This is a genomic window from Pedobacter sp. (genome assembly GCF_039594775.1).
GTDB lineage: Bacteria > Bacteroidota > Bacteroidia > Sphingobacteriales > Sphingobacteriaceae > Pedobacter.
Window position 1 is genome coordinate 57,672 of sequence record NZ_JBCNMT010000004.1, and the last position, 115,343, is coordinate 173,014.

General features: G+C 40.3%; 70 protein-coding genes and 1 tRNA gene (2 of these 71 cut by a window edge). 58 read left to right on the forward strand and 13 right to left on the reverse strand.

Features of this window, described 5'->3' with window-relative positions; genetic code table 11:
- The 5 genes from ABDV71_RS11810 to ABDV71_RS11830 form a co-directional block, all read left to right on the forward strand.
- Window positions 1-167 carry the final stretch of a hypothetical protein gene (locus tag ABDV71_RS11810; RefSeq protein ID WP_343532776.1) on the forward strand. It extends 1,615 nt beyond the left edge of the window, so 167 of the gene's 1,782 nt are visible here — the last part of the coding sequence; the start codon falls outside the window, past its left edge; it ends in the stop codon at window positions 165-167.
- On the forward strand, window positions 160-2,589 hold the full coding sequence (locus ABDV71_RS11815; protein ID WP_343532778.1) for an alpha-L-rhamnosidase C-terminal domain-containing protein: 2,430 nt from the start codon (window positions 160-162) through the stop codon (window positions 2,587-2,589). The genes ABDV71_RS11810 and ABDV71_RS11815 overlap by 8 nt, the downstream gene beginning before the upstream one ends.
- Before the next feature lie 9 nt (window positions 2,590-2,598).
- A complete protein-coding gene (locus tag ABDV71_RS11820) occupies window positions 2,599-3,477 on the forward strand; it encodes an alpha/beta hydrolase (RefSeq protein WP_343532780.1) in 879 nt (292 codons plus the stop codon).
- Window positions 3,474-5,735: a family 78 glycoside hydrolase catalytic domain gene (locus ABDV71_RS11825; protein WP_343532782.1), complete on the forward strand. Its 2,262-nt coding sequence runs from the start codon at window positions 3,474-3,476 to the stop codon at window positions 5,733-5,735. Before ABDV71_RS11820 ends, ABDV71_RS11825 begins: the two co-directional genes overlap by 4 nt.
- A 91-nt stretch (window positions 5,736-5,826) precedes the next feature.
- The gene (locus tag ABDV71_RS11830) at window positions 5,827-9,042 is read left to right on the forward strand and encodes a glycosyl hydrolase (protein ID WP_343532784.1); all 3,216 of its coding nucleotides are present in this window, start codon (window positions 5,827-5,829) and stop codon (window positions 9,040-9,042) included.
- A gap of 416 nt (window positions 9,043-9,458) precedes the next feature.
- On the opposite strand, the gene ABDV71_RS11835 is transcribed toward ABDV71_RS11830, so the two are convergent.
- Together ABDV71_RS11835 and ABDV71_RS11840 are read right to left on the reverse strand one after the other, a co-directional pair.
- Complete coding sequence (locus ABDV71_RS11835; protein WP_343532786.1) at window positions 9,459-10,616, reverse strand: MFS transporter; 1,158 nt, start codon at window positions 10,614-10,616, stop codon at window positions 9,459-9,461.
- An 18-nt stretch (window positions 10,617-10,634) separates the two neighbouring features.
- Window positions 10,635-11,639: an alpha/beta hydrolase gene (locus tag ABDV71_RS11840; RefSeq protein ID WP_343532788.1), complete on the reverse strand. Its 1,005-nt coding sequence runs from the start codon at window positions 11,637-11,639 to the stop codon at window positions 10,635-10,637.
- Window positions 11,640-11,722: 83 nt separating this feature from the next.
- Between ABDV71_RS11840 and ABDV71_RS11845 the strand changes: the two genes are divergently transcribed.
- The 10 genes from ABDV71_RS11845 (at window position 11,723) to ABDV71_RS11890 (ending at window position 29,141) form a co-directional block, all read left to right on the forward strand.
- On the forward strand, window positions 11,723-12,103 hold the full coding sequence (locus ABDV71_RS11845; RefSeq protein WP_343532790.1) for a helix-turn-helix domain-containing protein: 381 nt from the start codon (window positions 11,723-11,725) through the stop codon (window positions 12,101-12,103).
- A 745-nt stretch (window positions 12,104-12,848) separates the two neighbouring features.
- Entirely contained in the window at window positions 12,849-13,430 is a 582-nt protein-coding gene (locus tag ABDV71_RS11850) for an RNA polymerase sigma-70 factor (RefSeq protein WP_343532792.1), read from the forward strand.
- Window positions 13,431-13,496: 66 nt separating this feature from the next.
- Window positions 13,497-14,663: a FecR domain-containing protein gene (locus ABDV71_RS11855; RefSeq protein WP_343532794.1), complete on the forward strand. Its 1,167-nt coding sequence runs from the start codon at window positions 13,497-13,499 to the stop codon at window positions 14,661-14,663.
- A gap of 162 nt (window positions 14,664-14,825) precedes the next feature.
- The gene (locus ABDV71_RS11860) at window positions 14,826-18,422 is read left to right on the forward strand and encodes a SusC/RagA family TonB-linked outer membrane protein (protein ID WP_343532795.1); all 3,597 of its coding nucleotides are present in this window, start codon (window positions 14,826-14,828) and stop codon (window positions 18,420-18,422) included.
- A gap of 4 nt (window positions 18,423-18,426) precedes the next feature.
- Entirely contained in the window at window positions 18,427-19,935 is a 1,509-nt protein-coding gene (locus ABDV71_RS11865) for a RagB/SusD family nutrient uptake outer membrane protein (RefSeq protein WP_343532797.1), read from the forward strand.
- 25 nt (window positions 19,936-19,960) lie between these two features.
- Window positions 19,961-20,905 (forward strand): putative zinc-binding metallopeptidase, encoded by a 945-nt coding sequence (locus ABDV71_RS11870; RefSeq protein ID WP_343532799.1) that lies wholly within the window; start codon window positions 19,961-19,963, stop codon window positions 20,903-20,905.
- Window positions 20,906-20,973: 68 nt separating this feature from the next.
- Window positions 20,974-23,424, forward strand: coding sequence for a zinc-dependent metalloprotease (locus ABDV71_RS11875; RefSeq protein WP_343532801.1), 2,451 nt, complete (start codon window positions 20,974-20,976; stop codon window positions 23,422-23,424).
- A gap of 27 nt (window positions 23,425-23,451) precedes the next feature.
- The gene (locus ABDV71_RS11880) at window positions 23,452-25,788 is read left to right on the forward strand and encodes a zinc-dependent metalloprotease (protein WP_343532803.1); all 2,337 of its coding nucleotides are present in this window, start codon (window positions 23,452-23,454) and stop codon (window positions 25,786-25,788) included.
- A gap of 1 nt (window position 25,789) precedes the next feature.
- Window positions 25,790-26,902: a thioredoxin family protein gene (locus tag ABDV71_RS11885; protein ID WP_343532805.1), complete on the forward strand. Its 1,113-nt coding sequence runs from the start codon at window positions 25,790-25,792 to the stop codon at window positions 26,900-26,902.
- Window positions 26,883-29,141 (forward strand): prolyl oligopeptidase family serine peptidase, encoded by a 2,259-nt coding sequence (locus tag ABDV71_RS11890; protein WP_343532807.1) that lies wholly within the window; start codon window positions 26,883-26,885, stop codon window positions 29,139-29,141. The genes ABDV71_RS11885 and ABDV71_RS11890 overlap by 20 nt, the downstream gene beginning before the upstream one ends.
- Before the next feature lie 371 nt (window positions 29,142-29,512).
- Here the strand turns inward: ABDV71_RS11890 and ABDV71_RS11895 are convergent, their stop codons facing one another.
- The gene (locus ABDV71_RS11895) at window positions 29,513-30,286 is read right to left on the reverse strand and encodes an HAD-IIA family hydrolase (protein WP_343532809.1); all 774 of its coding nucleotides are present in this window, start codon (window positions 30,284-30,286) and stop codon (window positions 29,513-29,515) included.
- A 409-nt stretch (window positions 30,287-30,695) separates the two neighbouring features.
- Here ABDV71_RS11895 and ABDV71_RS11900 point away from each other — a divergent pair, with 409 nt between their 5' ends.
- From ABDV71_RS11900 to ABDV71_RS11925, 6 genes are all read left to right on the forward strand, one after another.
- On the forward strand, window positions 30,696-32,081 hold the full coding sequence (locus ABDV71_RS11900; protein WP_343532811.1) for a glycoside hydrolase family 43 protein: 1,386 nt from the start codon (window positions 30,696-30,698) through the stop codon (window positions 32,079-32,081).
- A 53-nt stretch (window positions 32,082-32,134) separates the two neighbouring features.
- Window positions 32,135-34,162 (forward strand): NPCBM/NEW2 domain-containing protein, encoded by a 2,028-nt coding sequence (locus tag ABDV71_RS11905; RefSeq protein WP_343532813.1) that lies wholly within the window; start codon window positions 32,135-32,137, stop codon window positions 34,160-34,162.
- Window positions 34,163-34,179: 17 nt separating this feature from the next.
- Complete coding sequence (locus ABDV71_RS11910; protein ID WP_343532815.1) at window positions 34,180-35,556, forward strand: glycoside hydrolase family 43 protein; 1,377 nt, start codon at window positions 34,180-34,182, stop codon at window positions 35,554-35,556.
- Between the two features lie 41 nt (window positions 35,557-35,597).
- Window positions 35,598-37,385: an NPCBM/NEW2 domain-containing protein gene (locus ABDV71_RS11915; RefSeq protein ID WP_343532817.1), complete on the forward strand. Its 1,788-nt coding sequence runs from the start codon at window positions 35,598-35,600 to the stop codon at window positions 37,383-37,385.
- A 243-nt stretch (window positions 37,386-37,628) separates the two neighbouring features.
- The gene (locus tag ABDV71_RS11920) at window positions 37,629-38,375 is read left to right on the forward strand and encodes an SDR family oxidoreductase (RefSeq protein WP_343532818.1); all 747 of its coding nucleotides are present in this window, start codon (window positions 37,629-37,631) and stop codon (window positions 38,373-38,375) included.
- Between the two features lie 85 nt (window positions 38,376-38,460).
- Window positions 38,461-39,564, forward strand: coding sequence for a glycoside hydrolase family 43 protein (locus tag ABDV71_RS11925; RefSeq protein ID WP_343532820.1), 1,104 nt, complete (start codon window positions 38,461-38,463; stop codon window positions 39,562-39,564).
- A 168-nt stretch (window positions 39,565-39,732) separates the two neighbouring features.
- On the opposite strand, the gene xylA is transcribed toward ABDV71_RS11925, so the two are convergent.
- From xylA to ABDV71_RS11945, 4 genes are all read right to left on the reverse strand, one after another.
- Entirely contained in the window at window positions 39,733-41,064 is a 1,332-nt protein-coding gene (gene xylA / locus ABDV71_RS11930; protein WP_343532822.1) for a xylose isomerase, read from the reverse strand.
- A 15-nt stretch (window positions 41,065-41,079) separates the two neighbouring features.
- Window positions 41,080-42,558, reverse strand: a complete 1,479-nt coding sequence (locus ABDV71_RS11935) for an FGGY family carbohydrate kinase (protein ID WP_343532824.1) — start codon at window positions 42,556-42,558, stop codon at window positions 41,080-41,082.
- A gap of 279 nt (window positions 42,559-42,837) precedes the next feature.
- Entirely contained in the window at window positions 42,838-43,797 is a 960-nt protein-coding gene (locus tag ABDV71_RS11940) for a transketolase family protein (RefSeq protein ID WP_343532826.1), read from the reverse strand.
- A 119-nt stretch (window positions 43,798-43,916) separates the two neighbouring features.
- On the reverse strand, window positions 43,917-44,762 hold the full coding sequence (locus tag ABDV71_RS11945) for a transketolase (protein ID WP_343532828.1): 846 nt from the start codon (window positions 44,760-44,762) through the stop codon (window positions 43,917-43,919).
- A gap of 332 nt (window positions 44,763-45,094) precedes the next feature.
- Between ABDV71_RS11945 and ABDV71_RS11950 the strand changes: the two genes are divergently transcribed.
- Together ABDV71_RS11950 and ABDV71_RS11955 are read left to right on the forward strand one after the other, a co-directional pair.
- Window positions 45,095-47,560: a glycoside hydrolase family 95 protein gene (locus ABDV71_RS11950; protein WP_343532830.1), complete on the forward strand. Its 2,466-nt coding sequence runs from the start codon at window positions 45,095-45,097 to the stop codon at window positions 47,558-47,560.
- A gap of 10 nt (window positions 47,561-47,570) precedes the next feature.
- The gene (locus tag ABDV71_RS11955; protein ID WP_343532832.1) at window positions 47,571-49,982 is read left to right on the forward strand and encodes a beta-L-arabinofuranosidase domain-containing protein; all 2,412 of its coding nucleotides are present in this window, start codon (window positions 47,571-47,573) and stop codon (window positions 49,980-49,982) included.
- 80 nt (window positions 49,983-50,062) lie between these two features.
- On the opposite strand, the gene ABDV71_RS11960 is transcribed toward ABDV71_RS11955, so the two are convergent.
- From ABDV71_RS11960 to ABDV71_RS11970, 3 genes are all read right to left on the reverse strand, one after another.
- On the reverse strand, window positions 50,063-52,102 hold the full coding sequence (locus ABDV71_RS11960; RefSeq protein ID WP_343532834.1) for an alpha-glucuronidase: 2,040 nt from the start codon (window positions 52,100-52,102) through the stop codon (window positions 50,063-50,065).
- Between the two features lie 11 nt (window positions 52,103-52,113).
- A complete protein-coding gene (locus ABDV71_RS11965; protein WP_343532836.1) occupies window positions 52,114-54,732 on the reverse strand; it encodes a glycoside hydrolase family 3 C-terminal domain-containing protein in 2,619 nt (872 codons plus the stop codon).
- Between the two features lie 131 nt (window positions 54,733-54,863).
- Window positions 54,864-55,949, reverse strand: a complete 1,086-nt coding sequence (locus ABDV71_RS11970) for an endo-1,4-beta-xylanase (RefSeq protein ID WP_343532837.1) — start codon at window positions 55,947-55,949, stop codon at window positions 54,864-54,866.
- A gap of 481 nt (window positions 55,950-56,430) precedes the next feature.
- On the opposite strand from ABDV71_RS11970, the gene ABDV71_RS11975 reads away from it, so the two are divergent.
- From ABDV71_RS11975 to ABDV71_RS12030, 12 genes are all read left to right on the forward strand, one after another.
- The gene (locus ABDV71_RS11975) at window positions 56,431-60,507 is read left to right on the forward strand and encodes a two-component regulator propeller domain-containing protein (RefSeq protein ID WP_343532839.1); all 4,077 of its coding nucleotides are present in this window, start codon (window positions 56,431-56,433) and stop codon (window positions 60,505-60,507) included.
- Between the two features lie 55 nt (window positions 60,508-60,562).
- Window positions 60,563-62,494: a sialate O-acetylesterase gene (locus tag ABDV71_RS11980; protein WP_343532840.1), complete on the forward strand. Its 1,932-nt coding sequence runs from the start codon at window positions 60,563-60,565 to the stop codon at window positions 62,492-62,494.
- A gap of 282 nt (window positions 62,495-62,776) precedes the next feature.
- Window positions 62,777-63,673, forward strand: coding sequence for a sialate O-acetylesterase (locus ABDV71_RS11985; protein WP_343532841.1), 897 nt, complete (start codon window positions 62,777-62,779; stop codon window positions 63,671-63,673).
- 148 nt (window positions 63,674-63,821) lie between these two features.
- Window positions 63,822-64,697: an alpha/beta hydrolase-fold protein gene (locus tag ABDV71_RS11990; RefSeq protein ID WP_343532843.1), complete on the forward strand. Its 876-nt coding sequence runs from the start codon at window positions 63,822-63,824 to the stop codon at window positions 64,695-64,697.
- Window positions 64,698-64,719: 22 nt separating this feature from the next.
- Complete coding sequence (locus tag ABDV71_RS11995; RefSeq protein ID WP_343532845.1) at window positions 64,720-66,285, forward strand: glycoside hydrolase 43 family protein; 1,566 nt, start codon at window positions 64,720-64,722, stop codon at window positions 66,283-66,285.
- A 193-nt stretch (window positions 66,286-66,478) separates the two neighbouring features.
- A complete protein-coding gene (locus ABDV71_RS12000) occupies window positions 66,479-68,266 on the forward strand; it encodes a glycoside hydrolase family 43 protein (protein ID WP_343532846.1) in 1,788 nt (595 codons plus the stop codon).
- Window positions 68,267-68,796: 530 nt separating this feature from the next.
- Window positions 68,797-71,982, forward strand: coding sequence for a SusC/RagA family TonB-linked outer membrane protein (locus ABDV71_RS12005; RefSeq protein ID WP_343532848.1), 3,186 nt, complete (start codon window positions 68,797-68,799; stop codon window positions 71,980-71,982).
- A gap of 11 nt (window positions 71,983-71,993) precedes the next feature.
- Window positions 71,994-73,886, forward strand: a complete 1,893-nt coding sequence (locus ABDV71_RS12010; protein ID WP_343532850.1) for a RagB/SusD family nutrient uptake outer membrane protein — start codon at window positions 71,994-71,996, stop codon at window positions 73,884-73,886.
- 15 nt (window positions 73,887-73,901) lie between these two features.
- Entirely contained in the window at window positions 73,902-76,784 is a 2,883-nt protein-coding gene (locus ABDV71_RS12015; RefSeq protein WP_343532852.1) for a SusC/RagA family TonB-linked outer membrane protein, read from the forward strand.
- 21 nt (window positions 76,785-76,805) lie between these two features.
- A complete protein-coding gene (locus ABDV71_RS12020) occupies window positions 76,806-78,578 on the forward strand; it encodes a RagB/SusD family nutrient uptake outer membrane protein (protein WP_343532855.1) in 1,773 nt (590 codons plus the stop codon).
- A gap of 30 nt (window positions 78,579-78,608) precedes the next feature.
- Window positions 78,609-79,637, forward strand: a complete 1,029-nt coding sequence (locus ABDV71_RS12025; protein WP_343532857.1) for a DUF5627 domain-containing protein — start codon at window positions 78,609-78,611, stop codon at window positions 79,635-79,637.
- A gap of 115 nt (window positions 79,638-79,752) precedes the next feature.
- A complete protein-coding gene (locus tag ABDV71_RS12030) occupies window positions 79,753-82,653 on the forward strand; it encodes a glycosyl hydrolase 115 family protein (RefSeq protein ID WP_343532859.1) in 2,901 nt (966 codons plus the stop codon).
- A 215-nt stretch (window positions 82,654-82,868) separates the two neighbouring features.
- Here ABDV71_RS12030 and ABDV71_RS12035 read toward each other — a convergent pair whose 3' ends face one another.
- On the reverse strand, window positions 82,869-84,035 hold the full coding sequence (locus ABDV71_RS12035) for an aldose epimerase family protein (protein ID WP_343532861.1): 1,167 nt from the start codon (window positions 84,033-84,035) through the stop codon (window positions 82,869-82,871).
- 140 nt (window positions 84,036-84,175) lie between these two features.
- Here ABDV71_RS12035 and ABDV71_RS12040 point away from each other — a divergent pair, with 140 nt between their 5' ends.
- The 14 genes from ABDV71_RS12040 to ABDV71_RS12105 all read left to right on the forward strand — a co-directional run bounded on the left by ABDV71_RS12040 (window position 84,176) and on the right by ABDV71_RS12105 (window position 105,330).
- The gene (locus ABDV71_RS12040) at window positions 84,176-84,892 is read left to right on the forward strand and encodes an NUDIX domain-containing protein (protein ID WP_343532863.1); all 717 of its coding nucleotides are present in this window, start codon (window positions 84,176-84,178) and stop codon (window positions 84,890-84,892) included.
- A gap of 241 nt (window positions 84,893-85,133) precedes the next feature.
- Window positions 85,134-86,807 (forward strand): ribulokinase, encoded by a 1,674-nt coding sequence (locus tag ABDV71_RS12045; RefSeq protein WP_343532865.1) that lies wholly within the window; start codon window positions 85,134-85,136, stop codon window positions 86,805-86,807.
- Window positions 86,807-87,505: an L-ribulose-5-phosphate 4-epimerase gene (locus tag ABDV71_RS12050; RefSeq protein WP_343532867.1), complete on the forward strand. Its 699-nt coding sequence runs from the start codon at window positions 86,807-86,809 to the stop codon at window positions 87,503-87,505. The genes ABDV71_RS12045 and ABDV71_RS12050 overlap by 1 nt, the downstream gene beginning before the upstream one ends.
- Before the next feature lie 39 nt (window positions 87,506-87,544).
- Entirely contained in the window at window positions 87,545-89,047 is a 1,503-nt protein-coding gene (araA, locus tag ABDV71_RS12055; protein ID WP_343532869.1) for an L-arabinose isomerase, read from the forward strand.
- Window positions 89,048-89,058: 11 nt separating this feature from the next.
- Window positions 89,059-90,759, forward strand: a complete 1,701-nt coding sequence (locus ABDV71_RS12060) for a sodium/solute symporter (RefSeq protein WP_343532871.1) — start codon at window positions 89,059-89,061, stop codon at window positions 90,757-90,759.
- Window positions 90,760-91,087: 328 nt separating this feature from the next.
- Window positions 91,088-97,216 carry a glycoside hydrolase family 98 domain-containing protein gene (locus tag ABDV71_RS12065; RefSeq protein WP_343532873.1) on the forward strand — a complete coding sequence of 2,043 codons (6,129 nt, stop codon included), beginning with the start codon at window positions 91,088-91,090 and terminating at the stop codon, window positions 97,214-97,216.
- 153 nt (window positions 97,217-97,369) lie between these two features.
- Window positions 97,370-97,442: transfer RNA gene (locus ABDV71_RS12070), tRNA-Phe, on the forward strand.
- 237 nt (window positions 97,443-97,679) lie between these two features.
- Window positions 97,680-99,521 (forward strand): 7TM diverse intracellular signaling domain-containing protein, encoded by a 1,842-nt coding sequence (locus ABDV71_RS12075; protein ID WP_343532875.1) that lies wholly within the window; start codon window positions 97,680-97,682, stop codon window positions 99,519-99,521.
- Entirely contained in the window at window positions 99,511-100,158 is a 648-nt protein-coding gene (locus ABDV71_RS12080; RefSeq protein WP_343532877.1) for a response regulator transcription factor, read from the forward strand. The genes ABDV71_RS12075 and ABDV71_RS12080 overlap by 11 nt, the downstream gene beginning before the upstream one ends.
- A gap of 91 nt (window positions 100,159-100,249) precedes the next feature.
- Window positions 100,250-100,474, forward strand: coding sequence for a hypothetical protein (locus ABDV71_RS12085; protein ID WP_343532879.1), 225 nt, complete (start codon window positions 100,250-100,252; stop codon window positions 100,472-100,474).
- Window positions 100,475-100,497: 23 nt separating this feature from the next.
- Complete coding sequence (locus ABDV71_RS12090; RefSeq protein ID WP_343532881.1) at window positions 100,498-101,514, forward strand: S41 family peptidase; 1,017 nt, start codon at window positions 100,498-100,500, stop codon at window positions 101,512-101,514.
- Window positions 101,515-101,545: 31 nt separating this feature from the next.
- Window positions 101,546-102,379 (forward strand): carboxypeptidase-like regulatory domain-containing protein, encoded by an 834-nt coding sequence (locus ABDV71_RS12095; RefSeq protein ID WP_343532883.1) that lies wholly within the window; start codon window positions 101,546-101,548, stop codon window positions 102,377-102,379.
- Window positions 102,380-102,899: 520 nt separating this feature from the next.
- Complete coding sequence (locus ABDV71_RS12100) at window positions 102,900-103,763, forward strand: DUF5694 domain-containing protein (RefSeq protein ID WP_343532885.1); 864 nt, start codon at window positions 102,900-102,902, stop codon at window positions 103,761-103,763.
- Between the two features lie 226 nt (window positions 103,764-103,989).
- Window positions 103,990-105,330: an OmpA family protein gene (locus tag ABDV71_RS12105; RefSeq protein ID WP_343532887.1), complete on the forward strand. Its 1,341-nt coding sequence runs from the start codon at window positions 103,990-103,992 to the stop codon at window positions 105,328-105,330.
- 187 nt (window positions 105,331-105,517) lie between these two features.
- On the opposite strand, the gene hepB is transcribed toward ABDV71_RS12105, so the two are convergent.
- Window positions 105,518-107,824 carry a heparin/heparin-sulfate lyase HepB gene (gene hepB, locus ABDV71_RS12110; RefSeq protein WP_343532889.1) on the reverse strand — a complete coding sequence of 769 codons (2,307 nt, stop codon included), beginning with the start codon at window positions 107,822-107,824 and terminating at the stop codon, window positions 105,518-105,520.
- A 224-nt stretch (window positions 107,825-108,048) separates the two neighbouring features.
- Between hepB and ABDV71_RS12115 the strand changes: the two genes are divergently transcribed.
- The 5 genes from ABDV71_RS12115 (at window position 108,049) to ABDV71_RS12135 (ending at window position 110,882) form a co-directional block, all read left to right on the forward strand.
- Window positions 108,049-108,390, forward strand: a complete 342-nt coding sequence (locus tag ABDV71_RS12115; protein WP_343532891.1) for a hypothetical protein — start codon at window positions 108,049-108,051, stop codon at window positions 108,388-108,390.
- 66 nt (window positions 108,391-108,456) lie between these two features.
- A complete protein-coding gene (locus ABDV71_RS12120; protein WP_343532893.1) occupies window positions 108,457-108,651 on the forward strand; it encodes a hypothetical protein in 195 nt (64 codons plus the stop codon).
- 169 nt (window positions 108,652-108,820) lie between these two features.
- Entirely contained in the window at window positions 108,821-109,627 is an 807-nt protein-coding gene (locus ABDV71_RS12125; protein ID WP_343532895.1) for an alpha/beta hydrolase family protein, read from the forward strand.
- A gap of 288 nt (window positions 109,628-109,915) precedes the next feature.
- A complete protein-coding gene (locus ABDV71_RS12130; RefSeq protein WP_343532896.1) occupies window positions 109,916-110,419 on the forward strand; it encodes a DinB family protein in 504 nt (167 codons plus the stop codon).
- A 226-nt stretch (window positions 110,420-110,645) separates the two neighbouring features.
- Window positions 110,646-110,882, forward strand: a complete 237-nt coding sequence (locus ABDV71_RS12135; protein ID WP_343532897.1) for a hypothetical protein — start codon at window positions 110,646-110,648, stop codon at window positions 110,880-110,882.
- A 5-nt stretch (window positions 110,883-110,887) separates the two neighbouring features.
- Here the strand turns inward: ABDV71_RS12135 and ABDV71_RS12140 are convergent, their stop codons facing one another.
- Entirely contained in the window at window positions 110,888-111,472 is a 585-nt protein-coding gene (locus tag ABDV71_RS12140; protein WP_343532898.1) for a helix-turn-helix domain-containing protein, read from the reverse strand.
- A gap of 353 nt (window positions 111,473-111,825) precedes the next feature.
- Here ABDV71_RS12140 and ABDV71_RS12145 point away from each other — a divergent pair, with 353 nt between their 5' ends.
- The 4 genes in view from ABDV71_RS12145 to phnA are tightly spaced (at most 29 nt apart) and all read left to right on the forward strand, a layout consistent with a single transcriptional unit that may run on beyond the window.
- Window positions 111,826-112,902 carry an alkaline phosphatase family protein gene (locus ABDV71_RS12145; RefSeq protein ID WP_343532899.1) on the forward strand — a complete coding sequence of 359 codons (1,077 nt, stop codon included), beginning with the start codon at window positions 111,826-111,828 and terminating at the stop codon, window positions 112,900-112,902.
- Window positions 112,903-112,929: 27 nt separating this feature from the next.
- Window positions 112,930-114,018, forward strand: a complete 1,089-nt coding sequence (locus ABDV71_RS12150) for a zinc-binding dehydrogenase (protein WP_343532901.1) — start codon at window positions 112,930-112,932, stop codon at window positions 114,016-114,018.
- Between the two features lie 2 nt (window positions 114,019-114,020).
- Window positions 114,021-115,292 (forward strand): MFS transporter, encoded by a 1,272-nt coding sequence (locus ABDV71_RS12155; protein ID WP_343532903.1) that lies wholly within the window; start codon window positions 114,021-114,023, stop codon window positions 115,290-115,292.
- 29 nt (window positions 115,293-115,321) lie between these two features.
- Window positions 115,322-115,343 carry the 5' end (the start) of a phosphonoacetate hydrolase gene (gene phnA, locus ABDV71_RS12160; RefSeq protein WP_343532905.1) on the forward strand. Its footprint extends 1,220 nt past the window's final position, so the window shows 22 of its 1,242 coding nt (coding positions 1-22); its start codon is at window positions 115,322-115,324; the stop codon falls past the right edge of the window.

Consider the following 115,343-nt stretch of genomic DNA (forward strand, 5'->3'; position numbering starts at 1 on the left):
AATACTTTGATGATACCCTTGCGCAATGGCAAAAATTTGTAACCGATAACCCTGAAAGTGCTTCGGTTTACCTTACTACCTATTATGAGGATGAACAGGAAGTCGGTATAGCAACTACGCTGGCTCATTATAGAAAACTATTAAATAAAAACGGTGGTAATGATTAGATCAGATTTCAGTTTTAAAGAATTTATGCAGGCAATATTCTACTCAACTATTTTTTATAAGCCTAAGAAACTGCTGCCAATAGTTTTTCTAGCACTCTTTACTGTTTTTTCAAAGGCCCAGGTCACATCGCCATCCATTGTATATCCTACGGTATCCTTAAATGCCGAGTGGATTGCCTGTCCTGGGGTCGGTCTCAAAGATTATGGCGTGTACCACTTAAGGAAGACGTTTGAGCTGGACGCCAAGCCCGAAAGTTTTGTGGTGCATCTTACCGGCGACCAACGCTACAGGTTGTATGTGAATGGTGTGCCTGTCGTTTTTGGTTCGGCACGGGGAGATTTAAGAAATTGGTATTATGAGACTATCGACATTGCACCGAACTTAAAAGCGGGTAAGAATGTGCTGGCCGTGTTGTTGTGGAACATGGGCAGCGGAGCGCCCGCTGCGCAGGTATCTTTCCAAACAGGATTTATTCTGCAAGGTAACAGTGATAAGGAAAAACTCGTAAATACCGATAAAAGTTGGAAGGTGATAAAAAATGAAGCCTATTTTCCCGAGCCATTTCCGGCATCGAGGCTGGCCTCTTATATTGTTGGAAGTTGCGATAGCGTTGTCTTTAAAAAGTACCCGTTTGGATGGGAGCAGCCTGCCTATAATGATGGTAATTGGTCGATTCCGTTGTTGGAGCCCAAACCTAGGTATTTTAATGTAAAACGTAATCTTATTCCTAGAAGTATCCCAATGATGGAGGAAAAACTGGAACCCATACATGGTATAGTACGTCTGCTGAATTTGGATGCTCAGAAAATCACAAAGACTTTTGAAAAAAACGGATCAATTACCATTCCGGCCAATACCAAAGCCACCATTTTGTTCGATATCAAAAACTTAACCACAGCGTATCCCGAAATCACTTTTAGCCGTGGCGAAAATGCGAAAGTTCAAATTACTTATGCCGAATCACTATTTGATCAAAATAACCTCAAAGGAAACCGTAATCAAGTGGATGGAAAACACATTAAAGGTTATTATGATGTGTTTCTAGCCGATGGAGGTATAAATCGCTTGTTCAGGCCGTTATGGATGCGCACTTTTCGCTATATACAATTTGATATTGAAACCAAAGGTGAACCATTGACCTTGGATAAGCTCCAGTCGACGTTCACCGCTTATCCATTAAAAGAAAATGGCCGTTTCAAATCTAATGATGCCAGTTTGGAGGAGATTTGGAATGTGGGATGGCGTACTGCCCGATTATGCGCCAACGAAACCTATATGGACTGCCCCTATTACGAACAATTGCAATACGTTGGAGATACCAGAATACAGGCTTTAATTTCCTTGTACGTTTCGGGCGACGACAGGCTCGTACGAAATGCCATCGAACAGTTTCATCAATCCAGGGTACCAGATGGATTAACCCGAGATGCCTATCCCGCTGGAGGAGGCAAGTTTATTCCGCCATTTTCGCTTTTCTGGATTTCAATGGTCTACGATTATGCCTGGTATCGTGATGATAAAGCTTTTGTCGATCGATATTTGATTCCCATGGAATCTATACTGAAATGGTTCGAATATCGTTTGGACCCAAAAACGGGATTATTGGGTAAAACCGATTATTGGAACTTCGTGGATTGGACTTTTTCACCAAGTGGTATTCCCCCGGGCGGTATAGATGGGAACTCTTCCATTCTTTCGCTGCATTATGCCTACACCTTGGATCAAGCGGCAACGCTGTTCAATTATTTGGGACAAACACAAAAGGCGGATTACTATGCGGCCCTTTCCAAAAAAATAGAAGAAGCCGTTTTTAAAAGTTGTTATGACGCTGGAAAAGGGCTTTTGGCAGATTCGCCAGATAAAACCGCCTTCAGTCAGCATGCTAACATTTGGGGGATCTTGAGCGATTGCATTCCGCCCGAGCAGCAAAAGCAAGTAATGGAAAAGGTGATGAACGATACCACCCTTACCTCAAGCACCCTTTATTTTAGATTCTATTATACGGCTGCTTTAAAAAAGGCAGGGATGGGCAATCAGTACCTTTCAACCTTAGGCCCTTGGAAAGAAATGTTATCCTTGGGATTAAGTACCTTTCCTGAAACATTGTCACCAACGGTACGTTCAGACTGCCATGCTTGGAGCGCTAGTCCATGTTATGATTTTTTGGCCACCGTATGTGGGATAGCACCCGGGGAAATGGGGTTCAAAACAGTTACTATACAGCCAAATTTGGGTGATTTAAGGGATGCCTCTGGTGAAATGCCACATCCATTGGGACCAATTAAGGTGAGCTATATAAAATTGAAGGATGGTTCGTATACGGCAAACGTCGACTTGCCTACTGGTATGAAAGGTGAGTTTATCGCCGGCGAGAAAAAGGTTTTGTTAACAGGGGGCAAACAACAAATTTCTTTTAAATAACGATTAACGATGAAAAACCAGATAAAAAGGCTACTCTATTTAATCACCTCCCTTCTGTTTGCTACGTTTAGCTTATTTGGACAGGAAGTGATAGCGCTTTATCCAGAAGGGCAAGTTCCTTTTGCTAAAAATAATGCAGAGCCGCCCAAGTTGACGGTGTTTAAACCGGAGAAGAATCTGGCAAGGGGCACGGCAGTGATTGTGTGCTCTGGTGGTTCTTATGGAGGCCGTGCCAACCGTGTAGAGGGCATTCCTGCCTGTAAAAAATTGATGGAAGCTGGTATTACCGCCTTTCTTTTAGATTATCGGCTCCCAAAAGTAGAAGCGATGGATCACAAGGAAATTGTTCCTTTGACTGATGCCCAGCGGGCAATTCAATATGTAAGGGAAAATGCAAAAAAATATAAGATAGATCCTTCCCGGTTGGGCATGATGGGCTTTTCGGCGGGAGGGCATCTAGTGTCTACGGTAGGCACACACTTTGAGAAATCCGAACTGTATAATCCCAAAGGGACTTCGCTACGTACGGATTTCATGGTACTGGTCTATCCGGTAATCAGCTTTGCAGATTCGCTGACCCATAAAATTTCCAGAATGAACTTAATTGGTCCCGAACTGACAAACGACAATATCTTGAAGTATTCCAACGAGTTACAGGTAACCGAGCAGACTCCACCTACCTATCTCACCTCTGGAATGGACGATAAAACAGTAGACGTGAAGAACAGTCTTTATTTTGCCGCGGCATTAAGACAGAAATATGTTCCGGTTGAACTGTTTCTTTACGAGAAAGGCCGCCACGGCTATGGAGTAAACAATAATCAAGCTAAAGTGCAATGGATAGACGATTGCATTGAATGGATCAAGAAAGAGCGCTATAAAAAATGAAGAGCAGATCACTATCGATTTTAATATTAGCTGTTTTAACTTCATTCAAAGGCTGGTCGCAAAGAGATACAGTGGCTCCGATGCAATCACCTACCGAATTGATGTGCGATTTGGTTGCTGCCGATCGTTTTTATTCGGCAAATGGATATTTTACTAATGTTCCACCAATCAATACATCCAATAAAAATATCCAATCTGTATTGATTTATAATAACCAGCCAGCATTTAGCTGGGAACTTAAGGCAGCGACTAAGGCTCAAAAGCAAACTGCCTATCAATTGCTGATATCCGATAATATCAAACAGCTGGATCAAGACACTGGTAATGTTTGGAACTCGGGGAAGGTAGCCGCCGAGAAATCTACAGGTATCTTGTTTAGAGGGATAGCACTTAAACCAAATACGGTATATTATTGGAAAGTGAAGGTTTGGAACAATCGGAATGAGGTTAGCCCTTTCTCTTCAACGGCCTCCTTTGTCACAGCGGATGAGCTGGTTGATTACAAAAACCCATCTTATCCACTTCAAATTACAGAGCAACGCCCTGTATCAATTAAGGAAAACAAAGGTCTCTATCAGATCGATTTTGGCAAGGATGCCTTCTCTCAGCTTAAACTGCAACTTTATTCGAAAATAGGAGGCGACACCGTCATAGTTCGCTTGGGCGAAATGTTGGATGGCAATGGAAATATCAACCGCAGACCTCCCGGCAAGGTACGTTATGCAAAATATGCCCTGATATTGGAGAAAGGAAAGCATACCTATCAGCTCAATATCCATAAGGATGCGTATAACACCAGGCCAGTGGCCATAAAAATGCCCGATTATATAGGAGAAGTGTTGCCTTTCCGGTACCTGGAAGTGGAGAACTATAAGTATCCGCTAGCTAGTGAGGCGGTAACACGTTTATTTGTCCATTATAAGTTTGACGATGAGGGTTCTTTTTTTCATAGTTCAGACAGTACTTTGAATACCATATGGGATCTGTGCAAATATTCCATAAAGGCAACTTCATTCCTAGGCATCTATGTGGATGGCGATCGCGAACGCATTCCCTACGAGGCCGATGCCTATATCAATCAGCTGAGCCATTATGCGGTAGATAAGGAGTTCAGCATGGCTCGAAACTCCCACGAATATCTGATCACCAATCCGACCTGGCCCACCGAATGGCACCTTCAGTCGGTGCTGATGGCATGGAATGATTACCTGTACACGGGTGACAGCCGTTCCATAGCGCATTACTACAAAGATTTGCAGGCAAAAACATTAGTAGGATTAACCGACTCTACGGGTTTGATCAGTACCTTGACGGGAAAGGTCACCGCGGACTTTAAAAAGGCAATCCATCTCAACAATGACAACCTAAAGGATATTGTAGATTGGCCACGGAATACGGAAACAGACGGTTTTGTGTTCACCAAATACAATTCGGTGGTCAATGCTTTCCACTATAGGGCGCTTGTTGTCATGCAACAGATTGCAACCGCCTTGGGTAAAACTGCCGATGCGCAGATATATCAAAAAGCAGCAGAAAGAACAAAAAAAGCTTTCTATAAGATGTTTTTTGATAATAAAAGACAAATATTCGTAGACGGCATCGGTACGGATCATGCTTCCTTGCACGCCAACGCCTTTGCATTGGCGCTGGGCATTGTAGATAACAAGGATCAGTCGACGGTGATGGCTCATATCAGGTCGAGGGGTATGGCCTGTAGTGTTTATGGCAGCCAATTTCTATTGGATGGAATCTATAATGCGGGAGATGGGGCGTATGGTCTTTCTTTGCTTACTTCCCAAACCGATAGGAGTTGGTTCAATATGATAAGAGCGGGCAGTACCATTACCATGGAGGCTTGGGACAACAAGTTCAAACCTAATCAGGATTGGAACCATGCCTGGGGAGCAGCGCCGGCAAATATTATTTCACGCAAGCTGATGGGCATAGAGCCTATCAGTCCAGGCTGGGAGAATTTTGTAGTCAAGCCACAGATTGCTGGGCTGGCACACGCTTCCATTACCGTGCCTACGATAAAGGGTGCGATCAAAGCCTCTTACAGCCAGTCCGAAAATGATTTTGAAGTCAGTGTCTCTATACCGGGCAATACTACGGCGGAAGTTTATCTTCCTTTAAAGCGTGGAAAAAAGAATAAAGTGCTGTTGAACGGTTATCCGGTCAAAATCAAAAAGATTAACAATTTGGTAGTTGTCAAGGGGCTACAAGCGGGAAATCACCAACTGAAAATCAAATATCAATAGTCGTTCTCAATAGAAAGGAAATCGTATGGAAATTACCACGAAGCTATCTTTGCGCAGTGCTTTTGTTTGCCTCGCCATGCTAACAGCATGTATGGTAAAGAGAAATGCGCCCTCAATAAATGTAGCTTCCGATAAAGGCTTGCCCGATATCGAAACAGGTTTCAAATCGCCGCCTGATAGTATTCAAACCAGTACGTACTGGTACTGGATGTCGGATAATATTTCAAAAGAGGGGGTGGTCAAAGACCTTGAGGCAATGAAGCGGGTGGGGATCAACAGAGCATTTATCGGAAATATAGGTTACGGTTCTACTGCTTACGGAAAAGTAAAATTGTTTTCCGAAGAATGGTGGGAAATTCTTCATACTGCTCTTAAAACGGCTAGTGAGTTGAATATCGAGATCGGTATTTTTAATAGTCCGGGTTGGAGCCAATCTGGCGGACCTTGGATCAGGCCAGATCAGTCCATGAGATACCTGACCTCTTCGGAAACATTGGTAAAGGGCGGAAATGAAGTGGAAATTTCATTGCCCAAACCACATCCACAATTTCAGGACGTTCGTGTGGTAGCATTTAGAGCACCCAATGAATATAGAAAGACGTTGGGCGATTTAAAACCGATAGTAACATCAACAGCCAAAATTGCCAACTTACAGGATCTTATAGATCAAGATACCTCGACGGGCATTACCATTACCGATACAAGTAAAATAGCGATAGATTTCGTTACGGAAAAAGAGTTTACCGCTCGGAGCCTTAGTATTTATCCCGCTAAATATCAGATGACTGCATCTGCCGAACTGCAGGTGAAAAAAACAGATGGTTATCATACCATAAACACTTTTGAAATTGATAGAAGAAGAAGTGCATTGAATGTAGGGTTTGACCCTTATGCACCTGTTGTGATTTCTATCCCGGCCACTACTTCGAAGCATTTTCGTCTCGTCTTGCAAAAAAGTATACTTGACAAACAGTCTTTCCCTAAATATGGAATTAGAGAATTTGTACTTTCTCCTATGCCCAAAGTAGAGCGGTATCCGGAAAAGACATTGGCTAAGATGTACCAGACACCCCTGCCATATTGGAATGAATACCAGTGGCCACAACAGCCCTTAGTTGGGGATAGAAATTTGCTTGTTAATCCTAAAGAAGTGCTGGATTTGTCTGTTTACATGGGGGCTGAAGGAAAATTGAAGTGGCATGCTCCTGCAGGTGATTGGGTAATTATGAGAATGGGCATGGCGCCCACTGGAGTGAACAACAGTCCGGCATCTAAAGAAGGTACGGGATTGGAAGTAGATAAGATGAGCAAGGAACATGTGAAATCACATTTCGATGCTTTCCTTGGTGAAATTTTGAGACGTATACCGGCGGCAGATAGAAGGACTTGGAAAGTGGCAGTGCAGGACAGTTACGAAACAGGAGGACAGAACTGGACAGACGGGTTGATAGAGAAATTCAAGTTGCGGTATGGTTATGATGCTTTGCCTTATTTGCCTGCATTGCATGGTAAAGTGGTTGGTTCGCCAGAAATTTCAGATCGCTTTTTATGGGATCTAAGGCGTTTCATTGCAGATAGGATTGCCTACGATTATGTGGGCGGACTGAGGGAAATTAGCAATCAGCATGGTCTTAAGACATGGCTGGAGAACTATGGGCATTGGGGTTTTCCGGGTGAGTTTTTACAGTATGGCGGACAGTCAGACGAAGTGGCGGGGGAGTTTTGGGCAAAGGGCGCCTTGGGAGATATTGAGAATAGGGCGGCCTCTTCGGCAGCACATATCTACGGGAAGAACAGGGTTTCAGCAGAGTCGTTCACCTCGGGGGGCAAAGCGTTCATGAAGTATCCGGCGGATATTAAGCAAAGGGGCGACCGGTTCTTTACTGAAGGCATCAATAATTCGCTATTGCATGTTTACATCCACCAGCCGGATGAAAGGTTACCTGGGGTGAATGCGACCTTTGGTACGGAGTTTAATCGGCATAATACATGGTTCGATTATCTGGATCTTTTTACAGCCTATTTGAAACGTTGCAATTTCATGCTCCAACAAGGGAAGTATGTAGCCGATGTAGCCTATTTTATTGGCGAAGACGCACCTAAAATGACAGGCATTACCGATCCACCGATTCCAAAAGGCTACTCCTTCGATTATATCAACGGCGAAGTGATTAGAGATAGGCTGACAGTCAAAGATGGGCGTCTATTTCTACCAGATGGTATGAACTATGGTTTGTTGGTGTTGCCGAAACTGGAAACAATGAGGCCGGAACTATTGGAAAAAATAAAAGACTTGGTTAAGGACGGGGCAACCATCTTGGGTCCACCGCCTAGTAGATCACCGAGCTTGGAAAATTACCCTGTTGCCGATCAGAAGGTACAGCAGATGGCCAGGGAGCTTTGGGGCGATATCAATGGTACAACTATTAAATCCCATAATTTTGGAAAAGGACTGGTCTGGCAAGGCGTAGATCTTTCCACAGCACTAGATAATTTAAAAATCGCACCAGACTTTAGTTCGGACAAAGGTGATTCGACACTTTTCATCCATAGGTACGTACGTGGGGCAGATATTTATTTCGTAAGCAATCAGCGGAATAAACAGGTAGATCTTGTCGCTGAATTTAGAATTAGTGGGATGCAGCCCGAAATTTGGGATCCAGTCGATGGTTCAACTAGGGCTTTACCACAGTTTAACCAAACGAATGGAATGACTTCAATTCCCTTGAGACTGGACAAATTTCAGAGCACCTTCATCGTTTTTAGAAAACCAGCGGTGGGAAATGGAAATAATCAATCACTGAATAATCCGAGCGAATTAACGCTAGCCCCAATTGAAAAATCTTGGAAAGTAACTTTTGATCCAGCAATGCGTGGTCCAGCGCAGCCGATAATGTTTGACCGACTCATAGATTGGACGCTTCATCCAAATGAGAAAATCAAATATTACTCTGGAACCGCCGTTTATATCAATTCGGTTAGTATCAATAAACCAGTTAAGGGGCAACGAATTTATCTGGATTTAGGTGAGGTAAACGTGATTGCCAAAGTAAAAGTAAATGGTGTTAATGTTGGAGGGGTTTGGACGGCTCCCTGGCGAACGGAAATTACCCATGCGTTGAAGCCAGGAAATAATATGATTGAAATCAGCGTAGCTAATACTTGGGTAAACCGTTTGATAGGAGATAGCATGTTACCGCCAGCGCAGAGGGGGACTTGGACAAACGATAATCCATATCAACCCAAAAGCCCTTTAGAACCTTCGGGATTGAAAGGCCCAGTTAAAATTACGGCGGTACAATATTAGGATATTTGTTGCTAATTTTCTTCCGGCATGTATAATTCCGAAGGTTCAAACTTTACCCAGTATCGTTACTCTGTTTCTTTCTTAAATTAATCAAAAGCATTAGATCATCCATAAGACGGTTCAAGTTTTCCCTTGTACCGCCCACCAGAGCGGACAAAGCTGATAAATCAGTTTTAGTCCGCTTTTTTTTGTTCCTTAAAATGCTGTTTATCAGGGAGACGAACAATATTGGTTAAGGGTTATGCACTCACAAATTATTTGATAGTCAAGAATCCGGAGATGACAGGTTTGGCACCGCTCCATATCGAAAAATCTTTTCATGCCTATGGAGCAGAGTATCCGAGATTAGTCGAAAAGTTCAAATCTGTCCAAAGTTATCGTTCTGGCCAGGAGGATAACTTTGGACAGCCATCTTACTAAACGGCCTTGTTAGTCACGTTCGTTTCATAAAAGTTCCTTAAAATCATCATGAGAAAGGCCAGCGAACCAAACACAAATCCAATCCAGGGATTGTATGCTACGCCTTTGCTTACAATCATCCAGCCACCTAGGGTAGTTCCTAATGTTACTCCCAGATTTCCAAATGAGGTTGCCAGACTGTTTGCAAATTCCAGAGAATCGGGGACCGATGAGATCATATAGGTAGATGCATTCAGGAAACTTGGTGAGTACATAAAGCCCCATATTGCGATTACAGTGATAGTTAGTAACAAATTGCCGTTCGAAAAGTATAAAAAGACGGGAATTATTAAAGTTCCAGAAAGGAAAAAAGCCGTTGTTTTGATCACATTCCTGTTAAGCATTTTTCCTGCAAGCCAGGTTGAAAAAACGCCAACAATTCCAAATACAAACAGCATATAACTTATCATAGTTTCGTTCATCCCTTTTGCTTTATTCAAATAATCTGCAAAATAGCTATAGGTGGAAAACCATGCAGTAATCATGAAGAAGTTGGCCGCAGTGCTTAAGATAAATGTAGGCTTGGTCAGGATTTTCAATTGTGTTCCATAGGCTTTTTTCTTTCTGACAGGCATTGAAGGAAGTATAAAATAAATAGCGGCCAAGGCAATAAAGCTTACAACTGTTTGGATTATAAATGAATATTCCCAGGACCACAGGCTAGAAATCCATGTGGCAAAAGGGACCGTAGTCACCATTGCCAGGGTTATTCCACTGAAAACAATACTCATCAATTCGTTTTTCTTATGATCATCGGCATTGGAAACAGCAACAGATAGAGCGGTGGCAATATAAACGGGTTGTAAAAATGCGGGAAGAATCCTCACCAACATTAAAATCCAAAATGGAGGCGAAAATGAGGAGACAAAACCTGTGATAAGGAATATGGCAATGGAGGTGAGCATAATCTTTTTACGATCAAAACCCGAAGCCAGTAAGGTCATAAAGGGGCCCGTAAGGGCAATGACCAGGGCAAAGGCACTTAAGAGGTAACCGGCCTTATCAATACTTATTTTATAGTGTTGAGCAATTTGTGGTAAAATTCCAATGACCCCGAATTCGGTAGTGATAACAGCAATAAAGCCCAAACAACCAATATACGCATACTTTTTCATATAAGATTCTCCGGGAGATTAGTTTGAATTTTCTTTCGTAAATGCTGCGATTTGATGAACTGCTTCTCCGGTTTCTTTTAAAACAGCTCCCATGTGCATAAAACCGTGAACCATCTCTTTGTAATCTAAAACCTTAACCCGAACTCCGGATGCTTTCATGTTCTCAGCCAGTTGTTGCCCTTCATCCCGTAAGGGATCGTGTTCAGCTAATAAAATGAAAGTTGGTGGTGTATTTTTAAAATCTTTGATCAATGAAGGAATTGCCAGTTGGTTTTGTAGGTCTTTGGGACTGGACAAATACCATTTCCAGGCCCTTATTCCTTCTTCTTTATTAATTATTGGGCCATTTTCGTAGTCTTCCCATGATTCTGTGTTTAAATTATTATCTGTCGCTGGATAAATCAGTACCTGAAACTTCAATCGGTGGCCAAGTTGTGTTGAAATACCTATACTCAATGCTCCTCCCGCGCTGTCGCCGATAATTCCGATTTTATTTTTATCGAGGTCTAAATAATCTGCGTTATCAATAATCCATTCAGTAGCTGATCGGGCATCATCCAAACCCGCGGGAAATGGATTCTCGGGAGCCAAACGATAATCAACAAAGACAACGGCGGCTCCTGTAGCATTGGCCAATTGGCGAACTATAATGTCATGGGTTTCAAAGCTTCCCGAAACAAACCAACCGCCATGAAGATAAATGATGGCAGACGATTTTTTACTTTCATTTCCGTTGGGTCTGTAGATTCTCACCGGAATTTTGTGGTTCTTTTGAGGAATCTCAAATTCTTCGATTGTCCTAACCATTTCTTTTTTGCCACCAAGCTGAACGGCCATCGTTTCATATCCTTTTCGGCCAATATCTAAAGCGTTTTTGCCGTCAAATACATGGAGTTTTTGGAGATTGTCCACTACTTTGGTTATCTCTGGGGTCAATTCAATTTTATTCATTTTGTTATTACTGTTAATTGTTCTACAGGAAATCAGTCCCGCTGTCATAAGTACTCCGATAAGCTTTTTCATATTGTATTTAGGCAAAACTAAATAGAAGCCATAAATTTGCATTGTACACAATTAATTGTATGGTACTAACAAATTTGTAAGTAATGGGAAAAAGGAAGGAAAATTCAACAAATAGCATTAATGAGCAATACATTATTGCTGAATGTGATCTAACATATGCCATCTGTAAAATCGGTGGAAGATGGAAATTGCTCATTCTGTGTAAACTTGAACATGGGAAACTCCGTTTTAGCGAAATCAGAAATCGAATTAAGGGAATTACGGAAAGAATGCTGACACTGCAGCTCCGCGAATTGGAAAAAGCGGGTTTGGTAAAAAGAACCGTACATGCAGAAATCCCTCCAAGGGTAGATTATGAACTAACAGCGATTGCAAGTGAACTGGTGCCTATTTGGAAGCAATTAAGTGCTTGGGGCAATAAGCATAAGAATTTAATTCAGGAAGAAATTCTCACAGGAATATAGGATTGACCTTTTATGGTCAAAAGTAATGCAACAACAGATCAATGTCTTTTCGAATTGCTTGTAAAGAACAAGGGCTATTTTGGTATGTATAAAGATGTAAATAACATATTTTGTTTTTTATATGATTGAAAATCAATCTTGTAAAGATTTTGCGTTGCGCTTTAGAGGTCGAATCTTAATGAAGTAGAGATTTGACTATTTGGGGCAGCCTCATTTCCTTTAGCACATCTTTTATCGCTATCCATTTTAGAGCTTTAAAATCTGAGGCACCAAAGGCTCTGTGACAGTCAGTTCACGGGCATGGAAAATCTGTGCATTCTTGGGGCACATTATCGGTGCCTTTACGAGGCTTATTTCTGAGTACTTCGATATCGAGCGGTTGCTCGATCGTGGGATTCAACTCCAAGGCGTTTAGGTAGTCCAATCATATGATAGAATCCCCCGGAATCCTTGTTGAAACGGCCCCATTTGGTAAATAAGACATATTCCAAAATCCAAATTATAAATATCGTATTATGTTTGGGATGGGGTTGCAAAAGCTGAACAATGGGTCGGGTGAATAGTTTGGAACGAAAGATGATGGTCCCTGTTGAGAAAATCTACAATCCTGGGCAAAATAGTAGGAAAACTTTGTGAAGCAAAAATGAATGTATGTAACTAAAAGCATTGCTTAGCAAAGTATTTGATTGGCTTTTAATTCGTTAATATTTTTTAATATTGCGTTTGCAAATAATAACTTTAAGACATGTCCTCCCTTGAAGCTTGTACCGATGAAGAACTGATTACTCGTCTTAGGGGTGAAGATCAGACTGCGTTTACTGAGATATACCGGAGATTTTGGGACAAAGTATTTACCGTGGCATTTCATCGTTTGCAAAACCAAGCTGAAGCCGAAGAAGTAGTGCAGGATGTTTTTTTTAGTTTATGGAAACGGCGCAGCAGCTTAGAAATACAATATAGTTTAAATACCTACCTCAGCACTGCAGCAAAATACCAGATCATTACTAGGCAGCGCAAGCTTTATTTAAAGGAAAAAGTGGTAAACGTTACAGATCTATCTAACGAAGCTGGAGTAGATAGTACGCAGCTATGGTTTTCTGAACGTGAACTTCGGCAGCAATTAGATCATCACATTGAACAGCTTCCCGAAAAATGCAGGTTGGTTTTTAAAATGAGCAGGGAACAATATAAATCTTATGCACAAATAGCCGAAGAACTAGGCGTGTCGGAAAAGACGGTCGAAGCCCATATCACTAGAGCATTAAAAGTTTTAAGGGGAAAGCTACAAGTTGGCCTACCCTTTATCCTTTATCTTCTGTCCAAATAATTTTTTTTCTTTTTTGATGTAGGGTGCTGTAGTCGTTGTGCGACTATAGGTTAAACGCATCACAAATTGGAATCGAAAAACGAACATAACTATATACAAGAAATTGCCAACAAAAGGCTTAATGGAACGGCCACACCCGAAGAAATTGATTTTTACGAACGGTGGTACGCATCATTCGACGACGGAGAATTGGAATTAAATGTGGCAAACAAGCTGGATTCGGAACAGTTGGGTGCCGAGCTGTATGCAAAGCTGATGGTAAAAATTGAAAAGCAGGAGCGCAAACCATTGCGAATAAAATCTTACTTTAAATGGGCTGGCGCAGCGGCTGCAGTGTTGGTATTGGCCGTAGGATATTTGGTCTATCAAAAGGGTGGGCTGGAAAAATTTACAGATGGCCTTTTTGTCAGTTACCAGCCAATAGAGCCAGGCAGGCGCACGGCAACGTTGAAACTTGGCAATGGACAGGTAGTAGAACTTAAAGAGAATAAAGAAGGACTTGTGATTGCTGCTGCGGATTTATTATATACAGACGGCACCAGTTTAGCTTACGATAAAGAGGCTATAGGTGATGCCAAAGAGATGGTACTGAGTACGCCGAAAGGAGGCACTTATCAGGTAACCTTGCCGGATGGTTCAAAAGTGTGGCTAAATGCGCTTAGTAGTATTGTATTGCCATCTAATTTTGCAGGTGCTTTAGAAAGACAGGTGCAATTAAGTGGAGAAGCTTATTTTGAAATTGCAAAAGCCGAGATGGAAGTAGGTGGAGTAAGCAAGCGTAGACCATTTATTGTTGCCATTGGCAATAAAAAAGTGGAGGTATTGGGAACCCATTTCAATGTGAGGAGTTACCAAGGCGAACCTAGTGTTAAAACTACGCTAATTGAAGGTAGCGTAAGGGTACTTGCCGGAAAACAACAAAAAACCATTACGCCAGGGCAACAAGCGGTAGCTACTGCTAACGAAATAACTGCGGCTACCGTAGATGTAGAAGAAACTATTGCTTGGAAAAACGGCAATTTCCAATTTGCAAACGAGAAGATAACACAAGTTATGGAGGAAATTGGACGCTGGTACAATGTCGAAATTGTGTATCAAGGTACTGTTACCGCAGAAGGTTTTGGCGGTACCATTTCCCGAAGTAAACCAATTACAGAAGTATTGGCATCTTTAGAAGAAACCGGAGCTGTACATTTTAAAATTGAAGGAAGGAGGGTGGTCGTTATGCCGTAGTGTAATAAGCACCGTTAGATCAATAAACCGGAAGTGGTTCGAAGCACTCCCGGCTAAAAGTTCGAGCGGTTAGGATAGAAAATTGCGTTAATCAACTAAACCTTATAACCAACAAACTAGGATACCAATATGCTGCTTAGCAGCGGGTATTCAATCAAAGATATGAAAAAATCCATTTTATTGGAGGGTAGGCTACAAGCTTGTTCTTCCAGTCGAATTATGGGGCGAATATTAAGACTTGTTACCGTCTTTCTTGCAGTTTTCGCCTTTCAAGTTAGGGCCAGCTACGCCCAAGTTGTCACCATTTCAAAAACAAATGCAAAAATAGTAGACATCTTTAAAGAGATCAGAAAGCAAACAGGTTTTGATTTTGTGTACACCTCATCACAAATTAATGATGCCAAGCCAGTAACCATCAATGTACAACAGGTTTCATTAAACGAAGCATTGGCGGCCTGTTTCAAAAATCAACCTTTAGGCTATACCATCAAAAATAAAACCATTATTGTAAAGGAGAAAACGGCTGAAGTTAAAACGGCAAATACGCAAGTAAGATATCGTTCGGTTACCGGTAGGGTAATTGATGTAGGTAAGCGTCCGCTACCGGGAGTAACGGTATTGTCTAAAGAACTGAATGTGCGTACCGTAACCAATAAAGACGGAGAATATAAGATAGATGTGGTGGAAGAAGGACAGGCGACTTTGATTTTTTCCTTTATCGGGATGCAGACCAAAGAGGTTACGGTTGGATTAAGAACTACCTTAGATGTGACCTTATTTGACGCCGTAAACGAAATGGAAACAATGGTGGTAACAGGTTACCAAACGTTGAAAAGAGCCGATGTAGTAGGTTCTGTAGCTACCATCCAAGCAAAAGAACTTAATTTTAACGGTATCAATACACTAGAGCAAGCGTTACAAGGTAAACTCGCTGGTTTGGTAGTAACCAATCCTAGCGGGATGATAGGCACCAAGCAGAACGTTAGGGTAAGGGGAACCTCTACTTTGGTAGGAACACAAGAACCAATCTGGGTAGTGGATGGAGTTATCCAAGAAGACCCTCTTCCGTTTAAGGCCCAGGAATTGAATACTGCTGGTGGTGTTACCACAGATAATTTCGATTACCTTCGAAATTTCGTTGGAAATTCTATCCGTTGGCTAAATCCCAATGACATTCAAGACATCACTATCCTCAAAGACGCTTCGGCAACGGCCATTTATGGTGTGCGTGCGGCTAATGGTGTCATTGTCATTACTACCAAAAAAGGGCAGGTAGGGCCACCGGCAATCAATTATTCTACCAATCTAAGTGTAACCGAAAAGGTAAATTATGACAGGCTTAATTTAATGAACTCGAAGGAACGTGTAGCCGTTTCTAGGGAGATTTTTGAACGTGGTCTAACTTCTCCAGTAGTGAACAATAACATTGGCTATGCCGGTGCACTGAACGAGTATCTTTATCTGAAGACCATCAACGAAGCAGAATTTAACGCGAGAGTGGCCGCCTTGGAAACTGTAAATACCGATTGGTTCGACATTCTATTCAGAAAGCCATTCAGTATGTCGCATAACTTGGGTATTTCTGGCGGGAGTACTTCAACCAGATATTTTACTTCATTTGGTTACAATACCAGCAACGGTACAGCAATCGGTAACGATAGCCGTAGCCTTAGTGGCAATTTGTCTATCGTATCTGACTTGCGGAAAAACCTTACGCTAAGTCTACGTTTATCTGCATCGAAAGCCACCACCAATGGATTTTATCAGGTAAGTCCTTACGATTATGCTAGCAAGATGAACAGGGCGATTGCTGCCTATCAGGACAATGGCGAACTTAGCTTTTATAGAAACAGATCTGGATACTTCTTTAATTTTATCAATGAGCGAAATCAAACTGGTAACACCAATACCGTGCTAGCCACCAATGCGGTGATGGATGTCAATTACCAGGTGTTGAAAAATTTACGTTTACAGACGTTGTTTAGTTATAATGGCTCGGCAACCAACGGCTCAACCTACGCTACGGAAAAAACTGAATATGTATCTAGGGCCTTGAGGTTTGCAGAATATGGTATCAAGCCCTCTGATCCAGCATATATCAATTCTAGGTTGCCCGTAGGCGGAGAATACAATCAGGTGATGAATACGGGCCGGACTTGGAACTGGCGCAATAATCTTTCTTTTAGCCAAACATTTGGCCAAAAACATACTGTGGCAGCAATGTTGGGATGGGAGGCCAATAGTACATCTTATGAAGGCTTCCAGTCTACAGATTACGGTTATCTCCATGACAGGGGAAAGTCTTTCGCCACACTTCCATTAACCTATACTACAGCTAAAACAGTGAACCCGTTATTGGTCTCTATTCCAACCATCATTGACAGAAGGGTGAACACCATGGGACTTTACATCACCTCAAGTTATTCTTATGATAGTAGGTATGTGGTCAACTTCAGTGTTAGAAATGATAGGTCTAACCGTTTCGGGCAATTTACCAATGAAAAGTTCAATCCTGTATGGGCGGGTGGTTTCCGTTGGAACATTGCAAATGAGAAATGGTTTGTGGCCAATAACTGGTTAAGTGGGCTAAGTTTGCGAAGTTCATTTGGTTATCAGCGCAACATCGCCGCTAACGTAAGCCCTGACCTGATTATCAAAATACCTACTGGTGCCACTGTCAACAGTACCGACGTTTTTACTGGTGAGACTTTGTTAACCGTACGCAGTCTTCCTTACGGTGATTTGCGTTGGGAGCAGACCATGAGCCTAAACTTAGGCTTGGACTGGAGTCTCTTCAACAACAAGATAGGTGGTTCTTTCGAGTATTATACCAAGCGTGGAAGGGAACTGATCACGAGTTTGGATGTGCCGGCCGAATATGGTGTGAATTCGATGTTGATCAATGGAGGTTCAATGAACAACACGGGTTACGAACTAACGGCTAATTTTGTACCTGTGAGAACCAGGAATTTTACTTGGTCGGTAAATTTAAATACTTCGAAGAATATCAATAAGATTACCAAAACTGGCCCTCAGGTGGTCAGCTGGCAAACAGCGGCAATGGGGCAGATGAATGCTGTTGGAATGCCGGTCTCTGCTTTCTACGCGTTTAAATACACAGGAATCGATCCTGCAAATGGAGAACCAACATTCGATCTATCGGTAGCTCCAGGGGCCAATCCCAATGATCCTACATCTTTCATGAAATACGTAGGAAAGCTAGATCCAGATTTTACTTCTGGTCTGGGTATGAACTTTAGGTACAAGATGTTGACTTTCAGCAGCTCTTTTTACCTACAGGTAGGTGGAAGCCGCTTTTTGCCTCCTTTGTATAATTATGCGGCTACAAACAGTGGTCTGCCTACAGAATATGAGAACCTTTCACGTCAGATCTTAGATCGATGGACACCTGATAATCCGAATGCTACTGTACCGGCACTCCCTAACGGCACGCTCCCGGTAGTGGAGCTTCCAAACAAGGACCAACGTCCGGACAGGAATGTATATAACTTCTATAATTTCAGTACAGATAGGGTGGTTAGTGCGACCAGTCTGCGCTGCAACGATATCAGGGTTACTTATTCACTTCCCGAAGATGTTGTTAAAAAATTAAAATGTAAAAGCGTAGCGATAACAGGCGGCGTGACCAACCCGTTTTCGATCAACAGTCGTGATTTTAAGGGAATAGACCCTGAAGTGGCCTTAGGAGGTCAACCAAGGACTAGAAATTATACCATCAACCTGAACCTAAGTTTGTAAAAAGATGAAAAAAATATTTTTATATAACCTCATTTTCTTGGCCATGACCTTTTGCTCATGTAAGAAATTTTTAGAGGAGTATAGCCAGGACGAAATGCGTCCAGGATCAACGGACGATTTAACGGCATTGATGTACAGTGAGGCATATCCTTATGTCGCTAAAATGGAGACATTTGATGCACTCACCGACGATATACAGAACAACGCCCTGGTGAATGTGAACGGGGTGCCCATTCCAGCTTACTTGACCACATTACAGGCAGCTAGCCAAATGTTCACTTTTAATCCTACCATGTTCGACGCTATTAATTCAAATAGTGATCCTGGCAATCTTTATGGAACCGTTTACCTTAAAATTAAGGGCTGTAATGTGATAATCGATCACTTAGACAGGGTTTCTGGTACCGCGGTGGAAAAGAACGCTATTTTGGGGCAATGCTTGTTCCTAAGGGGATTTTATTATCTCAAATTAGTCACGACTTATGCGAAAATGTACAATGCACCTGGTATAGATCCTGCCACGGCTTTGGGCGTGCCTTTGGTATTGAGCAGCCAAGTAAAAGATGGTGGTTTAACTAGAAACTCATTAAAAGAAGTGTATGATCAGATTGAAAAGGACTTAACTACGGCAGAAGAACTTTTAAGAAATAATTATAACCCCACCAATGCCTTTAGGATAGGTAGTGACCTTGCAAATGGGATGCTTTCACGTTTTTATCTTTATAGGGGGATGGCGGGTGATTATGATAAAGCAATCCAAGCCGCTACAAGGGCCTTGCAGAATAGAGCTACATTGACGGTTTTAGCTAGTCAAGTGGCTGCTAATGGAAGTATCGCCGCCAACGGAATCTACAATGCTGCTAGTCCAGAGGTGCTTTGGGTTTATGGAGGAGTTCATCCAGATTTGCTTACCGTAAATATTGACAGTCGATCATTGCCTCCGTTTTCAGTATCTGCGGATTTAATTGCCCAGTACGATAAAGGTACAGGTACTTCGAATTACGGGGATCTCCGTTACCAATACTACTTCCAATTTTTTACGGTGAGTGGCAATAGGTTTCCCTATCGTACAGCTAAAAATACACTAAATGCGCAGTATGGATCTAGAGGTTTTAGAGTAGCAGAACTTTATCTCAATCGTGCCGAAGCCTATGCCCAGAAATATTTAGCAAGTGGTGATGCGGCAGATAGAACAGCTGCACTAGCCGACCTGAACACCTTGCGCAGAAGCCGTTACGATACAAGGAATACGGCCTACACGCCGATAAATATCACTGATGCACAAGAATTGTATAAATTTTGCCAAGAAGAGCGTAGAAGAGAACTGGCACTAGAAGATGGACATCGTTTCATTGATTTGAAGCGGTGGAGAATGGACGTAACCCACGTGTTTACCGGAACCGATAATGTAACCAGTACCTACACATTGCCAGCCAACAGTCCGCTATTTGCCTTGCCAATCCCGTTCAATATTATGGTGGCAAATCCTAGCCTAATTCAGAATCCAAGATAAATTCATCATCACAAAATTTGATCTCATGAAAATTTATTTGAACATATTACATGTACTCCTGATCCTTGTTGGCATGAGTTCATGTAAAAAAGAAAAAGAAGCTTTAGCGCCTTCTGATATTGATATAACCTATCACGTGCCACAAGGAAACAATCCCTTTGACCAAACTATAGTGAATTATTATGAAAATTATGGCAGCTATCTGCTATATAAGTTTAACGAACGCGATGCCTATTGGACGCCAACTGGATGGAGAAAGCCGGTGGTGGGTTCTGCCGGTAGTTGGAGTGTTGGTGCGGAAGTGATAGCGGCTGAACAAAGTGCTATACCAGCACAACTTGATTTGCTAGATAAAAGCTTCTTCAGTCTTTATCCCCAGAGTTTCCTTAAGCAGTTTTTGCCGGTTAAGATTTTGCTATGTAGTAAAGTGGATTCGATCTACACAGCGTATATTTTTAATCCAACCTACACGGCAACTAAAGGTATTAAAAAAGTGCCGGCCTATTATAGCTATGATAATATTGCGGTAAACTATGGCGATGCTACGATAAATCAGATGAGTAATGCCGAAAAGTTGGCTTTCCTCGCCAGGGTAAATCAGGTATTTTTCCAAAGTATCAATGAGCGTGCGCTAATTAAGCCTAGCACAGAGTTTATCAACAGCGCAGATTATAGCACTAGCAATGCAAGTCAGGCAGTAGCCTATGGCAAGGGAATTATTCCAAGCTATACTTCGTCCATCACTCCGGTAAGTGATTGGAATGCCTATGTAATGGCCATGGTTACTTTATCTGAAGCTGACCTGAATCGTTCTGTAGCCAATACGAACACGAGTGCGGTAGGCATTTTAAACCCCACAAAGGATACCAACGGATTAATCAAAAAGCGCTACAACATGGTGAGAAACTACTTCATCAACACTTATCAGGTAGATCTCCAAGCCATAGGCAACAAATCTAGAGGATTGTAAAGGTTTTTATCAATACACACAAATGTATCGTCACGGGGATCCGTGGCGGTACTTTTTAACACACATCAATGAAACTACTTAAAAAGTTGTTGCTGATAGGGCAGCTGTGCCTATGTACCACGCTAATGGCGCAAACAATACCAGCGCTTCCGGCGGTGCAAACATTCGTTAAGCCAAATGCAACAAAATATAGGGGACTCTTTAACATATACCAGCAAGAAGACAAATATTATCTGGAAATTCCGGATACCTTGTTGAACAGGGACATACTAGCTATGGTTGTCATCAACAAAGGTTCTGCTCAAGTGTCTAGGGATACGAGAAGGCGTTTTGGCTTTGCTGGAGACGTGGTGCACGAGTCTACCTTTAAATTTAATAAAAGTAAAAAAGGGGTGATAAATATGGAACAGTCACAGTTCTATATGTCTCCTAATGATAAAAGTACATATGAAGCAACACTTAAAAACAAATTAACACCTATTGTGGCTTCTTTTGTGCCGGTGGCAAAAAACGAGGGATCTACATTGATAGACATTACCGCTTCGTTAAATAGCGATATGCACTATCTGTCACTTAGTGGGGCAAAAGAAGAATTGGGGCTTGGTCCGTATCAGGCTAATCTGTCGCGTCCTATCGGTATTGCTGCCTATAAGAACAACATTGTATTCCGTTCGGTAAGGGCTTATGGCGCTGGTAGTGCAACCCCAAAACCGCAGAGTATTACACCTACGGAGCCCCAACAGCCTGCACAACAAGACAAGCAGATGAATGGCCCAACCATGTGGGAAATTGGTGCAAGCTGGTATCTATTGCCCGCCCAACCCATGCGCCAAAGACTTGCAGATAAACGTGTAGGTTATTTTACCAGGGTGATTAAAGACTACGGACAAGATTTAAATAAAGCAGAAGATAGGCTTTTAGCTGCCAGATGGAAAATTGAACCAAAGTCACAAGATATAGAAAAATATAAACGCGGAGAATTGGTAGAGCCAGCAGAGCCTATCGTGTTTTACGTAGATAAAAATACTCCTGAATATTTGCGCCCATATTTTATTGCCGGTGTTAATGCTTGGCAGGGTGCTTTTGAAAAAATTGGGTTCAAGAACGCAATAATGGCAAAAATGGAACCTACACCAGAAGAAAACCCTGATTTTTCTATAGACAATGCAAGTTATTCAGTAATTTCTTATAAACCATCTACCACGGCTAATGCTTATGGGCCGATGGTGGTCGATCCACGTTCTGGACAGATCATCAGTTCGCACGTAGCAGTTTTTCACAACATCACAGATTTGCTGCAACGTTGGTATTTCATCATGTGTGCGGCCAATGATCCTGAAGCTAGGAAGCTGCCTTTATCACAAGATATTATGGGCAGATTGATGAAGATGGTAATTACACACGAAGTAGGCCATACGCTTGGGCTTAGACATGATTTTGCGGGCAGCCACAGTTACGATGTAGATAGTGTACGTAAGAGATCTTTTGTGGCCAAGCACGGTTTTGGAGCTTCAATTATGGATTATTTGAGGTTCAACTATGTAGCGCAGCCAGAAGACGGGTTTACTGCCGAAGAGCTTTTACCTAAAATTGGTATTTATGATGAATATGCGATCGAATGGGGATATAAATATTTTTCTCAGTATAAAACCGTAGAACAGGAAGCTGAGGCACTGAAGAATTGGGTAAGCCAAAAGAGAAAAGATCCCAAATATTTTTATTTCCCAGAGGGAGATTTTTTCGATCCAAGGGTACAGTCTGAAGATATGGGCAGCAACGCCATGAAGGCAGGTACGCTCGGTATCAAAAATTTAAAACTGATCATGCAAAATTTGGAAGCTTGGCTTGAAAATGACGATGACGAAAATTATACCATGATGAAAAGAATGCATAGTGCCGTTGCCAGCAGGTATAATGAATATTTAGCCCACGTACTAAAAAATATTGGTGGTAGATACGCCGACCAAGCTTTAATGATCGAAGAGAAAACAAACTATCAACCAGTTGGCAGAGCAACGCAAAAGGAAGCGATGACCTTCATCAACGATTATTATTTCCAAGAGCCTACATGGCTTTTCCCAGAAAATGTTGTAGACAAAACGAGGTTCGCTTTTAGTGGTCCAGTAGCTGCAGATTATGAGACATTTCTGGGTAAGGTCTTCTTTAAATTTTCTGCCATTTCTAGGAACGAGCGTATAGTAGGTCAGGAAACTTATGCGGTGAGCGAATTTTTTGATGATATCTATAAAGGCATTTTTATGGATTTGGATAATAGCGCACCAATTTCCGATTATAAGAAAATGCTGCAGCGAGGTTACGTGAACAAATTATTAAGTTCCGTATTTAATCCGGCAAGCTATGATAACGATGTGGCTATTATTTTAAAGCAGCAGATAGAAAAAATAAAGGATAATTGCGATATGGCCTTGCAGAAGAAAACAGATACATCGTCTAAAGCACATTTAAGTGCTATAACAGCCATGATTGAGCAGTGGAAAGGCAAAAAGCCAACGAGTTAATGAATGCTGAAAACAAAAAATAAGTAAATGAAAAAAATATTCTCCATAGCAATACTGTTCTTGGCATGTGCTTTTCAAGGCATTGCACAGCAAGGCAAACCCAACACCCCCTTAGCTTTTGATAAATTTTTCAAAGAAAAAATGCAAGTGGTTACGGGGCATTTTCCTATCTACCAGTTAGATGATAAGTATTTTCTTCAAATTGGCGCACAGCAATTAGATCGAGATATTCTTGTAGTAGGCGATATCCGTTATGGGGCTGCTATGATCTCTAAATCATCTGGTGTGCTAAAGTTCACCAAAGGTCCGGGCGAAAGTTTGTATGTAACTAGAAGCAATTACAGTGAGCAAGCTGTAGACAATGTACCTATGGCCAATTTGTTAAGCGGATCGACCCTAGAGCCCATTAGCTTTACTTTTAAAATTGAGGCTTTTGGAAAAGATACGGGTAGTTACATTATCGATATCACCAAACAATTGATAGACGGCGGCGAGCTTTTCTCATTCAAAAATTATAACCTTATTGCTAATCCAGATGCCACTAGGTCTGGGGTAGAAAGTGTAAGTGCAATTAACAATGGTGTAGCTTTCAATGTATACAGATCGCAGAATAACAGCGGGAGAGACTATAACGGAAAGCAGTTCGACCAAGCGTCAACTTTCCAAATCGGTTTGGTATTGCAACAACTATCAACCACACCAATGCCAATAAAACTAAGCGATAGAAGAATTGGTTTCGATACACGTTCCTTTACAGATTTTGGTGTAACAGGCTACGCTGCTAAAAAAGTCAATGTCATTAAAAAATGGAATGTACTAGTTAAGCCCGAAGATGTAGCTAAATATAAAGCTGGTCACTTGGTAGAGCCACAACGTACAATAGTGGCATATCTTCATCCATCTATCCCCAAATACTTAATGGATGCAGTGAAAGAGGGAATACTAGAATGGAATAAATGTTTCGAAACTGCCGGATTTAAGAACACTATTAAGGTTGTTTTGCCAGATAACGCCAAACAACAACTGATGGAAGAAGGGAGTATACTGGTAGCTTGGGGCGGGGTGTCAAACAAGGCAGCCGTTGAAACAGTTGAAGACCCTCGTACCGGAGAAATCAAAACCGCAAAAATTACCTTTTCAGATAATGTGATAGATGATTTGCTGCAGAAATATTTTGTGCAGTGTGGCAGTTTAGATCCTCGTATTCAAAAAGATGCATCTTCGCCATCAGTGCGATATGATATCCTAAAATTTAAGGTAACTCAGGCTATGGCACAAGTGCTGGGAATGTTGCCAAATTACGCAGGTAGTGCGGCTTATACAGTGCAACAAGTTAGCAATCCGCAATGGGTAATGCAGCACGGCTTTTCTGCTTCCATTACCGACGATTTGGAATTCAATTATCTGATGATGCCGGTAAAGAATTTTAAAAGCAAGTTAGTTGTACCTAGTATTGGCGCCTATGATCATTTTGCAATTAATTGGGCTTACCGCCAGTTCCAGGATACGAAGACAAAACCTGATTTTTTGAAAGAGGGTAAAATCAATCCTGTTTATTATTACGCGGCAGAAGATAAAAGCAACCCCTTGGCGCAAGCTAAAGATTTATCATCAAATAATATAGAAGCAGCTCAGTTAGGTATCGAAAGACTTAGCGCCTTTTATCCACAATTAGATGGAATTGCTACTAAAATGAAAGACGATACTTGGGATACTTACATGTTATTGGCTGCAAATTTCATCATGACTTATGATCAATATGTAAGTAGTGTACTTCCAAATATTGGCGGCAAACAACGCTTTACAGTAATGAAGGGCTATAATCATGTTCCTTTGGTTTATATCTCTAAAGCTCGTCAGCAAGCAACCTTCGATTTTCTCTATAAAAATGTTCTAAAAGCTGTGCCAGCGTGGACAAAAAATGATAGGGCACAACTTACCGACGGATCGAACACAGAAACCTTAGTGACCAAAACCGCTGTTAAGGTGGTAAACGCATTGGTAAATACCGATTTGCTTATAAATCTCTTAGAGTCTGAAAGTTCTGGTCAGCAAGACGTTTTTGGTACGAAGGACTTATTCCAAAACATTGATCGTTATATTTTCCACAACTTTGATTCAAAAATAGGCCTAACCAGCTACCAGCGTAATGTGCAGGCTACATTCATTAGAAGCTTACAGGCATTGGCATCAAAAAACAAAGTAGCTGCCGGATTGACCGAAATAAGTGTAATACTTAATGCTTACACCAATTCTCTATCCATCCGTATAGATCAAATGGCTAAATCACATACTGATTTATTAACCAGAGAACATTTTCAATTAATGAAGATGTTGGTAGATAGTGAACAAAATGCAAAATAGAATGAAAAACTTAAGCATAATGGCGCTGATACTTTTAATAGGTATCGCCGTAAAAGCGCAAACTAAGACCATCAATTTTGAAAAATTGACTTTTCAAGAAGCTTTAGCAAAGGCGAAAAAAGAGAATAAACCAGTTTTTGTAGATTGCTATACCACCTGGTGCATTCCCTGCAAGCAAATGGAGATGAATGTTTTTACCCAAGACAGCGTAGCTGATTTCTACAATAAGAATTTCATCAATATTAAAATAGATATGGAAAAAGGTGAAGGACCTTCTTTACGTAAAACTTATACGGTAGAGGCCTATCCTTCTTACTTAATCGTAGAAGCCGACGGAAAAATTAAACACAAATATGTAGGAGGGATGTCGGCTAAGGAATTTCTGGCCAATGCAGCAAAAGGTGTAACGGTTAGTGATGTGGCTAAACTGAACGCACAATATGAGAGTGGCGATCGGTCGCCAGAATTTATGCGAGCTTATATCAAGCAAAAAATCAAGGTAATGGAAATTTCAAAAGCAAAGCAGCTTAATGCCGAGTTAATGGATATTCTTACTCCGCAAGAAAAAGCAAGTCCAGAAAACTGGTTCCTGTTTGGGCAAAATAGGTACACCATGTATCTTTCAGATTTGTTTAGCCCGAATTTTAAATATTTAACAGATCATTGGAGAGATTTTGCTGCAAAAAACACCAAAGATACGGTAGATAAAAAACTATCTTCTGTTTACAGACAGATCGCCTCTTGGACACTTAATGGCTTTTATGTAAAGGTTAAGCCTTTTGATAAGAGTAACTATGAACTGTATAAAGCGCAAATCAGAAATACTGAAATGCCAGATAAAGCGCAGCTATTGGTAATGATGGATATTGCCATAGCTGCGGGCGAAAAAGATATAGCTACGGTAACGGCGCTGCTTTTAAAACATTTAGGTTCTTTTTCTGAAGATAACCGCCGCATCCTTTTTGATTATACTACGTTCGGCAGATCAATTAAAGGTTACGATTTTCCACAAATTGCTGCCCTTTCAGACGAAATTTCTAGGACTTCGAGCAACCCCTTCCTGATCAATTTATTCAAGAGTATGAAAGAAAGATATGTGCAAAAAGCAAATTAGTATAGCGCTGTTGATTTGGTGCTGCGCTGTTTCTGTTTTTGCACAGCACGCCAATTTCGGAGCGGCAAAGAAATACGATGCCAACAATTTGGCAATTCGGATAGGCACGCTTAAGATTGTCCCTTTTTTTTTAAAGAAAACGCCTAGTTTCTGGTTTGTAACCGACGAGCCAAACGCCCAAATGGTAGCTTTGCCAGAACCAACCGATAGTTCGGCAATGCCGAAGAAAAATACGATATATTACATTGTTAATATGAAGACCGGTAAAAGGCAGGAGCTTTTTGATAAAGCTGCAATTGCTAAACAGTTACAAAGTTTTATAGGCGGTAAATTTGATCAAAAGCAGGTGTCTTATTTACCAAGTTTTTCTGACGACGAAACCACGGTGCAAGTAAAGTATGGAACTCAGCTTTACCACTATAATTACACCAGCAAGCAGCTTAAGCAGGGCACTAATAATGGTACGAAGAAGCTGTATCCAAAATTTGGCACTTCTGCAGATGGGAAATGGGAATTGTACGTACGAGCTCATAACTTATACATGGCAGATACTGCAAATAAAAAGAATGAGGTACAATTAAGTGCTGATGCAGAGCCTTATTATTCTTTCTGTGTAGATGAAAAAGGTATTTACGCCGTAGACAAAACTTATCCATCGATAGCTAAATGGATTAATGATAGGTATTTTTATGCGATCAGGGTAGATAAACGAAAGGTACAAACCATGTCTGTTGTAAATTCAGCAACTTTGCCCAGACCCAGGGTGTCCACCTACAAATATGAACTGCCAGGGGATAAGGACGTTGCACAGTTTGAGCTTTTTATTGGAGATGCACAGCACAGGTCGATGAAAAAAATTGACCTTCAGCGATGGCCAGACCAGCAATTGGAGGTGGTGGCTTCGCCCGGTAACACAGCAGAACTTTTTGTATTGCGGCGTAAACGTACCCGAGATGAAATGGAGCTTTGTGCAGTAAATTTAGCCAATGGCAAGGTTCGTACCATTATCCATGAAGTAAGTAAGCCCTTTATCAACGAAGATCTTTTTAACGTTTCCATCATAAAATCGGGGACCGAGATTATTTGGTGGAGCGATCGGAGTGGTTGGGGACAATATTATAGATACGATGCGAATGGTAAACTGCTTAACCATATTACCAAAGGCAATTTTACAGCCGGGAAAATTACGGCCATCGATACCGCAAAAGGTTTTGCCTATCTGTATACATATGGCAAGCAGGCTAGTGTAAATCCGTATTATGCATTTTTTCATAAGGTTAGCCTTGATGGTAAAACCGAAAAATTACTGACGCCTGAAAATGCCACGCATCAAGTTTCCATGTCGCCAGATCAAAAATATTTGGTAGATACCTATTCTAGGATTGATGCACCGCCAATAACAGTGCTGCGCAAAACAGATGGTACTTTGATGTGCGAAATATTCAAAACCGATGCAAGTAAGCTGTATGCCTATGGTTGGAAACATCCTGAGCCATTTGTAGTAAAGGCTAAAGATAGTGTGACTAATTTATACGGATTGATGTGGAAACCTTTTGATTTCGATCCTAATAAAAAATATCCGGTCATTTCGCAAGTTTATCCTGGGCCACAAACTGAAACTGTTTGGTCTGATTTTACCGTGTTAGACAGGTACAACAATACGGCTTTGGCACAACTGGGTTTTATTGTAGTGGTAGTTGGTCATCGTGGCGGTTCGCCTATCCGCAATGCCGCCTACTACAAATATGGGTATGGCAATCTTCGTGATAACGCTATTGACGACGATAAACATGCGTTAGAGCAATTGGCAAACAGATATAACTATTTTGATTTAAAGAGGCTGGGTATCTTCGGTCACTCTGGCGGCGGTATGATGACCGTGGCGGCCATGTGCAAATACCCTAATTTTTATAAGGTGGGAGTAGCTTCATCAGGTAATCACGACAATAGAATCTACAATCGCACTTGGGGCGAGACTTATCAGGGCGCTGAAAATAAAATGTCAATTAACCAAGATATAGTCAAAAATTTAAAAGGGCATTTACTGCTGGTTACCGGAGAAGTAGATGAAAATGTGAACCCGGCAAATACTTATAGGATGGCGGATGCACTAATCAAAGCTGATAAGGATTTTGACCTGATGGTGCTGCCGGGGCAAAGCCACAGCTACGAAGGTGCAGCCAAGTCCTATTTCCAAAAGCGGCTTAGAACCTATTTTGCTAAGTATTTAATAGAGTAAGAATAAGTACTTACGCTTAAAAAATGATGAATAGAAATTAATATTTAGTAGTTAATAAGTAAACGGAGTTTGGCCGGATGGCCACTCCGTTTTTCACAATAGGGAAGATTCTATTAGCATTGATAGCTGGTAATCTATTTACTTTGTATAAACATACCTATGGTTTTTACAAACTAAAATTGATGTCGTAACCAAATATGCTGAGTAATGGAAAAGAATACATCCGATGCTAGGTTAGTGAATGTAGTTCAAATAGCTAGGGATTATATCTTAAGCCTCCTAAAGGATAAGTTTTTATATCATTGTTTTAAAAAAAAATCTGCTGCTTTACATACATAATCTATAAATGGACCCAAGTCATAGATTTATTTTTACCACCATAAGAGCGGAAATTTTATTTCATCTACAGAGCTGGTCACTAGGTCTGGCTTAAATGCATATTTTCCCAGTGTTTCTTTTTTGGTTATTCCCGAGAGAACTAAGATGGTCTTATAGCCCATCTGCACACCCCCTTGTATGTCGGTTTCCATCGTATCACCGATAACCGTAGTTTCACTGGTTTCCAGTCCCAAAAATTTACGGGCAGATCTCATCATTACCGGGCTGGGTTTTCCAGTTACAAACGCTTTTACTCCGGTAGCTTCTTCTATCATCGCCGTGGTAGCTGCAATGCCCAAATTGTTCCAGCCGGGTTTTTTTGGAGAGGGATCCCGGTTGGTGGTAATGAACTTCGCTCCAGCTAAGATCATATCAACGGCTCTTTGTACCATTTCTAGTGTGAAATTTCTACCTTCACCCAATACTACATATTCGGGATCTGTGTTTACCAAGGTTATGCCATATTCATGCAAACTGCTTAACAGTCCCCCTTCACCAAGTACATAGGCAGTTCCATTTGGGCTTTGATCTGAAAGAAATTTTGCGGTAGCCATGGCACTAGTGTATACATGCCCTTTATCTACCTTAATGCCTAAACCCTTCAATTTTCTCACTACCTCCAAGCTGGTACGTTGGCTGTTGTTGGTCATGAATGCAAATGGAATTTGTTGTTCTATAAGTTTTTTTATGAACTTGTCGGCCCCCAAGATAAGTTCCTCGCCGCTATAAATCACACCGTCCATATCAATTAGTAATCCTTGTTTCATACGCTTCTTTTTTTTATAAAGATATGGGTTAAAAAGGGAACCTTTTGATAAAAAATTAGCATTAATGAATAATTACCCTGAGGGCGTAGGTTTAAAAGTTGAGCTTAAGTTGGCTAATTATTTTCTTAATGGATATTAGAAAGAAAACTTCAAAGGTAACCGCACCATACATTTATCAGTGGCTTGTTCATTTATTGTTGGATTCGCTTTTTTGATACGCTCGAATAGGAGGCAGTGTAGTTATATAGCGCTTGCAATCTTAAAAAAGGAGCACAATTTAACATAAGTGACAGTTAACAGTACAAAAGTATCATGCTTGTTGGGCATAGTCGCATAAATTTGTCGATAATCATTTCCATTGCATGTTATAAGCTTCGGATTTTGCCAAACCAAATATTTTTAAACACTGATGAACAAATTTTTATTAGAGATTTTAGTACCTATCGTTATGGTTTCTCTCTCGGTCTGGCCAGCAAAGGCACAGCGGCCTATTATCCAAACTAAATTCACTGCCGATCCCGCGCCGATCGTGATAAATGATACCGTTTTTTTATATACTAGTCATGATGAGGATGATGCATTTGGTTTTAAAATGCAGAACTGGCTTTTGTACACCTCTACTGATATGGTAAATTGGAGAGATCATGGAGTGGTAGCTTCTTTAAAAGATTTCAAGTGGGTGAATACTGATAATGGAGCATGGGCGCCGCAAGTGGCCCAGAGGAATAACAAATATTATATGTATGTGCCTATGCCGGGTTTTGGTATCGGCGTTTTAGTTGCCGATAACCCATACGGGCCATTCAAGGATGTTTTGGGTAAGCCCCTTATCAAAAATAGTAGCGATGATATAGACCCAACTGTGTTTATTGATGACGATGGACAAGCGTATCTGTATTGGGGAAATCCGAACTTGTATTACGTAAAACTGAACAACGATATGGTTTCTTACTCGGGGGCCATAATTAAAGATCCACAACTTGCAAAAGTTAAGGGACAGCCAGATCCGTATCATTATCAAGAAGGTCCCTGGGTTTGGAAACGAAATGGACGCTATTATTTATCTTATGCTTCCACTTGCTGTCCAGAGGGTATTGGTTATGCCATGAGCAGTTCTCCTACAGGACCTTGGGAATATAAAGGAATGATCATGGATGGGGATAAGCGTTCAAGCGGTAATCATCCAGGTATTATCGATTATAAAGGGCAACCTTATGTATTCGGCTTTAATTATGCCATTCTGAAGCAAAATATGTCCAAACATTACGAAAGACGATCGGTATGTGTAGAGAAACTGACTTATAACCCAGATGGGACAATTCAGAAGCTTCCCTTTTGGTCCAAAAACGTAGATCAGGTAGGTACTTTAAATCCATTTTTGCGTACTGAGGCCGAAACTATGGCCTATAGTGAAGGACTGAAGACAGATGTTCAAGTAGAGTGGGAACGACATATCCCTTGGGATAAAGGAAGGAAAGTATCCGAAAAAATCTTTCTGTCGAGTATCAATAACGGAGATTTTTTACAGGTGAAAGGGGTTGATTTCGCACAAGGCGCCACGTCTTTGGACGTTAGTGTAGCAGGCTTAAATGGAGGGAGTATCGAGTTCCATGTAGATCGTATAGATGGACCTACCATTGCGAAAGTAGATGTTTTGGACAAAGCCGAAGGAGATGTTTGGAAAACGATTTCGGTTCCCGTTAAAAAAATAAAAGGCGTACATGATCTGTATATCGTATTTAAGGGGGAGAAAGAGCTCTTTTATTTCGATTGGTGGAAATTCCATGCGAAATAGATTTATAAACTAATGCTTTACAAATAAATACACACACACTTAAAACCTAGAAAATGACGAATTTTATCAGAAAAGTACTATTATGTGCTATTTTAATCTCCGTAGAATCGGCCGCTTTTGCTCAAAACACAGTCTGGTTAGACCAATTAGATCTAAGCAATGCGACACAAGGCTACGGTACACCTAAAAGAAATAAATCTGTTGATGGTAAGCCCATTACCATTGCCGGAAAAACTTTTGAACGTGGTTTCGGTAGCCATGCCACAAGTTCGTTGATGATTATCCTTGACGGAAAAGCGAAATCATTTAGCGCAATGGTGGGTATAGACGATGAGGTAAAAGGACAAAAACCTGCCGCCGAATTTGTGATTAATGCCGATGGAAAAGAATTATGGCGTAGTGGCGTAATGCGTTTAGGTGATGTTGCAAAAGCAGTTGCTGTAGATTTAACCAATGTTAAAAAGATAGAACTATTGGTAACAGATGGCGGTAACGGCGATTATTATGATCATGTTGACTGGGCCGATGCTAAGTTTGAGGCGATTGGCGTTAGTACCTTTAAAACCTATAACCCGATACCTAGTGATCCATATATTCTCACGCCAAAGCCATCAGCTTTTCCAAGGTTAACGGGTGCAAAGGTATTTGGTGTGCGTCCAGGTTCGCCGTTTCAGCATTTGGTTACTGCAACTGGAGATAGACCCATGAGTTTTTCGGCGGTGAATTTGCCAAAAGGATTGCAAATCAACACAAAAACGGGCTTAATCACCGGAAAACTAAATCAAAAAGGTAGTTATGTGGTAACCCTAAAAGCTAAAAATGCCAAGGGTACGGCAGAGAGAAAATTTAGAATTGAATGTGGCGATCGCATTGCGCTTACTCCGCCAATGGGCTGGAACAGCTGGAATTGTTTTGCCCATGAAGTATCGGCAGATAAAGTAAGACGTGCAGCAAATGCAATGGTAAGTAGTGGGCTGATTAATCATGGTTGGACTTATATCAATATTGACGATTTCTGGGAGAATAATCGCGATTCGAAAGACCCATCTTTAAGAGGTAAATTTCGTGATGAAAAAGGTAATATAGTAACAAATTTGCGTTTTCCTGATATGAAAGGTCTTGCAGATGATATACATAATCTTGGCCTGAAGATTGGCATTTATTCTAGTCCCGGACCGTGGACCTGTGGCGGCTGTGCCGGCAGCTATGGTTACGAAAAGGAAGATGCGGAAATTTATGCGAAATGGGGTTTTGATTACCTGAAGTACGATTGGTGCAGCTATGGTAACGTAATTGATGGATTGCCAGATAACGACCCAACCAAGGTATCATCATTATCCTATAGAGGTGGTGATAAATTAAGTACCGCCATAAAGCCATTTAAGGTAATGGGCGATCACCTAAGGGCCCAACAACGCGACATTGTGTATAGCGTTTGCCAATACGGAATGTCTGATGTTTGGAAATGGGGAGATTCTGTACATGGAAATGCTTGGAGAACAACTAATGATATTACCGATACCTGGAATAGTGTTAAAGGTATTGCATTGGCCCAAGATAAAGCTGCGCCGTACGCAAAGCCGGGAAATTGGAACGATCCCGATATGTTAGTGGTTGGCCATGTAGGGTGGGGAAATCCTCATCCGAGCAAGTTAAAACCAGACGAACAATATTTGCACATTAGCCTTTGGAGTATTTTTGCCTCTCCGTTGCTAATTGGCTGCGATATGGAAAAATTAGATGATTTTACACTTAACTTGCTAACTAACGACGAGGTAATCGAGGTAAATCAGGACCCATTGGGTAAGCAAGGTACTTGTCTACAAACTATCGGCGATTTAAAGATCTACGTAAAAGAACTGGAAGATGGAAGTAAGGCCATAGCATTCGCAAATTTTGGTATAGAACCAGTGGAAATGTCTTATGCTGGCTTCAGTAACATCGGTTTAAAAGGCCGTTTCGCTATCCGTGATATTTGGAGGCAAAAACAAGTGGTCAATATTGATACAAAAACATCAAAATTAGCATTGAAAGTGCCAGCGCACGGGGTTTTGTTTTATAAGTTTTCGCCAAAAAAATAACGTTAAAAAAGTATATTATGCTAAGTAGAAATATAAAAATTGGGTCTTTACTATTGTTCGCATTGGGGCTGTCCTTAAACTTGGCCGCTCAAAATCCCATCGTTCAAACCTATTATACCGCAGATCCGGCACCTATGGTGCATAATGGAAAAGTGTACCTGTATACGAGTCATGACGAGGATGTAACCGTTAAAAACTTCTTTACCATGAACGATTGGCGCTGTTACTCGTCATCGGATATGGTAAACTGGACCGACCACGGCGCTATACTATCTTACAAAACTTTCAGCTGGTCCAGAGGCGATGCTTGGGCTGGACAATGTATCTACAGAAATGGCAAGTTCTATTACTATTTGCCGGTTAACAAAATTAATGGTGGCAATGCTATCGGCGTAGCGGTATCAGATAGTCCTACTGGTCCCTTTAAGGATGCCTTGGGTAAGCCCTTATTGGAAGGATATGGTTATATAGATCCAACTGTGTTCATTGATACCGATGGACAGGCTTATCTCTATTGGGGCAATCCAGATTTATGGCATGTTAAGTTAAACGCTGATATGGTTTCCTACGACCAAAAAACGGGCATCGTTAAAGAAACGCTAAAAGATGAGAACTTTGGCTATCGCGAAAAGAAAATTAATAATCGTACTGCGGCGTATGAAGAAGGTCCGTGGTTATTTAAAAGAAAAGCTAAGTATTATATGCTTTACCCGGCGGGTGGCGTACCAGAACATTTGGCATATTCAACCGCTGATAGTCCGCTGGGACCTTGGAAATACGGTGATACCATTATGCACGTAATTAAAAATAAGGGCGCATTCACCAACCATCCCGGATATATCGAATTTAAGGGGCAGCCCTACTTGTTTTACCACGATGCTGGTTTGCCTGGAGGTACAGGTTTTAAGCGTTCCGTTTGTGTAGAGCCCTTTCAGTTTAATGCAGATGGTTCAATACCTTTAATAACCCCTACTAAAGAAGGTGTTGTTAAAAGCGCTGCCAATGTCAATCCTTACCAACGTGTAGAAGCCGAAACCATTGCTTGGTCTGAAGGTTTAAAAACTGACCAAAACGATAAAGGTGCCGTTTGGGTAACTAAAATTGATGGCGGCGACTATATCAAAGTAAGAAGTGTAGATTTTAATAAGGGTGCCAAATTTTTTGATGCCAGCGTAGCTTCGGCAAATAGTGATGGAAAAATTGAGATACGTGTGGGCAGTAAAACGGGAAAATTGTTAGGCGTGCTACAAGTTAAATCAACTGGCGGTGCCGAGAATTGGAAACTGCAATCGTGCAAGGTAGCTAATCTTAAAGGCGTACACGATTTGTATTTAGTGTTCGTGGGTTCAGGCAATAACTTGTTCGATTTCGATTGGTGGACATTTAGAAAGTAGCGCTTTTCAGCTTCCTTGAAGATTAAAAACCGACAAATCAAATGAAAAATAATATATTATTTATCCTAGCGGCTTTATTTTCAATAAGTGTCCGTGCACAGAATATCTCATCATCTGAATTTAAAAAATGGACAAAGACTCCAGTGTTGGGTTGGAACAGTTGGGATTGCTTTGGAACAACGGTAACCGAGCAGCAGGTGAAAGAGCAGGCCGATGCCATGGCTAAATATCTCTTGCCTAGCGGTTACGAGTATCTTACTGTTGATATTCAATGGTACGAACCCGAGGCAAAGGGCCATTACTATAATCCTAAGGCCGTACTTACCATGGATAGCTACGGGCGTTTAACTCCGGGTTTGAAAAAGTTTCCGTCGGCAGCAAATGGTAAGGGCTTTAGGCCCTTGGCAGATTATGTACATTCCAAAGGCTTAAAATTTGGTATCCATATTATGCGTGGCATACCTAGGCAAGCCGTAGAAGAGAACACCCCCGTATTGGGCACTAAAGTTAGGGCAAAAGACATTGCCCTAACTAATTCTGTTTGCGCATGGAACCCAGATATGTACGGCGTGGATGCTACCAAGCCAGAGGGACAAGCCTACTACGATTCTATTGTACAGATGTATGCAGATTGGGGCGTCGATTTTATCAAGTGCGATGATATATCCCGACCGTACGATGTCGTGCAACAGGCAGAAGTAGAGGCCTTACGCAAGGCGATAGACAAAACGGGACGTCCCATTGTGTTAAGTTTATCTCCAGGAGCTACACCGCTTAGTGCGGGTAAACACGTAAAGGAACATGCTAATATGTGGCGCATTACCGATGATTTTTGGGATAGATGGGGCTTGCTTTTAGCGATGTTCGAAAGATTGGATGCTTGGACACCTTACCGTGGGCCAGGGCATTTCCCTGATGCGGATATGCTTCCTATTGGAGTGGTTGATTTTAAAAGGCCAACCAATTTTACCAAAAATGAGCAACGTACCTTAATGAGCTTATGGGCCATAGGTCGTTCGCCGTTAATTTTTGGTGGCGATATGACCAAACTTGATGATTTTACCAAGGAAATGCTGACCAATAAGGAAATGCTAAAGGTAAATCAGTATAGCGCCAATAACCGCCAGGTTTCTAGAGAAAAAAATCTAATCGTTTGGACGGCCGATATCCCCAATAGTAAAGATAAATACTTGGCACTGTTTAATGCACAAAGTAAGGGAGATAACCTCGATTTTAATAATGCGGATTACGCCAGTCCCGTAATTGCAGGAAAAGGAGCTTCGCAAAACGTGCAAGTTAATGTAAAGGGAGGCAAAAGGCTGATACTTTTTGTGAAAGACGGCGGCAATGGTTTTGATTGGGATCATGTGGTTTGGGCCAATCCTATGTTAAGCGGACCTAAGGGCGAACTTAAACTTACCGATTTAAAATGGCTTAGTGCTACCGCTGGTTGGGGTGAAGTTAGAGTGAACCGAACGGTAGATAATAAACCGATTATTATAAATGAGAAGCCAACAAATGGTATTGGTACCCATGCAGAGTCGGTAATTGTTTACGATTTGCCCGAAGGTTACGATACGTTTTCGGCTACGGGCTATGTAACGCAGGATAAAGCTTCGGTAGTTTTTGGGGTAATGGTTGATAGGGGCGGAGCAAATATGCCTGAAACAGCTACTGTAGATGTTGATTTTAAATCTTTGGGCATTAAAGGGAAAGTAAAAATAAGTGATTTATGGAGCCATAAAGACTTAGGTATTTTTGAAGGAAAGTTTGGACAAGAATTGTCTCAACATGCTGCCGGATTATATAGGTTAACACCAGTAAAATAAATAAACTTTCCGATTTGTACTGCCGTAGTTGATTTTTTACGCTGTAGGCACAAATAAGGAAAAGTAAATAATTAGGCAATTGGCCTAGAACGAAAAATCAGTTAAGTTGATTTGTAAAAAGTGGTGCGCTGGTTGGTATCACCAGCCAGCGTTATCTTAAGCCAGTTACTTAACTTATAAGGTGCTTGCTACTTAAATGCTAAGGTAGCCTAGTGTCCTAACTAATTTTAACCACTAAAGTGAATGATAAATTCGAACAAAATTGCAATAGTTACCGGAGGCGCATCTGGTTTGGGCTTGGCCATAACCAGTAAATTGGTAGCCAATAACATTCACGTGATAATGATAGGCCGTAATGAGAATCAGCTTAAAGCCCAAGCAGGCGTATTGGGTAAATTGGTTTCTTATTATGTGGCCGATCTATCAAACACGGCCCAGATACCAGCACTGATAGAAAATATTTATACTACCTATGGGAAGATAGACATCTTGGTAAATAATGCAGGTATCAACCTAAAAAAGCCTTTTGTAGAAGTTACTGATGAAGACTTTTTTAACATCATACAAACCAATTTATTGGCCGTTTTTTCGATAAGTAGGGAGGTTGTGAAAAAAATGTTGTTGGAGGGCAGTGGTGTAATTGTGAATATCAGTTCAATGGCTGCGCAGTATGGCATACCGAAAGTTATAGCTTATTCTGCAGCTAAAACAGGGGTGGAAGGAATGACCAGAGCTATGGCCACGGAACTATCTCCAATGGGAATACGTATTAATTGTGTGGCTCCAGGCTTCATCAAAACCGCCATGTCTGCGAAAGCCTTGGATTCCGATCCTGAAAGAAAGCAAAAAGTATTTTCGCGTACGCCAATGGGACATATGGGTGAGCCTAACGACATCGCCGAGGCGGTTTATTATTTATGTTCAGATCATTCTAAATATGTAACAGGTGTGGTACTGCCCATTGATGGCGGTAACTCGATCGGATTTTAATTCTTTTGCTTATCAGCTAAATAACGCTCTCAATTTTAATTGTTCTTAATTAATCAATCAACGTCAAATTTTAGACTCAAAAAATATGCTTAAAATTAAAGCCAAAGTAATGCTATCGCTTACGTTAATTGCGGCAGTTGGTGCTTCTTGTCAGCAAAGAAACAACGGTAGCAACGAAAAAAATGCAGCTACTACCGCAATGAAAAAAACTTATCTTTCAGAGCCTTTGGTCAGCGAAATATACACCGCTGACCCATCGGCCCATATATTTAACGGTAAAATTTATATCTATCCTTCACATGATATTGAGGCAGGCGTAAAAGAGAATGACAATGGCGATCACTTCGACATGAGAGATTACCATGTGCTCAGTATGGACAGTATTGGCGGTAAGGTTACCGTACATGAAGTAGCATTGTCTGTAAAAGATATTCCTTGGGCCGGCAGGCAATTATGGGCTCCAGATGCCGCCTATAAAGATGGAACCTATTACTTGTATTTTCCAGTTAAAGATAAAAACGATGTGTTTAGAATAGGCGTAGCTACTTCAGAAAAACCAGAAGGCCCATTTAAAGCTGCCGCTAAACCAATAGACGGAAGTTACAGCATAGATCCCGCTGTTTTTACAGATACAGATGGTAACAGTTATATGTATTTCGGTGGCATTTGGGGAGGCCAATTACAACGTTGGAAGGATGGTAAATATGATGCCAATGGCTCTAAGACTGATACTGGAAAGGAAAATGAACCAGCTTTAACAGCCAAGGTAGCTAAACTGGGTAAAGACATGGCGTCTTTTGATGGAAAGGTGAAGGATGTAGTAATTTTAGATAAGGATGGGAAGCCTTTGTTAACGAAAGATCATGACCGTCGTTTTTTTGAGGGTGCTTGGATGCACAAATACAATGGTAAATACTATTTTACTTATTCTACCGGAGATACACACTTCTTGGCCTCAGCGGTTGCTGACAGCCCTTGGGGTCCGTTTGTTTACCAAGGTACGTTTATGACGCCGGTAGAAGGTTGGACAACCCATCATTCTATTGTTGAAATTAAAGGGAAATGGTATTTGTTCTATCATGATACACAGCTATCTGGGAAAACCCATTTAAGAAATATAAAAGTAACAGAACTTACACATAACACAGATGGAACCATTGCACTAATAGAGCCAAATGGTAAAAAATAATTGCTGATAATTAGCTTTCCGCCGTATTAAAAATCAATGAATGTACGGGGCATGCCTCGATTTAAGCCAAAGTTGGTTTGTAGTCTTCACGGTGCATAAGCTTCAATAAAAAAAGCCTGTTTTAATTTTTTAAAACAGGCTTTTTTACAAAGGGGAGTAGCTTAATGCCTAAATATATCTGTTGATTAAGTTTTCTAAATACTCCTGGCGGCCACTCTTAGCTTCAGGTTCGCCCAGTACAATCGCAATTTTTCTAAGGTCTTCTAAATTTAGTTTTCCCTGCTCAAATTCAGCACCTTTTCCTTGGTCAAACGAACTGTAGCGGTCTGTTCTAATTTTTTTGTATTCCGATTGCTGTAAGATTGCATCGGCGGTAATCAATGCCCTGGCAAAAATGTCCATTCCGCCAATGTGTGCGTAGAACAGGTCTTGAGGATCTGTAGAATTCCTTCGGATTTTGGCGTCGAAGTTTACGCCGCCGCCTTTAATACCCCCGCCCTCTAGTATAATCAGCATTGCTTCTGTTAATTCGTTGATATCGTTAGGGAATTGATCGGTATCCCATCCATTTTGGTAATCACCTCGGTTGGCATCAATTGAGCCTAATAAGCCCGCATCAACCGCAACTTGTAGCTCGTGCTGGAAAGTGTGTCCGGCTAAAGTAGCGTGGTTAACTTCCAGGTTTAGTTTAAAATCATCCAGTAAATTAAATTCCTGTAAGAAACCTTTAACCGTAGCAGCATCATAGTCATATTGATGTTTAGATGGCTCGCATGGTTTAGGCTCGATAAAGAAAGTGCCTTTGAATCCTTGTTTTCTAGCATAGTCTTTGGCGGTGTGTAAGAATCTTGCCAGGTGCTCCTGCTCTCTTTTCATGTTGGTGTTCAGTAAGCTCATGTAGCCTTCCCTGCCTCCCCAGAATACGTAGTTTTCGCCTCCTAGTGCAATGGTCGCATCTAAGGCTGCCTTAACCTGCGCTGCACCATGGGCCAATACATGAAAATCAGGATTGGTTGCTGCTCCATTCATGTAACGCCTGTGGCTAAACAGATTTGCAGTGCCCCATAAAAGTTTTACACCACTTTCTGCCTGTTTTTGTTTGGCGTATTCAACTAATGTCTGTAGTCTGCGCTCATTTTCCATGATATCATCACAGTAATCAACAACATCCACGTCGTGGAAACAGTAATATGGAATTTGCAACTTAGTAATAAATTCAAATGCAGCATCCATCTTATCTTTAGCTCTTTCTATCGGGTCACTTTTAGTTTCCCATGGAAAAATATGGGTAGCTCCACCAAATGGGTCGCTACCATTGCCATTGAATGAATGCCAATAAGCACAAGCGAACTTGAAGTGTTCATTCATTGTTTTTCCAGCTACAACTCTATCGGCTTCATACCATCTAAAGGCTAGTGGATTATCGCTTTTTAAGCCTTCGAATTTAATTTGGCTAATGCCTTTGAAGAACTCTTGGGTTCCTGTTACTATTTTAGTCATTACGTTTGTATGTTTTTAATTGATTGCTTTAATTAATATCTCTTTCCAAGCCAAATAAATTTCTTCATTTGCCTGCTGTTGCAGAGGTTCTATCTTTTTGATGTATCCAAATTTGTTAAATGCTTCGGTGGCATCTGCGTAAATATTTGCACCAATACCTGCTCCTAAAGCAGCACCAACACTTCCATTATTGTCGTAAAGTTCTAATGTTACGCCGCTAAGGTCTACAAATGCCTGGGCAAATACCGGACTAAGGAACAGGTTGGCATGGCCTGCTCGGATTACATTCGGTGTCATGCCGTTTTCTTTCATGATATCCAACCCATATCTAAAGGCACAGGCAATACCTTCTTGTACCGAGCGGAATATATCAGATTGGTTGTGCCTATTTAAATCGATGCCGTGAAATTGTACGCTAGTATATTTGTTCCCCAACATACGTTCGGCTCCGTTGCCGAAAGGCAAAACTTTTATACCATTGCTGCCAATGGGCGACTCAGCAGCTAAGGTGTTGAGGTCTTTATAATCTATGTTGGGTGCAAAGTTGTGTTTGGCCCAACGATACATGCTTCCAACACCGTTTATACATAGTAAAATACCAGTATATTTTTGAGATGGAGTGTAGTTAACGTGAGCAAAAGTGTTTATTCTCGATTGAAGATCATAATCTAAACGGTCGCTTACCCCGTAAATTACGCCCGAAGTACCAGCAGTAGCAGCAACTTCACCAGGTTTTAATACATTTAACGACAATGCGTTGTTTGGCTGGTCTCCGGCTTTGTAAGCGACGGGAATGCCGGCACTTAAACCTAGGGCTGCCGCAATGTCCGGTTTTACTTCTCCATGATTTGAAAAAAGCGGCCTGATTTCTGGGATGAGGTCTTTTTCTATACCAAAATACTGTATTACATCTTTAGACAGTTCGTCATTTTTGAAGTCCCAAAAAATACCTTCGGATAAGGCTGGAATACTCGTTGTAATGCTGCCGGTCAGCATCATCGCAATATAATCTCCAGGTAGCATTACCTTGTGGATACGACTATAAAGTTCGGGTTCGTTCTGTTTAACCCAGGCTAACTTTGCAGCAGTGAAATTTCCTGGAGAATTTAGTAAATGACTTAAACATTGCTCGTGTCCAATGTCATCAAATGCTTTTTCTCCGATTTCTACCGCCCGGCTATCGCACCAAATGATACTGTCTCTAAGTGGGTTTAAGTGCTTGTCTACAGCAACTAGGCCATGCATTTGGTAGGCAATGCCTATGGCTTTAATATCCTGGGATTGGTACTTTCCCGTTTTGTTTAATTTTAATAGTGCTATCTGGGTATTTTCCCACCAATCCTTGGGCGATTGTTCGGCCCAACCGCTCTGTAGCGACTTAATTTCGGCTTCCTTTTCTGGATGATGGGCAGAGGCGACACATTGTTGTGTGTGCGCATCTATAACTGATACCTTTATGGAAGATGTGCCCAAATCAATACCTAATAAATACATTTTAAAAGATTTTATAAAAAGCTGTTTAAAAATGGAAGGAATAATTTCCGTTACTGCTTGGCGAGCATGCTAAAGTTTGCCTTGCGGACATGAGTAGTATCACCGCCATTTATTTAATATCCATTGAAATTAAAACAGTTTCTTAGTGTTTATATTCTTAATCATTTCATAAGTTCCATGAACTGATCTAATTCTGCCAATCCCTTTAATCTGCTCATGACATCTAATTCATCATCTGCTCTGATAAGCGCCGACATATGATTTATGCCATTTTCATGCCTAGCTACTTTTTCTGTTGATTACTTTCTGTACGGCTTCTACAATATTGATGGCATCTAAGCCATATTTAGACATTAATTGGTCTGGTGTTCCGCTTTCGCCAAAGGTATCATTAGTGGCTACAAATTCTTGCGGTATGGGCAGAGTGGTGGTAAGTAATCTGGCTACGCTTTCTCCCAAGCCGCCAAACTTGTTGTGTTCTTCACAAGTTACTACGCAGCCTGTTTTTTTTACTGATTTAAGGACGGCCTCTTCATCTAGTGGTTTGATGGTATGTATGTTAATGATTTCTGCATCTATGCCCATTTCTTCTAGTTTTTCACCTGCTTCAATGGCTTTCCATACCATGTGCCCGGTGGCGATAATCGTAACGTCGGTACCCTCATTAACCATCCAAGCTTTGCCAATCTCAAATTTTTGGTCGGAGTCCGTAAATACCGGAATTACTGGTCGCCCGAAACGCAGGTAAACAGGCCCGTCGTACTCGGCAATGGCAATAGTTGCGGCCTTAGTTTGGTTGTAATCGCAGGGATTGATTACTACCATTCCGGGTAACATTTTCATCAAGCCTATATCTTCTAAAATTTGGTGGGTTGCGCCATCTTCGCCAAGTGTTAAACCCGCATGTGAGGCACAGATTTTTACGTTCTTGCCCGAATAGGCAACCGACTGGCGGATTTGGTCGTAAACGCGACCGGTGGAAAAATTGGCAAAAGTTCCTGTAAATGGAATTTTTCCACCTATGGTCATTCCGGCGGCTATACCAATCATGTTAGCCTCGGCGATGCCAACTTGGGTAAAGCGTTCAGGAAAATCTTTGATAAAAGCATCCATTTTAAGCGAGCCAACTAAATCGGCGCATAAAGCCACAACATTTTCGTTTCTTTTTCCAGCTTCATGTAGGCCTGCTCCAAATCCAGACCGGGTATCTTTTTTTTCTGTGTAAGTATATTTCTTCATTATTCTAAATAGTTAATTGCGGTTCTAGTTTTGCTCCGCAATTCTTCATTTTTTTACTATTGAGTATAAGCGTATTGGGATTTAATTATCTCGCACATCTCAGTACGCTATACTTGAAATTAGTAATCTCCTAATGTTTCTGGTAATTGTGCTAATGCTGCCGCCAACTGTTCATCATTTGGCGCAGTGCCATGCCATTTGTGGGTACCGGTCATAAAATCGACACCTGCGCCCATCTGAGTACTCATTAGATTTAAAATTGGCTTTCCTTTGCCTGTTAAAGTTTTCGCATAATGCAAACCTTCCAGAATAGATGCCATGTCGTTGCCATCGGTATTAATTACACGCCAACCAAACGCTTCAAATTTAGCTTGCAAACTATCCAATGCAAGTACTTTGCTGGTTGGGCCATCAATTTGTTGACCGTTGTAGTCAACAGTCGCTATTAGATGATCTACTTTGTTGAAAGGTGCGAACATGGCTGCTTCCCAGTTCTGGCCTTCTTGCAGTTCACCATCGCCCAATAGTACAAAAATTAGGGAAGGATCACTATTGAGCCTTTTAGCTAAGGCGGCGCCTATAGCTACCGACAAACCTTGGCCTAATGAACCCGATGCAATACGTATGCCGGGAAGATGTTCATGTGTTGCGGGATGGCCCTGTAACCTAGAGTTCAGTTTTCTAAAACTGGCCAATTCGCTTTTATCGAAGTAGCCTGCATGTGCTAAGGTACTGTACCAAACTGGCGAAATATGTCCGTTGGATAAGAAGAATAAGTCTTCTCCATCGCCATTCATAGAAAAATTGGTTTTGTGATTCATGACCTCAAAATACAATGCGGTAAAAAAATCTGCGCAACCAAGCGATGCCCCGGGATGTCCAGATTGGCATCCGTGTACCATTCTTACAATGTCTCTTCTGAGTTGAGACGCAATGTCTTCTAATTCTTTTAATGTATGTTTCATATTTGGTTTATGAGCTTGGGCTCGTCAAGATGTCCATCAGTGTTGAAACATCCTTTGTCCACGTCATTTTTTGCTAGCACTAATTTCACCAAAGATTTTCAAAAAAATGTTCGTTTTAAGCCTTTGATGTCAATTTTGAACATTTTTCCCATCAATATATTCAAAGCTTCCATCAACAGCTTTGGTATGCGCTTAGTTTTGTAGTGATAATTTTGTGCCGTTAATACCGGTATATAACTGACCAATTATAAACGTTGGCAATGTTGCTACATCAATAGATACTGTTAGTCCGTAGGCTTTGATTTTGCTATTGCTTACTTTTACTATTTTATATGAACAAATTGCTTTTATTCATCCTGCTGTTGTTTATAGCCGATAAAGGGTTTGGTCAGTCCAATAGGTCGCTAACATTATGGTATAATTTTCCGTCAGGCAATATTTGGGAAAACGCTTTGCCCATTGGTAATGGTAAATTGGGTGCAATGATTTACGGAAATGTAGAAAAAGAAATCATACAGCTTAACGAAAGCACCGTTTGGAGTGGTAGTCCCAACAGAAATGACAATTTACGGGCCTTAGACTCGTTGCAAAAAATTAGAGCACTGATTTTTGACGGTAAACATAAACAAGCAGAACAACTAGCCAATAGCATAATCATCAGTAAAAAATCTCATGGGCAGGCATTTCAGCCAGTTGGTGATTTATATTTTAATTTTTCGGGGCACGAGAAATATTCAAATTATTACAGAGATTTAGATATTGCTAATGCCATTACTACCACGCGTTACGACGTAAAGGGCACTACGTATTATCGTAAAGCGTTGGCATCATTAGATAATGGTGTCATTGTAATTGAGCTTACGGCGAATAAGCCGGGTGCAATCAGTTTTACTTCATCGTTTGCAACAGTACAGCCAAATGCTAAAATAACGGCCGACAATTTGGGCAACATATCCGTTTCCGGTACCACAGTGAGTCACGAAGGTGTGCCGGGCATGGTTAAATTTAAGGGTGCAGCAAAATTTAAAAATAAGGGTGGAACGTTATCGCAGCAAGCAAAAGAAATATCGATTAAAAATGCAGATACGGTAACCATCTATATTGCTATTGCCACCAATTTTATTTCCTATAACGATTTAAGCGGCGACGAAAATGCAAAGGTGGCCAATTTACTTAAAAATGCTTCCTCGAAGTCGTTCCAGCAAAGCTATCAGCAACATCGTGTTAAATATCGCAATTTTTTTAATCGTGTTAAGCTAAATTTGGGCACTAGTCAATATGAGCATCTCCCAACTGATGTGAGGTTAAGGCAGTTTGCGGCTGTAAACGATCCTCAGTTTGCCGCATTGTATTTTCAGTACGGACGATACCTGCTCATCTCTAGCTCTGCGCCTGGTGGGCAACCAGCCAATTTGCAAGGTATTTTTAATAATAAGTTATTTCCACCTTGGGACAGTAAATACACCTTAAATATTAATGCCGAAATGAATTACTGGCCCGCCGAAAAAACCAACCTGGCCGAGTTGCACTTGCCTTTTTTGCAGATGGTAAAGGAACTGGCGGTAACGGGAGAGGAAACGGCTAAAAAGATGTATGGTGCCAGAGGCTGGATGGCGCATCACAATACTGATATTTGGCGAGCGACGGGAGCTGTAGATGGTGCTTTTTGGGGCTTGTGGGTACATGGTGGTGGTTGGCCAAGTCAGCATTTATGGGAACACTATCTATACAGCGGCGATAAAGTTTTTCTTAAGCAGGCTTATCCCATCTTAAAGGGAGCTGCCATGTTCTATGTCGATTTTCTGGTAAGAGATCCAAAAACAAGATTTATGGTCATTAATCCAGATACCTCGCCTGAAAATGCGCCAGAAGGTCGTTTTGGTTCCTCATTAGATGCAGGAACAACCATGAGCAACCAAATTGTTTACGATGTTTTTACTTCGGTAATTAACGCCGCAAAAATTTTGCAAAAAGATGAACAGTTTATAGATACGTTGAAACAAATGAGAAATGAATTGCCGCCAATGCAGATAGGGCAGTACGGGCAGTTGCAGGAATGGATGGATGATTTGGACAATCCTCATGATAGACATAGGCATGTGTCACATCTTTACGGACTGTTTCCTTCTCATCAGATTTCTCCCTATCACACACCCGAACTCTATCAGGCTGCAAAAAAGACTTTGATCCAACGTGGAGATGTTTCTACCGGTTGGAGCATGGGCTGGAAAGTAAATTGGTGGGCCAGGTTGCTTGATGGAAACCACGCCTATAAACTTATCCAAAATCAACTTAGTCCGGTAGGTGTAAACAAAGATGGTGGCGGTACTTATAATAATTTATTTGATGCGCATCCGCCTTTTCAAATAGATGGAAATTTTGGTTGTACCTCTGGCATTGCCGAAATGCTTGTACAATCTGGTAGTGATGAAATATTACTTTTACCAGCCCTGCCCGACGAGTGGAAAAAGATGGGTAATGTTAGTGGATTACGTACTAAAGGAGGCTTCGAAGTTACTGATTTGGCCTGGGAACATGGTAAAGTAGTAAAATTGCACATCAAGTCTAATTTGGGCGGTAATTTAAGGCTTAGGGTGCCCAATAGGTTAAGCCTAAATGGTAAGGAGCTTATAAAAGCAAATGGAAAAAATAGTAACCAGTTTTTTGACGCTGATGATAAAGTTAAATGGTTAATTTCAGCAAAAGCTCCAGTGTCAACAATTCAAATTCCAGCTAGCCAATTGTACGATGTAAGCACACAAAAAGGTAAAAGCTATACATTTTTAATAAAACAATAATTTTTAAGAGATGATGAAAAAATATTATGATCGAAAAACTCTAGTGAAAGTACTTTGTATGTTGTTATTTACAGCTGTTGGAAGCCAAACCAAAGCCCAAGACAAATTATATACCAACCAATTCCGTTTACAAGATGTAAAGTTGTTAGATGGGCCGTTAAAAAGCGCACAAACGCTTAACGCAAAAACCTTGTACCAATATGATGTAGATAAACTGCTTGCCCCGTATTTTAAACAAGCAGGTTTAACGCCAAAAAGTAGCTCTTATGAAAATTGGGATGGCCTTGATGGGCATGTTGGTGGACATTATTTATCTGCATTGGCCACCACCTTTGCCGCTACCGGAGATCAAGAAAGTAAGCGAAGGTTAAATTACATGGTTGATGAACTGGCCAAATGCCAGCTTGCGAACGGCAAGAATAATTCTGACTGGGGTATTGGCTATTTAGGCGGCGTACCAAATAGCGCCAAAGTTTGGTCTACATTTAAAGATGGCGATTTTGGACCTTACCATGGTACATGGGTAGCCTGGTACAATGTACATAAAATGTATGCCGGCTTACGTGATGCTTGGATGTATGCCGATAATTCTTTGGCGAAAAAGCTGTTTCTTAACTTCTGCGACTGGGGTATTGCCATTACTTCAAAACTATCTGATCAGCAAATGCAACAAATGCTTGATACCGAACATGGTGGGATGAACGAAGTATTTGCCGATGCTTATCAAATCACTGGCGATGTTAAATATTTAACGGCGGCGAAGCGTTTTTCACATGGTCAGCTTCTGGAGCCTATGGCTAAAAACGTAGATAACCTAGATAACAAACACGCCAACACGCAGGTGCCAAAGGCCGTTGGTTTTCAACGTATTGGTTTCTTGGCTAACGATGCCAAGTATAAGCGGGCGGGTAGTTTTTTCTGGGAAACCGTTACCAGTAAACGCAGTTTGGCGTTGGGTGGGAATAGCAGAAGGGAATTTTTTCCAAGTGCCGCTGCCGCAGCTGACTTCATTAGCGATGTAGAAGGTCCTGAAAGTTGCAATACCTACAATATGTTAAAGCTTACAGAAAACCTCTTTACACAGCAACCGGAAGGCAAGTATGTAGATTTTTACGAAAAAGCATTGTTTAACCATATTTTATCGGCACAGCATCCGCAGCATGGTGGCTATGTTTATTTTACACCGGCTCGGCCACAGCATTACAGGGTATATTCGGCACCTAATAAAGCAATGTGGTGCTGCGTAGGTAGCGGGATGGAGAATTATGGAAAGCTGGCGCAAATGATCTACACACATCGTAACGACTCGCTCTATTTGAACCTTTTTGCCGCCTCGGCACTAAATTGGAAAGCAAAAGGTATTACACTTGTGCAAAGTACCAATTTCCCTGAAGCAGAGCGTACGGAGATTAAAGTTGAACAAGGCAAAGCAACTTTTACTTTATTGGTAAGGTACCCATCGTGGGTTTTGCCAGGACAACTAAAAATTAGCGTAAACAACCAAGAGGTCTCAAACCAGCCTACGCCTTTTTCTTATGTTCCAATCACTAGAACTTGGAAAAAAGGAGATGTGGTTACCGTGGAATTTCCAATGCAGACAAAATTAGAACCACTACCAAATTTCCCAATTTATAGTGCCATTACTCGAGGACCAATCTTATTGGCGGCAAAAACTGGAACACAAAATTTACGAGGTTTAGTAGCCGATCAAAGTCGTTGGGGGCATATTGCTAGCGGAGAGAAATTGCCTGTAAATCAAGCGCCGATATTAATAGCCAAAGATTTAAAGCAGATTGCCGATAATGTGGTCCCAAAAAAGGATGCTCTAATGCAGTTCTCTTTTGCCAATTTAAAGGTTATTAATTCTAAAGAGCTTACTTTAGAACCGTTTTACAAAATTCACGATTCGAGATATATGATGTATTGGATGATATTAAATGAAAGCCAATATCAAAAGTACCTTGATTCGTTGGAGGTCCTAGAGCGCGAAAAGCTTTTGGTAGAAAAGCGTACCATAGATTTTGTTGCACCTGGCGAACAGCAACCTGAAGTAGACCATAAAATGATGCATAGCGGATCTCAAACCGGTAATATGCACGATAATTTTTGGAGATCGGCCAATAATGGAGGTTACTTTAGTTATTTGTTAGATACAAAGGGCTTGCAAAAACTTAAACTATCACTTAAATATTGGGGGGCAGAATGGGGGAGCAAAGTTTTCGATATTTATATTGACGATCAGAAATTATTATCGCTTAACAATAGCGGAAAATGGAACGTCTCTGAATTTAAAACCGAAGAATATGATATTCCTGCCGAAATGTTGAAGGGGAAAAATGCTATCAGGGTGAAAATACAATCGTTACAGAATACAGCTACCAGTCCTGTTTATTACATCCGTTTGCTTAAACCAGCCAACTAAAAGTCAAAAAGAAAGGCTTCCTCATTTTGGATTGATCAATTAGAGGAAGCCTTTATAAGCTAAGTTTTTTGAGTTAGCGTTTAATGGTAATCTGCACTTTTAGTAAGTTCCACAATGGCATCTAAATCGTGTACCGGACGCTCGATAGTAAAGGGAATGTCCCTTTTGCTAAATTTCTGAAAATACAATAGGCAAGCGTCTTTCCAAATCTGGGCGTCTCTGCATTGGGTACGTAGTTTAGATTGTACCTCTGTAAAGCGATCATTGTCAATAGTTTGTTGAAGTCTATCCCAGTTTTTTTGGAAACCTCTAACTTGCTGTAGGCCATTGTCGTAACGGATGCATAATTCAGTCCAAAGGTCATTTCCGCTTTTTAGTTGGTAATTCCACGGCACGTGATGAAACCATAGCAAATATTCCTCTGGGCAGGTGTTGATGTTGTTTAGCGTACTGCGCAAAGGTTCATTGTACTGTTCTACCGCATTGCTGCCAGTGGTACTTCTATTATAACCCAAGCCTATGCTGTCGGCTTTGTGGTAATATACAGATGTCCAATCTGGTCTAATTTTAGGGTTGGTAAACCAAGGTGCCGGCCCGTAATGATGGCCTTCTGCAAACAAATGATGTAGACCTAGCGGCATCATGTAATTTACTGCAGCTTCTCGGCTGTCCATCATGATATCTTTTATCAGTTTAACCACGTCGGCATTGGTGCTCTTCTTCTTGTCAAGAAATGTTTGTTTAATCCACTCATCGGCAATTACTTCGCTATTTAAGCTGTTGTTCCAAGCCAAACGACCAAAGGCGTACCAATTGGCCTGTGCAAAAGTATGTCCCGTCCAATTTTGATCAGCACCAATATTGGCAACGCCAGCAATAGCAGTAAATTTTGCTTTTTGCAATGTGCCATCGGTGCAAGCGGCAACGGTGCTACCTTTTCCATCTCTAAAAGTATCGCTTTGAAGGCATTCTTCCCACATTGGAGAGAGGTATACCAGTTGTTTAGACCAACCTAGGTATTCTTGTGTAATTTGAAGTTCGGGCATAATTGGCGTTTGGCGCATAGCACCAAATAACGGGCTAAACGGCTCTCTGGGCTGAAAATCTAAAGGACCATTTTTAACCTGTACAATTACATTGTCTTTAAACTTTCCATCCAGGGGTAAAAATTCTTTATAGGCTTGTTTAGTCCTATCTTCTGGCGTTGGATTGTAAACAAAGGCCCGCCACATTACAATGCCATTAAAAGGCGATAGGGCTTCGGCCATCATGTTTGCGCCGTCAACGTGTGTGCGGCCAAAGTCTTGTGGGCCAGGCTGGCCTTCACTATTTGCTTTTACTAAAAAGCCACCAAAATTTGGGATGAGCTTGTAAATTTCGGCTACTTTGTTTTTCCACCATAAACGTACTTCTGGATTTAACGGATCGGCTGTTTTTAAACCGCCAATTAGTACCGGCGATGAAAAATTAACCGACAGGTAAGTTTTTAAACCATAAGGCGCTATAGTTTCCGCAATTTTTCTGACCTTCTCTAAGTGCGCACGAGATAATACCTTTGCCGATGCATTAACGTTATTGAGCACCGTTCCGTTAATGCCTATAGAAGCATTTGCCCTAGCATAATCAGTCCATCGAGCTATGGCATCTGGTGTAAATTCTAGTCCGTCTTTCCCCATCCAAAATATAGAATTTCCTGCATAGCCTCTTTCTATACTGCCGTCTAAATTATCCCAGTGGTTAAGTATTCTAAGCTGGTACGACGGATTTGAAACCACATTGCGGAGGGGTTTGGCCAAATATTGGAGCCTAAGCATTTCGTAAACACCATACAACAGACCAATTTCTGTCTTTGCGATAATGGTATTTTCGTTTATGGAAAAACCATCATCTTTAAGCTTGGCATTTTTGGAAAGACTAAGTTTAACGATAGTATTTTCATCGCCGCTCCATCCGTTTTTAAGTTCATTGATGGCTAAATTAATCGTGTTAGAACTTAAATTGGTACTTACTTTAACATTAGTATGCGTTCGGTTACGTAACCATAATTGGTAGCCATCTTCGGCTTTTAGATTGGTTACGCCAACTATCAAAATGAGTATGATAATTACTAATCTGTTCATAATTAGTTGCTTTAGTTAAGCTGAATGGTTTTTTGTAAAATGTTTCCGCTGGTTGGTAAGTGTTCATCAGGTTGGTTGCCACCTATAGCGAGAGTCAACTTGCCTCTGTAGTATTTCCTCTTTCCATTTTGGTCAATGTAAGCTAAATCATTACCGGTCAATTTAAATTTCACCAATTTAGTTTGGCCCGGCAACAGGCTGATACGTCGAAATCCTTTTAGCGTTTTTACAGCCGTTTTGATGGTACTTTGTGTGTTTACGAGATATAGCTGCACCACTTCGTCGCTCTTGACCTTGCCTTTGTTGCTCACCGTCACAGAAACTTCTGTGCCAGCACCTGATTTTATCGTGGCGGGTACTTTAAAATTGTTGTAGCCGAATGTGGTGTAGCTTAAGCCATAACCAAAACCATATAGCGGTTGCTTTTTGAAATATCGATAAGTACGGTTTTCCATGCTGTAATCGTCAAAGTGCGCCAAATCTTCATCGCCTTTGTAAAACGTGATAGGCAATCGTCCTGAAGGGCTATAATCGCCAAATAGGATGTCGGCGGCAGCCTCACCGGCAGCTTGGCCACCATACCACGCATTTACAATTGCCGGAATGTGCTGTGCTTCCCAAGGTATGGCAATGGCACTGCCCGTCATCATTACAAAAACAACAGGTTTTCCACTTCTTTTTAGAGCTTTCATTAAATTTGTTTGTGTTTGGGGAAGTAAAATGGATGTTCTATCGCCACCATTAAAGCCAGGATAGTCAACCCTCATTTCTTCGCCTTCTAACTGTGGCGAAATGCCGCCTACAAAAATAAATGCATCGGCATCTGAATGGCGTTGTACTAAGTCATTAAAATTGGTTTTTACGTAGGTGCCAGCAGCAAGTTTAATATTGGCACCGCCTTCTCCCTGCCAATATTCTACCACTAGGTTATAAGTAGAGTCTTTCACCGTTTGCAGGTTAAAAGTTTTGGTGCCCCAACGGTTGCGCGTCCATGCATCAATCACTTTTTTGCCATTTATGAATAAACGGCAACCATCATCAGCATTAAGCTGAAAAGTTAAATTAGCATTGCTTTGGGCCTTAAATGTTGAGGTATAACGGGCCGAAAAGTTATTTGCATTTAGTTTGTTGCCAATTTTTTCACCCTCTTGCCAATGGTTTTCTAAGTTAACTTCCATAGTGGTTAAAACAGGATTTCCGCTCAGTGAAGTATTGTCAAAGTATTCGGCTTTAACACCTGGCCTGCCATCAAATTTATATAGCTTTTGAAGATCAATGTAGTGTAAAATGGTGTCGTTGGTAAAATTTACCGCTTGTTCGTAAACAACTTGGGTATGTTGGCCAACTTTGTTTTTTATGCCTTCTAAAATAGTGGTAGATTTTGAAGGAATGCCATTATAGTTTCCTAAAATAGCAATGGCATTATCTGCATTTGGACCTAATACAACAATTTTTTTAAGGTTTTTAGAGAGGGGAAGTGTTTTTGCTTCATTGCGCAGCAACACCATAGATTGGCGGGCCATTTGAAGTGCATGTGCCTTATGGTCTGCGTTTTCTAAAATAGATATCGGTGTATTGGCATATTTTACCATCGAAGCAGGGTCAAACATACCTAACCTAAACCTAATCATAAATAACCTTTTAACAGATACGTCAATGTCTTTTTCTTTGATAATTCCTTTTTGAACTGCGGTAATTAATGCCTTATAAGCATCAGTTCCGCAATCTAGGTCTGTGCCATGAAAAACGGCATCGGCAGCTGCAGTAGCGGCATCGGGGTGGGTTTTGTGGTTTTTGAAGAAATCGTCAATAGCCCAACAATCAGAAGTTACATAGCCTTTAAAATTCCATTTTTTGCGTAAAATATCGTTCATCAACAAATCATTGGCGCAACAAGGCTGACCTTGATAAGCGTTATAGGCGCACATTACTCCCGCAACTTTAGATTGTGTTACCAATTTTTCGAATGCTGGCAAGTAGGTGTCCCACAAATCGTAGCTGCTTACCGTTGTGTTAAATACATGGCGCAGGGGCTCTGGTCCACTGTGTACAGCATAATGTTTAGCACAGGCAGCGGCCTTCAGATATTTAGGGTCGTTACCTTGCAGGCCCTTTACAAAGGCATCTCCAAGTGCGGCCGTTAAGTACGGATCCTCGCCATAGGTTTCTTGGCCACGGCCCCAGCGAGGATCTCTAAATATATTAATATTTGGTGTCCAGTAGGTTAGGCCTAAGTAACGGTCGCCAGATTTGCCCTGTTCTAAAGCCTTATTGTAAATTGCTCGACCTTCCAACGCAGAATAATCTGCCATCTGAAATAGCGCTTTTGTATTAAATGTAGCGGCCATGCCAATAGCTTGCGGATATACCGTAACATTAAATGGGGTACGTGCAACACCATGTAATGTTTCGTTCCACCAATTATAAGCAGGAATATCTAAACGGGGGATAGCGGGAGCGGTATTGAGCATTTGCAAAACCTTTTCTTCTAAAGTTAAGCGGGAAACTAAATCATCTACCCGTTTTTCGAAGGTAAGCTTATGGTTTTGGAATGGATATTTTTGAGCCTGCGCTACCCTGTAGAGTCCGCACAAAAATAATAAGCATAATAAAATTCTGAATTTTTTCATACTAGGGATAAAACATCATAATCAACCACAGTAATGATTTATTAAAACTGTAGTTGATTATTTGTGATGATGAATATTTGGTTTTTATTAGTAGTTAGGGCTTTAAGTAACAAAGCCCATTAGCTTTTGGGCTATTTTTTGAAGTTAATGACTTCATAATACACTTTTTTAGGCTTTAGGTTCTTGTCAAAAAGCAAGGGGTAGTTTTTGCGTCCCCGGCCATCAAGCCAACTTGCACGGTCTGATAGGTTCCAAAATGTAACTCCAGTAATGTTCTTTTTGTATTTTCTAAAAACCTCAAAAATCATTTTGTACTGTTGCAGCTGCTTTTCTTCCATTTCTGCTGTAAATGGTTCCACCTCTTTCCTTTCTTTGCCTCTAATAATTCTTCCTCCTTCGGCACCACTATAAACAGACACATCTAACTCGGTAATTTGTATTTCTAAACCCAAATCGGCAAATAACGATATCGATTTTTCTATTTCTGCTCTGCTAGGATCATTTATAGACCAATGACCTTGTAAACCCACACCATGGATAGGAACCCCTTTGGCTAGCAAACCTTTAACCATTTTATAGATTTTTTCACGTTTGTGTGGCTGCTCGGTGTTATAATCATTATAAAACAAGCGAGCTTTAGGGGCCGCTTGGTGGGCATACCTAAAAGCCATCTCAATAAAATCTTCACCCGCAATTTCATACAGAGGCGATTTTCTGTAAAACGAAGTGTCGTCTGCAATGACTTCATTTACTACGTCCCAAGCATAAATATCATTTTTGTAGCGATTTACCACCGTGTGGATGTGGCTTTTCAGTCGTTCCAATAGTAGCTGCTTAGTGGCCGTTTTTCCTTCCTTATCTTTGTATAACCAATGTGGGGCTTGCGTATGCCATACCAGACAATGCCCTCTGAATTTTAAATTGTTCTTTCTTGCAAATGATGCCATTGAGTCGGGAACCTTCCAGTCGTAAACGTTTTCAAAAGGATGTATTGGACCCATTTTCATCGAATTTTCCGCGGTAATACTATTAAATTCTCTAGTTATTAGCTCACTGTTTTCTCCTGTCATGTCATGAGAAGATATGGCTACCCCAATGGGAAAATATTTTTTGTAATAATCTTTAAGTCCTTTTGTAGGTTTGGTAAAAGAGCTCAAAGAGCTGGTAATTATGGCCACTAAAGCCAAAGAAATAAGTGTTGTTGTTTTTTTTCTCATACCTGTTTAATTCGGATATCGAAAGTCAACATATTATCAATTGTCTGGGCGCAGATATGGTTAAAGATAGGGTAAAAATGTTCTGTGGCTTAATTGTTACGTTGAATGTAGATTTAAAAATAGTTGTGCTTTTTACGGATTGGCCCTATGAATTTGACATATGTGTACGATTTTTTAACAAAATCATCCGTGATATGTGGTAGAGTAGCTTAACTTCGCTATCGTCGTCAATTGAAAACTGCTAGTAATTAACACGCTATTTTCATTGTAGCATAAAATAACCAAATAACAATCTCCCTTTATTTTAATCGTAGAAGGGAAATAATGCTTGAAACTTCTTTAATTTTAAGATGGCTTTAAGAATAACCAAATAAAAATGTTGAACCATTGTAGTACCAATATACTTTTAAGTTGCTTTATAAACTTTGTCTTAGGTTTCTTTTCTGCGTATGCCCAACCGCCTAAAATAAACTTTACTTCGTTGCAAATTAAAGATGGCCTGTCTTCCAATACAGTAAATGCTATTTTGAAAGATAAATATGGTTTAATGTGGTTTGCAACCGAAGATGGTTTAAATAAATTTGATGGAAGTAGCTTTACCGTTTACAGGTACAAATTGAATGATACCAACGGCTTACAGTCCAATGACGTCAGGGCATTGTACGAAGATAGGACCGGAAATTTATGGGTAGGTACTTCCGGTGGTTCGCTAAGTCTGTTAGACCGTAAGAACGATTCCTTTATTACCCTACCTGCAAATAAGGATAATGCCTTAAGCAGTAATGTTGTACGTTCTATCTGTGGCGACTATAAAGGCAAGATTTGGGTAGCAACATTTAATGGTGTAGATGAGATTGCTCCAACAACAAGGAAAGTTACCAATTACCTAAAGCAAGTGAACAAGAAGGGCGCTTTCCCGTCGCTAACTTTCAATTATCTGTATGAAGATAGCAAGCGCAGGCTATGGGTGGCATCTACCAACGGATTATACTATCTGGATAGAACAAAGCGATCGTTCTCGCTCTTCCGTAATCAAGCGGCTGATCATTTGGGTCTAGAAAACCAATCTATCAATACCATTGTAGAAGATAAATTTGGCGCAGTATGGGTGGGAACTACCAGGGGGCTTTTTGTCTTGCCTTCTGGCGGTAAGGATTTCGTGCGTTTTGAAAACAAGCTTGGAGGAATGGCGATTCCTTTGAATATTAGCATCGCGAGTTTGGTTGTCGCTCCCAATGATGAACTTTGGGTAGGCACTGATGACGGGTTGTATATCATGAACCTTAAGAATGGCCAAATAAATAGGTATAAGCCAAATTCGAGGGATATTTATAGCCTTACCGGAAAATCTATTGGCTGTATTTATTATGATAGGGATGGAATCTACTGGTTGGGGCCTTTTCATGGCGGTGTATGTAAATATGATACCAATCTTAACCTCTTCCATTTGATGAAAAGCAATATGCTCGACAAAAATGGACTTAACGGATCTGTGGTTACTTCTTTTGAAGCATATAAAGGAAACATTTTTGTAGGTACCGATGGTGGTGGGCTTAACCTTTTTAATCGGAAAACAGAGCTCTTTACCCGCTATTCTAATAAACTTCCTGATGGTAGTGCTTTAAATAGTATATCCATTATGGCTATGGAACTTACCAAAAAGCAAAAGCTCTATATTGGGACCTATTCAAATGGCCTGGTAGTTATGGACCTTAACAACCAGCATATTTCCCAATTTAAGCAAGGCTCGTCCCTTGGACAACTAAACTCTAACGATGTATTCTGTTTGAAAGAAGTAAGCAGCGGGCAGATCTGGCTGGGAACAAATGGCGGCGGGGTGAATGTTCTGGATGAAGAAAACAAAGTTTTGGTTAAATACTGTAAAAACCCAAAAGCTGTTAACGAAATTGATTACCCAGGAAACAACTTTGTAAGATTTATAGAACAGGATAATCAAGGTAAGATATGGGTAGGCTCTTATGGCTCTGGAATTGCCGTTTTCGATGATAAGAGGAATACCTTCAGTGTGCTGAATAAGCTTAATAGCAAGCTTCCTAACGATTTGGCCACAGCCGTTTTAAAAGATAGCAAAGGGAACATGTGGGTGGGCACATTTAGTGGCGGTCTAAGTTTGTACAACAGTGCCAGCAAGCAATTTACTACCTATGCAGAAGAACAGGGCTTAAATAACGCTTCGGTATGGGCTATAGAAGAAGACAAGCAGGGAAGAATATGGGTTAGCACCAATAAAGGAATCAGCAGTTTCGATAGAAAAACCCATAAATTTACCAATTATGGCACCCACAACGGTGTACAGAATAATAATTTCGTATTGGGCGCCGGATTAAGTACTGCTGATGGTGAGATTTATTTTGGAGGTGCAGATGGATTCAATTATTTCGATCCGAAGTACTTTAGTAAAAACAAAAATTTGCCACCTGTTATTTTTACCGACCTTAAAATCTCCAATACATCGGTTATGCCTTCTGATGATGGTCCTATCAGCGAGCATATTTCGGTGGCCAAAGACATTTACCTAGATTATAAACAAAGTTTCAGCCTAAGTTTTGCCAGCCTAAATTATACGGCCCCAGAGCAAAATCAGTATTCATACCAATTAGAAGGTTTTGATAAGGATTGGATAGCGGCAGGTACATCAAAGTCTGTTTCGTATACCAACCTTGATCCTGGAGATTACGTTTTCCATGTGAAAGCGAGTAATAACGACGGCGTTTGGAACGGCAAGGAAACGTCTATCAAGATACATGTCAGACCTCCGTTTTGGCGTACCATTTACGCTTATATTCTTTATTTTGTTATCATAGCCGGAACACTGTTGTATATCCGCCATAGAGGAATAGAGAAGCTGAGGAAGGAATTTGCATCGGTGCAGGAGAAGATGAAGGCAGATCAGGCCAGAATTCAAGAGCGCCAGGAGGCAGAGCGGTTTAGGGAGCTGGATCAACTTAAAATCAAGTTTTTGACTAACCTTAGCCACGAATTTCGAACACCTTTGTCCCTTATTTTGGGTCCCTTGGATAAATTGCTTTCGGTCGAAAGGGAAACAGAGATAAAAGCACCGTTGCAGATGATTAAACGCAACACTAAAAGGCTATTAAATCTGGTGAACCAGATACTGGATTTCAAAAAAGTAGAAGAACGTGAGCTGAGGTTGGATATTGCAGAAACAGATATTGTAGCTTTTGTTAAAGATGTGTTGGAATCCTTTAACGACTTGAGTGACCGGAAACAGATACAGTTGGTTTTTAAGAGCCAGTTACGGTATCTAAATGTCGCGTTTGATCTTGATAAAATAGAGCGTGTGTTATTCAATCTTCTTTCCAATGCTTTTAAATTTACTTCAACTGGAGGTACTATTTCCATTGAGTTAGAAACGTTGGAGCAAAGTTCAGAGAAAGGCAAATCGTTAATTGTGATTAAAGTTGCCGATACTGGCATAGGAATACCTCAAGAAATACAAAGCAAAGTTTTCGACCGCTTTTATCAGGCAGATGGTATAGCCCCCGTATTGAATCAAGGTAGTGGCATTGGTTTATCAATAGCTAAGGAGTTTGTAAAACTGCACGGTGGCGATATTACGGTGCAAAGTGAGCCAAATGTAGGCAGTGTGTTTACCATCAGGCTTCCTTTCGAAAAAACTGATTTTGCGGAAGAGGTAACCATAGACTTTTCTAACGATATATCTGCTGTACAGGAAGTTGAAGAGTTGCCCGCAAGTCAGTTAGAAAGCACAGAGTTGCCCGTCATATTATTGGTTGAGGATAATGAGGATTTCAGATTCTATTTGAAAGACAGCTTAAAAAGCTATTACAGGGTTTATGAGGCCGCTAATGGTCAAGAAGGTTGGCAAAAGGCTTTGGCAAATCATCCACAAATTATTGTAAGCGATATTAATATGCCTTATATGAACGGTATAGAATTTAGTAAGAAGCTAAAAGCAGATAAACGCACCAACCATATACCTATCATCTTACTTACGGCAATCACAGGGCAAGAAGAGCAAATAAAGGGACTGGAAACCGGAGCTAACGATTATCTTACAAAACCATTTAACTTTGAAATTTTAAACGCCAAAATCAAAAACCTGTTAGATCTCAATCAAAAGCTTAGAGATACTTATACCAAACAGATCAAGGTTCAATCGCCGGAAATTGTGATAGAATCGCATAGCGATAGGCTTTTGAACAAAGTGATGCTTTATATAGAAGAAAACCTTAATAACTCCAAGCTATCTGTTGAAGATTTAAGTAAGCATGTAGGCATGAGCCGAGGTTCGCTGTATCATAAAATATTGGAATTGACGGGTTTATCTCCGATAGAATACATTAGGTCCGTTAAGTTGGAGAAAGCGGTAGCGCTGTTAGAAAAAAGCGATCTTAATGTTTCTCAGATAGCCTATATGGTAGGCTTTGCTACGCCCAACTATTTTGCAAAGTCCTTTAAGGCCAAATATAACATGCAGCCTTCGGAATACATTAACCAAAAAAGAAAGCTCGACGATTATTCTTCAAAAAACAAGTTGGACAGTAATGAGTAATGCTCCACTTCGGGCTTAAAAATAGATGATATCAAAGTAAAAAACTAAAAATAAAATGAAGCGATTAGCAACGTTTATCACCTTAACTTTTCTATGCAGTTTTTATGCAATGGCGCAAATAAAATTGCCATATATTATTAGCGATGGGATGGTTTTGCAACGCGATGTTAAATTAAATATTTGGGGCTGGGCTTCGCCCAATGAAAAAGTAACCTTGATCTTTAAAGGTAAGAAGTATGTTGCGGTAACAGGTGCCGACAAAAAGTGGATAATCAGTTTACCTCCACAGAAAGTGGGCGGCCCATATGGTATGCGTTTAGAAGGGAAAAATAGCATTGTACTGAAAGATATCCTCTTTGGCGATGTATGGTTGTGTGCCGGTCAGTCTAACATGGTACATCAAATGAGAATACACAATATTACTTATGAAAAAGATATTGCCAACGCAAATGATGATCAAATTAGGCAGTTTTGGGTGCCTACAGCGACCAATTTACTTGGTCCGTCATCAGATTTTCCGAGAAGTAGTTGGAAAAAGGCAACCACCGAGTCGATAGGTGATTTTTCTGCAGTTGCTTATTTTTTTGCAAAAAATATTTATCAGAAACACCATATACCAATTGGCATTATTAACGCCAGCGTGGGCGGCACCAGCATAGAAGCTTGGACAGGAGAGGGGGGATTTAAGGATATGAAAACTGTAGAAAAGACAATTGCCGAAAACAAGGATACCCTTAGGGTAAACCAAATTAACCACTTGGCAGATGTTGCTTCAAAACCAAAGCTCGTTAGTAATGATAAAGGCCTAACCGAAATACCGAAGTGGTTCGAAGTAGGCTATCAACCGAGAGGCTGGCGTGGTTTTTATTTGCCCGGTTTTTGGGAAGACCAAGGCATACGCGATTTAGATGGCGTGGTTTGGTTCCGAAAAGAAATTGATGTCCCGATAACGATGACCACTGCGCCCGCACGATTACAGATGGGGCGTATTATTGATGCAGACAAAGTTTATATCAATGGAAAATTAATTGGCGAAACATTTTACCAATACCCACAGCGTAGATACATGCTGCCAATAGGTGCGCTAAAGCCCGGTAAAAATCTAATCGTAATAAGGGTTGAAAACACATCTGGCAAAGGTGGTTTTGTTCCAGATAAACCTTACATTTTGGAAGCGAATGGAGAAAATATTGACCTAAAGGGCGAATGGCAGTACAAAGTTGGCGAGGTTTTTAAACCATTTGCCAAAGCGGGACCAAGCCGAATTCAGGAACAGGCACAACCAACGGCCTTGTACAACGCCATGATAGCGCCAGCTTTAAAATACGCTATAAAGGGAGTTTTATGGTATCAAGGAGAAAACAATATTGGCAATGCCATAGCCTATAAAAAACTACTTCCTAACCTCATTGAAAATTGGAGATCTGAATTTGGGCAAGCCAATTTGCCATTTTATTACGTACAACTGCCAAATTTTGGGGATATGCGTTACTTGCCAACAGAAAGCGGCTGGGCATTAATGCGTGAAGCGGCGCTGCAGACGTTAAAAGTGCCTCATACCGGAATGGCGGTTACCATAGATTTGGGCGAATGGAACGACATCCATCCGGATAATAAAAAAGATGTTGGCGAGCGTTTGGCACTAATTGCAAGAAGGTATAACTATGGTGAGGGCAATTTGGTGTTTTCAGGTCCAATTTACAAGTCTTCGAAAGTAGAGGGCAATAAAATATATCTTAATTTCGATCAATTAGGCTCTGGTCTTAAAACCATAGATGGTGAAAAGCTGTCTGCGTTTGAAATTGCTGGGGAGGATAAAAAGTTTGAATGGGCCGAAGCTGAAATTATTGGTAACCAAGTAGTGGTTTATGCTGAAAAAATCGCTTCTCCAAAATATGTTCGTTACGCTTGGGCAGACAACCCCGTAAACCCAAATTTGTACAATAAAGAAAATTTGCCGGCATCGCCATTTCGCACTGATCAATAAAAAGGGAATTGAAGTTATCCCACTTTGCCGAAGTTCAATTTATATTCCGGTTTTCGGGTATCGAAATCTGCAGTGAAGCGTACCACTTTCTTAGGGCACCGTCAGTTGCTATAATTACTGCAAAATGTGTAAATACAAAGATATAATAAACATATTTCTCGTATTAATGACGAAAAGTTCCCTGTTTAGGCTTACAGAATAGCTAATTTTATTTTAGCTAAACAACACTAGAATGGCTCTTTTATCCAATTCTTTTGTGGTGGATTTAAAAAAACTAACCAAATGAACAAAATCGAAAATGATAAGGTGTCTCACCATCTTATGGCAAAAAAGTTGACCTTATTTTCCTTCTTTACCTGGTTTTGGATGCTTAATGCTCTTAACGTTAAGGCACAAGATCCCAATTTTCATATTTACTTGTGTATAGGACAATCAAATATGGAAGGTAATGCAAATTTTGAACCGCAAGATACCAGTGGCATAAATGCACGATTTAAGGTTTTGCAAGCCGTAGATTGTGATAATAAAGGTAGGCAGATGGGCAAGTGGTACACAGCAATACCGCCATTAACCAGATGTAACACTGGTCTTACTCCCGTAGATTACTTTGGCCGTACTTTAGTAGATAATTTGCCAAAAAAAGTGCGCGTAGGAGCCATAGTAGTTGCCGTTGGCGGCAGCAAAATTGAACTGTTTGATAAAAACAATTATGGATCTTACACCGCTACTGCCCCAGATTGGATGAAAGGCATGTTAAAAGCATATCAGGACAATCCTTATGGAAGGTTGATTACTATGGCAAAAATTGCGCAAAAAGATGGCATTATTAAGGGTATCCTCATCCATCAGGGAGAGTCTAATACCGGTGATAAGTTATGGCCGCAGAAAGTAAAGGACGTTTACAATAATATCCTTAACGATTTAAATCTAAAACCAAATGAAGTGCCGCTACTAGCGGGCGAAGTTGTACACAAGGCGCAAAATGGAAAGTGTGCAAGCATGAACGAAATTATAGATAAATTGCCTCAAACCGTCCCAACGGCACATGTTGTTTCTTCTGAAGGATGTGGCGTAGCTGATGATTTGCTGCATTTTAACATTGCAGGATATCGCGAATTAGGGAAGCGCTATGCCGAAGTAATGCTCCCGCTGCTTAAAAAGAAGTCAAAAAGTAAGTGAAAATTTACGCGGTTAAAAAGATTTTCGTCAAAAATAAAGGTCTGGTTCACTTTTGACACCAATAATAAGGCCACAGCATGTTTGCTAACAAAATTTGTAGATCGTGGCTTCTTACTATAGTCCAGTTAATTTATTTAAATAAGATAAAATGAGTAAATCAATTAAAAAATTATGCTTTAAAGTTGCCGTACTTTCTGTATTGGCATTCCCTGCTTATTCTCAACAAACTATTCACGAAGGGCCACAAGGTTTTGATGTTTTTCAAAACAATATTGCTCATGGTAAAATAGATACAATAACCTACAACTCTAAAACTGTGGGCAATAGTAGAAAGGCCCTAATTTATACGCCGCCGGGTTACAACGAAAAACAAACCTATCCGGTGTTGTATTTACTACATGGTATAGGGGGCGATCCGAAAGAGTGGCTGTATGGTGGCAGACCACAGTTTATTCTAGATAATTTATACGCACAAGGCAAGGTAGAGCCTATGATTGTTGTTTTGCCAAACGGAAGAGCAATGAAAGACGATCGTCCTATTGGCAACGTAATGGATAAGGAAAAAATCCAAGCCTTTTCTACTTTTGAAAAAGATTTGCTCAACGATCTAATTCCTTTTATCGAAAGTAAATACAAAGTTTATAAAGACCGAGAACATCGTGCTATTGCTGGTCTGTCTATGGGCGGCGGGCAATCGTTAAATTTCGGTTTAGGTAATCTTGATCAATTTGCTTGGGTGGGCGCTTTTTCTGCTGCACCAAATACCAAGCAGCCTGAAGAACTTATTCCTGATCCAGATAAAGCAAAGAAAATGTTAAAAGTTCTTTTTATTTCTTGTGGAGATAAAGATAATTTAATAAACAACAGCGCTCGTACACATGAATACCTTGTCAAGGTAAATGTACCACATATCTACTTTATAGAGCCCGGCGGCCATGATTTCAAAGTATGGAAAAATGGATTGTACAATTTCTCCCAATTATTGTTCAAGCCAGTAAATAAAGCCTTGTTCTATAGCAAATAATTTTATCTTCAATTTTTATATCATGCTGTTTCAAATACGATATTTCTGTTTGCTGTTCCTATTTCTGCTAAATTGTTACCAAGCAAATGCCCAACAATCTAATGTAGTTAACCCAGTTATTTTTGCCGACGTGCCAGATGCTTCCGTTATCCGAGTTGGAGATACCTATTACATGAGTAGTACAACAATGCACATGAGTCCAGGTTTGCCCATCATGAAATCAAAAGATCTGGTAAATTGGACCATGTTGAACTATGCATATAATAGTTTAGATGGTGGCGATAAAATGGATTTGGCCAATGGGAAAAATGCTTATGGCAATGGCACATGGGCAAGCAGCTTGAGGTACCATAACGGCATATTTTACGTAAGTACCTTTTCACAAACCACAGGCAAAACCTATATTTTTCAAACCAAGGATATCGAAAAAGGTAATTGGCAAATGAAGTCTTTTAGGCCAAGTTTACACGATCATTCCTTGTATTTCGAAAATGATAAAGCGTATATGATTTACGGAAGTGGTAAAATCAAACTAGTTCAACTAAAGAGTGATTTATCAGGTATCGACACAAGTTTTCCAGAGCAAGTGATTATTGAAAATGCAAGTACTCCATCGGGAAAAAACGGTGGATTGCCAGCGGAGGGTTCGCAGCTATTTAAGATAAATAACAAATATTACCTTTTTAATATTTCTTGGCCTATGGGCAGTATGCGTACCGTAATTGTGCATCGGGCAGAAAATTTATTTGGACCTTACGAAGGTAAAGTGGCATTGCAAGATTTAGGTGTTGCCCAAGGCGGTTTAGTCAATACACCCGAAGGAAATTGGTTTGCCTACCTATTTCGAGATTTTGGTGCTGTAGGCCGTATTCCGTATTTGGTACCGGTTACTTGGAAAAACGAATGGCCAGTTTTAGGTATTGATGGGAAAATCCCGCAAACATTGGACCTCCCTATTCATAAAGGCATGATAGCTTCTGCTATTGTTGCATCAGATGATTTCAATCGTAAACCCAATGATCCAGATTTGCCATTAGCTTGGCAATGGAACCATAACCCCGATAACAGCTTGTGGTCGGTACGTAAAAGAAAAGGATATTTAAGACTTGCCACTGGCCGGATAGACACCAGTTTTTTAACCGCCAGAAACACATTAACGCAACGTACTTTCGGCCCCTTTTCTTCGGCAAATACAGCTATGGATCTTTCTAAGATGAAAGATGGCGATTTCGCAGGTTTAGGCTTATTGCAGAAAAACTTTGGGCAAATTGGCGTTCGTGTACACAATGGTAGTAAAGCGATCATTTTCGTTGATGCTGCTACAGGCTCAATTAATGAAACTGCTCCAATAGCCCTGAAGCAGGACAGAATATATTTTAAGGTAGTTTGCAATTTCGAAAATAGAAAAGATACCGCCCAGTTCTATTACAGCTTAGACGGTAAGAATTGGAATAGCATTGGTAAATCCTTAAAAATGACCTATACAATACCTCATTTTATGGGATATAGATTCGCATTATTTAATTACGCAACTCAACAAATAGGCGGATATGTAGATGTAGACTACCTGCATGTTTCGGAAAAATGAGAAAAAGGCGAATAAAATCACTGTTTACATATTAATTAACGTCAATTATACATTTATGCTAGTATTTTGACAAAATGTTCAATAGTTGAAAATAGCTTATAACTATTTTCGGAAATGAAATTAGCTAATGCAGAAAGACAATTTTAAGTCTTTTTGATTGAAGTTAAATCACTATAACCAAATATAACATACTATGCCCAAATTAACCGAGAAGTCTTTAATAGGCTCTAAAAATGTGAAGTTCAACTCATTCCCCAAAAAAACTTTATCGGCTGCATTACTTGCCTGTTCGGCATTTTTCTTTTCGAGTGCCGTATGGAGAAAAGATAAAGCTCTACTAAGAGAAGCCGATCCTTCGCCAGCACCTTTGTTTAGTAATTACGTATATAAAGGAAATGACGATATCTATAATAAATACCCTTTAAAAGCAGGTGAGTTTTATACCCCAATTTTGCAGGGCTGTTACCCAGATCCTAGCATTACCCGCAAAGGCAGCGATTATTATTTAGTGGTTTCTTCGTTTGCTTTTTATCCCGGTGTGCCAATTTTTCACTCAAAAGATTTGGTTAACTGGAAACAACTGGGCCACGTTTTAGATAGACCTTCGCAATTAAAAGTACAAGATGCGGGTATGAGTGCAGGAATTTATGCGCCCGCCATTAAATACAATAAAAATAATGATACCTTTTATATGATTACTACCCAGTTTGCCGGCGGCATGGGTAATATCGTAGTTAAAACAAAAGACCCTTTAAAAGGCTGGAGCGATCCTTATAAACTGAAATTTAACGGTATAGATCCTTCTTTGTTTTTTGATGATGATGGCAAAGCATATGTAGTGCACAATGATGAACCAGAAAAGGAACTTTACAGCGGGCATAGGGCTATCAAAATTTGGGAGTATGATTTACAGAAAGACCAAGTCATTGCAGGTACAGATAAAATTATTGTAAATGGTGGCGTAGATCTTAGCAAAAAGCCAATTTGGATTGAAGCGCCACATATCTACAAAAAGAATAATAAGTATTACTTGATGTGTGCAGAAGGTGGTACCGGTGGCTGGCATAGCGAAGTCGTCTTTGTTAGCGATAATGTAAAAGGCCCTTATCGTCCAGCAGATAAAAATCCAATTTTAAGTCAACGTCATTTGCCTTCAAACAGAGTAGATAAAATAGATTGGGCTGGCCACGCAGATTTGGTAGAGGGTCCAAAAGGTGGCTATTATGGCGTATTTTTAGGTATTCGCCCAAATGAGAAAAATCGTGTAAACATTGGCCGAGAAACCTATATACTACCGGTAAACTGGAATGGTGAATTCCCTGTTTTTGAAGGCGGTTTAGAACCATTAAAAACTAAACTAGACATGCCTAAAGGGGTAGTAAACAATACAGGGAAAAATGGTTTTTTCCCAAATGGCAACTTTACTTTCAGCGATACATTTTTGTCTAAAAAATTAGATTATAGATGGATTGGATTGCGTGGCCCAAGAGAAGATTTTGCAACAACTACATCAAAGGGTTTAATTGTAAAGCCGTTTCCTGTAGATGTAAAAGAAGTAAAGCCTATATCTGCACTGTTTCAAAGGCAGCAGCATAACAATTTTTCTGCTACTGTAACGATGAGCTACAAGCCTAAATCGAACAAAGATTTAGCGGGCATAGTTTGCTTGCAAAAGGAAAGTTTCAATTATGTTTTTGGCGTGACCCAAAAAGACAATGCCTACTACCTTTTATTGCAGCGCACAGAGAACAACAAATCAACCATTATAGACAAAGTGAAAATTGATGTTAGTAAGCCTATTAAATTGCAAGTGGCGGGTCAAGGCGATGATTATACATTTAGCTATGCCGTGGCGAATGGAAAATTGACTGCGTTGGGTGGCAAAGTTTCCGGCGATATTTTGTCTACAAATGTAGCAGGTGGTTTTACCGGTGCGCTTATAGGCTTGTATGCAACATCTGCTAGCGAAATCAAGCTTTAAACCTTAAGTTAAAAGCTAGTTGGTGTGCCAAAAAAGCTGTTTTAAGTGTGCTATGGTGTTGTTTGACAGCCGTTTGGTCAGTAAAACATCTGATGTATACATTTAAACATTTGTGCTAATTGAATTAACGTCGTGTACCTACTTTAGTACGGCCAAATATTAGAACCAAGTCACTTTTATAGCTTATTGTAGCAATAATTTTAAGAACGAACCATAACATCTAAACTAACGCTCATCACTTAAAACATATAATGATACCTGCCTAAAATGTTTGCTTCATTTTAGGCAGCAAAACACTAACCAAAAAAATACCAATATAAACCATATTATGAAACCGCCAATTTGACTCTCGAGAAGACATCTCTTTCTTGCATAGATTGTGTATGTCTTTAAGCAAAAAAAATCAACTAAAATAAACCAAATTTCAAATATAAATAACGTATGATTAAGGAATACAACCGCTATTTTACGCAGCTTTCGCTTGCTATGAAATTAAGATTTAATCAAGTCTTTATCTTAAATGATCAAATATGATGAAAAATTACACACAACTATGTGCTAACGAATATCTTGTTCATTCATTTAAGAAAGGATGGATGCTGAAGATATTTTTATCGATTGCTAGCTTACTATTTATCTTTAATACTGCTTTTGCACAGCAAAAGAGGCTGGTTAGAGGAAAGGTGATAGATGAAAAGACCGCAGAAGGCATGTATGGGGTTACCATTACCCTAAAAGGCACAAAAACAAACGCAATGTCTAATGCAGACGGCCAATTTACCATAGAGGTGCCAACAACTAACGCCACACTGGTGTTTGCTTTTGTTGGTATGGTTTCTAAGGAAGTAGCTGTAGGGGATAGGGATAATATCGTAGTTTCTTTAAAAGAAGATGATAAATTACTAGACCAGGTAGTAGTGGTTGGTTATGGACAACAAAAAAAGTCTACTGTGGTTGGCGCAGTTACGCAAACTACTGGCAAGGCTCTTGAACGTGCTGGGGGTGTTACCAATTTAGGTATGGCCCTAACCGGAAACCTGCCAGGCGTAGTAACTACATCTACAACAGGTATGCCTGGAGCAGAAGACCCTCAAATCTTAATTAGAGGGCGCAGCACTTGGAACAATAACAGTTCGCCTCTAATTTTAGTAGATGGTATTGAACGTTCAATAAGTTCTATCGATATATCTTCGGTAGAAAGTGTGTCGGTACTAAAAGATGCTTCTGCAACGGCAGTGTATGGTGTTAGGGGAGCAAATGGCGTAATCTTGGTAACTACCAAAACAGGTGTAGAAGGTAGGGCGCAGGTTTTCGCTAGATCTAACGCAACTATGAAAGTACCGTCAAAATTACCAGCAAAATACGACTCTTATGACGCGTTGATGATCAAGAACAGAATTATTGAACGAGAGTCTATTGTTAACCAAGCTGGATGGTCTTCTTATACACCAATGCAGGTAATTGATAAGTATCGCAATCCGTTAAATGCAACCGAGTGGGACCGCTATCCGAACGTAGATTGGGAAAAAGAACTTTTCAATGATTACGCCATGTCGTATAACACCTCGGCTAACGTATCTGGCGGTTCTAAATTTGTGAATTATTTCGTTGGATTGGATTTTGCAAAAGAAGGCGATTTATTCAAATCTTTTCCAAATAATAGAGGTTATACCGCACATTTTGGATATAATAGAACTAACGTAAGAAGCAACTTAGATTTTAACTTAACCAAAACCACAAAGTTATCTGCTAAGTTATATGGTTCTAATGGTGTAAGACAGGTCCCTTATGATATGCCCGATGGGGATCAGTCTTATTGGGCCTCTGCTTATCGCACGGCACCAGATTCATTTAGGATGATTTATTCTGATGGAACCTATGGGTACTATTCGCAATCTATTCAGGATCAGCCGAATGCTGCTTTTTGGTTGGCTTATTCGGGTGTTGAGTATAGAACCAGTACACAACTTACTACAGACTTTGTTTTGCAACAAAAATTAGATATGATAACCAAAGGGCTTAGTTTGCGAGCGAGCATTTCTTTAGATAATTCATTTCTAGAAAGAAGACGTGGTATCAATGATCAAAATAATCCTGCTCAACGTAAATATGTGTCGCCTTTAACAGGAAATGTAGTGTACGAGCGTGAAAAAGACCCAGGAACACAGTTCGATTTTTCAGACCAAGTGAAATGGGCTTTGGTAGCGGGCGAAGTAAACAAAGATTTAACGTATCGCAATAACAACTACCAATTTCATGTTAATTACGATCGTACCTTTGGACAAGATCATTACGTAACGGCTTTAGGTTTGGTAGAAAGACAAAGGAATGTTACTGGCAGTGGTTTTCCAAGATTTCGCGAAAGCTGGGTATTCCGTACAACTTATGCCTATAAATCAAAATACTTGTTTGAAGCTAACGGTGCTTACAACGGCTCAGAAAAATTTGGCCCCGATTTCCGTTTTGCCCTTTTCCCTTCTTTTTCTGCCGGCTGGGTAATTACTAACGAGTCGTTCATGAAAAATATCAAGTTTTTAGATTTGCTGAAGGTTCGTGCATCTTGGGGTAGAATTGGCGATGATAATATTAATACAGCAAGATGGCCATTTTTAGATTCCTACACTTATAACGGAAATACCCAAATGGGTAGCACGGGAAGCGCACTAACAAACACACCCTATACTTTCTATAGAATATCTTCAATGGGTAACCCTAACTTATCTTGGGAAACAGTTGAAAAACGTAACCTAGGTATAGAATACAGTTTCCTTAAAGGGAAAATATCGGGAAATGTTGACTTTTTTCAAGATAAACGTGACAACATCATGATTTCTGGTAACTCTCGTGCCATACCAACCTTTTATGGTTTTGGTAGCTTAGCGCCAAGTGCCAATCTTGGAAAAGCCTCGACTAAAGGAGTTGAGTTTGAACTCAAATTTAACCATTCGTTTAATAAAAACATTCGTGTTTGGGCAAGTACAGCCATAACACGTGCTGTTAGCCACACCAATTTTAGAGACGATCCGGAGTTTATGCCTGCTTACCAAAAGCAAGAAGGCTATGCCATTGGGCAATACAGATCTTTTATAAACAAAGGATTTCTTGCAAGTTGGGATGATATTTACGGAAGTACCACTAGGTTGAGCAACAACCAGTTAAAGCTTCCTGGCGATTATAATATTATCGATTTTAATGGCGATGGTGTAATTGACGATAGAGACAGCGCCCCTTATGGTTTTACTTCAAATCCTGAAAACACCTACAATTTAAACTTAGGTTTCGAGTGGAAGCGTTTAAGCATATTTGTGCAGTTCTATGGTGTTAACAACGTAACCAGGGATATCGAATTCCCTAACTACCAAGGGCAAAGTAATATCGTATTTGTAGAAAGGCCTTTCTGGTACCTGCAAGATGGAGGAGGAGAGGTTTCGCCGCCAAGGTTTGGGGTTGGAAATACCACTGGCCTTAACGGTACCAGATACCTATATGATGCCTCTTACATACGTCTAAAAAATGCCGAGATTGCTTATAGCCTATCGGGTAATTTCATTAACAGAATGGGAATTAAGAACCTTAGGTTGTATATAAACGGAAACAACTTGGTGCTGTGGTCAAAACTACGTGATGACCGTGAGTCTAACTTTAGCGGAGTTGCCGCTGGAGGAGCTTATCCAACCATTAAGCGCTACAATTTTGGTCTTGATATCACCTTATAAATTATTTAAAGATGAGAAATCTAATTAAGAACATCTTGTTCCCGTTCATCATAGTGATGGGTGTGGTTACACTAAGTTCATGTAAAAAATACTTGGAACGTACGCAGTTAGCAGATATCCGTGAAACAGATCCGTACAAGAACTTTAGAAATTTTCAAGGATTTGTAGAAGAAATGTATAACTGTATTCCACTTTATAGCTCAAACAATTTTCATAACTCTTTTAATCTGGGCGAAGAAGAACATTGGGAAGCGGGAAACAACTATACCAGAGGTTTGCTTTACCAAGTAGACCAAGGTAACTACATGGCCTGGAATAGCACTGAATATGGCTTTTTGGGCGATGGAGGAGACCCTGTAGATGGTACCAACCATACGACAAAAGGAAGATTGTGGGGATTGTCCTGGTATGCGATCAGAAAAGCAAACGTAGGTTTGGCAAACTTAGACAAATTGGTAGAGGCAACGCAAGAAGAAAAAAATCTTATTGCCGGTCAGTTATATTTTTTTAGAGGATTTTACCACTTTATGCTCATGCAATATTGGGGTGGTTTGCCTTACATAGACCAAGCATTACCCGTAGATGAAGTGTTAAAACTGAAACGTTTAAGCTACCAAGCTTGTGCGAACAAGGTGGCTGAGGATATGCAAAAGGCTGTAGATTTACTGCCTGTTGATTGGGACAAAATCCCTTCTGGAGCTGCTACTTCTGGTCTTAACAACCAGCGTATCAATAAAATTATGGCCATGTGTTTTTTGGGCAAAAATTACCTTTATGCCGGTAGCCCTTTAATGAATCTCGAGTCTACAGGTAACAGCGGCTACAATACAGATTTCTGTAAAAAAGCGTCTGATGTGTTCGCTCAGGCATTACAACTTATCGAATCAACAGGTAGATATCAGCTAGTGCCATTTGCTGATTATCGCGAGTTAATTTATACCTACAATAAAGGCGGCCAGTTACCTGGCGGTAAAGAGGCGATACTTTTAGAAAACTTATCTGGTGCTACAAATAGATGGCGCTGGAACCAAGTGAACGATTATCGTCCACAAACTATCCACCCATCAGGAATTAAAATGTACCCTACGGCCAATTATGCAGATTATTACGGCATGGCTAACGGTTTGCCAATTCCTGATCCGGAGAAACCCGATAGCGAAAGTGGTTACAACCCAGAATATCCATGGAGAAACAGAGATCCTAGATTTTACAACGATTACGTGATAGACGGCGAAAAATGTGTGCTAAATGCTTCCTCTGTTGGTAATGATTTATTAAGACAATATGCAAGTTTGTATACTGGTGGTACTTATAGAACTGTAGATGGCAACTCTAAAGTTTGGACTGGTTACATGAATTCCAAACTGGTATCAAAACTGGTTAACGATAAGGATGGATATAGAGATAATAATACCCTGGTACTAAGTTTAATGCGTTTAGCAGATGTTTACCTGCTATATGCAGAAGCTACTGCAACAGGTTATGGTTCGCCACAGAGCGTAGGTGCTGGTTATACACTATCTGCAGTTGATGCCGTAAACAAAGTGCGTGCACGTGCAGGCGTGAACGGCGTTGCCGCTAAGTTCTTAGGTTCTACTGCCAGCTTTTTAGGTGAAGTAAGACGCGAGCGTGCCGTAGAGTTATCTTTTGAAGGGCATCGCTTTAACGACCTAAGGCGATGGTTATTACTCACCGAGCGCCCTTATACTTTAAGGAAAGCCATTGAGTTTGATAGGGACACTCCTAACGCTCAGATATATGCGGACCCTAAAAATGCCAAGGTTAAAAATTTCCGTGAGACAGTTTTATTCGAAAGACAGTTAGGGCAACGCCATTATTGGTTTCCATTCCTTTTGAAGGATGTAAGTATCTATAGCGAGTTTAAACAAAACCCAGGCTGGTAATTTAATCTAAAAGAAATGAACATAAAATATATACATACCTTTTGCTTAAGCTTGCTCTTTGGTGTGGTTAGCATAACTGGAGCCCTTGCGCAGCAACAAGAAAGTAAGCCCATAAAAATTGTACCCAAGAAAGATAAAGATAGCTTGGTTAATGTGGCGTTTCAAACCATCGAAAAGAAGGATGTTTTGGGCGGCGTATCAACAGTAAACGTAGCAGAGCTCATGAATAAAAGTTACGGTACCTACAGTTTAGATAACTTACAAAGCTTTGTAGGCGGTTTTACCGGTAACATCTGGGGACAATCGCCATTAATCTTGGTAAACGGAGTGCCAAGACGTGCTTCGGACGTTAGAATGACGGAAGTAGAATCTATTTCGGTATTGAAGGCTGCCAGTGCAGTAGCGCTTTACGGTAGCCAGGCAGCTAGGGGAGTAATCTTAATTACTACCAAACGAGGTAACGGTGGTGACGATATGAAAATTGATGTGAGGGCCAACTCTGGTATATTCGTGCCAAAGGGTTATCCAAATTACCTGCCAGGTGCCGATTACATGACACTCTACAACGAAGCATTGACCAACGATGGTATTACAACTGGTAAATATACGCAGGGGAGAATAGACAGTACACGTACAGGCATTAATCCGTTTCTTTACCCAGATATTGATTTCTACAGTTCTGATTTTGTCAGAAAAGTGGCCTATCGTTCTGATATTACTACGGAAATTTCTGGTGGCAATAATTTTGCACGTTACTATACCAACGTAGGCTTGTCTTACAATAATAGTTTGGTAAAGTATGGCGAGCAAAAAAACAACAACGATTTTAATTTTAGTGTAAGAGGTAATGTAGATATGAACATTGCCAAATGGCTTACCGCTTCTGCCGATGCCGTAGCTATTGCCAATAAAAATTATGTTGGTAGAGGAAATTTTTGGGGCAGTGCCTCAACGGTAGATTTTTATCTCAACAAGTATTCTCCGCTAATTCCAATTGATAAGTTAGATCCTAACAATGCGTCCTTACAAACTGTTGTAAAAAATAGTAATCACATCATAGACGGTAAATATCTTTTGGGCGGTGTAAGTACCAATCCTACAAATGCTTTTTCTGATATGTTAGCTGCAGGTTATATCCGCACAAAAAACAGTACGTTTCTTTATAACCTTAATCTAAAGGCAGATTTGGGTTCGATATTGGAAGGTCTAGTATTTAAAACTGGAGCCAGTATGGATTACACCTCTGTGTATTCTGAAGGCTACTCGCTTGGCTATGCTACCTACCAACCAAAATGGTCGGCTGGTAATGATATGATCGTAGGCTTAACCAAGTTCAATGAAGACAAAAACTCTACCACAGAATTTGTAGGCAGATCAACCTATACGCAAACCACATCGGCAATGGCACAATTTGCCTACAACCGTACGTTCGCTAATGACCACAACGTATCGGCCAACCTATTGGGCTGGTGGTACAAGAGCCAATTCTCTAGCGATATTGACAATGATGGTGGTAGCGTGTATCAACCAACTTTGAATACTAACCTAGGTTTTCAGGCCGCCTATAATTTCCGTAGCAAATACTATTTAGATTTTACTGCCGGATTAGTGCATTCTGTTAAACTTGCGCCTGGGCATAGAAATTCATTGTCGCCGGCTGTTACCGTTGGCTGGCGCATCAGTAACGAGTCGTTCTTTAAAAACAATGTTTCTTTTGTAGACGATCTTAAACTTTCTGGTTCTTATTCCTCTATTGTGCAAGATATGGACCTTACCGGCGGTACCAGAGCAGGCTACTACCTTTACCAAGGCTTCTACAGTAATACTGGTACGCTAAGTGGTTGGTTAAACTGGCGTGATGGTAGTGCTGGTGGTCCAACTTCACTCTCTGGACAGGCTTCTAACTACGATTTAACATTTGTTAAAAGAAACGAATTTAGGGTAAGTTTGGACGGGTCGATACTTAAGAATCTGATTTCTTTCGACATGAACTACTTTTCGCAAGTAACTGATGGTTTACTATCGCGTGGAGTTACCATTTACCCAAGTTATTTTCAAGGTTCTGGCGATTTTCGCCCTTGGATTAATTTTAATAAGGATAAACGTACCGGGTTTGATTTCTCTGTTAATTTAAACAATAAGTTGGGCGAGGTTTCTTACTCATTGGGTGTTGCAGGCATGTACTATGATAGCAAAGCTTTGCGCCGCGACGAAACAATTGATACAACTGCACCGTATTTGGCCCGCCAAGGTCGCGCGTTAGATGCCAATTATGCTTATATCGCAGAAGGCTTGTTCCAAAACCAAGCGGAAATTGATGCCCATGCCCGACAAACTTTCGGAACGGTAAAGCCAGGTGATATCAAATACAAAGACATCAACAACGATGGAATAATCGATTACAGAGATGCGCAAGATCTAGGAAAAGCAGGATGGTCTGCCTCGCCTTTTAATTATGGCGTAAACCTAACTTTAAAGTATAAGAAATTTACTTTGTTCGCATTGGGCTCGGGTAGTGCAGGCGCAATAGGTTTTAAAAATAGCTCTTACTATTGGTTAAGAAGCAATACTAGATACTCTGACTTAGCTTGGGGACGTTGGACGGAAGCCACAGCCAGCACTGCAACCATGCCACGTTTGACCACTAATAGCAGCAACAACTTCCAAAATTCTACTTATTGGATGTATAAAACCAGTCGCTTTGATTTAAATAGAGTACAATTAAGTTATGATTTTGGAAAAGAATTGTTTAAAAATTCTTTTGTTGCAGGACTTAATGTATACGTTCAAGGCGATAATTTATTGGTGATATCTGGCGAGCGCAAGCTGATGGAAACGAATATTAATGCTGCACCCCAAACCCGTTTCTTCAATTTAGGAGCTAAAGCATCTTTTTAATCACCTATTAATTGTAACAATATGAAACATAAAATATTATTAATGGCCTTTGCGGTAATCTTGCTTTCGGCCTGCAAAAAGGTGCTAGAGCCTCAGCCAGACAACCTGAGGACTATCGATCAAATGTACACTGATGTAAACTTTGCTCAAGGATTTTTGAACAGTGCATACCGTTACATTCCTTCTTACTACGACAATACTGAAATTGCAACGGATGATGCGGTAACCAATCAGTTAACGCATGGTTTTCTCCAAATGGCGCAAGGTTCTTGGACAGTTAACAACAATCCAGTTTCTGTATGGAACCAGTCTTACGAAGCTATGCAGTATCTTAACCTTTTCCTTCAAAATTCTGATAAGGTTAAATGGGCTATGGATCCAGAGGCTGCTAAACTATTTAACGTGAGAATGAGAGGCGAAGCATTTGGATTAAGAGGACTTTTTCTTTACTTTCTTTTGCGCAATCATGGCGGGGTAGGTAGTAATGGCCAACTCTTGGGCGTGCCAATTGTAACGACTTATCAAGATGCTAAGTCGAATTTTAACTTGCCTAGAGCTAGTTTTGACGATTGTGTAAAGCAAATCTATAAAGATTTAGACAGTGCCGAAGAATACTTGCCTGTAGAATATAATGACATCAGCAACGCTACCCAAATTCCTGAACGTTTTAAGAAATATACCCAAAACTACGAAACCTATAACAGGGTAATGGGCGTATACCCTCGTTTACTGTTCAACGGATTAATTGCAAAAGCTTTTAGAGCCAGAACGGCATTGTTGGCAGCTAGTCCGGCTTTTACAAATGTGTCGAATACAGCCGCATGGGCCAACGCCGCTGAATATGCAGGCAGGGTAATTGATTATAAAGGAGGAGTGGGAGCTTTGCCGTCTACAGGGGTAACATATTATGCGAATACAAGCGAGATTGACGGTCTTGGAAACGGAGCAAATACTCCGGAAACCATCTGGAGAGATAACTTGGCTACGGGCGATAGTGGTCAGGAGTCGCAACATTTTCCACCATCGCTATTTGGAAGTGGTCTGATGAACCCTACCCAAAATTTGGTAGACGCTTTTCCAATGGCTAATGGCTACCCTATTGGCCACGCAAGTGCAAACTATAATGCAAGTTCGCCATTCGCAAACCGCGACCCGAGGTTGGGCAAATACATTATTTACGACGGGGCCACAGCTGGTGTGAGCAATACCGTAATTAAAACTGGAAGTGCCTCTGGTACCGATGACGGAATTGGCGTACGTAGTACCTCTTCTCGAACTGGCTATTACATGAGAAAAAGATTAAGAATGGATGTTAATAGGAACCCTGTATCTATTACAGGTAAAAATCACATTAACCCTCGTATTCGCTACACGGAAATGTACTTAGCTTACGCAGAGGCCGCAAATGAGGCTTGGGGGCCAACAGGTACAGGTACCCGCACTTATTCGGCATACGATGTAATTAAAGCCATCAGAAAAAGGGCATTAGGCTTAAACACCGATCCATATTTGGAAGAGTGCAAAGCCGATGTAGCAAAAATGCGTGAGTTAATTAGAAATGAAAGAAGGCTCGAATTAAGTTTCGAGAGCTTTAGATTTTGGGATTTAAGACGCTGGAAAGTAGATTTGGCAAAATTAAATGAAACTGCAAAAGGACTTAATGTTAGCGTGAGTTTAACTACTCCTTTTAATGTTGAAACCCGAAGCTTTCAGAATTATATGATTTATGGGCCTATTCCAAATTCTGAAGTTTTGAAATACAGCCAATTACTACAAAATCAAGGCTGGAAATAATGTAGATGGTAATAACCAAATTTGAACAACATGAAAATTAGAAATATATATATAGTTTCGGCACTGTTTGCAAGCCTTTTTGGATCTTGTAAAAATGGTGATGCTGTCTTTCCCGATTACGGTGTTAAAACGGTTTATTTCGCCAACCAATACCCACTTAGAACAGTTGTTTTGGGCGAAAGCCCCTTTGTAGACAATACTTTAGACAACCAACGTAAGGTATCGATTAAGGCTACTGTTGGCGGCGTTTACGATAATAACGAAGATATTTTGATAGATGTTACCGTTGATGAAACATTGCTCAATGGATTAAAATATAGCGACAATTCTGCGCAGGTTTTACCCATGCCTAGCCAATATTATCGCTTATTGTCTAATCAAATCAAAATCCCTAAGGGAAGTATCTTAGGTGGGGTTGATGTACAGTTGACCGACGATTTTTTTGCGGATCCAAAAGCAATTAGCAGAAATTATGTCATTCCTCTGGTAATGACTAAAGTGGTCGGGGCCAATGGTATCCTAGCGGGAACTCCATCGGTAGCAAATCCGTCTCGTGTGGTTCCTTCAAATTGGTCTGTAAGACCAAAAGACTATGTGCTTTACGCTATCAAGTATGTTAATCCGTGGCACGCCAATTATTTAAGAAAAGGAGTTGATGATATTGTAAATAATGGCGTAGCAAGTAAAGTGACTAGACACGCACAATATGTAGAAAACAACCAAGTGGTTAGTATTACAGCTACTTCGCTTACCAATAGTTACTTGCCTTTAACCATCAAAAATAATGCAGGTAATAATGTAGCCTATAACGTGGTTTTTAATTTTACAGATGCTACAAACTGTACACTTAGTAGCAATACTGCAAATGTAGAAATTATTGGCAGCGGTAAATTTGTATCTAATGGCGAAAAGAACAGCATCGGCGGAACCGATCGTAGTGCGATCTATTTAAATTACACCGTAGATTTTAAAACGCTAAATATCAAATACACTACCACTGATACCTTAATTGTCAGAGATAGAAATATTGCGCCTCAGTATTTCGACGTAATAAAATAAGCCGAAATCTAAACTTGTAATAGTCTGGATACTTTTGTTTCCAGACTATTGCTATATATTTATTTTCTCTTTTAAAGAGTTTCCTTCTAATCAATTTATATTGCCTTTACACATTATGCGAGCTAGTCTATTAACATCTTATTTATTTATAGCATTTATCTTTTCGTTTACGCAATACGCTGCAGCTCAAAACAGTCTAGGATTAAAAAAACCATTTGTTACAACCCAAAGACAAGGTAAATCTGATTTTGTGTTGGTGCAAAACGCATTGGCAGCACCTATATTATATGATGCCCAAGATTACAAAGGGGTTGTAAGAGCCATTAATGATTTGCAGCAAGATTTCAAACGTGTAAGCGGGGTATCACCACAGCTAACCAATGTGATTAAAAACCATAAAACGGTAATTTTAATTGGTACACTAGGTAAAAGTAAATTTATAGATGAGCTTGCAGCTAAAGGTAGAATAAATACGGCGTCTATTTACCAAAAATGGGAAAGCTTCACTATCAGTACAGTCAACCGTCCATTCCCGGGAGTAGATAAAGCATTGGTAATTGCAGGGAGTGATAAAAGAGGGACGATTTATGGTGCTTATGAGCTATCTGAACAATTGGGAGTATCGCCTTGGTACTGGTGGGCAGATGTGCCCCCTAAAACAAAAAAATCGGCCTATGCAACTGCGGGTACCTATAATTCCGGTGAGCCAGCGGTACGCTATCGCGGAATTTTCATTAACGATGAAGCACCTGCAATGACAGGCTGGGCAAACGAGAAATTTGGTGGATTAAACAGTAAGATGTATGCACATATGTTTGAACTATTGCTTAGGCTACGTGCAAATTACCTTTGGCCTGCAATGTGGGGCAACGCATTTAATGAAGACGATCCAGAAAATCCACGCTTGGCAGATGAATACGGAATTGTAATGGGAACCTCACACCATGAGCCAATGATCCGTTCGCAACAGGAATGGAAAAAACATGGCAAAGGTGCTTGGAACTATGCAACAAACCCAAAAGGTTTAACCACATTTTGGGAAGATGGGGTTAAAAGAAATAAGGACTACGAAAGCTTGGTAACTATAGGTATGCGTGGCGATGGTGATGAACCAATGGTAGAAGGTGGAGATATGGCATCAAACGTAAAACTGCTGGAAAATATCGTGGCAGACCAGCGTAAAATACTTTCCGAAAGTATGGGGCGCCCTGCAAATGAGATTCCTCAACTTTGGGCCTTATATAAGGAAGTGAAAGATTATTATGATTTTGGGATGAAAGTGCCTGATGATGTAACATTGCTATGGGCCGATGATAACTGGGGAAATATTAGGCATTTGCCTACTGCCGAAGAGCGCAAAAGGAGTGGAGGCTCCGGTATGTACTACCATTTTGATTATGTGGGCGCACCACGAAGTTATAAATGGTTAAATACAACATCACTGCCTAAAGTTTGGGAACAAATGACTTTGGCCTACCAATATGGTGTAGATCGTATTTGGATTGTTAATGTTGGCGACTTAAAGCCTATGGAGCTGCCTATCGAATTCTTTTTGCGTTTAGCCTGGGATCCCAAAGCGTTGGGAAAAGAAAAAATAGCCGATTTTGTAGTGAATTGGGCACAACGTGAATTTGGGTTGTCAGAAGCTAAGGAAATTGCAGCACTAACCACTTTATACAGTAAGTACACCACCCGCCGCAAGCCAGAATTGTTAACACCAAATACATTCAGTATCGTAAATTACAACGAAGCAGAAAGGGTATCGGCCGAATGGAATGCTTTGGAGAATAGAGCAGAAAAAGTAAACGAAAGGTTGCCTAAAGCTTATAAAGATGCCTATTATCAATTGGTGCTTTATCCAATTAAGGCAATGAAAACCGTGACCGAAATGTACATTGCTGTAGCAAAAAACAGACTTTATTATAAACAAGGTAGGGCTGCGGCAAATTATCAGCGCCAGCTTGCTATTAACCTTTTTAATACAGATCAAAAACTTAGCGATACCTATAACCATGAAATATCTGGCGGAAAATGGAATCACATGATGGACCAAACCAGAATAGGTTACACTTCTTGGAACGACCCCCGCAAGAATATTTTGCCAAAAATGGAAGTGTTGGAAGTGAAAGCTACCTCGCAATTTGGCGTAGCGATAGATGGATCAACAAACAGTTGGCCTTTGGCTGACGTCGAAGCTATACTTCCTCGTTTCGAGTCCATCAATGCCCAACAGTCCTATATAGATGTTTTTGCCAAAGGTGATGGTCAGATCAAATTTTTGGCTAAGGCCGATAAATGGATCAAGCTAAAACATGAAACAGTCTTAGGCACAAATGACACAAGGTTATGGGTAACTATTGATTGGGATTTATTAACGTCGGGCAGCCATCAAGGTAAAGTGGTGATTTCTGATGACTCCACGCAAGTAACGGTAAATGTAATGGCACAAAAAGCTACTTTGAGTCAGCTGGTAGAAGCAAAAGGTAGTTTTGCAAGCCTTGGTGCACCAATAGCTATTGAGGCCGATGAACCCGCAAGGAATATTGCTGTAAATGGCGTTAAATGGGAGGCTATTCCTGGCTATGGTCGAGAAAAAGCTGGTATGACGATATTTCCGATGCAAACTAATTCGGTAAAGGCTGCAGCAGGTCCCACTTTAGAATATCCGGTGTTTTTTACCGAAACCGGAGAAGTAAAAATAGATGTTGTGGTTGGCCCTACCTTGAACTTTAAAGCTGAAGGATTAAAATTGGCGATTTCCATTGACGACCAACAGCCGCAAATTTTAACCATTATTGCCATACCAAGCGCAAGTGGAGCCGATGCAAGCTGGTCAAATGCTGTAATGGATAATGCTAGAACAATTACCTCAAAACATCTTTTTAAAACTACGGGAAAGCACACCGTTAAAATCTGGATGGTTGATCCAGCAGTGGTATTGGAGAAAATTGTTGTTTACATGGATAAACTACCTCAAAGTTATTTAGGGCCTCAAACCAATAAACCTTTGCAATAGCTGTACAATCTTTAAAATGTTAAGGACTGAAATTAGGACTGTTCGAAACCTTTATTTAACTAGTTCTTTTGGTTTTTTGATTATTAGTGTAGGTGTTATCGGTGTGCGTGCGAACTAAAACAAAGTTAAAAGCTAGTCCAGAATTGATTTCTGGACTAGCTTCAAGAAACTGTTTAAGCAGCGTTAGTCGTCGAGCTCAAGTGGTAAAGTATTTTTTAATTTTTATCTACCAAGAATTTGTAGGTGGTGCTGGTTGTATATGTTTGTCCGGGTTTCAGCACGGTTGTAGGGAAGGCAGGTTGGTTTGGCGAATCTGGAAAATGTTGGGTTTCTAAACAAAAAGCAGACCTAAATGAATAAGATTTGCCTCCCTTGCCATCTTTTGTGGTTCCGGTTAAAAAGTTTCCACTATAAAATTGTAATCCTGGTTCGGTAGTGAAAATTTCCATTTTAATGCCAGTTTTAATGCTTTTAACGGTTGCAATTGGTGTTTTGCCATCATTTTTATCTAGCACAAAGTTATGGTCATAGCCTTTTCCGTATTTTAATTGCTCATTATCTGCTTCGATGTCTTTTCCAATTGCTTTTGCCGTTGTAAAATCAAAAGGGGTTCCTTTTACCGATTCTATTTTGCCAGTAGGGATTAAAGTTTCATTTACTGGGGTGTACTTATTGGCGGCAATGCTGAGTTCGTGGTCAAGAATAGAATGATCTCCTTCACCATTTAAGTTAAAGTAAGTGTGATTGGTTAGGTTTAGCACGGTTGTTTTGTCGGTGGTTGCCGTGTAATCTATTTTTATACTGTTATCATCGGTTAAAGTGTATACTACCGTAGTGTTAACATTGCCAGGGTAACCCGCTTCACCATCTTTAGAAAAGTAGCTGAGTTGCAAGGTATTCCTATTAACTAATTTGGCGTCCCAAACTTTTCCAAAAAATCCATCTTTCCCTCCGTGAAGCGTGTTTTTCCCATCATTAAGTTGCAGCTGGTAGTTTTTTCCGTCTAAGGTAAATTTACCTTCGTTAATTCTATTGCCAAATCGGCCAATAATAGCACCAAAATAAGGTTCGTCTTTCTTCTGATAGGTTTTTACACTGTCATAACCCAAAGAAACATCGGTAGGACGGTCGTTCTTGTCAGGTACAATGATAGATACAACTCTTGCACCATAATTGGTAATCAGTAACTTAACGCCATTTTGATTGGTTAGCTCAAAAATTTTGGTCTTTTTGCCATTTATCGTCAAATTATAGGCAGTCGTATCAATTAGTATCTTCTGCTCGCTAACCTTGGCCGAAGATAATTTCTTTTCATCATTTTGGTTAGCTGTGCAAGCTAAAAAGAAAGGTAGTACCAGAAGGAGGTTGAAATTTAATTTCATGAGGTTTAAAATTTGGTTATCTTAAGGCTAAGATAATAAAAAATAAACGTCGTTTTAACGTTTTAAAATAAAATTTAGCTATCCATTTTAAAAGGTTAACTTGGAGGTTGTGTGTTAAGCAAAAGAATAAAGAACAAAGTATGGGTTTAAAGAGTACGTATCAAGACCAAAAACATGTTTTAGTAGCGGTAGATTGTATCATATTTGGTTATGATGGTGATAATTTAAAAATTCTGCTCGTTAAAAGAGCTATAGCGCCTCAGAAAGATCAATGGAGCTTGATAGGTGGTTTTATTAATGACGATGAAAACCTATACGGCGCTGCCGAAAGAATCTTGTTGGCATATACCGGTTTAAAGAATGTATATCTGGAGCAATTGAAATCGTTTGGGGAGCCTAGACGCGATCCTATGGAGCGAACTATATCTATAGCTTATTTTGCCTTGATTGATATCAACAAATATCGCCAACAAATCAGCGACACTTTTCAGGCCCAATGGTTTTTATTGAACGAAGCTCCTAAACTAATTTTCGACCATGATGAAATGGTGGAGGAAGCTAAGCATAGAATCAGATATAAAGCAGCTTTCCATCCTATTTTATTTGAGTTGCTGCCAAGAAAATTCACCATACCACAGCTCCAAAACTTGTATGAACAGGTTTATAATGCCAAAATAGATAATAGAAATTTTATCAGAAAAGTAAATTCCACTGGCTTGCTGATCAAATTGACAGAAAAAGATAAATCTAGTTCTAGACGCGGCGCTTTTTACTACGAGCTAGATAAACATAAATATAAAGCGAAGTTTCAATCCTTCATCAATTTTATCCCTAACCCCGAAAGTTTTATTCTCTAATTTCACTATCGAGTGATATACAAACTTCATGTTGTAGGTCCATTTTGTTTAGCCAGCAGGGTTAGGCTGATACTAATGAACATAAATAGGGTAATAATGTCATCCTAAACCCTGTTGTATTGCACTCCATTCCTAATTAGGTTATTTTCGAAAATCAAAGCATAAACAACTGCTTTCAACGATTTCGAGTAAGTCTTTTTTTAAGAATAAAGATAAACGTTTTTTTGACGTTTAAAAAAATATGAATACAACCAAATATGTTATCGGTATAGACTATGGGTCTGATTCTGTACGATCAATTGTTATAGATGCAGTTAGTGGGAGGGAAATCTCTGCGGCGGTGCATTACTATAATAGGTGGAAGCAGGGGCTGTTCTGTGTACCATCTGCCAATAAGTTTAGGCAACATCCTTTAGATTATATTGAAGGATTAGAAATTACCATCAAGGAATGTTTAGCAAAGGTAGGCGATAAAAATGTCGCCCAAAATGTCAAGGGAATTTCCATTGATACTACCGGATCAACTCCAATAGCTGTAGATCAAACAGGAACACCTTTAGCCCTAACGCCTGGTTTTGAAACTAATCCGAACGCTATGTTTGTTTTATGGAAAGATCACACGGCTGTTAAAGAAGCGGCAGAAATTAATGCCCATGCCAAAAATTATACAATAAACTATTTGAAAAATGTAGGCGGCATTTATTCTTCAGAATGGTTTTGGGCCAAGTTGTTACACATTTTACGCGAAGATAAGGCGGTTAGGGAAGCATGTTATTCGTGGGTTGAACATTGCGATTGGATTCCATTCTTATTGACTGGCGGAAATGATGCCTCAAAAATTAAAAGAAGCCGTTGCGCAGCCGGTCATAAGGCTTTATGGGCCGAAGAATTTGACGGCCTACCGCCAAATAATTTCTTTGCCGAATTAGATCCTTTACTAGATGGATTTACAGCTAGATTATTTAAAGATACCCACACCGCTGCAGAAGCTGCGGGAACAATTAGTGCCGAATGGGCAGAGCGTTTAGGTTTACCTAATGACGTGGTAATTGGTGTAGGTGCCTTTGATGCCCACATGGGTGCCGTAGGAGGACAAATAGAGCCTTACTATTTGTGTAAAATTATGGGCACAAGCACTTGCGATATTTTAATAGCACCTACCAAAGACATCGGTAATAGAACAATAAATGGCATTTGTGGTCAGGTTAATGGATCAGTGGTACCAGGCATGTTGGGGCTCGAAGCCGGACAATCGGCATTCGGTGATGTTTATGCTTGGTTTAAGAATTTATTGGCGTGGCCTCTGCAGCAACTGCAACATTCTAGCTTGCTAAATTCCGAGACAGCAGAGCAGTTAAGGCAAGAAATAGAGCACAAAATAATTGCCGAATTAAGTTTGCAAGCCAGTCAATTAAGCGAAGAAGAAGGTGTTGAGGTTGCTACAGATTGGTTAAATGGTCGTCGTACGCCAGATGCAAATCAAGAATTAAAGGGCAGTTTAATGGGGTTAAGCTTAGGTTCTGATGCGCCTAGAATATTTAGGGCACTAGCCGAGGCCACTTGTTTTGGCGCAAAACGCATTGTAGAAAGATTTGAGGAAGAGGGCGTGCCGGTGAAAGGCATTATAGGAATAGGCGGAGTGGCAAAAAAATCTTCGTATATCATGCAAATGATGGCCGATGTTTTAGAGATGCCTATAAAAATTCAAAAATCAGAGCAAACTTGTGCTTTGGGCGCTGCTATCTTCGCCGCGGTGGCAGCTGGCTTATATACAAATGTCGAAGAAGCTGTGAAGGCTATTGGTGCCGGTTTCGAAAAAATATATACACCAAACACCAACAAACAAGAATTCTATCGCAAACACTACACCAAGTACAAAGCGTTGGGAAATTTCACAGAAAATCTAATATCATAATGAGCAAGTATCAACATATCAAAGAAGAAGCATACGAAGCGAATATGCAGCTTCCAGCACTTGGCTTGGTTCTTTTTACATTTGGAAACGTAAGTGCGGTAGATAGAAGTCAGGGAGTTTTTGCCATTAAGCCTAGTGGTGTGCCATACGCTAAACTTAACCCTGATGCAATGGTAATTGTAGATTTTGAAGGCAATATAGTCGAGGGCAATTTAAGGCCATCTTCTGATACCGAAACGCACGCCGTACTCTATAAAAATTGGACTAATATTGGCGGTATTGTGCATACACATTCTACTTACGCTACTGCTTGGGCACAGTCGCTACTACCAGTCCCAATTTTTGGCACTACCCACGCCGATCATCTTACGGTAGATGTGCCGTGTGCGCCCCCAATGAGCGATGAAATGATTAAAGGGGATTACGAGTATGAAACTGGTTTTCAGATTATTAATCATTTTAATTCGCTTTCGTTAGATTACAACGAGCTGGAGATGGTTTTAGTGGGCAACCATGCGCCTTTTACCTGGGGCAAAAATGCAGAAAAGGCCGTTTACAACAGTGCCGTGCTAGAAACTATAGCTCAAATGGCTTATCTAACTAGGCAAATTAATCCCAACGCGCCGCTGTTAAAACCAGCACTTATTCAAAAACATTACGAACGTAAACATGGGCCAAATTCATACTATGGCCAATAGAATTGAAAAATTCAGCAATTTATTAACCAATATAAACTAATGACTAATCTAAAAGAACTTGAACTGTGGTTTGTTACCGGCAGTCAAAATTTATATGGCGAAGAAACTTTAAAACAAGTTAGCAAGCATGCTCAGTTGGTGGCCGATGGCATTAACAACTCGTCTAAAATTTCCGTTTCTGTAGTTTTTAAGCCTATTGTGAAATCTTCAGAAGAGATATTTGAAACACTTCAGCAAGCCAATGCAGCTAAAAATTGTATTGGTATCATCACTTGGATGCATACTTTTTCGCCCGCAAAAATGTGGATAAGGGGCTTGAATGTGCTTCAGAAACCATTGTTGCACCTCCATACCCAGTTTAACCGTGATTTACCTTGGGATACTATTGACATGGATTTCATGAACTTAAACCAAAGCGCACACGGCGACCGCGAGTTTGGCTTTATGGTTACCCGCATGAGAAAAAACCGCAAGGTAGTGGTTGGCCACTGGCAAGATGAAGAAGTGTTAGGAGAAATTGATGTTTGGGCCCGTGCAGCTGCTGGTTGGCACGATTGGCAAGGCGCTAAATTTGCCAGATTTGGAGATAATATGCGTTTTGTGGCTGTTACCGATGGCGATAAAGTAGAAGCTGAAACACAATTTGGATTTTCGGTAAATACCTATGCCGTTGGCGATTTGGTTGCCGTTATCAACAATATTTCTGATGCAGCCGTAGCAGAGTTGGCGCAAGTTTATGAGCGAACTTATGAAATGGAAGCTAGTTTAAAGCCAGGTGGCGAAAAACACCAGTCGGTATTGGAAGCCGCAAAAATAGAACTAGGCTTACGTAAGTTTTTAGAAGATGGCAATTTCAAAGGTTTTTCAGATACATTTGAAGACCTACATGGCTTGATACAATTACCAGGTATTGCGGTGCAACGTTTAATGGCAGATGGTTACGGTTTTGCCGGTGAAGGCGATTGGAAAACTGCAGCCTTGGTAAGGGCGAGCAAAGTAATGGGGCTTGGCTTAAATGGTACCAGTGCATTTATGGAAGATTATACCTACCATTTCGACCCAGCTAATGCCATGGTGCTAGGTTCTCACATGCTGGAAGTTGATGCAGCGTTAGCTAATGCCAAACCAAAATTAGAAGTACACCCATTAGGTATCGGTGGAAAAGCCGACCCGGCACGCTTGGTTTTCAACGTTGACGGCGGTAACGCATTAAATGCCTCTTTGGTTGATATGGGTAATCGTTTTAGGTTAATCGTTAACGAAGTAGAAGCTGTTGCAGCACCGCATGATTTGCCAAAACTACCCGTAGCGAGGGTATTATGGAAACCACTGCCCGATATGAAAACCGGTTGTGCCGCATGGATTTACGCAGGCGGTGCGCACCATACTGTCTACAGTCAATGTCTTACTAAAGAACATTTGACAGATTTTGCCAATATCGCCGGAATTGAATGTGTTAACATTGGATCCGATACCAAGCTAGATCATTTTAGAAACCAATTGCATTGGAACGAAGCTTTTTATCAACTACAATCTAAATAAATCGAATAGAAATGGGAAATTTTTCAACAATCGACATTGTAGTATTTGTTATCTATTTTGTCTTAGTATCGGGTTACGGTTACTGGATTTACAATCGGAAAAAAAATAAAGAAGCCTCAGGTAGTCACGATTTTTTCTTGGCCGAAGGTTCGTTAACCTGGTGGGCCATAGGCGCCTCGCTTATCGCCTCTAACATTTCTGCCGAGCAATTTATTGGCATGAGCGGAAATGGATTTGTGGTAGGGGTGGCGGTAGCAGCCTATGAGTGGGTAGCTGCCATTGCACTGATCATCGTAGCGGTATGGTTTATACCGGTTTATCTTAAGAACAAGATATTTACGATGCCACAATTTCTTCAAACCCGTTACAACGAAACGGTGAGCTTAATTATGGCTATCTTTTGGTTGTTTTTGTACATATTTGTAAACCTTACTTCAATTCTTTACTTAGGCGCTTTAGCCATTAGCAACTTGGCTGGCGGCGGTAATTTCCACCTTATTATGATTGCCCTTGCCATTTTTGCCTTGGTGATAACCCTTGGTGGCATGAAAGTAATTGGTTTTACCGATGTAATACAAGTTTTGGTTTTGATTATTGGAGGGCTTGCTACTACATACATTGCCTTAACTATGGTAAGTGAACACTTTGGGTTAGGTAAACAAGCCTTAGAAGGATTTAAGGTGATGATGAAAGATGCGCCTGAGCATTTTAAAATGATACTGGATAAACCTGGCCCCAACTCTTCGCAAGAGGATATCAACAAATACCTGATGTTGCCAGGTATTGCGATGTATTTTGCTGGTCAATGGATTGTGAACCTGAACTATTGGGGCTGTAACCAATACATTACCCAAAGGGCGTTAGGTGCCGATTTAAAAACCGCTCGTAAAGGTATTTTATTTGCAGGTATCTTAAAATTAGGAATGCCAATTATTGTAATGTTGCCAGGTATTGCTGCTTATGTGCTCCACAAAAACGGCGCATTGCAAGCCGAAATGGCACCTGGTGGTCATTTCAATGCGGATAACGCTTATTCGGCAGTGTTGGGTTTCTTGCCTACAGGCTTAAAAGGCTTGTCGCTAGCAGCGCTAACGGCCGCAATTGTTGCTTCGTTAGCTGGAAAGGCAAATAGTATTTCTACCATTTTTACACTTGATATTTACAAGAAATACCTCGACAAAAACGCAAGTGAAAAGAAATTAGTAAATACAGGCAAGATGGTTATTTTGGCAGCAATAGTATTTTCTATCTTACTTACTTGGGACGATCTATTGGGCATAGGCGGTGAAGGTGGTTTTACCTTTATCCAGAAATATACGGGCTTTATTAGTCCTGGTGTATTCGCCATGTTCATACTTGGTATGTTTTGGAAAAGGACAACCGGAACTGCTGCAATAGCGGGGTTATTAACAGGCTTTATCCTGTCGGTGGTATTTAACAACTATGCTCCGGCTTGGTTTGGTAACGAAACCTTATTATATACAGCTTATCCAAACGGTAAAGGAGGTTATGAAATTCCTTTTCTTATTTGTATGGGTATAGCCTTCGGATTTACGATGTTGGTGATGGTCGGTATTAGCTTATTTGGTCCAAAAGTAAATCCAAAAGCTTTTGTATTAGAAAAAGCAATGTTTAAAGTGGATAACGTTACCTTAAGTTTAATCGTAATTACACTTGTTCTGTTAACTATGTTATACGTCAAGTTCTGGTAAGCTTGTTGTTTTAACTTTATTATTATCAAAAGCAGCTGCACCTTACAAAGAGGCAGCTGCTTTTTGTTTAGATTAAAAACGGTATCTCGTAATAGCTCGTCTAAAAATTGAAAGGAAGCTAAAGAAAATCGGCAGCAAACACCGCCGAAATATACATGATACGTTGCGTTGAACAAATGTGCTTAAAATAAATTCTAAAAATGGGTTTGTTCAACATAAGTAGCTAATTAAGCGACATTTGTATATGTTTTGAAAGTTCCCGTCACATTAAATTTGGTTTAAAATAGCGGCTTATTAGCTATTGAAATCTTAACCAAATTTAAAAACTATGAACAAAATTCTATCCTTTTCACGAGGTAGGACGGTGGCATTAATAATATGCCTCGTACTCCAATTTATCCATCATCAAACTTACGCTCAATCTTCTAATGTGCCCTTACGAAGGCCCGTATCGGCCAAAGCACCTATGTATCTGATACATATTGATACTTGGAATTATGCAGATCCTCAAAAAATCATCGATCTTATCCCTGCCGACATCAAGCCCTACGTGGTGTTCAACATTTCGTTGTCTATTAGTCATAATACCACAACAGGGCAATTTCAGGTGGCCGAATATGGTAAAGAGATTGCGAAATCCTGGATGCGTGTGTGTGCCGAGAATAGAGTTTGGGCAATGGTGCAGGCCGCCAGTGGTGGTATGACCCAATTTTCTGATAAAGATTTAACCCTTTTTGAAGAATTCTATAAGACTTATCCTAATTTTTTGGGCTTCAACTATGCCGAGCAATTCTGGGGATTTGGTGATCCCGATCCTGTTTCTGCATCTTGGGCCGACCGTATGAACCACCTGACCAATTTGCTGAGGATAAGTAATAAATATGGTGGTTATCTTGTGGTAAGCTGGTGCGGAAGCGAAGGTGCCAGTATCAATCCCATAGCTATGGTTAAGCGTAACCCTGCGTTTGCCGCCGCATCTAGACAATACGCTAAAAACTATATTCTTTGTGAAAAATATACCATGACCAGTTACCAGCATGATATGGAAAGTATTTGCTTAGGTGCTTGGCTTGCAGGTTATAGTGGCAATTATGGCATCCGTTACGATGATTCGGGCTGGACAGACGCTACTGGTACTCACCAGAATTTTACGATGGCTACCTTTGGCGTACCATTTTTAGAGCACGTGGGTTTAACTGGCCAAACTGTAATTGATGGGCCGGAGCTTATTTGGACACAATGTTTTAGAGAAACTACAGCGGTTACTACTACCAACGGCTACTCATCACGTAATTGGACTACTTTTCCGCAGTTTGATAATGTAAGCGTAGATTTATTTAAAAAAGTGGTAGACGGCAGTCTGCGTATTCCCACCCGTCAGGAAGTTATTGATCGTACAAAGGTATTCATAAAACAGGATGTAAATGCTGGAAGCGACGATAACAAATATAGTTCGCCCGTTGGCTTGTATGATTTTTTATATCGCATGTGGGGCGATGGAACTTTAAAAGACAATAGAAGTTTTTTCAAAAGAAGTGGAAGATATCCCACCATTCCGGTATATGCCGATTTGGCCGATGCCACAGCTAACTCATTTCAACTAAAAGTTAATAGCTCTGCATACAACACCCGCTGGCCAGACAGCATAAGTAAAGTTGCTGAATTTAATAGTTTGTTCCCTAAAACATATAGTGGGAATATTTATGCAGGTAGGCACGAAAATAACTGGGTGGTTTATAACCCTTTTAAAACCAACACAGTGGCTACCGGAAGTATTCCATTTAAATACAATACGGCAGATAGTGTAGAGTTAAGTCTTTCCCGTTATACCTCTGGCCTCATCAAAGAAAAACCAAATGAGCTCAATATTTACCTCAATAATTATGATAACGTATTGAACACGGGCTTAATGACCAATGTGATTAAGGTTTATGGATGTACTTCTGAGCCAGCTTGGTCTTATCACGAACGTGCAAATCATCAGGAAAGCACGCTTATTCCCAGTTGGGCCGGAGGTGTGTTTACGTTAACAGTAAAACATAATGGGCCATTGGATATCACTATCAATGCTTCTGGCACAGCAACTGGTCGCTTAACATCTTATACACCAGCAGTTTTGGTCGCTCCAGAAAAACCTGCTGCTTTTGCTGGGCCTCGTCAGTACGAAGCAGAAATTTTTGAATATAAGAATACTTCCAACATCGTTACCTCTGGGTACAACAGTGCTGTCCGTAATTATACCGGTCAAGGTTATTTAAATTTCGGTAACAACGCAGGAGCAGCCGTGAGAAAAACAGTGAATGTGCTACAGCCTGGAAGTTATAAGTTGCAAACTAGGTATACTGCAACAAATGGAAATATCAATACGGTAGATTTGTATGTAAACGGGATAAAAGTGATTACACCAAACTTCACGCAAACTGTAAGTGCTAGCGATTGGGAGGTAAATACGCAATTGATCAATTTAAATGCGGGTAATAATATCATTGAATTTAGGGCCAATGCATCAGCGGTAAATAGTTTGGTACTAGATAACATAGTGGTGGAAGCAGCGGTAAGTAGTGTCAACAAATATCATTTCAGTAATGATGTGGCCACTAACACTGCAAGCACACCTGCCGCCCTTGTTACTACAATTAGGGATGGTTCTGCAGGTGTTGTTTCATACACCGATGCAAATAGTAATACCAGCAATATGCTTAAAGCTTACAGCAATGGATCCGTTAATGGAACAGGGGTAATGGATTTAGACCTATTTGCAGCCACTGATAACTATAGTGTGGTTTGGAAAGAGTATGCCGGAACCAACGGAGGCAAAAAAGGATTTCTGTTAAGAGGAGCTGGGTTGTCTAATTATGCCAAAGGCTTAAAACATGGATATTTGTTTATCTCCGAAAATAATACCAACAATACTGTAACGTTGCGCCCTTATGTTGTTAACGAAACCGGCATTGTTGCTCAAGCAGCTTATAGTTCGTCGTTCATAGTAGCTGCCAACACCCCTTGTTGGTATAGGGCAACTGCTAATGGTAATAAAATGACGTTCGAATGCTCTAAAGACAGCTTGAATTGGGAAGGAGCAGGTACTACCCAATTTACCGATGACAGCTATATTGGCGGAAATACCCAGTTGGTTTGGGGTTTGGGAGCTTCTAATTTCTCCTGGATTGTAGATAATATCAGCTATTTTGCACCTAAATTATCAGTAAATGTCTTATCTGTTGAGAATTTAAGCTATGAAGAAGGAAATGGTCCATCTGCTGTTCAACGGTTTAGCGTTAATGCGCAGTCGGTAAAAGACAATTTGCCAATCGCTGCCCAGTCGAATTTTGAAATATCATTGAACCCGGCTACGGGATTTACCAATACCATTACACTAAACAAAGTTGACGATTCAATTGCTACAACTGATATCTATGTGCGCTTAAAATCAGGATTACCTTACGGAAAATACATAGGCGACGTGACGATAGGTAGCGAAATTTCTACCAAAATATCGCTAAAAGGCGAAGTGACACAAACCACAGTTTATAATTTCACCAATGATGCTGCGACAACTACAGCCGCTAATCCGCCGGCAAATAACATTACAATAGGTGCAGGTAATGGAGCAACTGCTGGGGTAGTTTCATTTACCGATGCCAATAGCAATACCAGTAACTATCTTAAAATTTATGGAACGGGAGCGTCGAGCAACGCTACTGGTGTGCTAGATCTAAATCTTTTTCCAACAAACGCTGTAGATTACTCCGTAACATGGAAACAAGTACTCTCGGATGCTACAAAACAGTATAAAAATGGAGTGGTGCTTAGGGCTAGTGGTTCTGGAGGATACACGCAAGGAATCAAGCAAGGTTATTTTTTCAATGCATTTAATAACAATGGTGCTAATGTTACGATGTTCCGCATTTATAAATCAACAGCCTCGGGTGTTATTAGTGCATTTAATTACACTAGTGCCATCATAGCGTTAGAGAGCAACAAACCGATATGGTACAGGGCTTCTGTTTCTGGTACTACCAACGTTTTGCTCAAGTTCGAATATTCTGCCGATGGCATTAACTGGAAATTGGGAACCATGACTATTGATAATACTGCCCCTGCATTTACTAGTGGAGCAACGCAATTTGTTTGGGGACTGTCTTCAACTCCAGATAATTTTTATTTGGATGACATTGCTTTTAGTAAATCGCCAGAAGCGGCAGAAATAAACTTTACGGCCGCCAGTCTCACTGGGTACAGTTATAAAGAAGGGGCGGGTCCATCTACAGTGCAATCTTTTGAGGTAAGTGGTGCCAAACTTTCAGACGGCATAACTTTAACAGCGGCAGGTCAGTTTGAAATATCCTTAAATGCCAATAATGGTTTTGCAAGTTCAGTTGCCATTCCTCAAAGTGCTGGAACGTTGGCTACAACTACGGTTTACGCTCGTTTAAAATCTGGACTGACTTCAGGCAGTTACGAAGGTCGTATTACGGCAGCTTACACCACTGCTGGCAGTAGTTTCGATCAGTTGGTAACCCTTAGAGGCTCCGTAAGTAAGCCCATGGTTACAATAACGGTTCCAACACCGTTGGCTGGTCTTGGTTATGTGGCTCCAAATGGACCATCAGTAGTTGGCTCTTTTGCCGTATCCGGCTCAGCACTTTCCCAAAATATCAATATTAGTGCACCGGTCAATTACGAAATTTCGTTAAACGAAAACTCAGGTTATACTTCTTCAATATCACTTTCACCTATCAACGAAGGTGTCAATTCGACCATAATTTACGTAAGGTTGGCTACAGGTCTGGTGGCAGGCGGCTACAATGACAATATCACCATTACCGCAACAGGTGTAGATACACAAAACATAGCGCTTGCTGGTAGCGTTTCAGCACAGGCAATGTTGTATACCTCAACTACCACCCTTAACGGATTTGGTTATAATACCAATACCAACATACCTCCAATCAGGTCATTTTATGTTTGGGCTAAGCCAATTACCAATGCGGTTACCATTACTGCTCCAGCTAATTTCGAACTCTCAAGAAGTTACGCAGAAGGCTACGGTTCGTCTATTGTAGTAGCTAATTCAAATGCTAAAGTAGATTCAACGCTAATTTTTATTAGATTGAAGACAGGTTTGGCCGCTAATCATTACAACGAAAATGTTGCTGTTAGTTCTGCCAATGCTACCAGTAAACAATTATCTGTTAGTGGTACCGTAGTGTCATCCAAGGTATATGATTTTAGTAATGATTTGGCAACTGCGGCGGCAACTAATCCACCTGCTAATAGCATCACCGTATCTTCACCCAACAACGCAACAGGCGGTGTGGTAAGTTATATGGATAAAGATGCTAATGTGAGTAATCGTTTTAAAGCTTACAGCGGCGGGCAAAGAAATGCAACGGGTGTGATGAATTTAAACCTATTTCCTAATAACGGCACTGATTATTCTGTGACTTGGAAACAGGCTGTAGGGTCGTTATCTCAGTATAAAAACGGCGTATTGCTTAGAGGAAATGCACCTGTTGGAACAAACATTACGGGTTATGTTGAAGGAATGATGCAGGGTTATCTATTTATTGCCTATACCGTAACGGAAACCGCAAGCAGCTATGTGCAGTTCAGGATTTATCCATCTACAGATGCAACTAATTTGCCGGCTTATGTCAACAATCAGGTCAGTACACTCAAATTAGGTGTAGGAGAAAATGTATGGTACAGAGCATCGGTAGTTGGTACTAATCCGGTAAATCTAAAGTTTGAATATTCTACAGATAATACGAATTGGATTACTGCGGCTACAGCAGTGGACAACAGTACCCGTTTTACTTCGGGAGCTACACAGCTGGTATGGGGATTGGGAACGCCCAATTATAATTTCTTCTTGGATGATATTACTTATAATGAGCTGAATACATTGCCGGTAAATCTTCTAACATTTACAGCTAAACCGGCTTACAATAACGCTAAACTTTATTGGTCTACCGCTCAGGAGGTTAATAATAGAGGCTTTGCTGTTCAGCACAGGGTAGATGGAAATGACTTCAAAGATATTGCCTTTATAAACGGAAATGGTAACAGTACTTCCGTTAATTCTTATACTTTTACGCATCATAATCCATCTAAGGGTGTAAATTACTATCGCCTTAAACAAATAGATTTAGACGGAAGAAGTAACTACAGCGAGATTGTGGGTCTGAATTTTAGTATTGAAAACCAGAAGTTAAGATTGAAAGAAAATCCGGTTGGATCTACTGCGGTATTGAGTTATACAGATGTCGAGAGTAAAAAACTAGATTTAAAAGTAATAGATGCCACTGGTAAGGTAATGATACAACAGCAATGGCATGTAAATGCTGGAAATAATATACTTAACATAAATACAGAGCAATTGTCACCTGGAATCTACGTGCTCAGGATAGCGGATAATTGGAGCAGTGAAATTATAAAAATGATAAAACGGTAGTGAAGTATTAGGATCCAAGCAGGCCTATACCTTATTTAAGATATAGGCCTGCTTTTTTGTTTTTAAGCTTTTTTATCGGAACGATGTCGGTAAAATTTAATTTTCATTTTGCTTTTCAAAAAAAGAAGTTACATTTGCAATCCCAAAACGAGAGGTGCCTTAGCTCAGTTGGTAGAGCAAAGGACTGAAAATCCTTGTGTCGCTGGTTCGATCCCAGCAGGCACCACAAACGTCCTTCATCATATCATGAAGGACGTTTTTATTTTTACCCCGTTTTTTATCCCTCGATTAAGGCAATGAAGGCCTGTTTTGATTCTAGCCTTGTTGGGATACTGAATAATCATAACTATTTTATTTTTCCCGAAACCTTGGTTAAAAAAACAATCCTCTACTAAGCCCATCTGAAAAATAAGAAGTACTACCTATATAAAGGAATATTCAAGCATGCTATCTTTGGAGAATAATGAAAGCCCTGTTATTATGTATATGTTTTGTAACAACTTACCTGCGGGTTGCCGCACAGCAGATCACATTAACTGATACGACTCACAATTATTCAATTTCATATCCACTATATCTTGAAGACCGCCATGCATCCTTAACTTTTGAGGAAATTAAAAAGCAAAACAACAAGTTTGTAAGAGCTACGGATAAAGTGCCAGATTTTCTCGGGAATTTCTCAAAGGCAATATGGTATCGTTTTGAGGTGCAAAACAACAGCACTCACAACAACTGGTATCTAGAAATTAAAGAAGGCTTTATGAACCGTCTTAGCGTTTACCAGATTAGCGAAAATGGCAAGGCACAATTGCTAACAATAAGTGGCGATAATAATTTCCATCTGAAAATGATACAGTCCAGCAACCTCATTTTTCCCATAACTATTCCAAAGGGAAATAAAATAAAAATATATGTACGGGCAACCAGCAAAACGCTCATCCGTACATCTATGCATATCAGCACCATGCAAAAACTGTACGAAGACAGCATGCCAATTTTCTACGGAGATGGTTTTTTCACAGCTATAACCATCGCTTTGTTGCTATACAACCTGTTCGTATATTTTTCATTGCGAGAAAAAGTATATCTCTACTATATCGGTTATATTTCTACCTCTATACTCCATATCAATTTGGTAGCAGGCCACCTGCAGCTCTTTGTGCCTTGGCTAGATTGGCTTAACACCACTATTATATTACCCATAGTTTTTCTTTTCAGCATCCTATTTACCAACTCTTTCTTACAGGCCCGAGAAAATGCGCCGTTTTTCTATAAAATGAGATGGTTGGCCATAAGTTTTTGCCTAGCCACCTTGATATGTTACTTAACAGGCTGGCATGGGTTGGCCATACTGATGGCAGCCATACTCACCTTTGTGCTATTTATTTATTGGATTTTAACGGCTGTAATGGCATATAAAAACGGTTTTGCACCTGCCATTTTTTACATTGTGGGCTTTGGCTCGCTAATACTGATGAGTATTGTATTTGAACTGAAGATGAGAGGGTGGCTCGAAGAAAATTATTTGACAGATTCATCCTTGTTTATAGGAGCGGCTATTGAGGCTGTTGTGTTGTCGTTTGCCTTGGCCAGTAAATTTAATTTCTATAAAAAGGAAAAAGAACGGTTACAGGAGCAAGCCTATCAACAAGCTATACATTTTTCTAGAGAGCTGATTAATATGCAGGAGGCCGAAAGAAAAAGAATTGCTTCAGAACTTCATGATAGTTTAGGACAAAAACTGATATTGATAAAAAATAGGATATTAAGAGGCTTTTCGCGGGGCGATACGGTACAGGATAAGACACAGACCGATGAAACCCTGGTACAGAATGTGGCAGAGGCCATACAAGAAATCAGGAATATTTCTTATGCATTAAGACCTTACCAACTGGATTTATTGGGCCTCAGTAGTTCTATCAATAGCTTGATAGATGAAACCTGCAATGCGGCACAAATCAATTATAGTATCCGAATAGATAATATCGATGCGGCTTTCGATAATGATGCCAAGATCAATATCTACCGTATTGTCCAAGAATGTCTTAACAACATCATTAAGCATGCCGGTGCAAAAAACATCCACATTAGTTTAAAGCTCGATAGACAAAATGTAAAAATAACCATTACTGATGATGGTGTAGGATTTGATATCTGCAAACCTCATGCGGGATTTGGACTAAGGGGCATCAAAGAACGCTTACAGATATTAAAAGGAACAATGTATGTTAATGTTACCAGCCCTAAAGGCACAACGTTTGAATTTTTAGTTCCAACAACAAATGAAATATGCCATGAAGAATGAAAAAGTAAGGATATTGATAGCTGATGACCATCCCATTTTTTTGAAAGGGCTACAAGAAGTAATAGAAGATACCGAAAATTTTCAGGTAATGTATAAAACCTACAACGGTACAGATGCCATTAATGTGGGACTGGCAGGCGAGTTTGATATTGCCATTTTGGATATTGATATGCCTGGAGCAAATGGCCTACAAGTTGCCGAACGTATATTGGCGCAAAAGCCCGATGTGGCAATTATCTTACTGACCATGCACAAAGCCAAGGATGCTTTCTTAAAAGCATTAGAAATAGGAGTTTTGGGGTATGTGCTCAAAGAAAATGCGGTTTTAGATATTATCAATGCCATTGCTTCCGTAAGTAAGTGTCAATCATACATTAGCCCCGAGATGTCGTCGTTCTTGCTAAAAAATAAAAACCGTAGCCGCTTAGAGGTAACCTCGCAGTTAACGTTACTTACCCAATCAGAAAAGAAAGTTCTGGAAAAAGTAGCGCAATACAAATCTACCAAAGAAATTGCAGAAGAACTGTTCATCAGCGAGAAAACAGTTTCTAACCACCGCATGAATATTACCAAAAAATTAAACCTGAACGGTAAAAACAGTTTGTTGCGCTTTGCTATCGAGAACATAGTGCATTAAATAGGCAGTACTGCCTATAAAATTGAGCCGAACTGCCTATGGTTACGGCATGCCGTTGAGTATAATTTTGCTGTATTAAAAATACAGTTGAATGAATCCCTATAAATATGCCCAAATGTATGCCGCACTGGAAGCGGCACACATACGCTTGATTACGACAAGCGCAAGAAAGCACAATTGTCTTGCTAGAAATCAGATGATGAACTCTGTTCCACCACCGTCTTCGTCCATTTGCCAAGTGTTTGCAAAAGTAGATACCTTGGAGAGCTTACATACCCTAACAAGCCAACAATCGAGACCTTTTGGGCAAATTTAAAATCAAAAAAACAAATTAAACAGATGAAGAATAAATACACTATCATCGCTATATGCATGTTCGCATTTGTCCATTATTCTGCAATGGCCCAAATAGCCGATTCTATACGTGTACATATCGACTCGTGCCTCTCTATTTTACAAGAACACTCCCTGTACGTTAATTCGGTTAACTGGGACGAAACAAGAACTAAAGTTTTTGAAAAAGCAAAAACTGCCAAAACAAAGGTGCAAACTTTTGAAGCCCTAAAAATAGCTTTCGATGCACTCGGCGATAAACATGCAGCCTATTATCATGGTGATGATTCTTACAAAATCGACAATTCTGAACTTATAAAAAGATATTCCGACTCAATCAAGGTAGCCTGGACGCGTGGCCCACGTATTGATGGCAGGATGATTGGAGACATTGCCTATTTTTCAGTGCCCTTTATGGGCATAAACAAACAAGAACAGATAGACTGGTATGCCAATTGGCTGTATGACGAAGTGGCTAAACTTCAAAAGCACAATCCAAAAGGATGGGTTATCGACCTTCGTTTAAATGGCGGAGGAAATATAAGGCCCATGTTAACAGGTCTGGCCATGTTTTTTGGTGATGGCATTGTAAGCTACTATCGTGATAAGAATGGTAAAAATAGTGATGAGGCTGCTTTTAGCAAGGGGAATTTTCTAATGGATGGTAAACTACAGGCAGCTATTAAAAATAAAATCACGGGTATGCCCTATGCAAAAGTAGCAGTAATTATTGGGGCAGGTACGGCAAGTTCGGGAGAAATTACCGCGGCAGTCTTTAGTCAACGCCACAATACCCTATTACTAGGTGATAGCACGGCAGGCTTGGCCAATGCGACCAACGGTTTTGTATTTAACAACAATAAAACCTATTTCCTTATTTCAACCGCTTGCATTACTGACCCGCATAAAATACCGTTTCCACAAACCATACAACCAAATTTGTTCATTAAAGGTAATGATGCCTTCAACGATATTGGTAACGATATTGCCGTAAACAAGGCCATAGAATGGTTGCGCCAATAAACAATTAATTAACAGTATAATTTAAACACACATGAAGCAATTAACTATTTGCATTTTCTTTCTATGGAGTGCACTTTTCATTTCCTGTAAAAAGGGAAACAATACAGATAAGCCAAGCACTAAACAATACACCATTAGTGGCACTGTAAAAGATGCGGCGGGTAACCCTGTGCAAAATGCCCGTATAAGAGTAGAAAATCCTAACGGAAACAACATCCATTATACCGCTACCAGTAATGAAGTAGGTAAATACAGCATAGCCGTAAGTGCTATTGGCGGATATAAGATTTACGCATGGAAAGAAACCACCTTTGAAAACCAGACCTATCAAATAAGGTTGGGGATGGAAAAAGATACCGATTACGATGCTTTTAGCGTACCGCCAAGCGGCGTAACGAAAAATTTTGTATGGAAATTAACCGGTCGTATTCCCGATAGGGTTGCAAGTAAGGAAAATGGAACAGGTTATTTTGGCGGCACCATAAAATTTATCAACTATAACTCTTTTGTAGAACAAATGCCGGCAGGTACAGAAGTTGCCATTACGCTTACACCTTTGGCCAATACCAAATTTATTGACGGAACGCCCGCCAATGGAAAAATACTGGTAAGGAAATTTGCTATTATTAATGGTGTTGGACAAGCCTATTACCTTAACGATATTCCTGCGGCAAAATATAGAATTACAGCATCAGCTAGTTTAAATGGAGTGGTAAGATATGCTGATATAGGTAGTGGAAATCCAAATGAGCTTACTATCAGTGCAGAGCATTATTTTAAAGCAGAAGCTGGCGCAGGCTCGTATGAAAGTGGTTTGGCCTCTCCAAATGAATATCCTTTTTATTTAGCTGTTTGGTGGGATTGATGAATTAAATACAGATTATAACAGTCCCTGAGTAAATAATCATTATAAGTTCTGTCTGAACAGATAATAAACCCAGCTTGCTCCGAGGAGGGGGCTTTAAAGCAAGCTCATGATTGCGATTATGCAATTAAAAGTAAACACATCAGAAAATAGAAAATGAAACAACGACATTTGTATTGGCTTCGTACTGACAGAATTTAAATTGCAAAGCTTAGAAAGGTATATTTGTAATATTACACTTCTTAATAACTACTTATGTTGTTTCAAAAGCGGTTCAAACTTTACCTCGTATCCTCGTTTTAATTCCGTCTTAAATCAGCCAAAACCCTCAAATCATAAATAAGTTGGTTCAAGTTTTCCCTTGTATCGCCCACTTCCTAAAGCCCTGTAGCAATGCAGGGCTTTTTTGTTTTAGATATCCGGGGAAGATTGATACTGTTTATTCCTGGTTGCTGAATTTCTCCATGCAACGTTTCGGTGCAAGGCCTCGTCCTATAAGATATACTTAAAACAACTTAAAATGAAGCAAACCTATTTAGCAAAATTACTATTGTCTTTCCTGTTTCTATTCAACAATCCTTTGGTTTTTGGCCAGAAAAAGACTGAAATAATATCGCCATCAGCATTTTTTCCAAAAGAGCGAGCAAAGGTGCTGTTTGTTGGGTCTTTTCATTTTGATTATCCGGGACTGGATGCCCATGTTACCGCTAACAGTGATAAGGTGGATGTGCTTTCGGAAACGAGAAAAAAAGAAGTTACTGATCTGGTGAATTATATTAAAAAATTTAAACCCACAAAAATTGCAATTGAAGCTTTTCCAGAATGGAAAGCAACGGAGAAATTGAGAGAGTATAAAAAAGGAGCTTATAGGATGAAACGTGATGAACGTTACCAGCTGGGATTGAGGGTTGCGAGTGAAATGGGTTTGGATACCGTTTATGCAATTGATGACGATTCGATGACTTCTGATCTCATGACATTAGATTCGACTTATTTTAATAAAATGTTTAAGGATTACGACTATCAAAGCGATGATCCTTTTAGTAAAATGTATAAAGCTTGGTATGTTGGCGAAGATAAGCTACGTTCGAAAATAGATTTGTTAACGTATTTTAAGCGAACCAATTCTCGCCAGTATCATTATTATGGGCATGGCGCATATCTAATAGGAGATTTCAAATTGGATGATAAAAGAGGTGCAGATGTTCTTGCTATTAATTGGTATAGTCGAAATCTACGCATATTCAGAAAGCTTCAGAAGATAACCGAAAGCTCGGATGATAGGATTTTGGTGTTGTTTGGAAATGGTCACGGTGCTATTCTTAGACAATTGCTTGAAAGCTCACCAGAATATGATTGGATTGAATTTGATGATTTGAAGTAATATTGATAACTCCTTTGTTCGTAAAGCGCAATTTGCCATTAAAGCAAGTCGAGTCAAATCAACAATCTGTATACTTTTAAGGACAATTAAGCCTGTCTAAAATTAATTTTTACAAATTGTTAACTTGTTGATTATATGTTTTTTGTGTGATTTTTGATTTCATTTGGCACTATTTTCCCTCCTAATTGGCCGATGGGGCGATTCCCAGTCTATGAAATTAAAATATATGAAACAAAAAATTACAAAATCTGCACTTCTAATAGCCTTGGTAGGCATTTCAGGTTCAGTGATGGCGCAGGATATGTCATCAACAGACGGAGCACGTTTTTCTACGCAACAATTTCGTACCTGGTCAATAGGTGTACATGCCGGAGTAACTAGCCCGAGAACATTGTTCGATGGAAAGTTTAGGGATTTCCAAACCACAAAGGAAAGCCTTGGCTATGGTGGTTATATCAAAAAGCAACTTTTACCTTCTTTAGGTATCCAAGCTGAGTTTTTAGCGGGTAAAGTTCAAGGTTTAAGAGCATGGACCGGAGCTACTGATGCTGCTGGCAATCCAACTTATTTAGGCAATTCTGGTTTTGCAAGCCGAATGGAATGGGCTGGTGCGGTAACCGCGGTGTATAACATTGCTAACATCAATATCAACAACGAAAATGCGGTTTTGATCCCTTATGTAAAAGCGGGTGCTGGTTATATGTCTTCTAACGCCTCTACTTATGCGGGTTCAGTGAGCAATTACCAAAGTTATGACGAAAGATGGTACATCCCTACGGGTATTGGTTTCAAACTTGGTTTGGCCAAAGGCATTAACTTAGATTTAGGCTATGATGTCAATTTCGTAAAATCATCAACATTTGATGGGGTGAACAGAGCCACCAACGATAAATTCACTTATGCGCACGCAGGTTTGGAGTTTGCTTTGGGTAGCAAATCAAAACCACAGTTGCAGAACTACAGTTCATTGGCAGCACTTCGTATCCAATCTAAAGAAGAAAGTGAAGCATTGAGAAGGGCATTATCTACTGCCGAGCAAAATGCACAACGTGATAGGGAGCAATATGCGAAGGATATGGGCGATGACGACAATGATGGTGTAGCAAACAAATTTGATAAATGCCCAGGAACTGCCCCAGGTACTGTGGTTGATGGTTCTGGATGTCCTATCAAGGTACAAAGAGAAGTGGTAAAAGAAACTAAGGTAGTGGTAACTGAAGCTGACCGTAAGGTAGTGGATGAGGCCATCAAAAACTTAGAATTTGACTTGGGTAAAGCAACCATCAGATCAAAATCTTATGCTACTTTAAATACCGTTGCGGCATTATTGGTAGAGAAGAACTTCAGCTTAAAATTAGCTGGCCACACTGATATCACTGGTTCAAGAGAACTGAACTTGCGTTTGTCTAAAGAAAGAGCGGAATCTGTAAAAGCTTACTTGGTGTCTCAAGGTGCGAATGCATCTAGAATTGAGGCTACTGGATATGGTCCTGACCAGCCTATTGCAACGAATAAAACTGCTGCAGGCCGTCAACAAAACCGCCGTGTTGAGTTTACATTATTCTAATCTATGATTTTCTATTAAAAAAAGGTCCATCGAATATTCGGTGGACCTTTTTTTTAATCATAAGATAAAATTAATATGGTGTATCGATAAACTAAATTGTCTAATCTTTCATGCTAGCGCAAGTATTAGCATATTGGGCTTAGGTTCTTAGCATAGGTACAAGCATCTGTTTGTGCCAGAGAAGTTATTATCTTAAAAAACGATAACTTCCTTCAGTTCCCGTAAAGTGCAGACTTTTTTCATCCCCGCCCGCGGTAATAGCTGGCTTAAATACTTTTCCATCTTTCAGGATTTGCCAGGTGCCGGGCAGAAGATCAGTGATTACAAACTGGAATGTTCCTTTTCCCGAGACAGAAAAGGCGAAAGAACGGTCTATGGTCTCGGATGTTTTGCTGAAAGTAACCACCCTATCTGCAAGCTGTACACCAACGATGTTGTCGCCATCGATACGCTTGATTTCATGAAGTTGTTGCTGGTTGTTGTCTGCAATTTGCATTACATTTAGATAGTAATCTTCGGAGGCTGCTTTTTTAGGACTAATTTCTATTCTCCATTCCCCGCGCTCCAGTGCTTCATCCGTTCCAGGTTTAGGGTCGTTGGTATAGTTGGTGCCAAACACCCAGAAGTCTTTACCTTTGCCACCCACAGACTGAATGTCGGCATTTGCTGCATCAGGCAGTAGGGCTGTGTTAACCAGCATGCCGTTGTCACCGTTTTTAGTACGCTTTATGGTAATCTGATTACCTTTTATTTCGGGTTGTTCAATGCTATGTAGTAGCCAGAATTTCTTAAAGTTAGGGTTTGCAGATACTACTTTGTCAAAAACAATCATAGCCGCAGGGACTTTGGTGTCCTTAAGATTCAGGAACATGAAAGAACGCTTAACTTCTTTCACCTTAGCAGAGTAGGCTTCGGTAATATCTCCCTTCAAATAAGTATAATCTGGTGTCTGATTGTCGGGTCCAAAGCCTTGGGCAAGAATTTTTCCAGTTTTGAAATCTCCCGCAAGCATTTCCTTAAGGTCGCGTGGGGCAGTCCAGCCTTTTCCAGGTAAACGTTGTCCGCCATCATTGGCCGCAAAATTTGTCTGGTCTTGACCTCCATATCCCGAGATGTTAAAAACCTCTTTCGGGTCATAAATCAGCAAGCTGTTATGAGCAATAGTGCGTTTAAAAAAGTTTTTGTTGTGTGGACTGTTGTAACCGCCAGAAGAACCAGTGTATGAACCTGCATCGATAGCCAGTGGACCTTTGTAATAAATTTGGAAAGCCCCGGCATCATGATGTTGGTGGTTTAGGAAGGTGTATTCGTTGATTTTCATTTCGGCAATCACACTCTCTGGTCCCCAACCAGTGCGGGCAATCATCCAGCCAAATGGGGAGCCTGAGTATCTAGATAGAGGCAGGTCATCTGGTTTGCGGCTGCCCAGTTTGGTGTCGCGCCATAAAAACTCGAACAGTTTGCAGTGCGGCTCAACTCGTGGGTCTTTCAGGAATTCGTAATTCAAGTATTCATCTTTGTAATAGCTGCTCGCCAAAAAGGCCGGCAGCGAATAATACTTTGGTTTTTTACGGGAGTAATCTACATCCCCGCCCGCCAGAATCTGTCCATCGGGGCGACGCTTGTAGATCATATCATAAAGTACAAACTGTTGTCCAGGGTGAAACACGTTGCCGGCACCCATACGGTCCAATATCCAAAGCGCAAAGAGGTCGTTGCTAAACCTTACATTCAGGTACGACATGCCCTGATGATAGTTGTGCGAGGGATAAAACCAATTGCGTGCAACCAAATGCTCCTTGAAAAACCGACCTGCGGCCAGATTATACATCTCAGGGAACTCATCGTAAATGGCAATGCCCACCGAAAGCAGGTCACGCATGATCATCCATTCCGAGGCATGCCCCACAATAGATTTATCTTTTACCGGAGGATAGCCACATTCCAACATTTTGGCCAGTCGTACAAAAGCCTTTACAAAACGTGTTTTTTCTGCCGGCTTCAGTTGGTCGTAGCACCAATCATATACGATGGCGCCCGTTACCATAAACAGGCCAATCCCCCTTGAAATATCCCCGGCCTCTTTAAAAGTAGCGGTTTCCAAGGTGTCTATAATAGAGGTTATGGTTTCCCTGCCTATTTTAGGGTCTTTGGTCATGAGGTATTTCAATGCCATTAGCTCAACTCTTACAGTCAACCCCTTTTGGTTAAAATAAAATCTAAAGTCCTTAATTTCAGGAATGTCTTCTGGTTTCCAGTCTTCTTGCATTTTGACTAGATCGGCCCAAACTTTTTTCAGTTCAGGGTCGTTCATTCTGTTTTTCAGGTCAGGCACCTGTTGTTCACGTATATATAGCCTCGGATGTACCTTTGGGGGCACAGGCATCGATACGCCGTCCACATTTTTCCAAACCACATCGGTTTTGAACTGGGAATAGCCCTTTGTTGCAAATACAACAAATAGCACCATAAATAAATATAGCTGTTTCTTCATAATTTTAAGGTACGAACATGTTAGGTCTATTGGCAAGTTCTGATGGTCATTTTCAACATAATCGAAATGAATTTATCATTTTTTTAAACCCTAGATACACAAATTAGCTTTGTTTGCCTCATAGGGTTGATTGGACTTTAGAACCGTGTGCCAGTTTAGTTTTCGGCAATTGTTCCTGTGATATCATTATCTTTGATTTCGTGAAAGAGCAAAACGCGCTAATAATGCAAACCAGTTTAATGAGAGGGATAATGACTCTCTTGATGGTGCTTTCATTACTTTTTACGCCTGCAATTCCGGCTCAATCCAATATGCGCTTTCAAAAAGTGCATACCGAATGGCGTATTGTAGATGATGTTCAATTGCAGGAGTCATCCTTTTTGGCTTCTCATGAGCGACTTCAATGGTGGTGCTGTGTTGCCGTTTGTTCACTCTGTCTTTCATTATTGCTAAAAATTCGTATGGAAATGCTCTGGAAGTCTTTTGTGCAATATAAAAGCTTGTTGTTTATGCAGGTGAACCCAATTCATATCTGTATTCTTATAGCCGTTCAGTCAGTTCATTAGTCCATTCCGCTTGGAAAGTTAAACCCGCTGTAAGGCAGGTGTTTGTAAGACTAATGAAAATATTTAATGAGAAAAATAAAAAAGGCACTGCGCTTAATTGGCGTTGTTGTAATGGTTGTGCTCGCAAGTTTCGGTGTGGGACTTTCGGGAGGTGCGACCATTCCTGTTTCAAAAAGACGGGAGGGGGTTTCCATACAAACTGAATTGTTAGAAGAGGATAAGGAAACAGAAGAAGCTGGTGTTGGTAAAGAAAAAATATAAATGCTAGCTATTCAAATAAATCCATTTTATGTGGAAGTTTTCAGTAATTCCAGCTAAAATACTATCTTCAAAAGCGATTTTGAACACGGGGAATTGCTGGATTGACGTGTACATCAAAATGTGGCTGTGTAAAAAATTGAATCATAGACTAACAGACTAATAAAATCAGATGAAAAAATTACTGAGCTTGTTGCTATTGCTATCGGCACTGAACACTTTTGCAGCCGATGTGGATACGGTTAAAACTTATAGTGCTTCCATGAAAAAGGAGATCAAGGCCGTGGTGGTAACCCCAGCTAGCTACAGTAATGGAGATCGTTTCCCAGTAGTTTATCTGTTGCACGGCTACTCAGGTAATTATGCCGATTGGATTAAAAAAGTGCCCGCAATTAAGGATTTGGCCGATCAGCATCAGTTGATCATTGTTTGTCCTGATGGTAATTTTAGCAGCTGGTATTTTGACAGTCCCGAGCAGCCTGAGAGCAAATATGAAACCTATGTAGCTACGGAATTGGTAAAATGGATAGACGATAAGTACAAGACCATTGCCGACAAAAAGGCACGTGCCATTACAGGTTTGAGTATGGGCGGCCATGGGGCACTTTATTTGGCTTTTAAACATCAAGATGTATTTAGTGTGGCGGGAAGCATGAGTGGTGGCGTGGATCTGCGCCCTTTCCCAAACAATTGGGACATTGCCAAGCGTATTGGGGCCTATGCCGCTAAGCCCAATAATTGGGAAAGCAATTCTGTCATCAATCTTACTCATTTGCTAACACCTAATTCCCTAGCTTTGTTCATTCAGTGCGGAACGGAAGATTTTTTTTACAAAGTGAATGTTCAACTGCATGAGAAGTTGGCTTACCAAAATATTCCGCATACTTTCATGACCAACCCGGGTGCGCATAACTGGCAGTATTGGTCTGATGCGATTAAGTATCAATTGCTTTTCATCAAGGCCAATTTGAAAAAGTAATGTGGTTGTAACGTTGACAACTAAATCGAGTTAAATCATATTATTTCCTCGTTTTTTTCGTTCAGTATTTAACCTGCCAAACAAAGTAGTGTTTGGTTTGTTTATTCTTAAAGTCAACTGTATGAATACGAGGGAATATCGAGGCGATCTTTCAAGAGCCTTGTTCTTGTTGCTGGTGATTGCAACCGTTATTTATTGTATGGGAAGATAAAATTTTCCGTATTTTAAGGTTCTGTGCAATTGAAAATGCGATTGCATTTGGATTGAAAACTTTAACACCGAAATACAATGATGTTACCATCTCTCATTGCCGAATTTGAACATGAGGTAGTAGGCACGAGAAAACTGCTACAGTCTATTCCCGAAAAAGATATTGCCTATAAACCTTCTCCAGTTTCTTGGACGATGGGCCAGTTGGCTCAGCACATTGCAACCATTTATTACTGGTATGTAGGTGTTTTTGGGAAAGATGTATATGATATGGCAGCCGATAGTCTAGAGCGGGGGGAACCGAGCGATATTGAGGCTACATTACAGCTTTTTGAGCAAAATGTGGAAAAAGCGAGAGCTGCCATGAAATCAGCAACAGAGGAAAGTTTACCGCAGCCTTGGACCATGAAGGTAGGCGATCGCACGGTGCTTGGTCCAATGCCTAGAGCGGTGGTAGTACGTAGCTTTTTGTTCAGCCACATTTATCATCACAGAGGTGAAATGGTTGTGTATCTTCGTGCTACAGGCAATAGGCCTCCTGGTTTATATGGCCCGACCTATGAAGATAGTAAGGTATCTTAAGGGCTGATTTATATTTTTTCAAAAGCCATATTTGATGTTGAGCTCACATTAAATATGGCTTTTTTGCGATAGGAGGTGGCAATATGTTTAAAATCTGTTCCAAACAAAATATAGGTTTTGCTGTTCATGCTTTAAATGCCCCTAAACGGGTAAATGGTAACAATAAATGAACATTGCATTAATCCAAGGATGCTTGTTTTATGGCAATAAAAACAACAAATAAAATATGGAAATAACTATGCTTAACCCAAACGTAGATTTACAAAAGTTTATTGAAAAGTTTGAACCGAGAAAATTTAAAATCATCAAAAACGGTGTGGAGATAAGGGGAATTGTAGATTTACATAAAGGCATAGCAGAAGCAAAAGCTTTAATAGACCGCTTTCAATTAAAATTGGTTGTTTCGCACACCGCTGAGATGTTAAGCTATAGAGGTTTTGAGGTGAATTATATGGTGGGGTAAAGATTCTATTTGCTTTCTTTGAATAAATATAATACCAGTAAGGTGGCAGCATTTGGTGTATTGTTGATAGGAACGTGATTGATGTTGCCATCAAAAAACAAAGAATCCCCTTGTTTCATCAAAAAGGTTTGTTCTCCTAAAATATAGTCTATACTCCCAGAAATAAGGTAAATATATTCGTAGGCCAATGTTTTTACCGCTTTTCTTTTGGCTTTTGGCTCAAGCTGTAGCAGTGAAACTTGTAACGATGATCCTTCAATAGGGTGTTCTAGGATGGATAGGTAATGGAAACCCTTTGCATTTTCTTCCTTTACATAAGGTGTGTATGATTCCTTGGGCATGAAAATGTAACCAGGAAAAGTATCCTGTTTGCTCAGTTCGCCAAAAAATACATCCGGAGAAATATCCAAAGCGCCAATAATGGCAAACAAAGTAGGGATGGTTGGAATCATCCTGCCATTTTCAATTTTCGAAAGCATGGCGATGCTTACATTCGAAGAAGTCGAAAGTTCGCCTAGTCGCAGCTTTTGACTTTTTCGGTACTTTCTGATGATGGCGCCTATTTCGTTATAGCTTAATTTTTTGTTCAAAACTTCAAAGTTGTTTCGCAAAAATAAAAGAACTCGTGAATAATACCCGTTTTGCGTAGGATAATTTTATTTTCTCATAAAGAAAGCTTTTTATTTAATTAATGTTAGTTTAACTTATTTTCCTATTAAGAAAATATTTTTCCGTATGTTAAAATGTGCTTTTGAGCTTAAATACTGATTTTTTGGTGTTTTTGTTTGTTTTTAATTTCTTAATTTGAAAATAAATTTTCTTTTTATGAAATAAATTTTCGAATATTGTTTTGTTGAATAAGAAATATTCATCCAAATAAACAACGATTTTATCCTTGCTTTTGGAATGTAAATTTTTCTTATTTAGAAAATATTAAACCGGTATGAAGAAAATTGTATTGATGATGTTGCTGGGCATGGCTATGAATGCCTCCGCTCAAAAAACTAAAAATTTGGTGGTGGTTACGCTCGATGGTTATCGCTGGAAGGAACTATTTGCTGGTGCTGATGAAGAGTTGATCAACACCAAAAGTTTCATTACCCAAAAAAACGTAAAAGAAAAATATTGGAGAGCTACCGCAGCAGAGAGACGAGAAGCATTGATGCCTTTTTTATGGGGAACCATTGCCAAAAAAGGACAGCTTTACGGCAATCGCAATCAAGGAAATTTCATGAACGTAAAAAACAGGTATTGGTTTTCCTATCCCGGCTATAACGAAATGTTCACGGGCTATCCCGATACTTTGGTGAATTCAAATACCTTTCCACCAAATCATAACGTAAATGTGTTGGAGTTTATCAACCAACAAGCAGCCTTTAAAGGTAAGGTTGCCGTATTCGCAGGCTGGAATGCCTATTATCGTATCCTTAATCAAGAGCGTAGTAAATTACCTATCAATGCGGGGTGGGCCGAGTTCAAAGACCCTAACATTACTCCTTTACAACAGTTTTTAAATTGGCAGCAAAAATTGGCACCGCAAGTAATTGGCCCTGATGAGCGTATTGATGCCGTCACTTATCCTTTGGCCAAAGAATATGCCAAGCAAAATAAGCCGAGGGTATTATACTTAGCGTTAATCGATACCGATGCCTTTGGCCACCAAGGAAAATATGATTTGTATTTAGATGCGGCCAACCGTACCGATGCCATTTTGGAAGACCTTTGGAATTATCTGCAAAGTGACCCTTTCTATAAAGATCAAACCACTTTGGTGATCACTACCGATCATGGTAGGGGCGATGGCAGTTCTTGGAAGTCGCATAAAAATTCAATTCCACATTGTGATGAAGTTTGGTTTGCCGCCATGGGGCCCGATACTAAACCACTTGGAGAAATAAAAAAGGCAGGACAAATCTATCAAAACCAAATTGCCAAAACCCTTGCGGCATTTTTGGGTTTGACCTTTACCAGTAAAAATCCAATCGGAGAAGAAATTAAAGAAGTATTGCCAGTTCGATAAAATAAGCTAGTCATTATTACGAAAATTATGAAAAAAGGAAAGCTAATTGCCTTTAATGGGAGTGGTATGTCTCTCAGTTACGAAGATCACCTACTCTCGCCCTTGGCAGATGGCCAAATTTTGGTGAAAAACAAATATACCACTATTTGTGGGAGTGATATCCATACTTATTGTGGACAGCGTCAGGAAGCCTGTCCAACGGTGTTAGGACATGAAATTGTGGGAGAGATTTTGGAAATTCACCCATCCCATCCCGGTTTTGACGATAATGGTAAACAGATAGTGCCTGGCGATTTGGTGACTTGGTCTATTTTTTCCAGCAATCCAAGGTCGGTTTATGCCAAAGAAGGTATTCCGCAAAAAGGAACAGATCTGTTTAAGTACGGACATGCACGTATTACCGAAGAAGATGCCTTTCATGGAGGCTTGGCAGAGTATTGTGTGCTCCGTCAAAATACGGGAGTTCTAAAATTACCATCATCCATGCCTTTACCGGTAGCTGCACCACTTAATTGTGCCATAGCCACGGTAGCTGCCGCCATTAGGCTTGCCGGCGATTTGGAAGGTAAAAACGTAATGGTTTTAGGAATGGGACTGTTGGGGATAGCATGTATTTCTATGTGTAAGGAAGCTGGAGCCATTTTTGTAGGTGCTACCGACGTTTCTAATGAAAGATTGTATCATGCCAAAGGTTTCGGAGCCGATTTCCTGTTAAATACCAGAGGAATGGCAGATGATGCTATCGATAAGCTAAAATCCAAATTCATTAAAAAAGGGGTCGATGTAGTGTTTGATATGAGTGGTTCGCCAGATGCAATGGAGCTGGGATTGAAGTTGCTGGCCATTGGTGGCACGGCCATTTGGGTGGGTGCGGTTTTCAATACCCGTAAGGTAGCCATAGATGCCGAACAGCTCATTAGAAACCTGCATACCATTAAAGGAATTCACAACTATAATTTCGACGACTTCAAGTATGCGCTCAATTTCTTGGAGCATAACTGGCAGAAATATCCATTTGAAACCGTGGTGGAACAGGAGTTCCCATTGGAAGAAGCCGAAAAGGCATTTCAATATGCCGTTGCAAATAAACCACTTCGTGTAGGCATAAGAATTTAGCGATGAAAAATTTGAGAAAAAATCAGTGGCTGATGTTGCTCGTCACCATGTTTTGTTACCTGTTTTTCTATACAGGCCGACACAACTTTGGATGGGCAGCAAAGGACATGGCCGCGGAGCTGAATATTTCCTTCGCCGCTATCGGCTGGATCAGCTTTTCCATGCTAATGGGCTATGCCATAGGACAGTTGGTGAATGGCAATTTAGCTGATCATTTTGGAGCAAGAAAAATGGTGCCGCTTGGTGCTTTGCTATCCATTATGGCTAATATAGGCATCAGCTATGCTACAAATTTCTATGTAGTGTTGGTGTTATGGACACTAAATGGCTATTTCCAATCGATGGCTTGGGCGCCAGGAGGTAAATTAATTGCTAATTGGTGGAGCGGAAAAGAAAGAGGTAAAGCCTTTGGGTTTTATACCATGGCTGCGGGGAGTTCATCAGCAATTACCTATTTGCTTTCCATTATTTTGTTGCAGCAGGAGCTTTCGTGGCGATACTTGTTTCGCTTGCCAATTCTTTTATTACTATTTGCGGCAATTGTATTTTTCTTTGTGGCTAGAGATAAGCCTAGCGACAAAGGTTTCGAAAATTTTGTCGAAAGTGGAGAGGAAGAACCCAGTGGTTGGAAAGAACGTTATTCCAAAGTATTGAGCAATAAAACCTTTTTGGTCGCCTCTTTAGCTATTGGTTTCCAAAATATGGCCCGTTATGGTTTGATTTTTTGGGTGCCAGTACATTTTTTGGGACAAAACTGGAAGGCAGCTCCTCAAAACCTTTGGGTTACTTTTTTAATGCCCATTGGGATGGCCATAGGTGCTTTAACTTTTGGAAATTTATCCGACACGCTGTTTAAAGGAGATCGACCTCGGTCTATAGCCACCGGAATGACCATCAGCGCATTTTTTGCCCTGATCATCTTTTTTACCAATTCCCATCATCTCGTGCTCAATGCCTTGCTCATGTTTGGCTCTGGTTTTTTTGTGTATGGTGTGCAAGCTAATTTTTGGCCAATGTGCCCGGAGCTTCTGGGAAAAAAATACATGGGCACGGGCATTGGTTTTATGAACATGTGCGCCTATTTATTTGCCGCTATGGGCGAACCTTTTTTAGGTAAAATCATAGACCTTACCGGAAATACTTCCTATGTATTTCTGGCCATTGCCTCCATCTCTTTATTGTGCGCTATCACCATTTCTACTACCGCAAAAGCTTATAACAAAAACAGAGAAAATGCTGTCCTCAATTTGCAGGGACAAACAGAACAATCGTAAATCAATTATCATAAACAACACATAATAAAATGGAAAATATCTCAACACAAG

Bases quoted from the DNA above. Each gene is read 5' to 3' on its own strand.
- ABDV71_RS11820 (WP_343532780.1), top strand. From the start codon at position 2,599: ATGAAAAACCAGATAAAAAGGCTACTCTATTTAATCACCTCCCTTCTG.
- ABDV71_RS11890 (WP_343532807.1), top strand. From the start codon at position 26,883: ATGTGCAAAAAGCAAATTAGTATAGCGCTGTTGATTTGGTGCTGCGCT.
- ABDV71_RS11895 (WP_343532809.1), bottom strand. From the start codon at position 30,286: ATGAAACAAGGATTACTAATTGATATGGACGGTGTGATTTATAGCGGC.
- ABDV71_RS12125 (WP_343532895.1), top strand. From the start codon at position 108,821: ATGAAAAAATTACTGAGCTTGTTGCTATTGCTATCGGCACTGAACACT.
- ABDV71_RS11905 (WP_343532813.1), top strand. From the start codon at position 32,135: ATGACGAATTTTATCAGAAAAGTACTATTATGTGCTATTTTAATCTCC.
- ABDV71_RS12035 (WP_343532861.1), bottom strand. From the start codon at position 84,035: ATGAAATTAAATTTCAACCTCCTTCTGGTACTACCTTTCTTTTTAGCT.
- ABDV71_RS11845 (WP_343532790.1), top strand. From the start codon at position 11,723: ATGGGAAAAAGGAAGGAAAATTCAACAAATAGCATTAATGAGCAATAC.
- ABDV71_RS11880 (WP_343532803.1), top strand. From the start codon at position 23,452: ATGAAAAAAATATTCTCCATAGCAATACTGTTCTTGGCATGTGCTTTT.
- ABDV71_RS12150 (WP_343532901.1), top strand. From the start codon at position 112,930: ATGAAAAAAGGAAAGCTAATTGCCTTTAATGGGAGTGGTATGTCTCTC.
- ABDV71_RS11945 (WP_343532828.1), bottom strand. From the start codon at position 44,762: ATGAAACATACATTAAAAGAATTAGAAGACATTGCGTCTCAACTCAGA.
- ABDV71_RS11850 (WP_343532792.1), top strand. From the start codon at position 12,849: ATGTCCTCCCTTGAAGCTTGTACCGATGAAGAACTGATTACTCGTCTT.
- ABDV71_RS12010 (WP_343532850.1), top strand. From the start codon at position 71,994: ATGAGAAATCTAATTAAGAACATCTTGTTCCCGTTCATCATAGTGATG.
- ABDV71_RS12100 (WP_343532885.1), top strand. From the start codon at position 102,900: ATGAAGCAAACCTATTTAGCAAAATTACTATTGTCTTTCCTGTTTCTA.
- ABDV71_RS11840 (WP_343532788.1), bottom strand. From the start codon at position 11,639: ATGAAAAAGCTTATCGGAGTACTTATGACAGCGGGACTGATTTCCTGT.
- ABDV71_RS12060 (WP_343532871.1), top strand. From the start codon at position 89,059: ATGGGAAATTTTTCAACAATCGACATTGTAGTATTTGTTATCTATTTT.
- ABDV71_RS11835 (WP_343532786.1), bottom strand. From the start codon at position 10,616: ATGAAAAAGTATGCGTATATTGGTTGTTTGGGCTTTATTGCTGTTATC.
- ABDV71_RS12115 (WP_343532891.1), top strand. From the start codon at position 108,049: ATGCAAACCAGTTTAATGAGAGGGATAATGACTCTCTTGATGGTGCTT.
- ABDV71_RS11900 (WP_343532811.1), top strand. From the start codon at position 30,696: ATGAACAAATTTTTATTAGAGATTTTAGTACCTATCGTTATGGTTTCT.
- ABDV71_RS11910 (WP_343532815.1), top strand. From the start codon at position 34,180: ATGCTAAGTAGAAATATAAAAATTGGGTCTTTACTATTGTTCGCATTG.
- ABDV71_RS11865 (WP_343532797.1), top strand. From the start codon at position 18,427: ATGAAAAAAATATTTTTATATAACCTCATTTTCTTGGCCATGACCTTT.
- ABDV71_RS12080 (WP_343532877.1), top strand. From the start codon at position 99,511: ATGAAGAATGAAAAAGTAAGGATATTGATAGCTGATGACCATCCCATT.
- ABDV71_RS12090 (WP_343532881.1), top strand. From the start codon at position 100,498: ATGAAGAATAAATACACTATCATCGCTATATGCATGTTCGCATTTGTC.
- ABDV71_RS11995 (WP_343532845.1), top strand. From the start codon at position 64,720: ATGCTGTTTCAAATACGATATTTCTGTTTGCTGTTCCTATTTCTGCTA.
- araA (WP_343532869.1), top strand. From the start codon at position 87,545: ATGACTAATCTAAAAGAACTTGAACTGTGGTTTGTTACCGGCAGTCAA.
- ABDV71_RS11940 (WP_343532826.1), bottom strand. From the start codon at position 43,797: ATGAAGAAATATACTTACACAGAAAAAAAAGATACCCGGTCTGGATTT.
- ABDV71_RS11970 (WP_343532837.1), bottom strand. From the start codon at position 55,949: ATGAGAAAAAAAACAACAACACTTATTTCTTTGGCTTTAGTGGCCATA.
- ABDV71_RS12075 (WP_343532875.1), top strand. From the start codon at position 97,680: ATGAAAGCCCTGTTATTATGTATATGTTTTGTAACAACTTACCTGCGG.
- ABDV71_RS11915 (WP_343532817.1), top strand. From the start codon at position 35,598: ATGAAAAATAATATATTATTTATCCTAGCGGCTTTATTTTCAATAAGT.
- ABDV71_RS12005 (WP_343532848.1), top strand. From the start codon at position 68,797: ATGATGAAAAATTACACACAACTATGTGCTAACGAATATCTTGTTCAT.
- ABDV71_RS11920 (WP_343532818.1), top strand. From the start codon at position 37,629: ATGATAAATTCGAACAAAATTGCAATAGTTACCGGAGGCGCATCTGGT.
- ABDV71_RS12155 (WP_343532903.1), top strand. From the start codon at position 114,021: ATGAAAAATTTGAGAAAAAATCAGTGGCTGATGTTGCTCGTCACCATG.
- ABDV71_RS11860 (WP_343532795.1), top strand. From the start codon at position 14,826: ATGAAAAAATCCATTTTATTGGAGGGTAGGCTACAAGCTTGTTCTTCC.
- ABDV71_RS12065 (WP_343532873.1), top strand. From the start codon at position 91,088: ATGAACAAAATTCTATCCTTTTCACGAGGTAGGACGGTGGCATTAATA.
- ABDV71_RS11825 (WP_343532782.1), top strand. From the start codon at position 3,474: ATGAAGAGCAGATCACTATCGATTTTAATATTAGCTGTTTTAACTTCA.
- ABDV71_RS11815 (WP_343532778.1), top strand. From the start codon at position 160: ATGATTAGATCAGATTTCAGTTTTAAAGAATTTATGCAGGCAATATTC.
- ABDV71_RS11985 (WP_343532841.1), top strand. From the start codon at position 62,777: ATGAACAAAATCGAAAATGATAAGGTGTCTCACCATCTTATGGCAAAA.
- ABDV71_RS11980 (WP_343532840.1), top strand. From the start codon at position 60,563: ATGAAGCGATTAGCAACGTTTATCACCTTAACTTTTCTATGCAGTTTT.
- ABDV71_RS12015 (WP_343532852.1), top strand. From the start codon at position 73,902: ATGAACATAAAATATATACATACCTTTTGCTTAAGCTTGCTCTTTGGT.
- ABDV71_RS12135 (WP_343532897.1), top strand. From the start codon at position 110,646: ATGGAAATAACTATGCTTAACCCAAACGTAGATTTACAAAAGTTTATT.
- ABDV71_RS12050 (WP_343532867.1), top strand. From the start codon at position 86,807: ATGAGCAAGTATCAACATATCAAAGAAGAAGCATACGAAGCGAATATG.
- ABDV71_RS12120 (WP_343532893.1), top strand. From the start codon at position 108,457: ATGAGAAAAATAAAAAAGGCACTGCGCTTAATTGGCGTTGTTGTAATG.
- ABDV71_RS12030 (WP_343532859.1), top strand. From the start codon at position 79,753: ATGCGAGCTAGTCTATTAACATCTTATTTATTTATAGCATTTATCTTT.
- ABDV71_RS12020 (WP_343532855.1), top strand. From the start codon at position 76,806: ATGAAACATAAAATATTATTAATGGCCTTTGCGGTAATCTTGCTTTCG.
- ABDV71_RS12045 (WP_343532865.1), top strand. From the start codon at position 85,134: ATGAATACAACCAAATATGTTATCGGTATAGACTATGGGTCTGATTCT.
- ABDV71_RS11870 (WP_343532799.1), top strand. From the start codon at position 19,961: ATGAAAATTTATTTGAACATATTACATGTACTCCTGATCCTTGTTGGC.
- ABDV71_RS12085 (WP_343532879.1), top strand. From the start codon at position 100,250: ATGAATCCCTATAAATATGCCCAAATGTATGCCGCACTGGAAGCGGCA.
- ABDV71_RS12130 (WP_343532896.1), top strand. From the start codon at position 109,916: ATGATGTTACCATCTCTCATTGCCGAATTTGAACATGAGGTAGTAGGC.
- ABDV71_RS11955 (WP_343532832.1), top strand. From the start codon at position 47,571: ATGATGAAAAAATATTATGATCGAAAAACTCTAGTGAAAGTACTTTGT.
- ABDV71_RS11950 (WP_343532830.1), top strand. From the start codon at position 45,095: ATGAACAAATTGCTTTTATTCATCCTGCTGTTGTTTATAGCCGATAAA.
- ABDV71_RS12040 (WP_343532863.1), top strand. From the start codon at position 84,176: ATGGGTTTAAAGAGTACGTATCAAGACCAAAAACATGTTTTAGTAGCG.
- ABDV71_RS11935 (WP_343532824.1), bottom strand. From the start codon at position 42,558: ATGTATTTATTAGGTATTGATTTGGGCACATCTTCCATAAAGGTATCA.
- ABDV71_RS11990 (WP_343532843.1), top strand. From the start codon at position 63,822: ATGAGTAAATCAATTAAAAAATTATGCTTTAAAGTTGCCGTACTTTCT.
- ABDV71_RS11960 (WP_343532834.1), bottom strand. From the start codon at position 52,102: ATGAACAGATTAGTAATTATCATACTCATTTTGATAGTTGGCGTAACC.
- ABDV71_RS11830 (WP_343532784.1), top strand. From the start codon at position 5,827: ATGGTAAAGAGAAATGCGCCCTCAATAAATGTAGCTTCCGATAAAGGC.
- ABDV71_RS12000 (WP_343532846.1), top strand. From the start codon at position 66,479: ATGCCCAAATTAACCGAGAAGTCTTTAATAGGCTCTAAAAATGTGAAG.
- ABDV71_RS12025 (WP_343532857.1), top strand. From the start codon at position 78,609: ATGAAAATTAGAAATATATATATAGTTTCGGCACTGTTTGCAAGCCTT.
- ABDV71_RS12145 (WP_343532899.1), top strand. From the start codon at position 111,826: ATGAAGAAAATTGTATTGATGATGTTGCTGGGCATGGCTATGAATGCC.
- ABDV71_RS12105 (WP_343532887.1), top strand. From the start codon at position 103,990: ATGAAACAAAAAATTACAAAATCTGCACTTCTAATAGCCTTGGTAGGC.
- ABDV71_RS11965 (WP_343532836.1), bottom strand. From the start codon at position 54,732: ATGAAAAAATTCAGAATTTTATTATGCTTATTATTTTTGTGCGGACTC.
- ABDV71_RS11885 (WP_343532805.1), top strand. From the start codon at position 25,790: ATGAAAAACTTAAGCATAATGGCGCTGATACTTTTAATAGGTATCGCC.
- xylA (WP_343532822.1), bottom strand. From the start codon at position 41,064: ATGACTAAAATAGTAACAGGAACCCAAGAGTTCTTCAAAGGCATTAGC.
- ABDV71_RS11925 (WP_343532820.1), top strand. From the start codon at position 38,461: ATGCTTAAAATTAAAGCCAAAGTAATGCTATCGCTTACGTTAATTGCG.
- ABDV71_RS11875 (WP_343532801.1), top strand. From the start codon at position 20,974: ATGAAACTACTTAAAAAGTTGTTGCTGATAGGGCAGCTGTGCCTATGT.
- ABDV71_RS12095 (WP_343532883.1), top strand. From the start codon at position 101,546: ATGAAGCAATTAACTATTTGCATTTTCTTTCTATGGAGTGCACTTTTC.
- hepB (WP_343532889.1), bottom strand. From the start codon at position 107,824: ATGAAGAAACAGCTATATTTATTTATGGTGCTATTTGTTGTATTTGCA.